The sequence below is a fragment of the Pantoea sp. M_9 genome (assembly GCF_008631385.1).
Classification (GTDB): domain Bacteria; phylum Pseudomonadota; class Gammaproteobacteria; order Enterobacterales; family Enterobacteriaceae; genus Pantoea; species Pantoea eucrina.
The window spans coordinates 689,285-804,627 of record NZ_VWUF01000001.1 but is presented as its reverse complement, the minus strand read 5'-3'; the positions used below and the strand labels follow the sequence as shown (position 1 = coordinate 804,627).

At 57.8% G+C, this 115,343-nt stretch carries 100 protein-coding genes, 2 tRNA genes and 2 pseudogenes (2 of these 104 running past the window's edge); 74 read left to right on the top strand and 30 right to left on the bottom strand.

Annotation, left to right across the window (positions count from 1 at the left end):
* Positions 1–596, top strand: the 3' portion of a protein-coding gene (locus tag F3I15_RS03630; RefSeq protein WP_370513325.1) for a 3'-5' exonuclease. 1,270 nt of this gene lie to the left of the window's left edge; 596 of the gene's 1,866 nt are visible here — the last part of the coding sequence; its start codon lies off the left edge, out of view; the stop codon is at positions 594–596.
* On the opposite strand, the gene F3I15_RS03625 is transcribed toward F3I15_RS03630, so the two are convergent.
* Both F3I15_RS03625 and F3I15_RS03620 read right to left on the bottom strand, forming a co-directional pair.
* A tRNA-Arg gene (locus tag F3I15_RS03625) sits at positions 556–630 on the bottom strand. The two genes, F3I15_RS03630 and F3I15_RS03625, sit on opposite strands and share 41 nt — an antisense overlap.
* A 96-nt stretch (positions 631–726) precedes the next feature.
* Positions 727–1,665, bottom strand: coding sequence for a formate/nitrite transporter family protein (locus F3I15_RS03620; protein WP_150016575.1), 939 nt, complete (start codon positions 1,663–1,665; stop codon positions 727–729).
* Between the two features lie 243 nt (positions 1,666–1,908).
* Here F3I15_RS03620 and ccmA point away from each other — a divergent pair, with 243 nt between their 5' ends.
* From ccmA to mlaA, 10 genes are read left to right on the top strand one after another with little or no spacing between them, the layout of a single operon-like run.
* On the top strand, positions 1,909–2,517 hold the full coding sequence (gene ccmA, locus F3I15_RS03615) for a cytochrome c biogenesis heme-transporting ATPase CcmA (RefSeq protein ID WP_150016574.1): 609 nt from the start codon (positions 1,909–1,911) through the stop codon (positions 2,515–2,517).
* Positions 2,517–3,176: a heme exporter protein CcmB gene (ccmB, locus tag F3I15_RS03610; RefSeq protein WP_150016573.1), complete on the top strand. Its 660-nt coding sequence runs from the start codon at positions 2,517–2,519 to the stop codon at positions 3,174–3,176. Before ccmA ends, ccmB begins: the two co-directional genes overlap by 1 nt.
* Before the next feature lie 53 nt (positions 3,177–3,229).
* Entirely contained in the window at positions 3,230–3,970 is a 741-nt protein-coding gene (locus F3I15_RS03605) for a heme ABC transporter permease (protein ID WP_150016572.1), read from the top strand.
* Positions 3,967–4,197 carry a heme exporter protein CcmD gene (gene ccmD, locus F3I15_RS03600; protein ID WP_150016571.1) on the top strand — a complete coding sequence of 77 codons (231 nt, stop codon included), beginning with the start codon at positions 3,967–3,969 and terminating at the stop codon, positions 4,195–4,197. The genes F3I15_RS03605 and ccmD overlap by 4 nt, the downstream gene beginning before the upstream one ends.
* Positions 4,194–4,679, top strand: a complete 486-nt coding sequence (gene ccmE, locus F3I15_RS03595) for a cytochrome c maturation protein CcmE (protein ID WP_150016570.1) — start codon at positions 4,194–4,196, stop codon at positions 4,677–4,679. Before ccmD ends, ccmE begins: the two co-directional genes overlap by 4 nt.
* Entirely contained in the window at positions 4,676–6,634 is a 1,959-nt protein-coding gene (locus F3I15_RS03590; RefSeq protein WP_150016569.1) for a heme lyase CcmF/NrfE family subunit, read from the top strand. The genes ccmE and F3I15_RS03590 overlap by 4 nt, the downstream gene beginning before the upstream one ends.
* Positions 6,631–7,188, top strand: coding sequence for a DsbE family thiol:disulfide interchange protein (locus F3I15_RS03585; RefSeq protein ID WP_039379161.1), 558 nt, complete (start codon positions 6,631–6,633; stop codon positions 7,186–7,188). The genes F3I15_RS03590 and F3I15_RS03585 overlap by 4 nt, the downstream gene beginning before the upstream one ends.
* Positions 7,185–7,643, top strand: a complete 459-nt coding sequence (locus F3I15_RS03580) for a cytochrome c-type biogenesis protein (RefSeq protein ID WP_150016568.1) — start codon at positions 7,185–7,187, stop codon at positions 7,641–7,643. The genes F3I15_RS03585 and F3I15_RS03580 overlap by 4 nt, the downstream gene beginning before the upstream one ends.
* A complete protein-coding gene (gene ccmI, locus F3I15_RS03575) occupies positions 7,643–8,854 on the top strand; it encodes a c-type cytochrome biogenesis protein CcmI (protein ID WP_150016567.1) in 1,212 nt (403 codons plus the stop codon). Before F3I15_RS03580 ends, ccmI begins: the two co-directional genes overlap by 1 nt.
* A gap of 35 nt (positions 8,855–8,889) precedes the next feature.
* A complete protein-coding gene (gene mlaA, locus F3I15_RS03570) occupies positions 8,890–9,657 on the top strand; it encodes a phospholipid-binding lipoprotein MlaA (protein ID WP_039379156.1) in 768 nt (255 codons plus the stop codon).
* A 51-nt stretch (positions 9,658–9,708) separates the two neighbouring features.
* On the opposite strand, the gene fadL is transcribed toward mlaA, so the two are convergent.
* Positions 9,709–10,959, bottom strand: a complete 1,251-nt coding sequence (gene fadL, locus F3I15_RS03565; protein WP_150016566.1) for a long-chain fatty acid transporter FadL — start codon at positions 10,957–10,959, stop codon at positions 9,709–9,711.
* A gap of 372 nt (positions 10,960–11,331) precedes the next feature.
* Here fadL and F3I15_RS03560 point away from each other — a divergent pair.
* The 4 genes and pseudogenes from F3I15_RS03560 (at position 11,332) to sixA (ending at position 15,899) form a co-directional block, all read left to right on the top strand.
* Positions 11,332–11,615 (top strand): annotated as a pseudogene (locus F3I15_RS03560) (YfcZ/YiiS family protein).
* Between the two features lie 163 nt (positions 11,616–11,778).
* Positions 11,779–13,089, top strand: coding sequence for an acetyl-CoA C-acyltransferase FadI (fadI, locus tag F3I15_RS03555; RefSeq protein ID WP_150016565.1), 1,311 nt, complete (start codon positions 11,779–11,781; stop codon positions 13,087–13,089).
* Positions 13,089–15,209 carry a fatty acid oxidation complex subunit alpha FadJ gene (gene fadJ, locus F3I15_RS03550; protein WP_150016564.1) on the top strand — a complete coding sequence of 707 codons (2,121 nt, stop codon included), beginning with the start codon at positions 13,089–13,091 and terminating at the stop codon, positions 15,207–15,209. Before fadI ends, fadJ begins: the two co-directional genes overlap by 1 nt.
* A 207-nt stretch (positions 15,210–15,416) precedes the next feature.
* Entirely contained in the window at positions 15,417–15,899 is a 483-nt protein-coding gene (gene sixA, locus F3I15_RS03545) for a phosphohistidine phosphatase SixA (RefSeq protein ID WP_150016563.1), read from the top strand.
* A gap of 270 nt (positions 15,900–16,169) precedes the next feature.
* Here sixA and smrB read toward each other — a convergent pair whose 3' ends face one another.
* The gene (smrB, locus tag F3I15_RS03540) at positions 16,170–16,718 is read right to left on the bottom strand and encodes an endonuclease SmrB (protein WP_039379153.1); all 549 of its coding nucleotides are present in this window, start codon (positions 16,716–16,718) and stop codon (positions 16,170–16,172) included.
* A gap of 154 nt (positions 16,719–16,872) precedes the next feature.
* Here smrB and prmB point away from each other — a divergent pair, with 154 nt between their 5' ends.
* From prmB to F3I15_RS03510, 6 genes are all read left to right on the top strand, one after another.
* Positions 16,873–17,805 (top strand): 50S ribosomal protein L3 N(5)-glutamine methyltransferase, encoded by a 933-nt coding sequence (prmB, locus tag F3I15_RS03535; protein WP_150016562.1) that lies wholly within the window; start codon positions 16,873–16,875, stop codon positions 17,803–17,805.
* 46 nt (positions 17,806–17,851) lie between these two features.
* Complete coding sequence (aroC, locus tag F3I15_RS03530) at positions 17,852–18,937, top strand: chorismate synthase (protein WP_039379151.1); 1,086 nt, start codon at positions 17,852–17,854, stop codon at positions 18,935–18,937.
* Between the two features lie 8 nt (positions 18,938–18,945).
* Positions 18,946–19,770 (top strand): penicillin-insensitive murein endopeptidase, encoded by an 825-nt coding sequence (gene mepA, locus F3I15_RS03525; protein WP_150016639.1) that lies wholly within the window; start codon positions 18,946–18,948, stop codon positions 19,768–19,770.
* 70 nt (positions 19,771–19,840) lie between these two features.
* On the top strand, positions 19,841–20,638 hold the full coding sequence (locus F3I15_RS03520) for a sulfite exporter TauE/SafE family protein (RefSeq protein WP_150016561.1): 798 nt from the start codon (positions 19,841–19,843) through the stop codon (positions 20,636–20,638).
* Between the two features lie 64 nt (positions 20,639–20,702).
* Positions 20,703–21,248, top strand: a complete 546-nt coding sequence (locus tag F3I15_RS03515) for an elongation factor P hydroxylase (protein ID WP_150016638.1) — start codon at positions 20,703–20,705, stop codon at positions 21,246–21,248.
* Positions 21,249–21,278: 30 nt separating this feature from the next.
* Positions 21,279–21,560 (top strand): YfcL family protein, encoded by a 282-nt coding sequence (locus F3I15_RS03510; RefSeq protein ID WP_039379145.1) that lies wholly within the window; start codon positions 21,279–21,281, stop codon positions 21,558–21,560.
* Between the two features lie 28 nt (positions 21,561–21,588).
* On the opposite strand, the gene mnmC is transcribed toward F3I15_RS03510, so the two are convergent.
* Positions 21,589–23,601 (bottom strand): bifunctional tRNA (5-methylaminomethyl-2-thiouridine)(34)-methyltransferase MnmD/FAD-dependent 5-carboxymethylaminomethyl-2-thiouridine(34) oxidoreductase MnmC, encoded by a 2,013-nt coding sequence (gene mnmC / locus F3I15_RS03505; RefSeq protein WP_150016560.1) that lies wholly within the window; start codon positions 23,599–23,601, stop codon positions 21,589–21,591.
* Positions 23,602–23,757: 156 nt separating this feature from the next.
* Between mnmC and fabB the strand changes: the two genes are divergently transcribed.
* Together fabB and F3I15_RS03495 are read left to right on the top strand one after the other, a co-directional pair.
* Positions 23,758–24,978 (top strand): beta-ketoacyl-ACP synthase I, encoded by a 1,221-nt coding sequence (gene fabB, locus F3I15_RS03500; protein ID WP_071668065.1) that lies wholly within the window; start codon positions 23,758–23,760, stop codon positions 24,976–24,978.
* A gap of 165 nt (positions 24,979–25,143) precedes the next feature.
* Entirely contained in the window at positions 25,144–26,316 is a 1,173-nt protein-coding gene (locus F3I15_RS03495) for an arabinose transporter (protein WP_150016559.1), read from the top strand.
* Here the strand turns inward: F3I15_RS03495 and F3I15_RS03490 are convergent.
* Positions 26,279–27,715, bottom strand: a complete 1,437-nt coding sequence (locus F3I15_RS03490) for a PLP-dependent aminotransferase family protein (protein ID WP_150016558.1) — start codon at positions 27,713–27,715, stop codon at positions 26,279–26,281. The two genes, F3I15_RS03495 and F3I15_RS03490, sit on opposite strands and share 38 nt — an antisense overlap.
* An 86-nt stretch (positions 27,716–27,801) precedes the next feature.
* On the opposite strand from F3I15_RS03490, the gene F3I15_RS03485 reads away from it, so the two are divergent.
* The gene (locus F3I15_RS03485) at positions 27,802–28,245 is read left to right on the top strand and encodes a rhodanese-like domain-containing protein (protein WP_150016557.1); all 444 of its coding nucleotides are present in this window, start codon (positions 27,802–27,804) and stop codon (positions 28,243–28,245) included.
* Between the two features lies 1 nt (position 28,246).
* On the opposite strand, the gene flk is transcribed toward F3I15_RS03485, so the two are convergent.
* The 4 genes from flk to F3I15_RS03465 all read right to left on the bottom strand — a co-directional run bounded on the left by flk (position 28,247) and on the right by F3I15_RS03465 (position 32,339).
* Positions 28,247–29,278, bottom strand: a complete 1,032-nt coding sequence (gene flk, locus F3I15_RS03480) for a flagella biosynthesis regulator Flk (RefSeq protein WP_150016556.1) — start codon at positions 29,276–29,278, stop codon at positions 28,247–28,249.
* Positions 29,279–29,397: 119 nt separating this feature from the next.
* On the bottom strand, positions 29,398–30,906 hold the full coding sequence (locus F3I15_RS03475; protein WP_150016555.1) for a tripartite tricarboxylate transporter permease: 1,509 nt from the start codon (positions 30,904–30,906) through the stop codon (positions 29,398–29,400).
* Positions 30,907–30,918: 12 nt separating this feature from the next.
* A complete protein-coding gene (locus tag F3I15_RS03470; protein ID WP_150016554.1) occupies positions 30,919–31,350 on the bottom strand; it encodes a tripartite tricarboxylate transporter TctB family protein in 432 nt (143 codons plus the stop codon).
* Between the two features lie 11 nt (positions 31,351–31,361).
* Positions 31,362–32,339 (bottom strand): tripartite tricarboxylate transporter substrate binding protein, encoded by a 978-nt coding sequence (locus tag F3I15_RS03465; RefSeq protein WP_108569497.1) that lies wholly within the window; start codon positions 32,337–32,339, stop codon positions 31,362–31,364.
* A gap of 120 nt (positions 32,340–32,459) precedes the next feature.
* Between F3I15_RS03465 and tctD the strand changes: the two genes are divergently transcribed.
* Together tctD and F3I15_RS03455 are read left to right on the top strand one after the other, a co-directional pair.
* Positions 32,460–33,131: a transcriptional regulator TctD gene (gene tctD, locus F3I15_RS03460; RefSeq protein WP_150016553.1), complete on the top strand. Its 672-nt coding sequence runs from the start codon at positions 32,460–32,462 to the stop codon at positions 33,129–33,131.
* Positions 33,122–34,498 (top strand): sensor histidine kinase, encoded by a 1,377-nt coding sequence (locus tag F3I15_RS03455; protein ID WP_150016552.1) that lies wholly within the window; start codon positions 33,122–33,124, stop codon positions 34,496–34,498. Before tctD ends, F3I15_RS03455 begins: the two co-directional genes overlap by 10 nt.
* Here F3I15_RS03455 and F3I15_RS03450 read toward each other — a convergent pair.
* Complete coding sequence (locus F3I15_RS03450) at positions 34,485–35,375, bottom strand: DMT family transporter (RefSeq protein ID WP_150016551.1); 891 nt, start codon at positions 35,373–35,375, stop codon at positions 34,485–34,487. The genes F3I15_RS03455 and F3I15_RS03450 overlap by 14 nt on opposite strands.
* A 93-nt stretch (positions 35,376–35,468) precedes the next feature.
* Here F3I15_RS03450 and F3I15_RS03445 point away from each other — a divergent pair, with 93 nt between their 5' ends.
* The 15 genes from F3I15_RS03445 to hisP all read left to right on the top strand — a co-directional run bounded on the left by F3I15_RS03445 (position 35,469) and on the right by hisP (position 49,719).
* Positions 35,469–36,242, top strand: a complete 774-nt coding sequence (locus F3I15_RS03445) for a helix-turn-helix domain-containing protein (protein WP_150016550.1) — start codon at positions 35,469–35,471, stop codon at positions 36,240–36,242.
* 57 nt (positions 36,243–36,299) lie between these two features.
* Positions 36,300–37,451, top strand: coding sequence for a 4-phosphoerythronate dehydrogenase PdxB (pdxB, locus tag F3I15_RS03440; protein ID WP_150016549.1), 1,152 nt, complete (start codon positions 36,300–36,302; stop codon positions 37,449–37,451).
* A 92-nt stretch (positions 37,452–37,543) separates the two neighbouring features.
* Positions 37,544–38,554: an aspartate-semialdehyde dehydrogenase gene (locus F3I15_RS03435; RefSeq protein ID WP_150016548.1), complete on the top strand. Its 1,011-nt coding sequence runs from the start codon at positions 37,544–37,546 to the stop codon at positions 38,552–38,554.
* The gene (gene truA / locus F3I15_RS03430) at positions 38,554–39,360 is read left to right on the top strand and encodes a tRNA pseudouridine(38-40) synthase TruA (RefSeq protein ID WP_150016547.1); all 807 of its coding nucleotides are present in this window, start codon (positions 38,554–38,556) and stop codon (positions 39,358–39,360) included. The genes F3I15_RS03435 and truA overlap by 1 nt, the downstream gene beginning before the upstream one ends.
* Before the next feature lie 34 nt (positions 39,361–39,394).
* On the top strand, positions 39,395–40,057 hold the full coding sequence (locus F3I15_RS03425; RefSeq protein ID WP_150016546.1) for a DedA family protein: 663 nt from the start codon (positions 39,395–39,397) through the stop codon (positions 40,055–40,057).
* A 132-nt stretch (positions 40,058–40,189) separates the two neighbouring features.
* Positions 40,190–41,098: an acetyl-CoA carboxylase, carboxyltransferase subunit beta gene (gene accD / locus F3I15_RS03420; RefSeq protein ID WP_150016545.1), complete on the top strand. Its 909-nt coding sequence runs from the start codon at positions 40,190–40,192 to the stop codon at positions 41,096–41,098.
* A 170-nt stretch (positions 41,099–41,268) separates the two neighbouring features.
* Positions 41,269–42,537: a bifunctional tetrahydrofolate synthase/dihydrofolate synthase gene (gene folC / locus F3I15_RS03415; protein ID WP_150016544.1), complete on the top strand. Its 1,269-nt coding sequence runs from the start codon at positions 41,269–41,271 to the stop codon at positions 42,535–42,537.
* Entirely contained in the window at positions 42,527–43,288 is a 762-nt protein-coding gene (gene dedD / locus F3I15_RS03410; RefSeq protein WP_150016543.1) for a cell division protein DedD, read from the top strand. The genes folC and dedD overlap by 11 nt, the downstream gene beginning before the upstream one ends.
* Before the next feature lie 249 nt (positions 43,289–43,537).
* A complete protein-coding gene (gene cvpA, locus F3I15_RS03405; protein ID WP_039379104.1) occupies positions 43,538–44,023 on the top strand; it encodes a colicin V production protein in 486 nt (161 codons plus the stop codon).
* 36 nt (positions 44,024–44,059) lie between these two features.
* Entirely contained in the window at positions 44,060–45,577 is a 1,518-nt protein-coding gene (purF, locus tag F3I15_RS03400) for an amidophosphoribosyltransferase (protein ID WP_150016542.1), read from the top strand.
* A 137-nt stretch (positions 45,578–45,714) separates the two neighbouring features.
* Positions 45,715–46,284 (top strand): UbiX family flavin prenyltransferase, encoded by a 570-nt coding sequence (locus tag F3I15_RS03395; RefSeq protein WP_094111117.1) that lies wholly within the window; start codon positions 45,715–45,717, stop codon positions 46,282–46,284.
* A gap of 274 nt (positions 46,285–46,558) precedes the next feature.
* Positions 46,559–47,341, top strand: coding sequence for a lysine/arginine/ornithine ABC transporter substrate-binding protein ArgT (argT, locus tag F3I15_RS03390; RefSeq protein WP_039379096.1), 783 nt, complete (start codon positions 46,559–46,561; stop codon positions 47,339–47,341).
* A gap of 196 nt (positions 47,342–47,537) precedes the next feature.
* Complete coding sequence (locus F3I15_RS03385; protein WP_039379095.1) at positions 47,538–48,224, top strand: histidine ABC transporter permease HisQ; 687 nt, start codon at positions 47,538–47,540, stop codon at positions 48,222–48,224.
* Positions 48,221–48,937 (top strand): ABC transporter permease, encoded by a 717-nt coding sequence (locus F3I15_RS03380; protein ID WP_039379094.1) that lies wholly within the window; start codon positions 48,221–48,223, stop codon positions 48,935–48,937. The genes F3I15_RS03385 and F3I15_RS03380 overlap by 4 nt, the downstream gene beginning before the upstream one ends.
* Before the next feature lie 8 nt (positions 48,938–48,945).
* Positions 48,946–49,719, top strand: coding sequence for a histidine ABC transporter ATP-binding protein HisP (gene hisP, locus F3I15_RS03375; protein WP_039379092.1), 774 nt, complete (start codon positions 48,946–48,948; stop codon positions 49,717–49,719).
* A 103-nt stretch (positions 49,720–49,822) separates the two neighbouring features.
* Here hisP and F3I15_RS03370 read toward each other — a convergent pair whose 3' ends face one another.
* Positions 49,823–50,770 carry a sugar-binding transcriptional regulator gene (locus F3I15_RS03370; protein ID WP_150016541.1) on the bottom strand — a complete coding sequence of 316 codons (948 nt, stop codon included), beginning with the start codon at positions 50,768–50,770 and terminating at the stop codon, positions 49,823–49,825.
* Between the two features lie 196 nt (positions 50,771–50,966).
* Between F3I15_RS03370 and dalD the strand changes: the two genes are divergently transcribed.
* The 4 genes and pseudogenes from dalD to F3I15_RS18440 form a co-directional block, all read left to right on the top strand.
* Positions 50,967–52,361 carry a D-arabinitol 4-dehydrogenase gene (gene dalD / locus F3I15_RS03365; protein ID WP_150016540.1) on the top strand — a complete coding sequence of 465 codons (1,395 nt, stop codon included), beginning with the start codon at positions 50,967–50,969 and terminating at the stop codon, positions 52,359–52,361.
* A gap of 10 nt (positions 52,362–52,371) precedes the next feature.
* On the top strand, positions 52,372–53,841 hold the full coding sequence (gene xylB / locus F3I15_RS03360) for a xylulokinase (RefSeq protein WP_150016539.1): 1,470 nt from the start codon (positions 52,372–52,374) through the stop codon (positions 53,839–53,841).
* Positions 53,842–53,868: 27 nt separating this feature from the next.
* Positions 53,869–55,149 (top strand): MFS transporter, encoded by a 1,281-nt coding sequence (locus tag F3I15_RS03355; protein WP_150016538.1) that lies wholly within the window; start codon positions 53,869–53,871, stop codon positions 55,147–55,149.
* Positions 55,150–55,224: 75 nt separating this feature from the next.
* A pseudogene (locus F3I15_RS18440) lies at positions 55,225–55,386 on the top strand (SDR family oxidoreductase); the annotation flags it as partial.
* Positions 55,387–55,399: 13 nt separating this feature from the next.
* Here the strand turns inward: F3I15_RS18440 and F3I15_RS03345 are convergent.
* Positions 55,400–56,311, bottom strand: coding sequence for a TIGR01777 family oxidoreductase (locus F3I15_RS03345; RefSeq protein WP_150016537.1), 912 nt, complete (start codon positions 56,309–56,311; stop codon positions 55,400–55,402).
* Between the two features lie 330 nt (positions 56,312–56,641).
* On the opposite strand from F3I15_RS03345, the gene yfcD reads away from it, so the two are divergent.
* A complete protein-coding gene (gene yfcD, locus F3I15_RS03340; RefSeq protein WP_039379079.1) occupies positions 56,642–57,187 on the top strand; it encodes an NUDIX hydrolase YfcD in 546 nt (181 codons plus the stop codon).
* A gap of 79 nt (positions 57,188–57,266) precedes the next feature.
* On the opposite strand, the gene pta is transcribed toward yfcD, so the two are convergent.
* Together pta and ackA are read right to left on the bottom strand one after the other, a co-directional pair.
* Positions 57,267–59,411: a phosphate acetyltransferase gene (pta, locus tag F3I15_RS03335; RefSeq protein ID WP_190314890.1), complete on the bottom strand. Its 2,145-nt coding sequence runs from the start codon at positions 59,409–59,411 to the stop codon at positions 57,267–57,269.
* Positions 59,412–59,479: 68 nt separating this feature from the next.
* Positions 59,480–60,682, bottom strand: coding sequence for an acetate kinase (gene ackA / locus F3I15_RS03330; protein WP_150016536.1), 1,203 nt, complete (start codon positions 60,680–60,682; stop codon positions 59,480–59,482).
* Between the two features lie 339 nt (positions 60,683–61,021).
* Here ackA and yfbV point away from each other — a divergent pair, with 339 nt between their 5' ends.
* Both yfbV and F3I15_RS03320 read left to right on the top strand, forming a co-directional pair.
* Positions 61,022–61,474, top strand: coding sequence for a terminus macrodomain insulation protein YfbV (gene yfbV, locus F3I15_RS03325; protein ID WP_150016535.1), 453 nt, complete (start codon positions 61,022–61,024; stop codon positions 61,472–61,474).
* Positions 61,475–61,502: 28 nt separating this feature from the next.
* Positions 61,503–62,162: a sugar phosphatase gene (locus F3I15_RS03320; RefSeq protein ID WP_150016534.1), complete on the top strand. Its 660-nt coding sequence runs from the start codon at positions 61,503–61,505 to the stop codon at positions 62,160–62,162.
* Positions 62,163–62,177: 15 nt separating this feature from the next.
* On the opposite strand, the gene yfbR is transcribed toward F3I15_RS03320, so the two are convergent.
* Together yfbR and F3I15_RS03310 are read right to left on the bottom strand one after the other, a co-directional pair.
* Positions 62,178–62,777, bottom strand: coding sequence for a 5'-deoxynucleotidase (yfbR, locus tag F3I15_RS03315; RefSeq protein WP_039379039.1), 600 nt, complete (start codon positions 62,775–62,777; stop codon positions 62,178–62,180).
* Between the two features lie 119 nt (positions 62,778–62,896).
* Positions 62,897–64,114 carry a pyridoxal phosphate-dependent aminotransferase gene (locus F3I15_RS03310; RefSeq protein ID WP_039379037.1) on the bottom strand — a complete coding sequence of 406 codons (1,218 nt, stop codon included), beginning with the start codon at positions 64,112–64,114 and terminating at the stop codon, positions 62,897–62,899.
* A 953-nt stretch (positions 64,115–65,067) separates the two neighbouring features.
* Here F3I15_RS03310 and lrhA point away from each other — a divergent pair.
* From lrhA to F3I15_RS03235, 15 genes are all read left to right on the top strand, one after another.
* The gene (lrhA, locus tag F3I15_RS03305; protein WP_039379035.1) at positions 65,068–65,991 is read left to right on the top strand and encodes a transcriptional regulator LrhA; all 924 of its coding nucleotides are present in this window, start codon (positions 65,068–65,070) and stop codon (positions 65,989–65,991) included.
* Positions 65,992–66,640: 649 nt separating this feature from the next.
* Positions 66,641–67,084: an NADH-quinone oxidoreductase subunit A gene (locus F3I15_RS03300; RefSeq protein WP_039379033.1), complete on the top strand. Its 444-nt coding sequence runs from the start codon at positions 66,641–66,643 to the stop codon at positions 67,082–67,084.
* Positions 67,085–67,099: 15 nt separating this feature from the next.
* Positions 67,100–67,777, top strand: coding sequence for an NADH-quinone oxidoreductase subunit B family protein (locus F3I15_RS03295; RefSeq protein WP_039379030.1), 678 nt, complete (start codon positions 67,100–67,102; stop codon positions 67,775–67,777).
* Between the two features lie 116 nt (positions 67,778–67,893).
* Positions 67,894–69,693, top strand: a complete 1,800-nt coding sequence (nuoC, locus tag F3I15_RS03290; protein ID WP_150016533.1) for an NADH-quinone oxidoreductase subunit C/D — start codon at positions 67,894–67,896, stop codon at positions 69,691–69,693.
* A 2-nt stretch (positions 69,694–69,695) separates the two neighbouring features.
* Entirely contained in the window at positions 69,696–70,211 is a 516-nt protein-coding gene (gene nuoE, locus F3I15_RS03285; protein ID WP_039379025.1) for an NADH-quinone oxidoreductase subunit NuoE, read from the top strand.
* Entirely contained in the window at positions 70,211–71,551 is a 1,341-nt protein-coding gene (nuoF, locus tag F3I15_RS03280) for an NADH-quinone oxidoreductase subunit NuoF (RefSeq protein ID WP_150016637.1), read from the top strand. The genes nuoE and nuoF overlap by 1 nt, the downstream gene beginning before the upstream one ends.
* A gap of 112 nt (positions 71,552–71,663) precedes the next feature.
* Entirely contained in the window at positions 71,664–74,387 is a 2,724-nt protein-coding gene (gene nuoG / locus F3I15_RS03275) for an NADH-quinone oxidoreductase subunit NuoG (RefSeq protein ID WP_150016532.1), read from the top strand.
* Positions 74,384–75,361, top strand: a complete 978-nt coding sequence (gene nuoH / locus F3I15_RS03270; protein ID WP_039385568.1) for an NADH-quinone oxidoreductase subunit NuoH — start codon at positions 74,384–74,386, stop codon at positions 75,359–75,361. The genes nuoG and nuoH overlap by 4 nt, the downstream gene beginning before the upstream one ends.
* A gap of 11 nt (positions 75,362–75,372) precedes the next feature.
* On the top strand, positions 75,373–75,915 hold the full coding sequence (gene nuoI / locus F3I15_RS03265) for an NADH-quinone oxidoreductase subunit NuoI (protein ID WP_039385566.1): 543 nt from the start codon (positions 75,373–75,375) through the stop codon (positions 75,913–75,915).
* Positions 75,916–75,925: 10 nt separating this feature from the next.
* Positions 75,926–76,477, top strand: a complete 552-nt coding sequence (gene nuoJ / locus F3I15_RS03260) for an NADH-quinone oxidoreductase subunit J (RefSeq protein ID WP_039385563.1) — start codon at positions 75,926–75,928, stop codon at positions 76,475–76,477.
* On the top strand, positions 76,474–76,776 hold the full coding sequence (nuoK, locus tag F3I15_RS03255) for an NADH-quinone oxidoreductase subunit NuoK (protein WP_013509877.1): 303 nt from the start codon (positions 76,474–76,476) through the stop codon (positions 76,774–76,776). Before nuoJ ends, nuoK begins: the two co-directional genes overlap by 4 nt.
* On the top strand, positions 76,773–78,608 hold the full coding sequence (gene nuoL / locus F3I15_RS03250; RefSeq protein WP_094111123.1) for an NADH-quinone oxidoreductase subunit L: 1,836 nt from the start codon (positions 76,773–76,775) through the stop codon (positions 78,606–78,608). Before nuoK ends, nuoL begins: the two co-directional genes overlap by 4 nt.
* A gap of 224 nt (positions 78,609–78,832) precedes the next feature.
* Complete coding sequence (gene nuoM / locus F3I15_RS03245; protein ID WP_150016531.1) at positions 78,833–80,353, top strand: NADH-quinone oxidoreductase subunit M; 1,521 nt, start codon at positions 78,833–78,835, stop codon at positions 80,351–80,353.
* 6 nt (positions 80,354–80,359) lie between these two features.
* On the top strand, positions 80,360–81,817 hold the full coding sequence (gene nuoN / locus F3I15_RS03240; protein WP_039385550.1) for an NADH-quinone oxidoreductase subunit NuoN: 1,458 nt from the start codon (positions 80,360–80,362) through the stop codon (positions 81,815–81,817).
* A gap of 141 nt (positions 81,818–81,958) precedes the next feature.
* Positions 81,959–82,405 carry a GNAT family N-acetyltransferase gene (locus F3I15_RS03235; RefSeq protein ID WP_150016530.1) on the top strand — a complete coding sequence of 149 codons (447 nt, stop codon included), beginning with the start codon at positions 81,959–81,961 and terminating at the stop codon, positions 82,403–82,405.
* A 29-nt stretch (positions 82,406–82,434) separates the two neighbouring features.
* Here F3I15_RS03235 and F3I15_RS03230 read toward each other — a convergent pair whose 3' ends face one another.
* Entirely contained in the window at positions 82,435–84,093 is a 1,659-nt protein-coding gene (locus F3I15_RS03230) for a glucan biosynthesis protein D (RefSeq protein WP_150016529.1), read from the bottom strand.
* Positions 84,094–84,381: 288 nt separating this feature from the next.
* On the opposite strand from F3I15_RS03230, the gene elaB reads away from it, so the two are divergent.
* Positions 84,382–84,702 (top strand): stress response protein ElaB, encoded by a 321-nt coding sequence (elaB, locus tag F3I15_RS03225; RefSeq protein WP_150016528.1) that lies wholly within the window; start codon positions 84,382–84,384, stop codon positions 84,700–84,702.
* A 153-nt stretch (positions 84,703–84,855) separates the two neighbouring features.
* Positions 84,856–86,052: a nicotinamide mononucleotide deamidase-related protein YfaY gene (locus F3I15_RS03220; RefSeq protein WP_150016527.1), complete on the top strand. Its 1,197-nt coding sequence runs from the start codon at positions 84,856–84,858 to the stop codon at positions 86,050–86,052.
* A gap of 352 nt (positions 86,053–86,404) precedes the next feature.
* On the opposite strand, the gene yfaE is transcribed toward F3I15_RS03220, so the two are convergent.
* From yfaE to ubiG, 4 genes are all read right to left on the bottom strand, one after another.
* Positions 86,405–86,665, bottom strand: coding sequence for a class I ribonucleotide reductase maintenance protein YfaE (gene yfaE, locus F3I15_RS03215; RefSeq protein ID WP_039385536.1), 261 nt, complete (start codon positions 86,663–86,665; stop codon positions 86,405–86,407).
* A 2-nt stretch (positions 86,666–86,667) separates the two neighbouring features.
* Entirely contained in the window at positions 86,668–87,798 is a 1,131-nt protein-coding gene (gene nrdB, locus F3I15_RS03210; protein ID WP_039385534.1) for a class Ia ribonucleoside-diphosphate reductase subunit beta, read from the bottom strand.
* Positions 87,799–87,861: 63 nt separating this feature from the next.
* Positions 87,862–90,147, bottom strand: coding sequence for a class 1a ribonucleoside-diphosphate reductase subunit alpha (gene nrdA / locus F3I15_RS03205; protein ID WP_039385532.1), 2,286 nt, complete (start codon positions 90,145–90,147; stop codon positions 87,862–87,864).
* A 405-nt stretch (positions 90,148–90,552) separates the two neighbouring features.
* Complete coding sequence (ubiG, locus tag F3I15_RS03200) at positions 90,553–91,299, bottom strand: bifunctional 2-polyprenyl-6-hydroxyphenol methylase/3-demethylubiquinol 3-O-methyltransferase UbiG (RefSeq protein ID WP_150016526.1); 747 nt, start codon at positions 91,297–91,299, stop codon at positions 90,553–90,555.
* A 176-nt stretch (positions 91,300–91,475) separates the two neighbouring features.
* Here ubiG and gyrA point away from each other — a divergent pair, with 176 nt between their 5' ends.
* A complete protein-coding gene (gyrA, locus tag F3I15_RS03195) occupies positions 91,476–94,115 on the top strand; it encodes a DNA topoisomerase (ATP-hydrolyzing) subunit A (protein ID WP_150016525.1) in 2,640 nt (879 codons plus the stop codon).
* Between the two features lie 166 nt (positions 94,116–94,281).
* Positions 94,282–97,134 (top strand): two-component system sensor histidine kinase RcsC, encoded by a 2,853-nt coding sequence (gene rcsC, locus F3I15_RS03190; RefSeq protein WP_150016524.1) that lies wholly within the window; start codon positions 94,282–94,284, stop codon positions 97,132–97,134.
* Between the two features lie 49 nt (positions 97,135–97,183).
* On the opposite strand, the gene rcsB is transcribed toward rcsC, so the two are convergent.
* From rcsB to F3I15_RS18160, 4 genes are all read right to left on the bottom strand, one after another.
* Positions 97,184–97,834, bottom strand: a complete 651-nt coding sequence (gene rcsB, locus F3I15_RS03185; protein WP_033750421.1) for a response regulator transcription factor RcsB — start codon at positions 97,832–97,834, stop codon at positions 97,184–97,186.
* A gap of 1 nt (position 97,835) precedes the next feature.
* The gene (rcsD, locus tag F3I15_RS03180; protein WP_150016523.1) at positions 97,836–100,490 is read right to left on the bottom strand and encodes a phosphotransferase RcsD; all 2,655 of its coding nucleotides are present in this window, start codon (positions 100,488–100,490) and stop codon (positions 97,836–97,838) included.
* Between the two features lie 22 nt (positions 100,491–100,512).
* Positions 100,513–101,667 (bottom strand): MFS transporter, encoded by a 1,155-nt coding sequence (locus tag F3I15_RS03175; RefSeq protein WP_150016522.1) that lies wholly within the window; start codon positions 101,665–101,667, stop codon positions 100,513–100,515.
* Positions 101,668–101,895: 228 nt separating this feature from the next.
* Positions 101,896–102,072 (bottom strand): hypothetical protein, encoded by a 177-nt coding sequence (locus F3I15_RS18160; protein ID WP_190314888.1) that lies wholly within the window; start codon positions 102,070–102,072, stop codon positions 101,896–101,898.
* A 155-nt stretch (positions 102,073–102,227) separates the two neighbouring features.
* Here F3I15_RS18160 and F3I15_RS03170 point away from each other — a divergent pair, with 155 nt between their 5' ends.
* From F3I15_RS03170 to ompC, 4 genes are all read left to right on the top strand, one after another.
* Positions 102,228–104,003 (top strand): Ig-like domain-containing protein, encoded by a 1,776-nt coding sequence (locus F3I15_RS03170; RefSeq protein WP_150016521.1) that lies wholly within the window; start codon positions 102,228–102,230, stop codon positions 104,001–104,003.
* A 53-nt stretch (positions 104,004–104,056) separates the two neighbouring features.
* Positions 104,057–106,189 carry a type I secretion system permease/ATPase gene (locus F3I15_RS03165; protein WP_150016520.1) on the top strand — a complete coding sequence of 711 codons (2,133 nt, stop codon included), beginning with the start codon at positions 104,057–104,059 and terminating at the stop codon, positions 106,187–106,189.
* Entirely contained in the window at positions 106,176–107,321 is a 1,146-nt protein-coding gene (locus F3I15_RS03160) for an HlyD family efflux transporter periplasmic adaptor subunit (RefSeq protein WP_150016519.1), read from the top strand. The genes F3I15_RS03165 and F3I15_RS03160 overlap by 14 nt, the downstream gene beginning before the upstream one ends.
* A 449-nt stretch (positions 107,322–107,770) precedes the next feature.
* A complete protein-coding gene (gene ompC, locus F3I15_RS03155) occupies positions 107,771–108,874 on the top strand; it encodes a porin OmpC (protein ID WP_150016518.1) in 1,104 nt (367 codons plus the stop codon).
* 91 nt (positions 108,875–108,965) lie between these two features.
* Here ompC and F3I15_RS18155 read toward each other — a convergent pair whose 3' ends face one another.
* Positions 108,966–109,127, bottom strand: a complete 162-nt coding sequence (locus F3I15_RS18155; protein ID WP_190314886.1) for a hypothetical protein — start codon at positions 109,125–109,127, stop codon at positions 108,966–108,968.
* A gap of 397 nt (positions 109,128–109,524) precedes the next feature.
* Between F3I15_RS18155 and apbE the strand changes: the two genes are divergently transcribed.
* From apbE to F3I15_RS03140, 3 genes are all read left to right on the top strand, one after another.
* On the top strand, positions 109,525–110,556 hold the full coding sequence (gene apbE / locus F3I15_RS03150) for an FAD:protein FMN transferase ApbE (protein ID WP_150016517.1): 1,032 nt from the start codon (positions 109,525–109,527) through the stop codon (positions 110,554–110,556).
* Positions 110,557–110,568: 12 nt separating this feature from the next.
* The gene (alkB, locus tag F3I15_RS03145; RefSeq protein WP_150016516.1) at positions 110,569–111,210 is read left to right on the top strand and encodes a DNA oxidative demethylase AlkB; all 642 of its coding nucleotides are present in this window, start codon (positions 110,569–110,571) and stop codon (positions 111,208–111,210) included.
* An 87-nt stretch (positions 111,211–111,297) separates the two neighbouring features.
* Positions 111,298–112,950 carry a multidrug ABC transporter permease/ATP-binding protein gene (locus F3I15_RS03140; protein ID WP_150016515.1) on the top strand — a complete coding sequence of 551 codons (1,653 nt, stop codon included), beginning with the start codon at positions 111,298–111,300 and terminating at the stop codon, positions 112,948–112,950.
* A 70-nt stretch (positions 112,951–113,020) separates the two neighbouring features.
* Here the strand turns inward: F3I15_RS03140 and F3I15_RS03135 are convergent, their stop codons facing one another.
* The 3 genes from F3I15_RS03135 to yejM form a co-directional block, all read right to left on the bottom strand.
* A complete protein-coding gene (locus tag F3I15_RS03135; RefSeq protein WP_039385513.1) occupies positions 113,021–113,224 on the bottom strand; it encodes a hypothetical protein in 204 nt (67 codons plus the stop codon).
* Between the two features lie 227 nt (positions 113,225–113,451).
* A tRNA-Pro gene (locus F3I15_RS03130) sits at positions 113,452–113,528 on the bottom strand.
* 72 nt (positions 113,529–113,600) lie between these two features.
* Positions 113,601–115,343 carry the 3' portion of an LPS biosynthesis-modulating metalloenzyme YejM gene (gene yejM / locus F3I15_RS03125; protein ID WP_150016514.1) on the bottom strand. Its footprint extends 9 nt past the window's final position, so the window shows 1,743 of its 1,752 coding nt (coding positions 10–1,752); its start codon lies beyond the right edge, outside the window; the stop codon is at positions 113,601–113,603.

Below are 115,343 nucleotides of genomic sequence, written 5' to 3'. Positions count from 1 at the left end.
ACGCTTTTTCACGCGACTACTTTGACCGGCACCATAATCAGGAGCTTCCGCTGGTGCTGCCGGAAGCCTGCGGCGAAGAGAACAGCGACATTCCCGATATCGAGCAGTGTCAGTCTGCAACAGATGAAGCCCGGCGCGTTGTGGCGTGGCTGCGAGAGAAGTATGCGGCGGCAGGCCGCTGGGGCGACATGGCGGTGCTTTGTCCTACGCACTTTTCAGCAGACAAACTCATCGACCTGCTGCAGCAGCAGGCGATCCCCGCCGCCGTCAGCTTCACCACGGAAGATAAAAAACGCTATTCGCATCGGGAAGATGTGATTCATCTGCTGACCTTTCAGAGCAGCAAAGGGCTTGAGTTCCCTTACGTTGCCGTGATCAATGCATCATTTGTGCATAAAGGGGCTGAAGATGAGTCTGAAGCTATCCCGGCACTGTATGTGGCATTTACGCGCGCAACCCAGGCGTTACTGGTCACCTGCTACAAAGAAAATAGCATCAGTCAGCAGCTGTCGAAATTTGCCGGTATGGATCTGCAGGATGAGGGAGAGATGTCTGTGGCGTCCCCTGCAGGAATCGAACCTGCAACTAGCCCTTAGGAGGGGCTCGTTATATCCATTTAACTAAGGAGACATCCGGAAACGCAGTATACCCGTATGTCTTCCGGATGTTAACCGGGCGCGGCGTGATTGCTCATTCTGTCAGCAGCGCCGCGCCCGGAAGAGCGGATTACTCCGTCTGCTCTCCGTCAGCTTTTTTCGCTTCTGCTTTCTCGCGGCGTTTTTGATCCGCCCGCGCCTTCGCTTTAGCCTCTTCGCTCATGTCGTTGCGGATCTGCGCATGGCTGATCAGGGCAAAAATCAGCGTGCCGCCGGTGATGTTACCGAGCAGCGTGGGCAGCGCAAACGGCCAGAAAAACGCCTGCCACGGCACCGTCCCCGCAAAGACCAGATAGAGTACTTCGACCGAGCCGACCACGATATGCGCCAGATCCCCCAGCGCCACCAGCCACGTCATCATAATGATGATCAGCAGTTTGGCATTCTCCGCATGCGGGATCATCCAGACCATTGTGGCGATGATCCAGCCGGAGATCACGGCATTAGCAAACATCTCGCCCGGCGTATTTTCCATCACCTTTTCACTGATGGCCGTAAACGCCTGGCGCGTCGCCTCATCAAAAATAGGCATGTAGTTAAAAGCCAGCGCCGCCAGTCCGGTCCCAATCAGGTTGCCCAGCAGCACCAGCCCCCACAGGCGCAGCAGCAGCATAAAATTACTGCCGGTGGGCTTGTGCATGACCGGCAGGACCGCCGTTACGGTGTTCTCGGTAAACAGCTGCTGCCGCGCGAGGATCACAATCACAAAGCCAAAGGTGTAGCCGAGGTTCTCCAGCAGAAAAGCGCCGGGGACCCCTTCAAGATGAACCTGAAAAATCCCTTTCGCCATCAGCGACGCGCCCATTGAGAGACCTGCGGCGATGGCTGACCACAGCAGCGCCATACCGTCACGCTCTAACTCTTTCTCCCCGTCCTGCCGTATCTCTTCATGAATCGCCGCTGCCCGCGAGGGCAGGGCCTCTTCATCAACTTCAATCTCCGTGCCTTGCTCTTTTTCTTCGCTGTCTACGTCATTGTCGTGTTCAGCATTTGATGGCGATGGCTTCATGTTTGCTCCTGGTGATAGTGCCAATGCGTAATAAGCGTAGACGGTTTTAGCAAGCCTGAAATGTTACGAAGAATTTCTTTAAGCGTAACAAAATTTTAACCGCGCGGCTTTTTTATACAGTTTTCGGTTCTGAAGGCATGAAACAGCGGTGCGCAGCGAAATGAGAGCACGGTCACACTCTTCGGCGCACTGCAACAGTGTGCTATTATCGCCGCCTCATTTTTTGCGGTGATGCGCCCCTCTATGTTCGAAGTCATTAATCTCTCATGCGTTCGCGATGAGCGAATGCTGTTCCATGGGCTGAGCTTCCATGTCCGGCCGGGTGACCTCGTGCAGATAGAAGGGCCGAACGGCGCCGGTAAAACCTCACTGCTGCGTCTGCTGGCCGGGCTTAGTCGGGCAGAAGAGGGCGAAGTGCGCTGGCAGGGCGAAACGCTGCAGCGTCAGCGTGAAATATGGCAACAAAACCTGCTCTATCTTGGCCATCAGCCTGGCGTAAAAGCGGTACTCTCTCCGCTGGAAAATCTGCGTTTCTGGCATGGCGACAGCAGCCAGGCGGCGCTGTATGCGGCGCTGGAGCAGGTCAGCCTGACCGGCTACGAAGAGGTGCCGGTGGCGCAGCTCTCAGCAGGCCAGCAGCGGCGCGTTGCGCTGGCACGCCTCTGGCTCAGCTCAGCCCGACTGTGGATCCTGGATGAACCGCTGACCGCTATCGATAAAGCCGGTGTGGAAGCACTCATGGCGCGTTTTAACCAGCACGCCAGCCAGGGCGGGGCGGTGATCCTCACCACGCATCAGGAACTGCCCGCCGCCGCGCTGCGTAAAATACGCCTGAGCGGGGAGTGGCAATAATGCTGCTGCGTATTCTTCGGCGTGAACTGAAAATTGCGTTTCGCAGCGGGGCTGAAGTGATCAACCCGCTGTGGTTCTTTCTGATTGTCATTACGCTGTTTCCGCTCGGCATCGGTCCGGAGCCGCAGCAGCTGGCGCGCATTGCGCCCGGCGTGGTCTGGGTCGCTGCTCTGCTGGCTTCGCTGCTGGCGCTGGAACGCCTGTTCCGTGACGATTTCCTTGATGGATCGCTGGAGCAGCTGCTGCTGTTGCCGGCGCCGCTGCCGGTCACGGTACTGGGTAAAGTGATTGCTCACTGGCTGGTCACCGGCCTGCCGCTGATCCTGCTGTCACCGCTGGCGGCGCTGCTGCTGTCGCTGGATATGGCAGGCTGGCGCGCGCTGGCGCTGACGCTGCTGCTGGGTACGCCGACGCTGAGCTTTCTTGGTGCTATCGGCACCGGCCTGACAACGGGATTGCGGCGTGGCGGCGTGCTGCTCAGCCTGCTGGTGCTGCCGCTGACCATTCCGGTTCTGATTTTTGCCAGTGCGGCTATCGACGCCGCCGGGCACGGGCTGCCAGTTGGCGGCTATCTGGCAGTTCTGGGCGCGATGCTGGCGGTAAGTGCGACGCTGTCGCCGTTTGCCACCGCAGCGGCGCTGCGGATCAGCCTGCAGTAGCGCGCTTCCTCAGAGAAGCCGTTCCCTCTTTATTATTAGTGTGAGCAATGCAAATGTGGAAATGGATACATCAGTGGGCAAGGCCGGAACGCCTTTACCAGCTATGCGGGCGACTCATTCCCGGCATGGCGATTGCCGCAGCCGGCGCGCTGCTGCTTGGCTGGGGATGGGGATTTGGCTTCGCCCCGGCTGATTACCAGCAGGGCAATAGCTTCCGGATTATGTACCTGCACGTGCCCGCTGCCATGTGGTCAATGGGGATCTATGCCGCCATGGCGATTGCCGCTTTTACCGGTCTGGTGTGGCAGCTGAAGATGGCTGACCTGGCCGCCGCCGCGATGGCGCCGGTGGGGGCCGCCTTTACCTTTATTGCGCTGATTACCGGCTCTGCATGGGGCAAACCGATGTGGGGAACCTGGTGGATCTGGGATGCGCGCCTCACCTCAGAGCTGGTGCTGCTGTTCCTTTATATGGGCGCGATGGCACTCTGGCTCGCCTTTGACGATCGCCGCACGGCGGGCCGCGCCGCCGGTATCCTGATCCTCGTCGGCGTGGTGAACCTGCCGATTATTCATTTTTCTGTCCAGTGGTGGAACACGCTGCATCAGGGTTCATCCGGTCTGCTGCAGCAGGCGATCGATCCCTCTATGCGCACGCCGCTGCGCTGGTCGATTCTCGGCTATCTGCTGCTGTTTATTACGCTGACGCTGATGCGGCTGCGTAACCTGATTTTACTGACCGAACGGCATCGTCCGTGGGCTATCGCGCTGGCACAGCAGGGAGAAAAAGCATGAGTCCGGCCTTCTCCTCATGGAGTGAATTCTTTGCTATGGGCGGCTACGCCTTTTTTGTCTGGCTGTCGGTTGCCTGCACCCTGATCCCGCTACTGGGCCTGGTGCTGCATACGTTGCTGCAGCGGCGTCGTCTGCTGGCGGAGATCCGTCAGCGTCAGGCGCGGGAGCTGCGTGTGCGTGCGGCACAGACTAAACAGCGCGCGCGCGCTGCCGGGGAGGCAGGATGAATCTCCGTCGTCGCAACCGCCTTTTGGTGGTGCTGGCTATTCTTACCGGCCTTGGCCTGGCGACCGCGCTGGTGATGTATGCCCTGCGCTCAAACATCGATCTGTTCTATACGCCGGGCGAGATTATCAACGGCAAAGGCGACGCGCAGCTGAAGCCGGAGGCGGGACAGCGTCTGCGCGTGGGCGGCATGGTGATGCCAGGCAGCGTAAAGCGCGATCCGCAGTCGCTGGCGGTAACCTTCAGCCTGTATGACGCCAGAGGCGTGGTCAGCGTCAGCTATAACGGCATCCTGCCCGATCTCTTCCGCGAAGGGCAGGGGGTAGTGGCACAGGGCGTACTGCAGGCGGGCAATGTCATCAGCGCCCGGGAAGTGCTGGCAAAGCACGACGAAAAATATACGCCGCCGGAAATTCAGGACGCCATGAATACCAATCATACCCGCGCCGCAGTGCGCTATCAGCCGGCGGGTAATCAGCCATGATGCCGGAAATCGGAACCTTTCTGCTCTGCCTGGCGCTGGGCCTGGCGCTGCTGCTGAGTATTTACCCGCTGTGGGGCGCCGCGCGTCAGGATGCGCGGCTGATGACGCTCGCGCGACCGCTGACCTGGGGCATGTTTTTAGCCATTGCCGCTGCCTTTATGGTGCTGGTACACGCATTTGTGGTGAACGATTTCACCGTTGCGTACGTCGCGACAAATTCAAATACGCTGCTGCCGGTCTATTACCGCATCGCCGCGACCTGGGGTGCGCACGAAGGGTCGCTGCTGCTGTGGGTGCTGCTGCTCAGCAGCTGGTCGCTGGCGGTGGCGATTTTCAGCCGCGAGATGCCGCGTGATGCGCTGGCGCGCGTGCTGGCGGTAATGGGGATGATCAACGCCGGTTTTCTGCTGTTTATCCTGCTGACCTCCAACCCGTTTGCCCGCACGCTGCCTGATTTCCCCATCGACGGCGGCGATCTTAACCCGATGCTGCAGGATATCGGCCTGATCTTCCATCCGCCGCTGCTCTATATGGGCTATGTCGGTTTCTCGGTCGCCTTCGCCTTTGCCATCGCCTCGCTGATGACCGGACGGCTGGATACCGCCTGGGCGCGCTGGTCGCGTCCCTGGACCACCGCCGCATGGGTGTTTCTGACCATCGGTATCGTGCTGGGCTCGGCGTGGGCCTATTATGAACTGGGCTGGGGCGGCTGGTGGTTCTGGGACCCGGTGGAAAACGCCTCGTTTATGCCGTGGCTGGCCGGAACCGCGCTGATGCACTCGCTGGCGGTAACGGAAAAGCGCGGCAGCTTCAAAGCCTGGACCGTGCTGCTGGCAATCGCGACGTTTTCGCTCAGCCTGCTCGGCACTTTTCTGGTGCGCTCCGGCGTGCTGGTCTCGGTGCACGCCTTTGCTTCCGATCCGGCGCGCGGGATGTTTATTCTCGCTTTTCTGATCATCGTGATTGGCAGCTCGCTGCTGCTCTATGCGCTGCGCGGCGGGCAGGTACGCAGCCGCGTGCAGAGTGAAATCTGGTCGCGGGAATCGTTTCTGCTGGGCAATAACGTGCTGCTGATTGCGGCAATGCTGGTGGTCCTGCTGGGTACGCTGCTGCCGCTGGTGCACAAGCAGCTGGGGCTGGGCAGTATCTCCGTGGGAGAACCCTTCTTTAATACGCTGTTCAGCTGGCTGATGGCGCCGTTTGCGCTGCTGCTCGGTATTGGTCCGCTGGTGCGCTGGCGGCGCGATGAGCCGCAAAAGCTATGGAAGCGGCTGAGCGCCGGGCTGGTGGTCACGCTGCTGCTCTCTGTTCTGCTGCCGTGGCTGCTGGAAGATCGCATTGAAGCGATGACGGTAACCGGGCTGCTGATGGCGATCTGGGTCACGCTGCTGACGCTGATGGAGCTGCATGAGCGCGCGACCCACCGGCATAGCCTGCTGAAAGGGCTGCGGCACCTGTCGCGCAGCCACTGGGGCATGGTGCTGGGGCATCTGGGCGTAGCGGTAACGGTAGTAGGCATCGCGTTCAGCACCCAGTACAGCGTTGAGCGCGATGTGCGCATGAAAGCGGGCGACAGCATCGATATTCATCGCTATCACTTTGTGTTCCGCGACGTGCATAACCTGCAGGGGCCTAACTACAGCGGCGGCGTGGCGATCATCGATGTCACCCGCGATGGCAAACCGGAGGCGGTACTGCGGGCGGAAAAACGGTTTTATACCGCTGCCCGCACCATGATGACCGAAGCGGCGATCAGCGGCGGATTTACCCGCGATCTCTATGCCGCGCTTGGTGAGGAGCTGGATAACGGCGCCTGGGCCGTGCGCCTCTACTACAAACCCTTTGTCCGCTGGATCTGGTTTGGCGGCCTGTTTATGGCGGCAGGCGGCCTGCTCTGCCTGCTGGATCCGCGTTATCGCGCGCGGAAAAAAATTGCGCGTGAGGAGCGGGCATGAGTAAAAAAATTCTCTTTATTCCCCTGGCGCTGTTTCTGCTGCTGGCGGCAGCGCTGCTGTGGCAGCTGTCACGTAATGCGCAGGGTGACGATCCCTCCCGGCTTGAGTCAGCCCTGACGGGCAAACCGGTGCCGCAGTTCAGACTGGAAGCGCTGGATCAGCCAGGCAAAATCTACAGCCAGCAGATCCTTACCGATGGTCAGCCGCTGCTGCTCAACGTCTGGGCAACCTGGTGTCCGACCTGCCGCGCTGAGCATCACTATCTGAACCGGCTGGCGGAGCAGGGCGTGCGCGTGGTTGGCCTCAACTATAAAGATGACCGTACGAAAGCGATAAACTGGCTTAATACGCTGGGCAACCCTTACGCGCTGAGCCTCTACGACGGCAGCGGCATGCTGGGGCTGGACCTCGGTGTCTACGGTGCGCCGGAAACCTTTCTTATCGATGGCCACGGCATTATTCGTTATCGCCACGCCGGCGATATGAACGAGCGCGTCTGGAATGAAGAAGTTAAACCGCTGTGGGAAAAATATAGCCGGGAGGCGGGGGCATGAGCAGGCTGCTTATGGCGCTGACGGCGCTGCTGCTTACGCTCAGCGTCCGGGCCGCCACCACGGATACCCTGCAGTTTACCTCGCTGCAGCAGGAGGATCAGTACCGGGCGATCACCGCCTCTCTGCGCTGCCCGAAATGCCAGAACAACAGCATTGCAGATTCAAACGCCATGATTGCCGCTGATATGCGCCTGAAAGTCTATGAGCTGATGCAGCAGGGCAAGAGCCGGCAGCAGATAGTGGATTACATGGTGGCGCGCTACGGTCACTTTGTTACTTACGATCCGCCGCTGACGCCCGCGACGCTGATTTTATGGGCCGGTCCGGCGCTGTTTATGCTGCTGGGCGGCGGGGTGATCCTGCTGCGTAACCGCCGCGCGCGTGAAACGACTGAACTGAATGACGATGAACAACAGCGCCTGGCGGCGATTCTGGAACGTAACGGGAAGCCGTAATGATTGTATTTTGCACGACTCTGATCGTCTTACTGGCGGCTGCGGTAGCGCTGTTTCTGGCTGCGGGGTGGCGTCAGCGTGAACACCATGCTGGTGAACGCGACCGCCTCAACACCGCTTTTTATCAGCAGCGCCTGCGCGAGCTGCAGCGCGATGAAACGGAAGGCGTGGTGGCAGACCGCGCACAGATGGAGCGCGATCTGCAGCAGATGCTGCTGACTGACGTCACTGACGGGCAGCACGTCCCGGCGCGGCAGAGCAGCCGCTGGGTACTGCTGCCGGGCGTGATCCTGCTGCTGCTGGTAACAACCGGGGTCTATCTGCAAACCGGCGGCTACGCCCAGCTGGCCGGCTGGATCGCTATTCAGCGTGATTATCCGGCGCTGCGCGCCCGCGTAATGGATCCGGATGCGCAGCCGCTGACGATGGAGGAGCTGGCGCGCCTGCAGCTGGGACTGCGCACGGCGCTGCAGCAGACACCCGGCAGCGCCGATGAGTGGGCGATGCTGGGGCGGCTTGGTATGGTGCTGAACAATGCTACCGCTGCCGGACAGGCGTTTGAGCGCGCGCTGCAGCGTGCGCCTGACAGCCTGGAGCTGCAGCAGGATTACGCCGAAGTCCTGACGCGTTCCGGCGATCCGCAGGATAACCGGCAGGCGAGCGTGCTGCTGCATGCGCTGCTGGAACGGGATCGCGCTAATCTGCGCACGCTTAGCCTGCTGGCGTTCAACGCATCTGAGCAGCAGAACTATACTGAAGCGCTTGACGCGTGGCGCGCCATGCTGGCGTTGCTGCCTGCCGGCGATCCGCGCATAACGCTGATTCAGCGCAGCATTGAACAGGCGAAAACCGCCGCCGGGCAGCAGGCGGTTGCGCTAAGCCTGACGGTAAAGCTGTCGCCGCCGGCAGAAAAAATGTTGCCGCCGGACGGAGTGTTGTATATTTCTGTATCTGACGGTGTTTCACCGGTGCCCGTGGCCGTTAAGCGCCTGCCGCTTAGCCACTTTCCGCTATCGCTTACGCTGGATGACAGCAACGCTATGATGCCCGATCGCCTGCTTTCGGCGCAGCATCAGGTTCAGGTCAGAGTGCGTATTGCCCGCGACGGCAGCGCAAATCCTCAGGCCGGGGACTGGTTCGGGCTCAGTGCTATTACCTCGTGGGAGGGTCACCAGCCGCTGACTGTTGAGATCAATCAGCAGCAGCCCTGAAGCGCTACATTTATCATCCGCACAGGGAGAAGAACATGAATAACCGCCTGACCAGTCTGGCACTGGCCAGTTTACTTCTGGTGGGATGCGCCAGCTCAAAACCGGCGGATGACGCCGCCCCGGCGCAGCGCAGCGATCCGCTGGAAGGTTTTAACCGTACGATGTTCAATTTTAATTACAACGTACTTGATCCTTATGTGGTGCGCCCGGTGGCGGTAGCCTGGCGCGACTATGTACCGGTACCGGCGCGTACCGGCATGAGTAATTTTCTCGGCAACCTGAATGAACCTGCCAGCATGGTGAACTCTATTCTGGTGGGCGAACCGCGTCAGGCCGGGATCCACTTCACGCGTTTCTTCCTGAATACCGTACTGGGTCTGGGCGGCTTTATCGACGTTGCAGGCAAAGCGAACCCGGCGCTGGCACGCGAGGTGCCGCATCGCTTTGGCAGTACGCTGGGACGTTATGGCGTCGGCTATGGCCCGTATGTGGTGCTGCCCGGCTACGGCAGTTTCACCGTGCGGCAGGATGGCGGTGACTATGTGGATACGCTCTATCCGGTGCTCAGCTGGCTGACCTGGCCGATGTCGATCGGTAAATGGGCGCTCGAGGGAGTAGAGACGCGTGCTCAGCTGCTGGATTCTGACGGGCTGCTGAAACAGCAGCAGGATCCTTACTCCTTTATCCGCAATGCCTATTTCCAGCGTAACGATTTTCTGGCCAATGGCGGCAAGCTGAAGCCGGAGGAGAATCCAAACGCCAGCGCGATACAAAACGATCTGCAGGATATCGACGCGCCGTAAAAAAAAGGGCAGCCCACCGGGTTGCCCTTATTACTTGTGCGGCAGGTGCCATCAGAACTTATAGTTAAAGCTTGCGCCGTAAAGCCAGGCTTTGCCTTCTGAGTTGAAGGTGTAAGGGGCTTCATTAACGGTAACGTGCTGACCATGCATATAAGATACGCCGACATCCACTGACGCTTCAGGCGTAAGGGCGTAAGACGCACCGGCGCTCAGCCACAAACGATCCTGATCCGGAATGGAGATAGAGCGTTTATCGGCCGGAACCGGGCTGTCATCGAAGGCGATACCGGTACGGAAGGTCCAGCGATCGTCATAGAAGTAGGTGGTACCCAGCGCAATGCGATAGGCATCTTTAAAGCTCTCATCTTTCTGGAACAGTGTCTGGCCGCGGCTACCGGTGGCTTTCAGCTCCTGGAACTGGCTCCAGCTGGTATAGGCAAGGCTGTAGTGCACTGCCCACTGCGGCGCAACTTTATGCCAGCCGGAGACTTCCCACATTTCCGGCAGGTTCAGGGTCAGGTAGCCAGGCACCGTTGAGCCGCCGGTACCGCCAAACGCCGCCGGGATATCGTTTTTATAATTGCCGTCAAAGTCGACTTTTACCTCAGAGCGGTAGGTAAAGCCGAAACGGTTATTTTTATCCACTTCATACAGCACGCCGGCGTTCCAGCCATAGCCCCATTCATTGCCTTTAAGATGTGCGACCTGCAGATCGGACGGGAAGCCCACTGCCGGGCCAGCTTCACCGGCATAACGCTCAATTTTGGCACGGGCATAAACCGCATCAAAGCCAACGCCAACGCTCAGGTGCTCGTTCAGACGATAGGCGGTGCTGAGATTAAGATTAGCGGTCATCAGATCGGTTTTACCGCCATAGCCTCCTGCGGCATAACCATTATTAAACTCAGTGGCCAGGCCATAGTTTGAGGTTGCTGATGCGCCAACCCACCACCGATCGGTGAGTGGCTGAACGTAGTGAATATTTGGCACCCACTGATTAGGCGCAATGTTATTCGCGTCCAGGCTGTTGCCGGTGAGCGGACTGCGTCCGCTGATATCCACTTCAGGATCGATATAGACTGCGCCGATGGAGAACATCGGGCTATCCATCAGTGCCATGGTGGCGGGGTTGCGACTGGCCGATGCTGCTGTGTCACCCATCGCGCCTTCACCTGAATAAGCGCGACCTAATCCAATTGCTGAGAATTCGTTAAGTTGAAAGCCTGCGGCGTAAACCTGGGAGGAGACGAGCGCCACTGCAGCTGCCACAGCTGACTTTGCAAACAGGTTCTTATGGTTCATGACCACAACCTCATCAAAATTATTATTAAACGTTGTCACGTCGCGTAACAAAGGACGGCGGATTGTAGGGACTGAGACTAAACAGACATATCAGACCAGTGCGACGAGTATAGGTCTGACCTGTGTGTAAGTTGCAATAATGTTTTTCAAATATTACAGACTTGATCGATAAAATCAGATCTGCTTAACAATTTCTTTATACTGCGCCGTCAGCATACCGGCTCAGGTTTGTTTTGGATCAAATTTTATTGTGATATTCGTCACTTAGCGACGCAATGATAGAGGAAACTGGCCTGCAGGCGTACACTTTCTGACAGAAAATCTCTCTTATAGCGTCCGCTTTTTAGCCGGAGAAACCTCATGAGTCAGACCATTAATAAATGCAGTGCCCGCGAGACCGCTGCCTGCTGCTGTGTGGATACGGGCATTGTGATTGATAACAGCGACCGCAGCGCCCGCTGGTCAGCGCTGTTTCCCGATCGCGCGGCTGCCGAAGCGATGTGTTAACGCTGACGGAGAAAGCGCAGCAAACCGCCTCGGAACCCTGTGAGATTGCGTCACAATTTACCTCAGAGCCGGAAGGTATACGCCTGAACGCTGAATTTACCTTTGCCTGTCAGGCTGAAGCGCTGATTTTTCAGCTCGCCCTGCGCTAATCCTGCATCGCCGTCACTCCGCGACGGCGAATCGCTATTTTCGTGTTTTTCCTCGCACTTTTTTCTCCTGGTTATTGGCGAGCCGTCGCCGGATGGTTAACACTGACGATCAGGTCAGACCTCTCTGGCAATAGTGTCAGATCGTCAGTTACAGGGGAAAAGCATGAGCAGAGCGCAGCCGTTGCTGACGCGTCAGGGCGAACGTATCGCTATTACTCACGGGCTGCGTACGCCTTTTGTCCGGCAGGCGAGCGATTTTCACGGCATTCCGGCGCTGGAGCTGGGGCGTATGGTGGTCAGCGAACTGCTGGTGCGCAGCGAACTGCCGGTTGAGGTGATCGATCAGCTGGTGTTTGGTCAGGTGATACAGATGCCGGAAGCGCCAAATATTGCGCGCGAAATTGTGCTAAGCAGCGGGCTGAGCGTGCACACGGATGCCTACAGCGTCAGTCGCGCCTGTGCAACCAGCTTTCAGACCGTCGCTAACGTCGCGGAGAGCCTGATGGCGGGCACCATCGATGCCGGAATTGCCGGCGGCGCAGACTCCTCCTCCGTGTTACCGATTGGCGTCAGCAAAACGCTGGCGCGTGCGCTGGTCGATCTGAACCGGGCGCGGACAATGGGCAAAAAGCTGCAGATCCTGCGGCGTCTGCGCCCGCGCGATCTGCTGCCGGTGCCGCCTGCCGTGGCGGAGTATTCAACCGGACTGCGCATGGGAGATACGGCTGAACAGATGGCTAAAACCTGGGGTATTATGCGTGAGCAGCAGGATGCGCTTGCCCTGCGCTCACACCAGCGTGCCGCGCAGGCCTGGCAGAGCGGCGTACTGCAGCAGGAGGTGATGCCCGCCTTTGTGCCGCCGTGGAAAGCGCCGGTTGAGCAGGACAACACCATCCGCTTTAACGCCAGCGCGGCCGATTATGCCCGACTGCGGCCCGCGTTTGACCGGCGTCACGGCTCGGTAACCGCAGCAAACAGTACGCCGCTGACGGATGGCGCGGCAGCCCTCATCCTGATGCGTGAAGGGCGCGCCCGCGAACTGGGGATAACGCCGCTGGGCTACCTGCGCAGCTACGCGTTTACCGCCATTGATGTGCAGACCGACATGCTGCTGGGCCCGGCTTACGCCTCGCCGCTGGCGCTGGATCGTGCTGGCGTCACGCTGCGTGATTTAACGCTGATTGACATGCATGAAGCCTTTGCCGCGCAGACGTTAGCCAACCTGAAGCTGTTCAGCGATGCGCGCTTTGCGCGTGAGGTGCTTAACCGGCCGCAGGCGCTGGGCGAGGTCGATGATGAGCGCTTTAATGTGCTGGGCGGCTCCATCGCCTACGGGCATCCGTTTGCCGCCACCGGCGCCCGCATGATCGCCCAGACGCTGCATGAACTGCGGCGGCGCGGCGGCGGACTGGGGCTGGTAACCGCCTGCGCGGCGGGCGGCTTAGGCACTGCAATGGTTCTGGAGGCTGAATAATGCAGCACACCGCGTTTGAGTTAACCCTGCGCCCGGATCATGTTGGTGTGATCACCATCGATGTGCCGGGTGAAAAAATGAATACGCTGCGCGCTGAGTTTGCCGCGCAGATCCGCACGGTAATCGCCGCCGCCCGTCAGCATCCGCAGCTGGCGGGTCTGGTACTCATTTCCGGCAAAGCGGACAATTTTATTGCGGGTGCTGATATCAGCATGATCGACCGCTGTCACTCACCAGCTGAAGCGCAGGCGCTGGCGAAGCAGGGGCAGGAGGTGATGGCGGAGATTGCCGCGCTGCCGTTTCCGGTTGTGGCGGCGATCCACGGCGCCTGTCTGGGGGGCGGGCTGGAGCTGGCGCTGGCGTGCGACGCCCGCATCTGTTCGCTGGATGAGAAGACCCGTCTTGGTCTGCCTGAAGTTCAGCTGGGCCTGCTGCCTGGTTCCGGCGGTACACAGCGGCTGCCGCAATTGATTGGCGCAGAGCAGGCGCTGTCGCTGATACTGAGCGGTAAAGCACTGCGCGCCCGGCAGGCGCTTAAGCTGGGCCTGGTCGATGATGCGGTGCCGCCGGCAATTTTACTGGCAACGGCGGTGGCGCGCGTTCATAAAGGAAAGGGCGCGGCGCGGACGTTGCCACAGCGGGCGCGCCTGATGCAGGGCTTCCTGGGGCGGCCGCTGCTGTTTGCGCTGGCAAAGCGCCAGACGGCTAAAAAAACTCACGGTAACTATCCGGCGACCGGGCGCATTCTGCAGGTGGTGCGCATCGGGCTGGAGCAGGGCAGCCGGGCGGGACATGAGGCTGAAGCGCAGGCGTTTGGTGAGCTGGCGCTCACGCCGGAATCGGCGGCGCTGCGCAGCCTGTTTTTCGCGTCCACCGCGCTGAAAAAAGCCGCCGCGGCAGAGGGTAAAGTACGCACGCTGCAGCAGGTGGGCGTGCTGGGCGGTGGTCTGATGGGTGGAGGGATCGCCAGCGTAACGGCGCTGAAAGCGGGACTGCCGGTGCGTATCAAAGATATCCAGCTCAGCGGAATCAATCACGCGCTGTGCTACAGCTGGGATCTGCTGACGAAAAAAGTCAGGCGGCGTCAGCTGAAACCTGCAGAGCGTCAGCAGCAGATGGCGCGCATCAGCGGCGGTATCGACTATCAGGGCTTCAGCCGGCGCGATGTGGTCATTGAAGCGGTATTTGAAGATCTGGCGCTGAAGCAGCAGATGGTGGCGGAAATCGAGCAGCACTGTCAGCCCGACACCATTTTTGCCTCGAATACTTCCTCACTCGCTATCAGCGCCATCGCCGCGCAGGCGCAGCGGCCGCAAAATATCATCGGGCTGCACTACTTCAGTCCGGTAGATAAAATGCCGCTGGTGGAGGTGATCCCGCATGCGGCAACGTCAGCGGAAACGCTGGCTACCACGCTGCGGCTGGCGCAAAAACAGGGCAAAACTGCAGTAGTGGTAGCAGATCGCCCGGGCTTCTACGTTAACCGTATCCTCGCCCCCTATATCAACGAAGCGCTGCGCTGTCTGCTGGAGGGGGAACCCGTCGAACATATTGACCAGGCTCTGGTAAAAGCGGGTTTTCCGGTAGGGCCCTTGCAGCTGCTTGATGAAGTCGGTATCGACACCGGCAGTAAAATCAGCCCGCTGCTTGAGCAGGCTTATGGCGCGCGCTTTGCCGCACCGCAGGCCGCGGTTGATGCTATTCTCGCTGACGATCGCAAAGGACGAAAAAACCGGAAAGGGTTTTATCACTATGAGAAGAGACGCTGGCCCGGCGCGCGTAAAGCGGATCGCAGCCTCTATACGCTGCTCGCTTTGAAACCTGAGGCGCGCCAGAGTGAGCAGCAGATTGCTGAACGCTGCATGCTGATGCTGTTAAATGAGGCCGCGCGCTGTCTGGATGAGTCAGTGATCCGTTCGGCGCGCGATGGCGACGTTGCCGCGGTATTCGGCATCGGTTTTCCCCCATTTCTCGGCGGACCGTTCCGTTATATGGATCGATACGGCAGCGCTGCGCTTGTGGAGAGACTTACGGCCCTCGCGCAGCAGCATGGCGATCGCTTTGCCCCGTGCGAGGCGTTAGTCAGGCGGGCAGAAAGCGGCGCCCATTTTTACATTTAATCACATTCAGCAAGAGCGGTGCATATTCAGCCGCTTAGCAGAGCAGATGGAGTAGAGGTCAGCCGGTACCGATTTAGCGGGCGCTTATTTAATGAGCAACCGGTTGACTATACTGAAGCCATTGGGGTAAAACACAGCCTTCATTCGCAGAATGAAGCGTCTGGTGCCGTGGTACCGGGCGATATCGACCAACAACAGCGGTGCTTTATGCAAGTTTTTATCATGCGTCATGGCGATGCAGCTCTGGAAGCCGCGAGCGATTCTGCTCGCCCCCTTACGCTGTGCGGCTGTAACGAATCACGTCAGATGGCGAGCTGGCTCAACAGCCAGACGCCGGATATCGGAAGGGTGCTGGTCAGCCCCTATCTGCGCGCCGGGCAGACGCTCGCCACGGTGCGCGAGGCACTGGATTTGCCGCATAACCAGGACGTTCTTCCTGAACTGACGCCGGGCGGCGATCCGGGGCAGGTCGCATTGCATTTGCAGGCGCTGGCGGTGCAGGGCGTGAAAGCCGTGCTGGTGATTTCGCATCTGCCGCTGGTCGGATACCTGGTTTCTGAGCTGTGCCCGCAGGAAGCGCCGCCCATGTTCGCCACGTCGGCTATCGCCTGTATCGATTTTAATGCTGATGAGTGCGAGGGTAAGCTTTTGTGGCAGGTGAGTCCGGCCAGGCTCGCTAAAGCTATCTGATTCCCCTTCATACTTCAGGCTGCAGCTGCGTTGGCTGCGCGCCTTCACCCCGGTCACTTACTGATGTAAGCTCCCGGGGATTCATTTACTTGCCGCCTTGCTGCAACCTGAATTATTTCGGGGAATACGCGCGTACAGGCTGCAGCTGCACTGGCTGCGCGCCTTCACCCCGGTCACTTACTGATGTAAGCTCCCGGGGATTCATTTACTTGCCGCCTTGCTGCAACCTCCCACCTCATCTGCTCTTGCTGCAACCTGCCACCTCATCTGCTAAGGCAGTTCAGGCGGTTGCCACTCTTCTACCTCAATCAGCACCAGCAGTGCGGCGTCGCCGCCGAACATTTTGGGTGCCTGGTGAAACGCCATCACATGCGGGTGCTGCGCCAGCCATAGCGGCGTCTGCTGTTTAAGAATATGTTTTCCGTGGCCGGTCATGACGCTGGCGCAAAAAATGTGTTCGCGACGGCAGGCGGCGATGAGTGCGCCCAGCTCCTGCTTCGCCTGCATCTGCGTCAGCCCGTGCAGGTCGAGAAAAATTTCCGGCGTATAGTCGCCGCGACGCAGCTTTTTCAGTTCATAGTGGCTGACGTCAGCACGTACGTAGCGCACCGGCCCGTCGCTGGAGAGCAGCGGCTGAAACTCATCGGAAAAATAGTGGCTGTTGTCAGCCTGTTCGGAAAGCAGACGTTTCAGCGGAACTTCCCGGGTTTTAACCGCAGGTTTATGTACGATAGTGTCTTGTTTCAGCTTGCGCGTCCCAATCATTAACTGACGAAACAGCGCCTGATCGTCGTCGTTCAGCGGCGTCTTTTTACTCATGGCGGGAAAATTCTTTCAACGTTGCAGTTTACCGGGCTGTTACCTTACCGCTAAGCGCTGACAAATGTCAGCTTTTTCGCCTCGCTGCGCTGAATTCTGGCCCGCTTCGTGGCAAACTATCGGCCGATTGATTTTATGGCCTGCGGAGGGCTACGTGGACAAGATTTTCGTCGATGAGGCAGTAAACGAACTGCACACTATTCAGGATATGTTGCGCTGGGCCGTCAGCCGTTTTTCAGCGGCTGGCATCTGGTACGGTCACGGCACGGATAATCCCTGGGACGAAGCGGTCCAGCTGGTTCTGCCCACTCTGTGGCTGCCGCTCGATATTCCTGAAGATATGCGCCATGCGCGCCTGACCGCCAGTGAACGGCACCGTATCGTTGAGCGGGTGATCCGCCGCGTGAATGAGCGCATTCCGGTCGCTTACCTGACCAACAAAGCCTGGTTCTGCGGACATGAGTTCTACGTGGATGAACGGGTGCTGGTTCCGCGTTCACCCATTGGCGAGCTGATTGAAAGCCGCTTTGCGGGTCTGATCCCCGGCCAGCCACAGCATATTCTGGATATGTGTACCGGCAGCGGCTGCATCGCTATCGCCTGCGCCTATGCCTTTCCTGAAGCGGAAGTGGATGCGGTCGATATCTCCCATGACGCGCTGGCCGTGGCGGAACAAAACATTGAAGAGCATGGTCTGCTGCATCACGTCACGCCGATTCGCGCCGATCTGTTCCGCAACCTGCCGCCGGTAAAATATGACCTGATCGTCACCAACCCGCCGTATGTGGACGCGGAAGATATGGGCGATCTGCCTGGCGAATATCATCATGAACCGGAACTTGGCCTGGCAGCTGGCAGCGATGGCCTGAAGCTGGTACGCCGCATTCTCGCCTGCGCGCCTGACTATCTCAGCGAGCAGGGCGTGCTGATTTGTGAAGTCGGCAACAGCATGGTGCATATGATCGAGCAATATCCTGACGTGCCTTTCACCTGGCTGGAGTTTGATAACGGCGGCGACGGCGTCTTTATGCTGACGCGCGATCAGATCGTGGCAGCGCAGCACCATTTCTCCTTTTTTAAAGATTAATTTGCGGCGCGCCTGAGCGCCCGCACTATGGCAACAAGGAGCCATCATGGCCGGAAACAGCATTGGACAACTTTTTCGCGTTACCACGTTTGGCGAGTCGCACGGTCTTGCGCTGGGCTGCATCGTTGACGGCGTGCCGCCCGGTATTCCGCTGACTGAAGCCGATATCCAGCACGATCTCGATCGCCGCCGTCCCGGCACCTCGCGCTATACCACCCAGCGTCGCGAGCCGGATCAGGTGAAAATTTTGTCTGGTGTGTTTGAAGGGGTCACTACCGGCACCTCTATCGGCCTGTTAATCGAGAACACCGATCAGCGTTCGCAGGATTACGGCGCGATTAAAGATCTGTTCCGGCCTGGCCACGCGGATTACACCTATGAGCAGAAGTATGGTCTGCGCGACTATCGCGGAGGCGGACGCTCTTCAGCACGCGAAACCGCTATGCGCGTGGCCGCCGGTGCCATCGCCAAAAAATATCTGCAGCAGCAGCACGGTATCGTGGTGCGTGGCTATCTGGCGCAGATTGGCGACGTCGCCTGCGAGCTGAAAGACTGGAGCATCGTTGAAGAGAATCCGTTTTTCTGTCCGGATGCCAGCAAGCTGGAGGCGCTGGATACGCTGATGCGCGCCCTGAAGAAAGAGGGCGACTCTATCGGCGCGAAAGTGACCGTGATGGCGGAAAACGTGCCACCGGGCCTCGGTGAGCCGGTGTTCGATCGTCTCGATGCCGATCTGGCGCATGCGCTGATGAGCATCAACGCCGTTAAAGGCGTAGAGATTGGCGATGGCTTTGCTGTCGTTAACCAGCGCGGCAGCGAGCATCGTGACGAAATCCGCGCCAGCGGCTTTCAGAGCAATCACGCCGGCGGCATCCTCGGCGGCATCAGCAGCGGGCAGACCATCAGCGCCAACCTGGCGATGAAACCGACCTCCAGCATTACCGTACCGGGTAACACTATTACCCGCACGGGGGAGGAGGTGGAGATGATCACTAAAGGGCGTCACGATCCCTGCGTCGGCATTCGCGCCGTGCCCATTGCCGAAGCGATGATGGCGATTGTGCTGATGGATCACCTGTTACGCCAGCGCGGGCAAAACGCTGACGTCAACAGCAGCGTACCACGCTGGTGAGCCTGATGATGCGCCGCGCTCTGCTCACTCTCGCCGCGCTGCTGGGTAGCGCGGCCGCCGTTGCCGCCACGCCGTGGCAGCAGATCCAGCACCCGGTCTCTGGTGCGCCGCAGTCGATTGGCGGCTTTGCCAATGGCTGTATCATCGGCGCGCAGGCGCTGCCGCTGGACGCGCCGGACTATCAGGTCATGCGTCAGGATCAGCGCCGCTACTATGGCCATCCCGATCTGATCGCTTTTATTCAGCGCCTCAGCACCCGCACCCGTCAGCTTCATCTGGGGCAGGTGCTGATTGGCGATATGGGAATGGCGGCCGGTGGACGTTTCAGCAGCGGCCACGCCAGTCATCAGACCGGACTGGATGTGGATATCTGGCTGCAGCTGCCAAAAAACCGCTGGAGCGCACAGCAGCTGCTGAAGCCGCAGCCGCTGGATCTGGTGGCGCCGGACGATAAACAGGTGATCGCCCGTCACTGGCAGCCGCAGATTGATAGCCTGATCAAGCTGGCCGCGAAAGACAGCGACGTCACGCGAATTTTTGTGAATCCGGCGATCAAAAAGCAGCTCTGTGCCGATGCCGGCAGCGATCGCGAATGGCTGCATAAAGTTCGCCCGTGGTTTGCGCATCGGGCGCATATGCATGTGCGCCTGCGCTGTCCGGCCGGCAGCCTGGAGTGCGAAGATCAGGCGCCACCGCCGCCGGGCGACGGCTGCGGTGCGGAGCTGGAGAGCTGGTTCCTGCCGAAAAAGCCCGGCAGCACGCCACCGGTAAAAAAAGCCCCGCCGCCGCTGCCGCCATCCTGCCAAGCGCTGCTGGATAACCATCGGCTCTGAGTACCTCTCCCGGCGCGCAACGGCTATTGCCCCGCGCCGGGCTTGTCTGCTACCTGCTGCGAGAAGTGAAATGGACCTTTTTATCGTCAGCCCGCTTATCCTTGGCGTACTGTTTTTTGTTGCCATACTGGCCGCTTTTATCGACTCCATTGCCGGCGGCGGGGGATTGCTGACCGTTCCTTCGCTGCTGGCGGCGGGCCTGTCACCGGCGCAGGCGCTGGCGACTAACAAGCTGCAGTCGGTTGGCGGCTCTTTCTCCGCCAGCCTCTATTTTGTCCGCCGTGGTGCCGTAAACCTGCGTGACCAGCGGCTGAACATCGCGATGACGTTTCTCGGCGCGGTCGGCGGCACGCTGCTGATCCAGCATATTCAGGCGGATATTCTGCGTCAGATCCTGCCGCTGCTGCTTATCGCCATCGGACTCTGGTTCCTGCTGATGCCGCGGCTGGGAGAAGTGGATCGCGAGCATCGTCTGCAGGGCGTGGCGTTTGCGCTGGTGGGCGGCGGCTGTGTGGGCTTCTATGATGGCTTCTTCGGCCCGGGAGCCGGCTCCTTCTATGCGCTCGCCTTTGTCACGCTTTGCGGTTTCAATCTCGCCAAAGCGACGGCGCATGCCAAAGTGCTGAATTTCACCTCCAACTTTGCCAGCCTGCTGTTCTTTATGTTTGGCGGCAAACTGGTGTGGGGAACCGGCGTAGTGATGCTGCTCGGCGCATTTATCGGAGCACGGCTTGGTGCGCGGCTGGTGCTGAGCCGTGGCCAGCGGCTGATCCGTCCGATGGTCGTGACCGTTTCTGCGGTCATGAGCGCCAAACTGCTGTGGGACAGCCACGGGGCTGAAGTACTGGCCTGGTTTGCCGCAGGATAAACCGACTCGTCAAATCGTGCCGCCGGTGCGACAATGGCGCCAGATGATTAACTGACAGATGACTATGCCGACAGAACACCACTATCAGCAGCTGATCGATATCTTCGACGGCTGCTTTGCTGAGACTTTTAAGACACGTCTAATTAAAGGCGATGACGAACCGATTTATCTTCCGGCGGATGCAGAATCACCCTGGCACCGCGTAGTTTTTGCCCATGGATTTTACGCCAGCGCGCTGCATGAAATTTCGCACTGGTGTATTGCGGGCGACGCGCGTCGGCAGCAGGTTGATTTTGGCTACTGGTACTGCCCCGACGGGCGTGATGCGCAGACGCAGAGCCAGTTTGAAGCGGTTGAAGTAAAACCGCAGGCGCTGGAGTGGCTGTTCTGCGTTGCGGCGGGCTTCCCCTTTAATGTCAGCTGTGACAATCTCGAAGGCGATTGTGAACCCGATCGCATTGCGTTTCAGCGCCGGGTCCATGCCCAGGTGATGCACTATCTGGAGCAGGGGATCCCGGCTCGCCCGGCACAGTTTATTACGGCGCTGAACCGCTATTATGGTACGCCAGCGCTCACTGCAGCGCAGTTTCCGTGGCCGGAAACGCTTTAATTCGCCTGCTTAAAATGAAAGGAATGAGAGATGATCGTAGAATTTGAGTCCCGCATTCTGGCGCTGATTGACGATATGGTCGACCACGCCAGTGATGATGAGCTGTTTGCCAGCGGTTATCTGCGCGGCCATCTGACGCTGGCGGTTGCGGAGATTGAGCAGAGCGGCGAACACACGCCGGAAGCGCTGCAGATTGTCGTCTCCCGGAGCCTGCAGAATGCTATTGCCGCCGGTGAACTCTCACCACGCGATCAGGCGCTGGTCGTCGGCATGTGGGATAACCTGTTTAGCCAGGCACGTCAGACCGCCTGATGCGCGGGGCGACTTTTCGCCCCGGCTCTCAGCGTCCCGCTTTTTTTCCCTTCAGCAATTTACGCACCCAGTAGCGGTTCGGATTCAGCGCCGCCAGCGTTGCGGCATCAAGCGGCTGCGGCTCACCGCTCATTTGTGCCGCCAGCACTTCAGCTGCCAGCGGCGCGCTGCAGAGCCCGCGCGATCCCAGCGCGCCCAGCACAAACAGCCCGTTATAGTGCGGGGCTTCAGCAATCTTCTCTCCGCGGGCGCGCTGTCCCGGCAGGTCAGCATACTGCGCCAGCGTGGCAGTGTAGTCCGGCAGGCTGCCGCTCATCGGCAGATGATCGCGCGTGGCGCAGCGCACGCCCACCCGCGCCTCGTTATCACTGAGATCAACCTGCTGCGGCCAGGCGGCCTGCGGCAGGCACGCCATCAGACGCTGACGATTGCTCTGCTGATCGTCGGCACGGAAAGCAGTTGTGGTATCACCGCGATGATAGCTGGCGCCGATGCAGTGGGTGCCAAACGTCGGGCTGACGGGTGTCAGATAGCCATCGTAACAGAGCACGCTCTGCAGGTTTGCCAGCGCGGCGGAGGAGGGCGCATGGCTTACCTGGCCTGCGACCGGGTAGACCGGCAGATCCTGGCTCTGCTCCAGCGTCCGCAGCGCATGCCCGTTGGCCAGTACGACATTCTGATGCTGCACGGCGGCCCGGTCGGAAAAGTGCAGCGTCCAGCCGTTTTCATGCGGCGCCAGCTGCGTAACCCGGTGCAGCCAGTGCGGGTGCAGGCCCTGCGTCTGCGCCTGATCCAGCAGGTTGCTGGTAAGCTGGGAAGGAGAGATCCATCCGCCACGCGGATAGCAGATGCCGCCCATACCCAGCGCAACGCCCGCCAGCTGCTCCGCCTCGGCCGGTGAGACACCGTAAGCGATATCCGCCGGCAGCGCCAGGGCCAGCATCTGCGCAATCTTATCCGCGCTTTTTTCATCCCAGGCCAGCTGCAGCACCCCGCACCAGCTCTGTTCAGCACGCTCCGGCAGGCTATCGTAAAGACGACGCGCGAAGCTGAAAGCGGCGGGGAAAAACTGCGCCAGCGCGGGATCGTGCTGGTTCAGTAAGGGGTAGAGCGCTGCCTGACGATTGCCGGATGCACCCAGTGCCGGGGCCTCATCGGCGCAGTAGAGCGTCACGCGCCAGCCGCGGCGCAGTAATGCCAGCGCCAGCAGCGCACTGGCGACGCCGCCGCCAATGATGGCGACATCCTGCCCCGCTGCTGCAGGCCGCGCATACCACGGCTGCACGGCTGGCAGCGGCACCGCATGTGCCAGCGTGCCGGTCAGCATTTCGCGCTTATGCGCAAAGCCTTTACGTTTACTGATGGTGAATCCCGCTTCCTGCAGGCCACGCCTGACAAAGCCCGCAGCGGTAAAGGTCGCCAGCGTTCCTCCGGCGCGCGCCAGCCGCGCCAGAGCGCTGAACAGCGCCGGGGTCCACATATCCGGGTTTTTAGCCGGCGCAAACCCATCCAGAAACCAGGCGTCAACCTGGCCCTGCAGGCTCTCATCAAACTCTGTTATCAGCGTATTAATGTCGCCAAACCAGAGATCAAGCGTGACCCGGCCACCGTCAAACAGCAGCCGCTGACAGCCGGGCAGCGCCGACGGCCACTGCTGCTGCAGCTGCGTTGTCCACGGCGCCAGCTCCGGCCAGCGCGCCTGCGCGGCAGCGAGATCGGCCTGCGTCAGCGGATACTTTTCACAGCTGATAAAGTGCAGCCGCTGCAGCGCAGCCTCAGGCTGCTGCGCGCGAAACTGATCGAACGCCTGCCATAACGTGAGAAAGTTCAGACCGGTGCCAAAGCCGCTCTCCGCCACAATAAACAGATCGCGCGTATGCGTGCTGAAACGCTGCGGCAGCTGATTACCGCCGAGAAACACATAGCGGGTCTCTTCCAGTCCATTATCGTTAGAGAAGTAGACATCGTCGAACGCTCGGGAAACAGGTGTACCCTGATCGTTCCAGGTTAATTGCGCGTGTTCAACCGGGGATAATTTCACGGGAAAGGCTCATTTTTCAGGCAGTGGCGCGATTTTAGCGAGTGGCATCACATGACGCAAATTTACAAAAGGAAATGGCTGATCGGACTTGTTCGGCGTACAACTGTACGCTAGAGTGCACGTCAATCCAAAAAGATGTGGAATGAGGACTATTGAATGAAACGTGCAGTGATTACTGGCCTGGGTATCGTTTCCAGCATTGGTAATAACCAGCAGGAAGTGCTGGCTTCTCTGCGTGAAGGCCGTTCCGGTATCACTTTCTCCGAAGAGATGAAAGAAGCCGGTATGCGCAGCCACGTGTGGGGCAACGTCAAACTGGATACCAACGGGCTCATCGATCGCAAAATCGTGCGTTTCATGAGTGATGCCTCTATTTACGCCTATCTTTCTATGGCGGAAGCGGTTAAAGATTCAGGCCTGACTGACGAGCAGTATCAGAACAACCCGCGCGTGGGTCTGATCGCCGGTTCCGGCGGTGGTTCACCGCGCTATCAGGTGTTCGGTGCTGACGCTATGCGCGGCCCGCGCGGCCTGAAAGGCGTGGGTCCCTATGTTGTGACCAAAGCGATGGCCTCAGGTGTATCTGCCTGCCTCGCGACCCCGTTTAAAATTCACGGCGTGAACTACTCCATCAGCTCCGCCTGTGCTACCTCAGCACACTGCATCGGCAACGCCGTTGAGCAGATTCAGCTGGGCAAACAGGATGTGGTCTTTGCCGGTGGCGGTGAAGAGCTGACCTGGGAAATGTCCTGCGAGTTTGACGCGATGGGCGCACTCTCGACCAAATATAACGATGCGCCTGAGAAAGCATCACGCACCTATGATGCTAACCGTGACGGTTTTGTCATCGCCGGCGGCGGTGGCATGGTTGTGGTTGAAGAGCTGGAGCATGCGCTGGCACGTGGTGCGCATATCTATGCTGAGATTGTTGGCTACGGCGCAACGTCTGATGGCGCTGACATGGTTGCACCGTCAGGTGAAGGCGCGGTGCGCTGCATGAAGATGGCGATGCAGGGCCTCGATGCACCGATCGACTACCTGAACACGCACGGCACCTCCACGCCGGTTGGCGATGTGAAAGAGCTGGGCGCAATCCGTGAAGTGTTTGGTGACAACACCCCGTACATTTCAGCGACCAAAGCCATGACCGGTCACTCTCTGGGTGCTGCGGGCGTGCAGGAAGCGATCTACACCCTGCTGATGCTGGAGCACAGCTTTATCGCGCCGAGCATCAACATCGACGATCTGGATGAGGCCGCAGCAGGCATGAACATCGTGACGCAGCCAACGGAAAAAGCGCTGACCACGGTCATGTCCAACAGCTTCGGCTTTGGCGGTACCAACGCCACGCTGACCATGCGTAAATACCAGGGCTAAATCTGCCCGCGTCCCGTCATCCCCTGCCGGGATATTACAGGCTGCCGTTATGGCAGCCTGACTTTCTCTGCTCAGCCTGAGCCGTTTTGACAACCCCGCTTTTACCTGCATACACTCCTGAATAATTTTCCCTGCGCTATCGTCGCTGACAAGGAGTGCGCAAACATGACCGCTCACGCTCACGCGTCCGTATTGCCGCTCGCCTGCACCTCATTTGCCGTGTTTCTCAGCTATCTGACCGCCGGACTGGCACTGCCGGTGATCCCGCTGTATGTGCATCAGGAGCTGGGCATGAGTAACCTGATGGTGGGCATTGCAACCGGCAGTCAGTTTATTGCTACCCTGTTAACGCGCGGTTTTGCTGGCCGGCGTGCGGATCAGCAGGGAGCACGCGCTACCACCCGCTTCGGTATGCTGACGATTGCGCTGACAGGGGCTGCTTATGCCGCCGCCGTGCTGCTGCCGGTCGCACCCGGCGTGCGCTTTATGCTGCTGATAGTGGCGCGTCTGCTGCTGGGCGCAGGGGAAAGCCTGCTGCTGACCGGTAACCTCACCTGGGGGCTGGGGCTGGCGGGAGCCAGGCGATCGGGTCTGGTCATGTCCTGGAACGGAATGGCGATTTATGGCGCGCTGGCGGCAGGCGCTCTGCTGGGCGTGCTGATGTATCAGCATGGCGGGCTGCTGGCTATCAGCGGCGCGGCGCTGCTGCTGCCGCTGCTGGCTCTGCTGGTTAACGGCTGGATCCGCGCGGTGCCGGTTGCCGGCGGCACGCGGCCATCGCTGTGGAGCGTTATCAGCGCCATTTTCTCGCCTGGGCTGGTGCTGGCGCTGCAGGGCGCCGGTTTCGCCGTAATCGGCACCTTTACCTCGCTCTATTTTGCTGCGCAGGCGTGGGGACACGCCGGCTTTGCGCTCACCGCCTTTGGCTGCGCTTTTACCGGAGTGCGGATCCTCTTTGGTCATCTGCCGGATCGCTATGGCGGGAGCCGGGTCGCACTGGTATCACTGCTGGTGGAAGCGCTGGGTCTGCTGCTGCTTGCCGTTGCCACCTCAGGCTGGCTGGCGCTGGCGGGGGCGGCCCTCACCGGCTGTGGCTGCTCGCTGATCTTTCCGTCGCTGGGGGTTGAAGTGGTGCGTCGCGTCGCGCCACAGATACGCGGTACCGCACTGGGCGCATTTTCTGCCTTTCAGGATATCGCCTATGGGATCAGCGGCCCGCTAACCGGACTGCTGGCGACGGCGTCTGGCTATGGCGCCGTCTATCTGGCGGGCGCGCTCTGCGCCGTGGCCGGCTCCGTCATCACCTGGTGCTGCGTGCTTCGCGCGCCAGCAGCGTAACCAGCTTATCGCAGGCGCTGGCAATCTCAGCCGGCGTCAGCGCTGCAAAACCGAGCAGCCAGCCGGGCTGCGGTGCAGCCGCATGGCAGAGCGGTGAGAGAGGCGGCAGCAGCAGACCCGCAGCCGCGGCCCGCTGCGTCAGCGCTGCCTCGCTGCCCTGCAGCAGCGAGACGGCCAGCTGCAGACCACCGTTTGCCGGGAGCGGGCGCAGCCACGGCTGCATACGGCTATGAACCTCTTCCAGAAGCCGGTCGCGCCGGTAGTGATAGAGCTGCCGCATCAGCCGCAGATGGCTGGCAAAATGGCCCTGCTGCAGAAATTCAGCGGTGATAGCCTGCGGCAGCAGCGCGCTATGTCCATCCAGCACGCTGCGCGCCCGACCCAGCGGCTCAGTCAGCTGCGGTGGTACCACCATCCACGCCAGGCGCAGGGAAGGAAACAGGGTTTTGGAAAATGTCCCTATCGATATGACCCTGCTGTCGCGCGCCATGCCCTGCAGCGCCGGGGCAGGCCGCTCACCGTAATGAAATTCGCTGTCGTAATCATCTTCAATCAGCCAGCTGTTATGCTGCTGCGCCCACGCCAGCCACTGCAGCCGCCGCGCCAGGCTCATCGCTAAACCGGTTGGATAGTGATGCCCTGGCGTCAGGTAAACCAGCCGGGCGCGACCGGAGAGCGGCACCGCACCCTGTTCATCCAGCGGCATCGCACGGCAGTGCGCGCCTGCGGCAAGAAAGGCGTTACGCGCCCCCGGATAGCCGGGATCTTCCAGCCAGACCTCATCATCCGGATCCAGTAGCAGCAGCGCCAGCAGCTGCAGCGCCTGCTGAGAACTGGTCAGGATGATGACCTGTTCCGGACGACAGCGCATACCGCGCGACAGGCTCAGATACTCCGAGACCGCCTCGCGCAGCGGCAGGTAGCCGAGCGGATCGCCGTAGCCCATCACACGGCTGCCGAGCCGGCGCTGCACGCTGCTACTGATGCGCCGCCACTGTGTATGCGGAAAAGCCCGTAAATCGGGCGATCCGGCGGCAAACGCGGCGGGAAAGGGCGGATCCTGACAGCCGCCGGTCGCCAGCAGCTGCAGGCCACGCTGCGAGAAGTGCGGTGCCGGGCGGGTTGACGGCGTCTCTGGCGGCGGAGCCAGCGTAATCGCGACAAAAGTACCGCGTCCGGTATGGCGCTGCAGATAACCTTCGCTCTCCAGCTGCGCATAGGCTGCTTCCGCGGTTACGCGCGCGACTGACAGCTCTGCGGCCAGCTGACGGCTGGAGGGAAGCTTCTCACCGTGGCGCAGCTGACCGCTGACAATCGCCTGCCGCAGGGCGCGACAGAGGCGCTCGCGTCGTCCACCCTGCGCCTGCTGCTGAAAAAGCGTGGCCAGTTCCTGATACATAATGGTCTTATTACTCTGACAGAAAGGGTCTCATTACAGAGACCAATTTGCCGTAAAGTGGGTGTACATCGCAACAGGAGAAGAGTATGTCCGCTGTCTTACATTATCCCGCCGCCAGTGCGGAAGAGAGTCACGCCTATCTGCAGCATAAGCTGAGCTATTACACCGATGCCTGGGATCTGGCAGAAGACCTGGCACGCGGCGAATGTGCCATTGTCGTTTTTGATGCCCGCAGCCCCGAAAACTATGCTGCAGGACATATCTGCGGCGCGCGTTCGTTTCCGCACTCTACTATCAGTGCGCAGAGTACGGCGACGCTCGATCGCAGCAAGGTCTATATCACCTACTGCGATGGCATCGGCTGCAATGGTTCAACCAAAGCGGCGCTGAAACTGGCAGCGCTGGGGTTTCAGGTTAAGGAGCTTATTGGCGGGCTGGATTTCTGGAAGCGCGACGGGCATCCGCTGGCGTGGGGAACCGCTGCGGGAGAGTGGCCACAGCACAGCGCTGCGGCCGGGTGCGGCTGCTGACTCAGGCCAGCAGCCAGAGCAGAAACAGCACCACAAACACCGCGATTATCAGCGACAGCGCCGGACGCTGTGCCAGCGGGCGCGGCAGGATCTCTGTAAAGGGTGCCCAGATAGGTTGTGGCTGGCGCATGCTATCCGTCAGCGGCAGCGTTTCACCGCGCTCAGCCCGGCGGCTGAAAAGCTGATTCAGCAGATCCTGACACTGCGCAGCGGTCAGCACGGTTTGCGGCGTCGCCTGAAAACGCTGCTGGCTGTAATCCTGCAGCAGCAGCTGTTCATCACGATTCAGCGGCTGCTTCAGCGAGCTTTCCAGCAGCTGCAGCGTGGGTGCGGTGTGCTGTCCCAGCGTCTGACGCACCTGCAGATACTGCGTCAGCAGCGGGAAGTGCCGCGACGGCACCGGATCGCCGCTTTTAAGATTCACCAGTTTCAGCGCGTCGGTCAGCAGTTTTACCGGCGATTCGCCGGTCGTGGCCGCCAGCCGCGTCACCTGCTGATTTAGCGCCTGCTGCTCTGCCGGCAGCAGCGTGCGATCGGTACTGCGGCTCTGCTGCGGCTGCGGAATCGCCATCTGGCCGCTCTGCAGCATGGTCAGCACCTGACGCAGCTGATCCTGACTCAGCGCACTCAGCACCGTCTGGTTAAACTGCTGGCGGATAAAGTCGCTTACCGCCTGACGGTTGTTACCCTGCGGCAGCTTATCCTGCAGCTGCTGAAGCAGCTGGCGCGTGGCGTGGCTGTCCTGCACCTGACTCAGGCGACGATTGAGGTGCTGCTCGGCAGCCGGAAAATGGCGCGACTGAAAGTCAGCATCGCTCTTAACACCCACCTCATGACGTACGCCCGCCCAGAGCTCAGGCGCTTTCAGAGTGCTGAGAGACATAATGCGTACAATGAGCCGTTCCAGCGTAGTGCGCTGCGCCGGAGAGAGAGGCTGTTCGCCAGCCGGGCCGCCGGGGCGTGCCGGGCCGGAAGCACCGGTAAGCGCAGAACGATCGCCCGCGGGCACACCGGGACCGCTGAGAGGTTGCATGGCGGAATCCTTGAAAAACGAGTCAGATCCGGGTGCGCCGGAAAAAGAGGGGCATATGATAGCAAAAGCCCCCGGGAAATCCACGGGGGCTGGTATCAGAAAAGCGAGAAGATCCGGATTTATTCCGCCTCTGCCGCTCTGAAGCGGCTGCGACGCCAGCGTTTCCAGACGAATGGCACCACCAGCACCGCGACCGCCAGCACCAGCAGCACTTTGCAGATGAGACTCTCCCACAGAATAGGCAGATTGCCGTTACTGATTGAGAGCGCACGGCGCAGGTTCTGCTCCAGCATTTCGCCCAGTACAAAGCCGAGGATCAGCGGCGACATCGGGAAATCCATCTTGCGCAGGATATAGCCGAAGATGCCTAACCCCACCATCAGCAGCAGGTCGAAGGTTGTGCTGTGCACCGCATACACGCCGACGGCGGAAATGGCGGCGATCGCGGGCACCAGAAACCAGAGCGGGATGGTCAGCATACGGGCAAAGATATTGATCATCGGGATATTCATGATCAGCAGCATCACGTTGCCGATCAGCAGCGCGGCAATCAGTCCCCAGACAATATCAGGCTGTTCGATGAACATCGCCGGACCCGGCGTGATGTTATAGAGCGTCAGCGCGCCCACCATCACCGCCGTGGTACCAGAGCCCGGAATACCCAGCGTCAGCATCGGGATAAATGAGCCGCACGCCGAGGCGTTGTTCGCGGCTTCCGGCGCCGCCACGCCGCGGATATCACCCTTGCCGAACTGGTCGCTGCCGCTGATCTTCTTCTCGCTCATATAGGCGATGGCGCTGGCGATAGTGGCACCCGCACCCGGCAGTACGCCGACAAAAAAGCCGATGAAGGAGGAGCGCAGCGTGGCGCCGGTCGCCTGGGCTGCTTCTTTCATGTTGAACATCATGCGGCCACTGGCGCGTACGACTTTCTGACCGCCGCTGGTCGACTCCAGCATCAGTAAAATCTCACTGACCGAGAACAGGCCAATTACCACCACAACAAACTGAATGCCATCGGAGAGGTGTACGCTGTCGAAGGTAAAACGATAAACGCCGGTATTCGCATCCACGCCCACGGTAGCCATACTCAGACCTATCAGCGCGGCCAGGAACGATTTCAGCGGGTTGTGGCTCATCATGCTGCCGAGGCAGGCGATGGCAAATACCATCAGGGCAAAATATTCTGCCGGCCCAAACGCCAGCGACCAGTTAGCCAGAATCGGTGCGAACAGGATAATGCCGAGGATGGCGATGGTGGAGCCGACAAATGAGCTGACGGCCGAGATAGAGAGCGCCACGCCCGCTTTGCCCTGCTGCGCCATCGGATAGCCATCCAGCGCGGTCATAATCGCGCCAGCGTCACCCGGCACGTTCAGCAGGATAGAGGAGATACGTCCGCCATATTCGCAGCCGATATAGACGGTTGCCAGCAGGATCAGCGCTGATTCAGCCGGCAGGTGCAGAGCAAACGCCAGCGGCATCAGGATCGCCACGCCGTTGATCGGTCCCAGTCCCGGCAGCAAGCCGACAATGGTGCCGATAAAGCAGCCGATCAGGGCGATCATCAGGTTCTCCGGCGTCATAGCGACGGCGAAGCCCTGCATCAGAAAAGACCAGGTATCCATTATTGACTCCTGTTAACTCAGCCAGCTGCCCATCGGCAGCGTTACGTCAAGCAGCCGGTCGAAGGCGTAAAACAGCGCCACGCCCATCACCACGCCAGAGATCGCTGCTGCCCACCAGCGCGCGCCAAACAGCAGGCCGATGCCAAAGGTCAGCAGGGTGGTGCAGATTGGAAAGCCCAGGTTTTCAAACTGCCAGCCATACGCCATCAGCAAAATACACAGGACAACCAGTTTTTTTAACGTGGTGGCTGAGGGCCACTGTATGACGTCAGGCTTGCGCAGCAGCATCATGACGGCGCAGATTGCCATTAGCCCAAGCAGCAGCATCGGGAAAGGGCGCGGACCGACCGGCTCATAGCTATATTCACTCTGGATCTGCCAGCCGATAAACAGCCCGGCAATACAGAGCGCCAGCCAGACAACGGCAAAAATACGATCGCTCATCATTGCCTCCGCTATTTCGCCAGCCCGAACGATTTCGCTTTCTCACGATAGTCAGCAACCTGCTTTTTCACATAAGCATCCAGCTCGCTGCCAAACATGTTGAACTCAAACAGGCCGCGTGCGTCGCGCTGCTGCTGGAACTCTTTGGTGGTAACCAGTTTTTTAAACGAATCTTCCCACCACTGGTACTCCGCATCGCTGACTTTAGGACCCAGGTAATAGCCGCGAATCACCGGCCATTCGACGTTATACCCCTGCTCTTTAGCGGTGGGGATATCGGCCAGTTCGCCCGGCAGGCGCTTGTCGCTCATCACCGCCAGCACGCGCATTTTACCGCCCTGCAGGTGCGGCACCATTTCACTCATATCACCGGATACTACCTGGATATGGTTGCCAAGCAGCGCGGTCACCGGCTCGCCGCCGCCTTCAAACGCGACATAGCGCATTTTGCGCGGATCGATACCGGCTTCGCGCGCCAGCAGGGCGGTTTTCATCCAGTCCTGGCTGCCGATAGATGCCCCGGCGCCGACCACAACTTTATTAGGATCGTTTTTCATCGCCTCCATCAGCTCACCCAGCGTTTTCCACGGCGCGTCGGCACGTACCGCCACCATGCCGTAATCCGTGCCGACGGCGGCCAGCCACTTCACGTCGTCGACCGAATAGCGGCCAAACTTGCCCTGTGACAGATTAAGCAGCGACCCGCCGGAGAAGGCTACCAGCGTACCCGCTTCGGCCGGGCGCTGCGCGATGATGGCGTTATAGGCAACCGCGCCTACGCCGCCTGGCATGTAAGTCACGCGCATGGGTGAGGTGAGCTGGCCGGTCTCCTGCATGGAGACCTGAATCAGCTTGCAGGTGAGGTCAAAACCGCCGCCGGGTTTAGCCGGGGCGATACACTCAGGGCGCTTTGGCGCCTCTGCCAGCGCCGAAGACACTGAAAAAGCCAGCAGGGAGGTGGCGAGGATGAGAAAGCCTGTTTTTTTCATGGTTCGCTCCAGTCATTCTTCCAGATTGTGATTGCTACCGAACATTTTCGGTTGCTGAATTGTTAAACCGGTAACCTTTCATTTACCTTTCAGCCATCAGCAAAAATGACAGGATGTGATATGCGTCTCTTACTGGTGGAAGACACCACTGAACTGGCCACGTGGCTGCAAAAGGCGCTCACGCAAAAAGGGTTTGCCGTCGACTGGGTCGCCGACGGGCTGGCCGCCGATCATATACTGCAGAGTGAGGACTACGCGCTGGTGGTGCTTGATGTCTCGCTGCCGCGGCTGGATGGCCTGGCGGTACTGGCGCGGCTGCGCAAACGCGGACAGAACGTACCGGTGCTGCTGCTAACGGCGCAAAGTACCCTGGCGCAGCGGGTGCAGGGCTTAAACGGCGGCGCCGATGACTACCTGACCAAGCCGTTTGAGCTGGATGAACTGGATGCGCGGCTGCGCGCGCTGCTGCGCCGCAGCCACGGCCAGACGGCGCAGACCCAGCGGCTCGGACAGCTGGAGCGCGACAGCGAAGGCTATTTCCTGCTGAATCACAAGCCGCTGTCGCTGACGCCGCGCGAATCGAGCGTGCTCTCCACGCTGATGCAGCGGCCGGGACGACCGGTATCGCGCCAGCATCTTTATGAGCAGACGTTTACGCTGGCCGACGACGCCAGTCCGGAGAGCATTGAGCTCTATGTGCATCGGGTGCGTAAAAAGCTCTCCGGCAGCGATGTGGCGATTGTGACGCTGCGCGGGCTCGGCTACAGCCTGGAGCAGCAGCCGTGCGGCTGATGCACTCGCTGCGCGGTGAACTGCTGCTGTGGCTGGGCGCACCGCTGCTGCTGCTGTGGGCGCTGTCGGTCTATACCCATTATCAGAGCGCGCTGCAGGCAGCGAATCAGGCTTATGACCGCTCGCTGCTGGCGTCAGCGCGCACCGTGGCGGAAAGACTGGCGGTGCGCCAGCGCCATCTCGAAGTGGATGTGCCCTGGGTGGTGCTGGACAGCTTTGAACGCAATATGAACGATCAGCTCTTCTACCAGGTTATTTCCCCGCAGGGAAATACCCTCTCCGGCTATCCCGATTTGCCGCTGCTGCCGCGCAATGCGCCGCTCTCTGAGGCTTATCCGGCGCTGGTGCACTTTTATGACGCGCACTACCGCAGGCAGCCCATTCGCGTGGCGGCGCTGTGGCAGCCGGTGAATGAAGAGGGGGTAGAGGGCATGGCACTGGTGCTGGTGGCGGAGACGCTGAACTCCCGGCACGCCTTTGCCGACAGCCTGCTGCGTACCGCGCTGATAAGTCAGAGTTTCCTGGTGCTGATCACGCTGCTGCTGGCGGGGATGCTGCTGCGCCGGGTACTGCGGCCGCTGCGCCGGCTGTCGCGGATCATGCTGCGCCGCGCGCCGGGGGAACTGACGCCGCTGCCTTCGCTGGTGCCGTGGTCAGAGCTGCAGCCGCTGATTGTAGCGTTTAACCGTCATCTGGAACGGCTGCGCGGGCTGCTGGCGCGTCAGGAGCGCTTTAGCGCCGATGTGTCGCACCAGCTGCGCACGCCGCTGACAATTTTAAAAACTCAGGTCAGCGTGGCGCTCAGCAGCGACGATCCGCAGCAGTGGCGCGAGAGCCTGCAGGGTATGCGCCACACGCTCAACGATACCGTACAGCTTACCGACCGGCTGCTGCAGCTGGCGCAAATCAAGGCACGGCACGGCGAAGATAAACCCTTTACCCGCGTTGACCTCAGCCAGATTGTGCAGCAGGCGTGCCTGAGCGGCTATACCGCCGCGCGACACAAGCAGATCGATTTAGGCTTTGAAGGCGAAGAGACGTGTCGCGTACAAGGAGATGCGCTGCTGCTGGCTGAACTGTGCGCCAACCTGCTGGATAATGCGATTAAATATACGCCGGCGCAGGGAACGGTAACAGCGCGGCTGCAGGAGCGGCAGCTGGAAATTGAAGATAGCGGCCCCGGTATAGAGGCCGGGCAGCAGCAGCAGGCGCTCCAGCCGTTTACGCGTCTCGATCACAGCGGCCAGCCTGGCGCCGGAATCGGGCTGGCGCTGGTGAAGGATATCTGCGCCTGGCACGGTGCGCGGCTGCGGCTCGATCGCAGCCCGCAGCTGGGCGGGCTGCGGGTCACCGTCAGCTTTCCCTGATCGCCGTCCGGCGCAGCGGCGTTTTCAGCCGCTGCGCCAGCATCACGCCGGTAAGCGTAATACCGCCGCCAATCCAGTGGTAGCTGTGCAGCTGCTCATGCAGAAACAGCACCGCAATCAGCGCCGTGAATACCGGCACCACGTTCATAAAGATACTGGTAGTGCTGGCACCCAGCCGCTGCACGCCAAGGATCCACAAAAAGGGCGCTACGATCGAAGCAAACAGGCCGGCGAACAGCACCAGCGGCAGGTTCTGCTGCGTCAGCGCCACTTCCGGGGCCAGCAAAAAGCCCGGCAGCAGCAGCATGACGCCAAAGAAAATCTGCACATAAAGGCTCTGCCAGGTGGGGAGCGGGATCGCCCAGCGTTTGGTCAGCACGCCATAGAGCGCATAAGAGGTGGAGGCCGCCAGCATCATCACTTCGCCATTACCGGGACGCTGCGCCAGCAGCTGAGCCGGGTTGCCGCCGCTGACCAGCCAGACCAGACCGGTAAACGAGAGAATACCGCCCAGCAGAATACCGCGCGTGGGGGCCAGACGCAGCACCAGCAGGCTGAGCAGAATCGTCAGCAGCGGAATGGTGGCGCCGAGTATGCCCATCATCACCGCCGACACGCTATGCGCCGCATAGTAGGCAAGGCTCTGATAGAGCACCATGCCAAGCAGCCCCAGCAGCAGCAGCTGGCCGAGGTGGCCTTTTATAGTGCGCCGATGCCGCCATACACCGGGCAGGCAGAACGGTGTCAGCACCAGCAGCGCCAGCAGCCAGCGATAAAATGAGATAGCGGCGGGATCGATAGCGTCAGCCGAAAGTTTGCTGACGATGGTGTTGACTGACCAGATCAGCACCGCAATGAGGGGGAACAGCAGATTCATAACAGGCTCCGTAAAAAAGTGCCGCCAGCATACGTTTGACCGGTTTAAAGCAGATAGTTAAAATCGGACAAAATTTGTTAATGACCGGACAGAATGACTATTCAGGTTGCCTATTGCCCGCCCGCTGACGCGCCGCGCATCTTTATGCGTTATGAACAGACGCATGCGCGCACCGAATATCTGCCGCATCAGCATGCGTGGGGCCAGGCGATTTTTGTTACCCGCCACGTGCTGGAGCTGGACATCGAAGGCGAGCGCCTGCTGGCACCGGCTGAGATGCCGGTATGGATCCCTCCCGGCCAGCGACACAGCAGCTATAACCACTGCCAGGCACAGTTTCGTACCCTGAATCTGGCAGCAGAGCTTTGTCACGGTCTGCCAGCGCGCGCCTGCCTGCTGACGGCGGATGCGATAACGCATGCGATTATGAATGAGTTCGCGCAGCGCGCGCTGGCGCAGCCGCAGAGCGAGGCGGAGTGGCGCCTGTGCGACGTGCTGCTGGATCGCCTGCGCCAGGCACCCGCGCATACCAGCTATCTGCCCGCCTCAGATGATAAGTTTCTTGCACCGATACTGCGTGCGCTGGAGGCCAATCCCGGTGACAACACCACGCTGACGCAGTGGGCGCAGCGCGTGTTTACCACAGAACGTACGCTGGCGCGGCGCTGCCAGCAGCAGCTGAAAATGTCCTTTAGCGAGTGGCGGCAGCGGCTGCGTTTTCTGCGCACGCTTGCGCTGCTGGAGCAGGGCAAGAGCGTGCAGGCTATCGCTCATGAACTCGGCTATAGCTCCGCCTCGGCGCTGATTGTTATGTTTCAGCAACAGGCGGGCACCTCTCCGGAACGCTATCGCAACCGGTTAGGCTAACCGGCACCTTTGTGGCACACTAGCCGGCGTTCATTTCCCGCAGACAGGACCACCGCCGTGAAAATTCTCGTTGATGAAAACATGCCTTATGCCCGTGAACTCTTCAGCCGCACCGGTGAGGTGGTTGCCGTACCGGGCCGTCCGCTGCCTGAAGCGGAGCTGCGCGATGCCAGCGCGCTGATGGTGCGCTCGGTCACCCGGGTCAATGCGGCGCTGCTGGCGGATACGCCGGTAAAATTTGTCGGCACCGCCACAGCCGGCACCGATCATGTGGATCAGCCCTCGCTGCAGGCGGCCGGTATCGGCTTCTCTGCCGCACCCGGCTGTAACGCTATCGCGGTGGTGGAGTATGTCTTCTCTGCGCTGCTGCTGCTGGCTGAACGCGACGGGTTCGCGCTGCGCGATCGCACCGTGGGCATCGTGGGCGTCGGTAACGTTGGCAGCCGTCTGCAGGCGCGGCTGGAAGCCTGGGGCGTCAAAACGCTGCTGTGCGATCCGCCGCGTGCCGATCGCGGCGATACCGGACCGTTTCATTCGCTGGAAACCCTGGTGGCACAGGCGGATATTCTGACGTTTCATACGCCGCTCAACAAAGAGGGGCGTTATAAAAGCTGGCACCTGGCGGATGCGGCGCTGCTGATGGCGCTGCGGCCTGACACTATTTTGATCAACGCCTGCCGCGGTCCGGTGGTCGACAATATCGCGCTGCTGGAAGTGCTGAAAATGCGCGGCGATCTGCGCGTGGTGCTGGATGTATGGGAGCCCGAACCCGATCTCAGTCTTGACCTGCTGGCGCGCGTGGATATCGCCACCGCCCATATCGCGGGCTATACGCTGGAGGGCAAAGCGCGCGGCACAACGCAGGTCTTTGAAGCCTGGAGCGCCTTTATCGGTCAGCCGCAGCAGGTGGCGCTGGAGAGTCTGCTGCCCCAGCCGGAGTTCAGCAGCATTACGCTGCATGGCGAACTCGATCAGGCAACGCTGAAACGTCTGGCACACCTGGTGTATGATGTGCGCCGCGACGACGCGCCGCTGCGTAAAGCCGCAGGCCAGCCGGGCGAGTTTGATCGGCTGCGCCGGCAGTATGAGGAGCGCCGCGAGTGGTCTTCACTGGAGGTGATCTGCGACAGCGCCGCCAGTGCCAGCATGCTGAAGCAGCTGGGCTTTCGCGTCAGCCTGCTGCCAAAACCCTCTTCCTTCCCGGAATGATGCGTTACGGCGCACAGCGGGAACGAATCTGAATTATGAGGCGGTATCATTACCGCCTTCTGTTTTTATGTCATTGTCTGGAGTAAACCAACATGTCTGACGGCTGGAATATTGCGCTACTGGGCGCAACAGGCGCCACAGGAAACGCTGTACTGGAACTGCTGGCGGAGCGCCAGTTCCCGGTTGGTGAGATCCATCTGCTGGCAAGCGAAAACAGCGCGGGTGAAACGCTGCGTTTTGCCGGCCGCTCGCTGCGCGTAGAGGATGCGGCTGAGTTTGACTGGACCCAGGCGCAGCTGGCGTTTTTCGCCGCCGGTCGCGAGGCGTCAGCCCGCTACGCAGAAGAGGCGGCGAGCCAGGGATGCCTGGTGATCGACAGCAGCGATCTGTTCGCGCTGGAGCCGGATGTCCCGCTGGTGGTGCCGGATGTGAACCCGCAGGTCCTGGTGGACTACCGTAACCGTAATATCATCAGCGTGGCGGATGCGCTGGTAAGCCAGCTGTTATGCGCGATTAAGCCGCTGGTTGAAACCGCCGGGCTGAGCCGTATTCAGGTGACCAACCTGCTGTCGGTATCCAGCCAGGGCAAAGCCGCGGTGGATGGTCTGGCCGGTGAGAGCGCGCGTCTGCTGAATGGCATTCCCCCTGACGAGCACTATTTTGGTCGTCAGCTGGCGTTTAACCTGCTGCCGCAGCAGGCGGACAGCAGCGGCAGCGTGGCAAGCGAGCGTCGCGTCGTGGAGCAGGTTCGTAAAGTGCTGCAGGATGAGGGACTGCCGATTGCCGTCAGCAGCGTGCAGGCGCCGGTGTTTTATGGCAATGCGCAGATCGTCTATGTGGAAAATCTGCGTCCGCTCTCCGCCGAAGAGGCGCGTGACGAACTGGCGCGTGCGGAAGATATCAGCCTGAGTGAAGAGGGTGATTATCCGACGCAGGTGGGCGACGCCTCCGGTAATGAAGTGCTGAGCATCGGCAGTCTGCGTAACGACTACGGCATTCCGGAACTGCTGCAGTTCTGGTCGGTGGCGGATAACGTGCGCTTCGGTGGCGCGCTGATGGCAGTGAAAACGGCGGAGAAGCTGGTGCAGGAGTATTTCTACTGATGCAGGCGGAGGCGACAACCCTGAAGCTGGCGCTGGGCATTGAGTATGACGGCAGCCGCTATTATGGCTGGCAGCGGCAAAATGACGTTCGCAGCGTACAGGAAAAGCTGGAGAAAGCGCTGGCAAAAGTGGCGAACCATGACGTCAGCGTGTTTTGCGCCGGGCGAACAGACGCAGGCGTACACGGCACCGGTCAGGTGGTGCATTTTGAAACCACCTCCCGGCGCGCCGACAGCGCCTGGACGCTGGGCGTCAATGCCAATCTGCCGGACGATATCGCCGTACGCTGGGTAAAAGCAGTGCCGGAGAGCTTTCACGCGCGCTTCAGCGCGACCGCGCGGCGCTATCGCTACGTGATTTATAATCAGCGGCTGCGCCCGGCTATTCTCGGCAGCGGGCTGACGCACTACTACCATCCGCTGGACGCCGAAAAAATGCAGCGTGCCGGCCAGCATCTGCTGGGTGAGAACGATTTCACCTCATTTCGTGCCGTTCAGTGCCAGTCGCGTACGCCGTGGCGTAACGTGATCCATCTGAACGTCATACGTCAGGGGGCATTTGTCATTGTCGATATCAAAGCTAACGCCTTCGTGCATCATATGGTGCGTAACATCGTCGGCAGCCTGATAGAAGTCGGTAATGGCAATCAGCCGGAAAGCTGGATAGCGGATCTGCTGGCGGCGAAAGATCGCACGCTGGCAGCGGCAACCGCGAAAGCGGAAGGGTTATACCTGGTGGCGGTGGATTACCCGTCGCATTTTGCGTTACCTCAGCCTGCGCCGGGACCACTGTTCCTCGCAGATTAATTTTTAACCGTAGGGTGTCAGGGAGTTAGCTGGTATGGAGTTTATCCATTTTGTTGTCGATTTTATTCTGCACATTGATGTGCACCTGGCCGAACTGGTGGCGCAGTATGGCATCTGGATCTACGCCATCCTGTTCCTGATCCTGTTTTGCGAGACCGGTCTGGTGGTGACGCCATTCCTGCCGGGTGACTCGCTGCTGTTTGTGGCAGGCGCGCTTGCTGCTTTACCGGGCAACGACTTAAACGTGCATCTGATGGTCACGCTGCTGTTTATCGCTGCCATTCTCGGCGATGCGGTGAACTACACCATTGGCCGCCTGTTTGGTGAGAAGCTGTTCAGTAATCCGCAGTCTAAAATCTTCCGCCGCAGCTATCTCGATAAAACCCATGCGTTCTACGATCGCCACGGCGGTAAAACCATTATACTTGCGCGCTTTGTGCCAATCGTGCGAACCTTTGCCCCCTTCGTGGCGGGTATGGGGCACATGTCCTATCGCCACTTTGCGCTCTTCAACGTTACGGGCGCGCTGTTGTGGGTACTGCTGTTCTCCTATGCCGGCTATCTGTTTGGCGATCTGCCGGTGGTGCAGGAGAACCTCAAGCTGCTGATTGTCGGCATTATCGTGGTATCAATACTGCCAGGCGTGATTGAAGTATGGCGTCATCGCCGTCAGGCGCGTCAGCAGAAATCGCAGTAAGCCCGTCACCAGATTTTTATCCACAGCGTGAACAGGTTGTGGTTTAATGAGCGACATTTACGGCCTGCTGAAGGTGATTTCAGCAGTAACGAAAAGACTGGACCAGGTCAGCATTAAACAGAAAGGTCATCAATGAGCTGGATTGAACGCATACTGAATAAAAGCACCACGACGCCTACGCGCAAAGCCAGCATCCCGGAAGGGGTGTGGACCAAGTGCGACAGCTGTGGTCAGGTGCTCTACCGCGCCGAGCTGGAGCGCAACCTTGAGGTCTGCCCGAAGTGCGACCACCATATGCGTATGCACGCGCGCGAGCGTCTGCATAGCCTGATGGATGAAGGATCGATGGTTGAGCTGGGAAGCGAGCTGGAGCCAAAAGATCTGCTCAAGTTCCGCGACTCCAAAAAGTATAAGGATCGTCTGGTAGCGGCCCAGAAAGACACCGGCGAAAAAGATGCGCTGATCGTCATGAAAGGCCAGCTGCACGGCATGCCGGTTGTGGCGGCGGCGTTTGAGTTTGCCTTTATGGGCGGCTCGATGGGCTCAGTCGTGGGCGCGCGCTTTGTGCGTGCCGTAGAGCAGGCGCTGGAAGATAACTGCCCGCTGATCTGCTTCTCGGCCAGCGGCGGTGCGCGTATGCAGGAAGCGCTGCAGTCGCTGATGCAGATGGCAAAAACCAGTGCGGCACTGGCGAAAATGCAGGAGCGCGGTCTGCCTTATATCTCCGTGCTGACTGACCCGACCATGGGTGGCGTTTCTGCCAGCTTTGCGATGCTGGGCGATCTCAACGTGGCGGAGCCAAAAGCGCTGATCGGTTTTGCCGGTCCACGCGTGATTGAGCAGACGGTACGTGAAAAGCTGCCGCCGGGCTTCCAGCGCAGTGAGTTCCTGATTGAAAAAGGCGCGATCGACATGATCATCCGTCGTCCGGAAATGCGCTTTAAGCTGGCGAGCCTGCTGGCAAAAATGATGAACCTGCCGGCTCCGCAGCTGGATGGCGAGCCGCCGGTGGCGGTGGAACCAGAAAGCAACGACGCCTGACTGGCAACCGAAAGGCGCAGCGATGCGCCTTTTTACTTTCATTCCGTACATCCCATTTTCAGTGAGCAGCCGTGCCGGTTTCTGCCTGTTGATAGCCATCAGCCGCGCGCAGGCCCCTCTTTCCGCCGCTGCGCTGAACGATGAGCTGTACTACGCAACAGACGGGACTCATGAACACGCATCAGCCTCCTCAGGGCACGTCGCCGCTGGCCACGTGGCTTCACTATCTTGAGCATCTTCACTCACAGGCGATTGAACTGGGTCTGGATCGTATTCAGCGCGTTGCCGCGCAGCTTGACCTGCTGAAACCCGCTCCCTTTATCTTTACCGTCGCCGGCACCAACGGCAAAGGCACCACCTGCCGCACGCTGGAAACGCTGCTGATGGCAGCAGGCTACCGCACGGGCGTTTACAGTTCGCCGCATCTGGTACGCTACACCGAGCGCGTGCGCGTGCAGGGCGCGGAGCTGCCAGAGGCGCAGCACAGCGCCAGCTTTGCTGAAATTGAGGCGGGGCGTGGTGATACCTCGCTCACCTATTTTGAATTTGGCACGCTCTCTGCGCTTAATCTGTTCCGCCAGGCGAATCTTGACGTGGTGATCCTCGAAGTCGGACTGGGTGGCCGTCTTGATGCCACCAACATTGTTGACAGCGATGTGGCGGTGATCACCAGTATCGCACTCGATCACACAGACTGGCTTGGCCCCGACCGCGAGAGTATCGGGCGGGAAAAAGCGGGTATTTTCCGTGCCGGTAAACCTGCCGTAGTGGGCGAAGCGGAGATGCCGGCAAGCATCGCTGCGGTAGCCGCAGAGACCGGTGCCGTGCTGCATCAGGTCAATCGCGACTGGCAGTGGCAGGGCGGTAGTGATAGCTGGATGCTGCAGGATGCGCAGGGTGAGCTGCGCGATCTGCCGCTGCCGCAGGTGCCGCTGCCGAATGCGGCCACGGCGCTGGCTGCGTTACGCGTGTCGGGTCTGCAGGTGCCTGACGCCATTATCCGCGCGCATCTGCCGCAGGCGGTACTGGCAGGGCGTTTCCAGACCATAAGCCATGCACCGCAGGTGATCCTGGACGTCGCGCACAACCCGCACGCGGCTGCCTGGCTGGCGTCGCGCCTGGCGGCGTTGCCCGCGGGCGGAACGGTTCATGCGGTAGCGGGTATGCTGCACGACAAAGATATTGCCGGTACGCTCGCTGCGCTGGCGCCGCAGGTGACGCACTGGTACTGCGCGCCGCTGGCAGGTCCGCGTGGCGCATCAGCAGAGGAGCTGCTTACGCATCTGGAGAGCGGGACGGCATATGACAGCGTCGATGCGGCGTGGCGGGCGGCGCGTGCGCAGGCCAGTCAGCGGGATGTGATTCTGGTGTGTGGGTCATTTCACACCGTAGCACAGGTTATGGAATCGATGGCAGCGGAGAACGGCAGTGGCGAGTAAGTTTCAAAATCGGTTAGTGGGCACGGTGATCCTGGTGGCGATTGGCGTCATTGTGCTGCCGGGCCTGCTGGACGGTAAGAAAAAGCATTACAAGGAAGAGTTTGCAGCGATTCCGCTGGTGCCGAAGCCTGACGATCAGCAGGATAGCGAAATGGTGCCGCCGGTCACGCAGCCGCTGCCGTCGCAGCCGCCGGAAGGCGCCGGTGCTGCGCAGCAGTCAGCGACCAATCAGGCCGCGCAAAATCCGGCCGTCAGCGGCAGCGCCCAGCCGGTGCAGAACAGCCAGCCGAGCGTCGTCACGCCACCGGCGGTGCATCAGCAGACGCAGCCCAGAACCCAGCAGAAACCGGCTGAGCAGACGAAACCTAAAACCACCGAGCAGAGCAGGCCGAAGCCGGCAGAGCAACCGAAGCCGAAGCCGGTGGAGACGCCAAAACCCGCAGAGCAGCCAAAAGCAGCGGAGCAGAGCAAGCCGGCAGAAACGCCGAAGCCAGCCAGCGCGCCGGCCGGGCAGGCGTATGTGGTACAGCTTGGCGCACTGAAGAACGCTGCGAAAGTGGACGAGATTGTGGCGAAGCTGCGGCTCTCTGGCTACCGCGCCTTTACCGTGCCGTCATCGCCGGTACATGGACAAATTACCCGTATCTACGTCGGACCTGACGCCTCTAAAGCGAAGCTGCAGAGTTCGCTGAGCGAGCTGCAGAGCGTTTCCGGACTGGGCGGCGTGGTGAAACCCTATAGCGTGCGCTGAGAGGCTGATAAGCCACGCCGATAGCAGTAACAGGCGTGGCTTATAGCGCGTGAATGCCGGATTGAAGCCGTTAATTAATTTTAAAATCAGCTAGTTAAATATTGCTGATAGTAACGGGCGAAGGAATTATTTTTCCTCGCCCTTTTTCATCACCGCGAACGGGAAAAGGCTACGCAAACGTTTTCTTTTTCTGTTAGAATGCGCCCCGAACTGGATGCAGGGGTGCGAAGCACTGTACTGGAAGCGTTCATGATCTGGATTGATTACGTCATTATTGCGGTAGTTGGTTTTTCGGCTCTGGTCAGCCTGATTCGCGGGTTTGTCCGGGAAGCCTTATCTCTTGTTACCTGGGGATGCGCGTTTTTTGTCGCCAGTCATTACTACGCCTACCTGGCAGTCTGGTTTACAGGTTTTAACGACGAACTGGTTCGCAACGGCATCGCAATTGCGGTGTTGTTCGTTGCCACCCTGATTGTGGGTGCCATCGTGAACTATGTGATCGGCTCGCTGGTTGAGAAAACCGGCTTGTCGGGAACCGACAGGGTGTTGGGGGTCTGTTTCGGGGCGTTGCGTGGCGTGCTGATTGTTTCCGCCATTCTTTTCTTCCTTGATACATTCACCGGCTTTTCAAAAAGCCCGGACTGGCAACAGTCTCAGCTCATTCCCCAGTTCAGTTATATCATCAGGTGGTTTTTTGATTACCTGAAAAGCACGTCAAGTTTTTTACCCCGGTGACACCATCGGGAGTGCGGCTAATGAGGAAATGACAATATGTGCGGTATTGTTGGTATCACCGGTTTTATGCCAGTAAACCAGTCGATCTATGACGCGTTAACGGTGCTGCAGCACCGCGGACAGGATGCCGCCGGCATTTGTACTATCGATGCGCTGAACTGCTTCCGCCTGCGCAAAGCAAATGGTCTGGTCAGCGACGTGTTTGAAGCGCGTCACATGCAGCGTTTGCAGGGCAATATCGGTATCGGCCACGTGCGTTACCCTACCGCCGGCAGCTCCAGCGCCTCTGAAGCGCAGCCGTTTTACGTTAACTCCCCTTACGGTATTACGCTGGCGCATAACGGCAATCTCACCAATGCGCATGAGCTGCGCAAACAGCTGTTTGAGACCGGTCGCCGTCACGTTAATACCACCTCCGATTCAGAGATCCTGCTCAACATTTTTGCGCAGGAGCTGGATCGCTTTCAGCACTATCCGCTCGATGCGGAAACCATTTTTGCCGCGGTAGCGGCAGTGCATCAGCAGGTGCGTGGCGCTTACGCCGTGGTGGCGATGATTATCGGACACGGTATGGTGGCGTTTCGCGATCCCAACGGTATTCGTCCGCTGGTGCTCGGCAAGCGCGCTATGCAGGATGGCCGCACAGAGTATATGGTTGCCTCGGAGAGCGTGGCGCTGGATACGCTGGGGTTTGAGTTCATTCGTGACGTTGCGCCGGGTGAAGCGGTCTATATCACTGAACAGGGTCAGCTTTCGACCCGCCAGTGTGCAGAGGATCCGAAAAGCAATCCCTGCCTGTTTGAATATGTCTATTTTGCCCGCCCGGACTCTTTCCTGGATAAGATTTCCGTCTACAGCGCGCGCGTGCGCATGGGCACCAAGCTCGGTGAAAAAATTGCCCGGGAGTGGGAAGATCTCGATATCGACGTGGTGATTCCGATTCCGGAAACCTCCACCGATACCGCACTGGAGATTGCGCGCATTCTGAACAAGCCCTACCGTCAGGGATTTGTGAAAAACCGCTATGTGGGCCGCACCTTTATTATGCCGGGCCAGCATCTGCGCCGCAGCGCCGTACGCCGCAAACTCAACGCCAACCTTGCAGAGTTCCGCGATAAAAACGTGCTGCTGGTGGATGACTCTATTGTGCGCGGTACGACTTCTGAACAGATTATCGAGATGGCGCGCGAGGCGGGCGCTAAGCGGGTTTACCTCGCCTCAGCTGCACCAGAGATCCGTTTTCCGAACGTCTATGGCATCGACATGCCAAGCGCCACCGAGCTGATTGCCCATGGCCGTGAGGTGGAGGAGATTCGCAAGCTGATTAAGGCGGATGCGCTGATCTTCCAGGATCTGAACGATCTGATCGAAGCGGTACGCGAAGAGAATCCGGACATTGAGCAGTTTGAGTGCTCCGTTTTCAACGGCGTTTACGTCACTAAGGATGTGGATCAGCAATACCTCGAGTATCTGCAGTCGCTGCGTAACGACGATGCCAAAGCGCTGCAGCGTCAGAACGAAGTGGAAGGGCTGGAGATCCATAACGAAGGCTGACTGAGCTGTTATCCGGCACTCCCGACGGGGCAGGCGCAAGCCTGCCCCGTCTGTTTTGCGCTTTTTCACCGGGCGCCAGCGCATTTTTGCCTGTAGCAGGCTATCATTGCCGATTCTGAACAGAGTAAGGCAGAGTTATGAAACGTCTCATCGTGGGTATTTCCGGCGCCAGCGGCGCAATCTACGGCGTGCGGCTGCTGCAGGTGCTGCAATCGGTGCCGGAGGTGGAAACCCATCTGGTGATGAGCCCGGCAGCGCGCCAGACGCTGGCGCTGGAAACGGACTACAGCGTGCGGGATGTGCAGGCGCTTGCCAGCGTGGTGCATGACGTGCGGGATATCGGGGCAAGCATCTCTTCCGGCTCATTTAAAACGCTGGGTATGGTGATCCTGCCGTGCTCAATGAAAACGCTCTCCGGCATTGTACACAGCTACAGCGACAGCCTGCTGACGCGCGCCGCCGACGTCGTGCTGAAAGAGCAGCGCCGCCTGGTGCTCTGTGTACGCGAAACTCCGCTGCACGTCGGTCATCTGCGTATGATGACCACGGCGGCTGAACTGGGCGCGATGATAATGCCGCCGGTACCGGCGTTCTATCACCGGCCGCAGCGTATCGAGGATTTAGTCGACCAGACGGTTAACCGCGTGGTGGATCAATTTGATATCACGCTGCCGGAAGATCTGTTTATGCGCTGGAATGGCGCATAAACGTTGCGCGCTGCACAATGGATGTGCAAATTCGCGGTGTCGATCACTCTTCGTGCATAATCTGCACTAAAAGTTAGCAAACTCGCTTTTTCTTCTGCATCCCGCTGTTATATTCCCTTCATAACGAACTCTCTGCGTCCCGTTACGACGCTCTCGTTAACGCGCCTGCGTGCTGCATCGCCAGCTCTGAGACCTGGCATGAAAACTGCAATCCATTCAGCGCAAAACACACATCACACCACATAACAATAAGCACGTCACTTGAGGGTAAACTATGAAAAAGCGAGTTCTGGCTCTCTCCCTGCTGCTGGCAATGACCGGCACCGCCAGCGTTTTTGCCGCAGTACCGCAGTCGCTGCGTATCGGGACCGATCCAACTTACCCGCCGTTTGAGTCAAAAAATGCCCAGGGTCAGCTGGTGGGGTTTGATATCGACCTTGCCAATGAGATTTGCAAACGCATTCAGGCCAAATGCACCTATGTGGAAAGTGATTTCGATGCGCTCATTCCGTCGCTGAAAGCGAAAAAAATTGATGCCATTATTTCGTCGCTCTCTATCACCGAAAAGCGTCAGGAGGAGATTGGCTTCTCGGAAAAACTCTATGCGGCTAACGCTCGTCTGGTGGCGGCAAAAGGCTCTCCGCTGCAGCCAACCATCGAATCGCTGAAGGGCAAAAATATCGGTCTGCTGCAGGGCACCACGCAGGAAACCTATGCGAATCAATACTGGCGGCCGAAGGGCGTTACCGTGACGCCTTATGCAAATCAGGATCTGGTCTATCAGGACCTGAACGCCGGACGCATTGATGCCGCTTTCCAGGATGAAGTGCAGGCGAGCGAAGGCTTCCTGAAGCAGCCGGTAGGCAAAAACTATGCGTTTGCTGGCCCGGCGGTGAAAGATGACAAAATCTTTGGTGTAGGCACCGGTATGGGACTGCGCAAAGATGACAGCGATCTCAAAGCCGCTATCGATAAGGCGTTTAATGAGATGCGCAAAGATGGCACCTACGACAAGATTGCGAAAAAATATTTCGATTTCAACGTCTACGGTGACTGATCGACCTGTTTCCTGATACTGCGGGTTGAGTGACAGGAACCGGGGCCATAACTATTCACTCCGGGCGCTTACTTATGTAAACTCCCGGGGTTCATACGCTTGCCGCTATCCTTCCGTGATTCATATCCCTGGTCAGGACTGTCCGCTATTTCCCGGGCAGCGTGTGTTATTTTCCCCTCACGACAGGATCGAAATCATGTTGTACGGCTATTCTGAAGTCATTCTCAAAGGCACGCTGGTGACGCTGGAGCTGGCGCTGAGCGCCGTGCTGCTGGCGGTTATCCTTGGCCTGCTCGGGGCGGGTGCCAAACTGTCGCGCAGCCGGCCGCTGGCGATCATTGCGGAAGGGTACACCACCCTGATCCGCGGCGTGCCCGATCTGGTGCTGATGCTGCTGATCTTTTACGGGCTGCAGATTGCGCTCAACGCGGTAACTGACGCACTGGGCCTGGCGCAGTTTGATATCGACCCGATGGTGGCCGGTATCATTACCCTCGGGTTTATTTACGGCGCCTATTTTACTGAAACCTTTCGCGGCGCGTTTCTGGCGGTGCCGAAGGGACAGATTGAAGCCGCCACCGCCTTTGGGTTTACCGGCTCGCAGACGTTCCGGCGCATTCTGTTTCCGGCCATGATGCGTTTTGCGCTGCCCGGTATCGGAAACAACTGGCAGGTGATCCTCAAGGCTACCGCACTGGTGTCGCTGCTGGGGCTGGAAGATGTGGTCAAAGCGACGCAGCTGGCGGGCAAGAGCACCTGGCAGCCATTCTACTTTGCCATTGTGGCAGGGGTGATCTATCTGGTGTTTACCACGCTTTCCAATGGCGTGCTGTGGTGGCTTGAGCGCCGCTACTCGGTCGGGGTAAAAAGGGCAGAATTATGATCGAAATTATTCAGGAGTACTGGAAACAACTGCTCTGGACCGACGGCTATCGCTTCACCGGCGTGGCGATCACGCTGTGGCTGCTGATTCTTTCTGTCGTCCTCGGCGGCTGTCTGGCTGTGATCCTGGCCATCGCCCGCGTGTCACCCAACCGGTTTATCTCAACCCCGGTTTGGCTGTTTACCTATGTGTTTCGCGGCACGCCGCTCTACGTCCAGCTGCTGGTGTTCTACTCCGGCATGTATACGCTGGAAGTGGTGAAAGGATCTGAGCTGCTGAATGCCTTTTTTCGCAGCGGTCTGAACTGTACGCTGCTGGCATTTACGCTGAATACCTGCGCCTACACCACTGAAATCTTTGCGGGCGCCATCCGCGCCGTGCCACATGGCGAAATTGAAGCGGCGCGCGCCTACGGTTTTTCAACCGTAAAGCTTTACCGCTGCATCATTTTGCCCTCCGCGCTGCGTACCGCGCTGCCTGCATACAGCAATGAAGTGATCCTGATGCTGCACTCCACCGCGCTGGCGTTCACCGCGACCGTGCCGGATCTGCTGAAAATCGCGCGTGATATTAACTCGGCCACCTATCAGCCGTTTACCGCGTTTGGACTCGCTGCCGTGCTCTATCTGATTATCTCTTATGTGCTGATTAGCCTGTTCCGCCTTGCGGAACGCCGCTTTCTGGCACATGTGAAACCCTCTTCGTCGCACTGAGTATCACTATGGCTGAAAATAAATTACAGGTTGCCGAACTGCACAAACGTTACGGTGAACATGAAGTTCTGAAAGGCGTCTCACTGCGCGCCAACGCCGGCGATGTGATTAGCATCATTGGCTCTTCTGGCTCCGGGAAAAGTACGTTTTTACGCTGCATTAACTTCCTCGAAAAGCCGAGCGAAGGGGCTATCGCTGTTAATAACGAACAGATTGCGCTGGTGCGTGATACCGACGGCCAGCTGAAAGTGGCGAACAAGGAGCAGCTGCGCTCGCTGCGCACGCGCCTCACGATGGTGTTTCAGCACTTCAATCTCTGGAGTCATATGACGGTGCTGGATAATGTGACTGAAGCACCCATTCAGGTGCTTGGTCTGAGCAAGGCGGAAGCGCGCGAACGGGCGATTAAATATCTGGATAAAGTCGGGATTGATGCGCGCGCGCGGGCAAAATATCCGGTACATCTCTCTGGTGGCCAGCAACAGCGCGTCTCGATTGCCCGTGCGCTGGCAATGGAACCGGAAGTGCTGCTGTTTGATGAACCGACCTCAGCGCTCGATCCCGAGCTGGTAGGCGAAGTGCTGCGTATTATGCAGAAGCTGGCGGAAGAGGGAAAAACCATGGTCGTGGTCACGCACGAGATGGAGTTTGCCCGCCACGTCTCTAACCATGTGATTTTCCTGCATCAGGGAAAAATTGAGGAAGAGGGGACGCCCGATGAGCTGTTTGGCAATCCAAAGAGTCCGCGCCTGCAGCAGTTTTTAAAAGGCTCGTTAAAATAGGCTGCTGAGCCGTAGCGGCGCAATTCATGGCGCGCTTGTTTGCCATCTGGCGATCAACCCCGCGCGATAAATCGCGTCGCTACGTATCGCAAAAACGTTTTAATCACTCGCCAAGCAACTTCAGCGCCGTGTCTTCGTCGGTCACCAGCCCGGAGATCCACCCACCCAACAGCGCGGCGCGAATGGCCGGATATTTCCGTGCGCTGCCGGCAAAGCCGATAATCTTCCGCTGCGTCTGACTCTCCAGCAGCACGCTGGTGAGCAGCGCATCAGTTTCGCCCCACACCCGCTCGCCCTGCTGATTAAAGAAATGGCCAAGCATCTCACCCACCACGCCACGCGTGTTAAGCGCTCTGACCTGCACATCGGTTATAAAGCCTTCGGCATTTAGCGGACAGCCCGGCTGCACTTCACCAATGCCAACAAACGCAACGTCCGCCTGCAGGGCGCGCTGCGTCACGCGCTGGTAGACCTGATGCTGCACCCACATAGTTTTGTCTTCGGGCGTGTCGGCATAGAGCGGCGCGGGGATGAAAAAATATTTGCCCTGCATTTTCTCAGCCATCTTTAGCGGCACGTCGTAACGCGTACCGGAATCATCGCGCGCAATCGCACCAATCATCGACACGCACTGATGCTGTGGCCGTTCAATCCACGGCAGCGCGTCGATCATCGAACGCAGCGTTTTGCCGGAGCCAATGCCGAACACCTGCGGCTGCTCCTCGCTGATAAACTGGCTCATCACTGAGGCGCCTTCAACGGCCAGCATCTGCTGAATAGCGTCATCCTCCAGACGGGCAGAGGGCACCACCCGACACAGATCAAGACCAAATTTCGTCTGCACCTCGTGCGCCAGTTGCAGACAGTGGGTAACCGGATGATCGATTTTGACGCTGACCATGCCCATTTCCCGTGCGCTGGACACCAGCCGCTGCGCCACCTGACGCGATAAGCCGAGCGCGCGCGCAATCTCCTGCTGTGTTACGCCAGCGACGTAATACATCCATGCCGCCCGCGCCGCCAGCTCCTGCTTTTTCTCTTCTCTGCTCATCACGCGCTTCCGTCGAAAACTGAAGCGTCAGTTTATCGCGGAATCAGACACAAGTGCTAATCGGGCAAAAGCCCTAAGTTAGAGCAAATGTATTAATTGTGATGCATCTCGCAGAACAAAATGTTAGCCGACGGCTATGCTACGTCGTATCGGGCAAATGCCCTTCGCAATGGCAAAAGCTTACTTAGAGGCGATTATGACGACGAATTTAGTATGGATGCACATCGGTGCTGGATCCTTTCACCGTGCCCATCAGGCGTGGTATCTGCACAAGCTACGTGAGCAGGGTGATGAGAGCTGGAGCATTGCGCTGGGCAACATCCGCAATGATGCAGCGGTACTGCTCAATCAGCTGCAGGCGCAGAACGGCGAGTATGTGCTGGAGACTGTCACGCCAGAGGGTGAACGCGCGTATGAAACCATCACCTCGCTGCGCAAAATCCTGCCGTGGGACAGTGACATCAGTGCGCTGGTCGCCCAGGGCGCAGAGGCGCACACCCGCGTGATCAGCTTTACCGTGACCGAAGCCGGTTACTACCTGACGCCAGAGCATGAGCTGGATCTGGCGCAGCCGGACGTGCAGGCTGATATTCACGGTGAAATCCGCACGCTGTACGGCGCGCTGACGCGGATTCTGCAGCAGCGTATGGCCAGCGGCGGCGCAGCGGTTACGCTGCTGAGCTGCGATAACCTGCGCCACAACGGAGAGCGCTTCCGCCACGGGTTCCTCTCATTTCTGGCGGCGAAAGGCGATATGGCGCTGGCGGCCTGGGTGCGTGATAACACCACGTCGCCTGACACCATGGTAGACCGCATCACACCGCGCCCGACATCCGATGTGGCGGAACGCGTCAGGGCCGCTACCGGTAAGGAGGATGGCGCGGCCGTGATGGCTGAATCCTTCATTCAATGGGTAATCGAAGACAATTTTATCGCCGGTCGCCCGGCGCTGGAGAGAGTGGGCGTTGAGCTGGTGGACAGTGTGTTACCGTGGGAAGAGGCGAAAATCCGCATTCTCAACGCCACGCACGCGGCGATTGCCTGGGCGGGCACGCTTACCGGACTGAATTACATTGACGACAGCACGCGCCAGCCGGCGATTTATCAGCTGGCGCACGACTACATCACTCAGGATGTTATTCCGTCGCTCACGCCGTGTCCGCTCGATCTCGCCGATTACCGCGATGTGGTACTGGCGCGCTTCAGTAATCCCTATATCAAAGATACCAACCAGCGCGTCGGCGCGGATGGCCTGTCAAAAATCCCTGGCATGGTAACGCCGACGCTGCGTGAGACCTGGCAGCGCGGCGCGGAGCCCGCCGCTACGGCGGTATTGCCGGCGCTGTTCTTCCTGTTTCTGCAGCGCTGGGCCGCTGACGATCTGCCTTATACCTATCAGGATGGCGCGTTGCAGGCAGAGGCATTGCGTCAGCAATTTGCGGCTGCCGATGCGCTGGACGCGTTTATCCGCGACAAAGCGCTGTTTGCTGAACTGGCGGATGATGCCGCATTTCACGCGCTGATGCACCGTACGGTGGCGGATCTGCAGCGCTGGCTGAAACAGCCTGAACAGATGCTGGCAGCGGTATAAGGAGCGTGTGATGTATCTTGGCATTGATATTGGCACCTCCGAACTCAAAGCGCTGATCGTCAACGCGCAGGGCGACATTGTGGCCTCCAGCCATGCCACGCTTAGCGTGCAGCGTCCACATCCGCACTGGGCTGAGCAGGATCCGGAAAGCTGGTGGCAGGCGTGCGAACAGGTGCTGGCCGCACTGCGACAACAGGTGCCGGAGGCCTGGCACGCCATCCGCGCCATTGGCCTCTCCGGCCAGATGCACGGCGCAGTGCTGCTGGATGCCGACGGCCAGGTGTTGCGCCCGTGCATACTGTGGAACGACACGCGCAGCGCCGCCCAGTGCGAGACGCTGCGCACCCGACATCCGCAGATGATGCACATCAGCGGCAACATGATCATGCCGGGCTTTACTGCCCCCAAACTGCACTGGGTGGCTGAGCACGAACCCGCGATCTTCCGGCGCATCGCGAAAGTGCTGCTGCCGAAAGATTATCTGCGCTGGCGGCTCACCGGAGCATTCGTCAGCGAGCCGTCCGATGCGGCGGGCACGCTGTGGCTGGATGTGGCACAGCGCGACTGGTCAGATGAACTGCTGGCGATAAGCGGACTGACGCGCGCGCAACTGCCCACGCTGGTGGAGGGAAGTGCCGTCAGCGGCACGCTGCGTGAAGATGTTGCCCGTGCCTGGGGCTTGTCCGCCACGGTGAGCGTGGCAGGCGGCGGCGGTGATAACGCGGCCTCTGCGGTAGGCGTTGGCGCGGTTAATCCCGGCGATGCGTTTATCTCACTCGGCACATCCGGCGTGATCTTCGTGGTTAACGACCGTCTGCAGGCCGATCCACAATCCGGCGTGCACGCTTTTTGCCACGCGCTGCCGGGGCGCTGGCATCAGATGAGCGTGATGCTAAGTGCTGCCAGCTGTCTGCGCTGGCTGTGCCAGCTGTTATCGGTGAGCGAGAATCAGCTAATGGCTGAGATGGCAGAACTGAGCGCGGAGCAGTGCCGCCGCGCACCGCTGTTTTTGCCCTATCTCTCGGGTGAACGCACACCGCACAACGATCCTGATGCCTCAGGCGCTTTCTTCAATCTGCGCCACGAAACACCGCGTGCGCTGCTGGGTTATGCGGTGATTGAAGGCGTAGCGTTTGGCCTGGCGGACGGACTGGCGGTGCTGGGCGATGCGCAGCGACAAATTATCCAGTGCAGCCTGACCGGCGGCGGTGCGCGCAGCACGCTGTGGGCACAGCTGATTGCGGATGTGCTGCAGCTGCCGATCGTCACTCATCCAGCCAGCGCCTCGGGCGCTCTCGGGGCCGCGCGTCTGGCCTGGCTCAGTGCCGGCGGCAACGAGCAGCAGGTATGCCTGAAACCGCCGGTTCAGGCGCGTTACCAGCCCGATGCGGCGCGCGGTGCGGTGCTGCAGCAGCGCCTGCGCCTGTTCCGCGAACTCTACGCTCAACAACAGCAGGCACGCGCGCTGCTGCCTGCCTGATGGCTTACTGAACAGAGGAAGATGGTGATGCAAGCGAACGATTACTGGTTTGGCTTACCGAAAAAAATGTTCTGGGGCTTCCTCGCGATTGCCATTTTTATGGCGGGCGACGGCTTCGAAATGGCGTTTCTCTCCCGCCATATTACTGACATGGGCTTCACGCCGGGCCAGTCGGCGCTGGTGTTTACCTTTTACGGACTGGCGGCGGCGCTGGCGGCCTGGGCGTCCGGCGTGGTTGCGGAGTTGATTACCCCGCAACGTGCAATGCTGATTGGCTTTGTGCTATGGATAGTGATGCACACGCTGTTTATGTCACTCGGTCTTGGCCTGCGCAATTATCCGCTGATGGTGCTGTTTTACGGCATTCGCGGGCTGGCTTATCCGCTGTTCATCTACTCCTTCATGATGATGCTGGTGCAGGTACTGCCGCGCGAGAAACTGGCTGCCGCCACCGGATGGTTCTGGGCGATGTATTCAGTCGGCATTGGCGTGGTCGGCAGCTATCTGCCCAGCCTGACTATCCCGATGCTGGGTGAAACCGGCACGCTGTGGCTGGCGATTGGCTGGGTAGCGGCGGGCGGCGTACTGGCCTTCTTCAGCCTGCGCAATGTGCCGGTGGATCGTTCACGCGTGAATCTGCCGCTGCGCGACAAGATGACCGAAATGTCACGCGCAGTGACCATTCTGTTCACCAACCAGCACGTGTTTTACGCCTGCCTGATTCGCATCATCAATACGCTATCGCTGTTTGGTTTCGCAATTATCATGCCGCTGCTGTTTGTTGATCGTCTCGGCTTTACCATCTCTGAATGGTTGCAGATTTGGGCCGTGTTCTTTTTTGTCACCATTTTCACCAACATCTTCTGGGGCATCACCGGCGAGAAAATTGGCTGGATCCGCCAGGTGCGCTGGTTTGGCTGTCTCGGTATGGCGATCTCCAGCCTGGCGTTTTACTACCTGCCGCTGTATGCCGGCCACAATTTCTGGGTCGCGCTGATTCCGGCGGTGATGCTGGGGATTTTTGTCGCGGCATTTGTACCAATGACCGCCGTGTTCCCGACGCTTGAACCGCATCATAAAGGCGCAGCCGTTTCGATTTACAATCTGTCGGCAGGCCTCAGCAACTTTGTGGCACCGGCGATTGCTTCAGTTATGTTGCCGTTCTTCGATATCGTCGGCGTGGTATGGGTATATACCGGGCTGTATGTGTTTGCCGGCGTGCTGACGTTTATTATTCGCGTGCCGCAACCGGGACACACCCGGGAAGCATCCGCAGTGAAATCGCGTATCGCGCAGCAGCGCAGTTGAGCCTGTACGAAAAAGTGCACTATTTGAATATCCGCAGGTTATTGCCTCAACTAAAGAGACGAGGCGCTGCCTTAACGCTTTTATGATCGTATTCTGCAGCGCCGCGCCAGTGAGCCGTGAGATATCGCCAGCGCAATTGCTTTTATCGCCAGCGATGACGCACGTTATATCACCGGCGTTAACCTGCGGGTTGAGGGAGGTCTGACGGCGTCTAATGCCCAGCCGAAGCAGGCCTGAGCCGCTTCGATGGTTATGGACGGGACGGTGACCCCGCCACATCCTGCAGCGCCTGCTGTAAATCGTACCAGCGAAAGGTAAAGCCGGACGCCTCCAGCCGTTTAGGCAGCACATGCTGTCCGCCTAATACCAGCACCGCGGATTCCCCCATCATCAGTTTAATGGCGGCCGCCGGCGTGCGCATAAAAGCGGGGCGGTGCATGACCTGTCCCAGCGTCGCGGCAAACTGTTCGTTACGCACCGGATAGGGGGCAACCATGTTGAATGGACCGCGCAGCGACGGGTGATCCATCAGCCAGATGATGGCATCGATCATGTCATCAATATGGATCCACGGCAGATACTGTTTGCCGCTGCCAATCGGCCCGCCCACGCCAAGACGAAAAGGCAGTTTCATCTTTTCCAGCGCACCGCCTTCCGGCGCCAGTACCACACCGGTGCGCAGCAGGCAGACCCGCGTTTGCTCGCTCTCTGCTTTGAGCGCCAGCTGTTCCCAGCGCGCGCACAGCGTATGGGTAAACTCATCCTGACCGGGATCCTCTTCGGTCACAATGACCTCGCCGCTGTCGCCATAGAAGCCAGTGGCCGAACCGGAGATCAGAAACGCGGGAGGAGTACTGCTGGCGTGAATCAATGAAACCAGCTGTTCAGTGATTTGCCAGCGGCTTTCGCACAGCTGCTGCTTCTGGCTGGCGCTCCAGCGCTTATCGGCGATCGGTTCGCCAGCCAGATTTATGACGCCATCTATACCGTTCAGGTCCGTCTGCTGATTGATGCCTGACCATAACTTCACGCGCGCATCAAGTTTGTCGCGTGCTGCTGCCACGTCGCGCGTGACTACGCTCACCTGATGACCAATCTGTAACAGGCGCGGGATCAGATGGCGGCCAATCAGTCCGGTACCGCCGGTGATAAGCAGATGCATATTGAGTCTCCCTGGAATTTTTTTATTTGCGCTGAATTGAGCATAGATGAGAAGCGGAGAGTGAGTGTGACAGCGCCTGCAGCGTGAGGGAAAAAGCGGCCCTGAGGCTGCCGGAGAGGTAAAGATCCGACCAGCAGATTATTGCCTTAGGCGAAAAAAGCCGGTAAAGATGTGGCACCCCGGCTGCTTGTGCTGAGGCTGGCGGGATCGGGCAAAGCACGCTGAGCGCTTGCGACAGTGATAAGAACGCTTTACCTTACGCGCATTCTGATAAAGCAATAAAAAAAATCGACGCGTGCCGCGCACGCTAAAACGTCAAAAGGGTTACGGATGGTGGATCAAACGGCAGATGACGCTATTGAGTGGGTGGATATCGTCAGCGAAGAGAACGAAGTGATTGCGCAGGCCAGCCGGGCTCAGATGCGGGCACAGTGTCTGCGCCATCGCGCCACCTATATCGTGGTACATGATGGTATGGGCAAGATCCTGGTACAGCGTCGCACAGAAACCAAAGATTTCATGCCCGGCATGCTGGATGCCACCGCGGGTGGCGTGGTGCAGAGCGGTGAAGAGATGCTCGAATCTGCACGGCGCGAAGCGGAAGAGGAGCTGGGGATCGCGGCAGTACCCTTTGCTGAACACGGCAAGTTCTACTTTGAAGATCAGCACTGCCGCGTCTGGGGCGGGCTGTTCAGCTGTGTTTCCCACGGTCCGTTTGCGATGCAGGAGAGTGAAGTTGATGAGATTTTCTGGATGACGCCAGAAGAGATCACGGCGCGCTGCGATGAGTTTACCGATGATTCGCTGAAAGCGCTCTCGCTGTGGCTGAGCCGCAATAGCGATGCAGCACGCAGCAAGCAGAACAGCGAAAGCTGACCGCTGCATCTGCATGACGCGAAAAAAAAAGCATGCGCCTGGCGCATGCTTTTTTTATACCTGAGCAGGGGAGAGGAGCTTACCCTTCCGCCTGCTGCGACTGAATGGCCGTCAGGGCGATGGTGTAGACGATATCATCGACCAGCGCGCCGCGTGACAGGTCATTGACCGGTTTACGCATGCCCTGCAGCATCGGCCCGATAGAGATCAGATCGGCAGAGCGCTGCACCGCTTTGTACGTAGTGTTACCGGTATTGAGATCCGGGAAGATAAAGACCGTGGCGCGTCCGGCAACCGCCGAATTGGGCGCTTTCGACCGGGCAACATCTTCCATAATGGCCGCGTCATATTGCAGCGGACCATCAATAACCAGATCGGGGCGCTTCTCCTGCGCAATGCGGGTGGCTTCGCGCACTTTCTCAACGTCGCTGCCCGCACCGGAGTTGCCGGTTGAGTAAGAGATCATCGCTACGCGCGGATCGATACCAAAGGCGCTGGCGGAATCTGCAGACTGAATCGCGATTTCAGCCAGCTGCTCCGGGTTAGGATCGGGGTTGATGGCGCAGTCGCCGTAGACCAGTACCTGTTCCGGCAGCAGCATAAAGAACACGGATGAAACCAGCGAGCTGCCGGGCGCCGTTTTGATCAGCTGCAGCGGCGGACGAATGGTATTGGCAGTGGTGTGCACCGCGCCAGAGACCAGGCCATCCACTTCTCCGCTCTCCAGCATCATGGTCCCCAGCACCACATTGTCTTCCAGCTGCTCCTCCGCCACGACTTCCGTCATGCCTTTGCTTTTGCGCAGCTCAACCAGGCGCGGCACATAGTTTCCGCGCACAACTTTCGGATCGACAATCTCAATGCCGGTGCCCAGCTCCACGCCCTGAGCCGCCGCCACGCGCTGGATCTCATCCGGATCTCCCAGCAGGACGCAGGTGGCAATGCCGCGCTCGGCGCAGATTGCCGCCGCTTTAACCGTGCGCGGTTCGTCGCCTTCCGGCAGGACAATGCGTTTGCCCGCTTTACGTGCAAGTTCGGTCAGCTGATAGCGGAAAGCAGGAGGCGACAGGCGACGACTGCGTTCGGAAGTGGCGGTCAGCGACTCAACCCAGTCGGCGTTGATAAAGCCGGCAACATACTCCTGCACTTTTTCAATACGCTGCGTATCGTCAGCCGGTACTTCCAGGTTGAAGCTCTGCAGGCTCAGTGACGTCTGCCAGGTGTTGGTTTTCACCATAAACACCGGCAGGCCGGTCTGGAAAGCGCGCTCGCACAGGCGGGCAATAGGCGCTTCAATCTGATAGCCACCGGTCAGCAGAATGGCACCAATTTCAATACCGTTCATCGCTGCCAGACAGGCAGCAACCAGCACGTCAGGGCGATCGGCCGAGGTCACCAGCAGCGAGCCGGGACGGAAATGCTCCAGCATGTGCGGGATGCTGCGTGCGCAGAAGGTCACAGATTTGACGCGGCGCGTCTCGATTTCACCTTCGTTGATGATTTCCGCGTTGAGGTGGCGGCACATATCGATAGCGCGCGTGGCGATCAGGTCAAAGCTCCACGGCACACAGCCCAGCACCGGCAGCGGACTGTTGGCAAACAGCTGTTTCGGATCGATGTTGGCTACGCTGGCTTTAGAGGAGTCATCGAAGATCTCTGACAGATCGGGGCGGGTGCGCCCCTGCTCATCAACCGGCGCATTGAGTTTGTTGATAATAACGCCCGTGATGTTTTTATTTTTACTGCCGCCAAAGCTGCTCTGGCTTAGTTCAATACGCTCTTTCAGCTGAGCAGGGGAGTCGTTGCCTAGCGCCATTACAAAAACAATCTCTGCATTGAGCGTCTTGGCGATCTCGTAGTTGAGCGCAGAAGCGAACTGATGCTTGCGTGTCGGCACCAGGCCTTCGACCAGCACCACCTCTGCTTCTCTGGCCGTGGCGTGGTAGTTGGCAATGATCTCCTCCATCAGCACATCCTGCTGGTTTGAACCCAGCAGTGACTCAACGCGCGACATCTGCAGCGGTTCAGCAGCAGGAATGGCGGAGTTTTTACGGATAATGGTGGTTGTCTGGTCCGGTCGATCGCCCCCGGCACGCGGCTGTGCAATCGGCTTGAAGACGCTCAGGCGTACGCCTTTGCGCTCCATTGCGCGGATTACGCCAAGGCTGACGCTGGTCAGGCCGACGCTGGTGCCGGTGGGGATAAGCATAACTGTACGTGACACGTTAAAAACCTCGCGGTGTTACAGGGTGTCAAAAAGGCTCCGTCAGCCTGAGCCGACGGAGAAAAGGATCAGGCCGTCAGGCGCGCGGCGTCCTGCGCGATCACCAGCTCTTCGTTGGTCGGAATCACCACTGCCGGACGGGTGCCTTCTTTATTGATGAAGCCAGACTTGCCGAAGCGCGCCGCGAGGTTGCGGTCGTGATCAACTTCGAAGCCCAGCAGCGCCAGTTTGCCCAGCGCCAGCTCACGTACCAGAGCCGCATTTTCGCCAATGCCGCCGGTAAAGATCACGGCATCCAGACGGCCATCCATGAGCGCCGTATAGCTGCCGATATATTTGGCCAGCCGGTGGCAGAAGACATCCATCGCACGTTTTGCATCTTCTTTGGTCGCATAGTTATCTTCAACATAGCGGCAGTCGCTGGTCACTTCCGTCAGGCCCAGCAGTCCCGACTCTTTGGTCAGCAGCTTGTTGATTGCATCAACGCTCATACCCAGAGCGTCATGCAGGAAGAAAACAATGGCCGGATCGATGTCGCCGCTGCGGGTGCCCATAACTAATCCTTCCAGCGGCGTCAGGCCCATTGAGGTATCAACGCACTGGCCGTTACGAATAGCAGACACGGAGCCGCCGTTACCAAGGTGACAGGTGATGATGTTCAGCTCGCTGACTGGCTTGTTCAGCATTTTTGCCGTTTCCTGCGTTACATAGTAGTGGCTGGTGCCGTGAGCGCCGTAGCGGCGTACGCCATGCTCACGATAGAGATGATAAGGCAGGGCGTAGAGATACGATTCTTCAGGCATTGTCTGATGGAAAGCCGTATCAAAAACCGCCACATTCTTATCAGAGAGATGCGGGAAATTTTTCATCGCCTCATCAATACCGATTAAGTGCGCCGGATTGTGCAGCGGTGCAAAAGAAGAGGCATCTTTAATGCCCTGAATGACCGCCTCATCAATGATGACAGACTGGGTCAGTCGCTCACCGCCATGTACGATACGGTGGCCGATTGCAGCGATTTGTGCCGAAAGCTCTGGTTTTTGTGCCAGAATAGATTTAACGATGAAGTTCAGCGCTTCGCTGTGGGCTGCGCCTGCACCTAATGGTGCTTCCTGCTTGCTGCCTTCCAGCTTCCATTTAATCCGCGCTTCCGGCAGGTGGAAACATTCAGCCAGTCCCGACAGGTACTCATCGCCGGTAGCTGGATTGAGGATAGCAAATTTAAGAGAAGAACTGCCGCAGTTCAGAACCAGTACTAACTTCGTCGACATGGAAGTACCTATTTGTTAAATAGTGGCTAAAAATAACGCAATCAGACTAACAGCGTAGCCCATGAAAGCGGGGCGATTTATGATTAACATCATGCGCCAGCTAAAAAGAAAACGACACGCTAAAAAATTTCGGTAATTTTACGCAAATTTTTGAAAGCGCTGTAGCAATACCTGGCTCTGGCTGTGCTTTAATCAGGCGGCAGCTTCCGGTAATGTTACTGAAAACGGCGTCAGAATACCCACTGTCACCTGCAAAAACAAAATGTTTTGAAGGATGTCACGTAAAGTTGTGTAGTTACAAATTTATTTTAAATAATGCAGTATTAGTTGAGGTGCATAATGGCGAATGACGCAGGTAATCCGGGCTGGTTTGGCTTATTCCAGCGCGGACAACACTACATGAAAACCTGGCCTGCGGATAAACGTCTGGCGCCAGTGTTTCCGGAAAATCGGGTCGTTACGGCGACCCGCTTTGCCATCCGTTTTATGCCGCCGCTGGCCGTATTTACCCTGACGTGGCAGATAGCGCTGGGCGGGCAGCTGGGGCCAGCCATCGCCACCGCGCTGTTTGCCTGCAGCCTGCCGATGCAGGGATTGTGGTGGCTGGGTAAACGAGCCGGTACGCCGCTGCCGCCTGCGCTGCTGCAGTGGTTCAACGAAGTCCGCAGCAAACTGGAAGAGGCGGGGCAGGCGATTACACCGGTAGAGGGAAAGCCCACCTATCAGGCGCTGGCTGATGTGCTTAAACGGGCGTTCAGACAGCTGGATCGCACCTTTCTGGACGATCTTTAACTCTGCACAACCGGATAAGGAGCAGCAGGTGAATTTTAAAGGATTTCTGTTTGACCTGGATGGCACGCTGGTGGATTCACTGCCGGCAGTGAACCGCTGCTGGACGCAGTGGGGCGAACGTCACGCGCTCAGCGCTGATGTGGTACTCGATTATATTCACGGCAAACCCGCTATCGATTCGCTGCGCCATTTCATGCGCGGCGAGAGTGAGGCCGCCATCCAGGCGGAATTTCACTGGCTGGAGCAGCAGGAAGCCCGGGATACGCAGGGCATACGGGAAATAGCCGGCGCGCGTGCGCTGCTGACGCTGCTTAATGAGCAGAACATCCCCTGGGCGATTGTCACTTCCGGTTCGGTGCCGGTAGCCCACGCCCGGCATCGCGCAGCTGAGCTCCCTTTGCCAGCGGTGTTTATTACGGCCAATGATATCCGGCGCGGCAAGCCCGATCCGGAGCCCTATTTACTGGGTGCAGAGCGTCTGGGCCTGCATCCGTCTGAATGTGTGGTGGTTGAAGATGCGCCCGCAGGTATTGCGGCAGGCCTTGCGGCTGGCAGCGCAGTGATCGCCATCGATCCGGCGGCAGATACGCCCGGCCTGAACCAGGTGCTGTTTAATCTGCCCGATCTGAGCACGCTGGAAATTACGCAGAACGACACCGGCGCCTTTACGCTGAGCCTGCGCGCCTGAACGATACCCGCTCGCTCAGAGCGGGGTCTCCTGTGAAATCTCATCAAGCGACAGAGTAAAGCTCGGGACAAACACCTCCATAAAATAATCCATTTCAGGTGAACGCCGCTCGGTCAGGGTCTTCTCCAGCCGCGTTTTAGCCAGTGAAAATTCATGGTTGCCGGCAGAGAGCTCTTCAAGGCATTTCAGATAGGCGCAGAGAGCGTCAGCCTGTTTAACCACAGCCTGTTCAGCCGCGCTATAGTGGTGTTCATCAATCAGCGGACGATACGCTTCCTGCAGTTCCGGCGGCAGCATTTCGATCAGCTTTTGCTGGGCAATTTTCTCAATCTTTTTATATTCATGCGCAATTTGCGCGTTGTAGTACTTAACCGGCGTTGGCAGATCGCCGGTCAGCACTTCACTGGCATCATGATAGAGCGCCAGCATTGCAATACGATCGGGATTGAGTTCACCTGCAAATTTCAGATTTTTGATCACCGCCAGCGCATGCGCCACCATCGCGACCTGCAGGCTGTGTTCAGAGACATTTTCTGTACGCACATTGCGCATCAGCGGCCAGCGATTGATGAGTTTAAGGCGGGAGAGGTGAGCGAAAAAGTGGCTTTGAGTCATACAGCATCCTGTCAGCACAGCGGGGAGGAAACCCCTCCCCGGAATGCATACAGTATATACCTGACTGCAGCCAGGTACATGACAGGTTCAGCACCTGGCTGGCTGCAGCAGAAGGTGACTTACTGCCGGTAACCCTGCAGAAAACGTCCAAACTTGCCGATCGCCATCTCCAGATCGTCTACCCGCGGCAGAGTAACAATGCGCACGTGATCCGGATGTGGCCAGTTAAAGGCGGAGCCCTGTACCAGCAGCACTTTTTCCTGTAGCAGGAAATCGAGCACCATCTTCTGATCGTCATAAATATTAAATTTTTTCGGATCGATACGCGGGAACATGTAAAGCGCGCCCTGCGGTTTAACGCAGCTTACGCCGGGAATATCGTTAATCAGCTCCCAGGCACGCTGGCGCTGCTCGTAGAGCCGTCCGCCAGGGGCGATAAATTCGCTGATGCTCTGGTAGCCCCCGAGCGCGGTCTGAATCGCATGCTGAGCGGGCACGTTGGCACACAGGCGCATAGAGGCGAGCATTTCCAGGCCTTCAATATAGCCTTTGGCGTGTTTTTTCGGCCCGTTCAATACCATCCAGCCCTGACGAAAACCGGCCACGCGATAGGTTTTAGACAACCCGTTAAAGGTTACCGTCAGAAGATCGGGTGCCAGCGCCGCAATGGAGTGATGCTGCGCATCGTCGTAGAGGATCTTGTCATAAATTTCATCAGCAAAGATGATCAGGTTATGCTGACGCGCTATTTCCACCACCTCCAGCAGCAGCTCTTTACTGTAAACCGCGCCGGTCGGATTATTGGGGTTGATAATCACAATACCACGTGTGCGCGGTGTGATTTTGCTGCGGATATCATCCAGATCCGGAAACCAGCCGGCTGACTCATCGCATCGGTAATGGACAGCTTTGCCGCTGGAGAGTGAAACGGCTGCCGTCCACAGTGGGTAATCCGGTGCCGGCACCAGCATCTCATCACCGCTATTGAGCAGCGCCTGCATCGCCTGCACGATCAGCTCTGATACCCCATTACCGATATAGATATCTTCAACGGTAACGTCGCGCATATCACGCGCCTGATAATGCTGCATAATGGCTTTACGAGCAGAGTAGAGCCCCTTGGAGTCGCAGTATCCCTGCGCGCCCGGCAGATTACGTATCACGTCGACCAGAATTTCATCAGGTGCTTCAAAACCAAATGGCGCAGGGTTGCCAATATTCAGCTTGAGAACCTTGTTGCCTTCTTCTTCGAGTCGCTTTGCTTCTTTTAGTACCGGTCCGCGAATGTCGTAACAGACATTTTCCAGCTTACCGGATTTATCAATTTGGAAATTCATCGTTGCCGCCTTTTCGGGCAGAGTCCTTTAACCCGCCACCCAGTTAAAACCTGCCCAATTTACTCCTCTCCTGATAACAAAAGAAGGGCGGCTGCGGCTTTTGGCGTGATTGAGACAGATTCCCGGTCTGAGTAGCTAAATTATAGTCATATGCCGATTAAATTGGTTTTTATGACTACCTGTAGCTAATTTAACAGACTATTATTTTGGTAAATAGCCATATGGTTTGCCTGTAACGGCTATGCCAGCTGCAGCGCTGTCATAAGAAAACCGGGTTATGCTTTCCATGCTAATGATTAGCTGCGCAATGAAATAGTTAAGCGTATCTTGCTAAATGATGATGTTTTATTCAGCTGGCGTTAACTCATGCATGGCGCAGCGACAATATCTGCATTCTTATGCGCAGTCTCAGCATAGAAATTGCGCGAATAGCAACGGGTGCGATCGCAATACTGGCGGGCAATGAGCGTTTTTCTGTAACTTTATTGCTCCAAATAAGTTTACAAACCAGATGGTCAAAATTTAACCCTGCCGTTACCAAAGGGGCCAAATGGGCTTATTCAGCAAAAAATTTGATGTTTTGTACGAAAACATTTCCCTTTAATGCGTAAAAATGATTAAGTATAATTTATTATTTGAAGCACTTTATGGCTTCGTTTCGACATAACAACGTGTTATCTCTTTTTTTNAACCTTTTATGCAGGCAACCAGGCAACTACACAGCTTCCAGCACCGGTACGACTCTTGTCTTTGGCCCTGAAGTTGTTCTGTCTCTAATGACGCCGCCTCTCTGCTGCCAGAGAACGTATGCTCGTCATTACCCGCCTGAACTCGGTTTTAAGACGATCCCCTCTGGAGATTGTCAGTAAGCACCATTGCCCCTTATCTGTTTGATTTTGTGGCAATACACCAGGGTAGTAGTTCTAAAAATCTTATAAAGTGAAGAAAAAATCATGACTAATGCAAATCGTCCGATACTGAATCTCGACCTCGATCTGCTGCGTACATTTGTTGCTGTTGCAGACCTGAATACGTTTGCGGCGGCGGCAGCGGCTGTGTGCAGAACTCAGTCAGCGGTAAGCCAGCAGATGCAACGTCTGGAGCAACTGGTAGGTAAAGAGCTGTTTGCCCGACATGGACGTAACAAACTTCTGACGGAGCACGGTATCCAGCTGCTTGGCTATGCCAGGAAAATCCTGCGTTTTAATGACGAAGCCTGCACCTCACTTATGTACAGCAATATTCAGGGCGTTCTGACTATCGGAGCCTCTGATGACACGTCAGATACCATTCTGCCTTTCCTGCTGAACCGGGTGACGTCAGTCTATCCAAAGCTCGCCATCGATGTACGTGTAAAACGTAACCCGTTTATGATGGAGATGCTGAACCAGGGAGAAGTCGATCTGGTGGTGACCACGTCCAGCCCGGGTAACTTTACGCATCAGGTACTGCGTACTTCACCAACGCTCTGGTACTGTGCCGCTGACTATATTTTCCAGCGCGGCGAAGCGATTCCTCTGGTACTGCTGGATGAACCGAGCCCATATCGCGATATGGCGATAGATCATCTGAACGAAGCGGGCATTCCATGGCGTATCTCTTACGTGGCATCAACGCTGGCAGCAGTGCGCGCGGCCGTTAAAGCTGGTCTGGGTGTCACGGCACGTCCGGTTGAGATGATGAGTCCTGAGTTGCGCGTAATGGGCGCAGCCGAAGGTTTACCTGTGTTACCGGATACGCAATATCTGCTGTGCCGTAACGCTGACAGCGATAATGAACTGGCGCTGGCCATTTTCAACGCTATGCAGTCGACGAACGATCCTTACAATCTCAGTGCAAATCCGGATAGCTCACTGCTGCTGGATGATGAAGAGTAAGTCGTAGTGATACCGCGGTAATACGCGCGTTACGCACTGTATAATTGCTATAAAAAAGCCTTAGTCGGCGTAACAGCGACTAAGGCTTTTTTTATGCCTGTTGACCAGGGCCAGACACACGTTTTTTATGACCGATAATTATTGCGCTTTCCGAAAAGCGAGCGGTTGTTTCAATTTTACTCATTTTAGAAATTCTTTATCAAAAAATGCCTTCTTTACGGCCGTCGACCCTGCCACAGGCGCTGCTTTTTAGAGCTAGAAGCGCAAAAGTGTGTTCTGGATCAAAAAAATAACCCTGCCAGGGAGAGGGAAATCTGCGGAAGACCTGTCAAAATGTGAGTGTTAAACGCACGATCCATGCATGTAAAACCCCACTACATTGAAATTAACCGCACAAACTGAAGCGATTTAGCTGGCGCTGATGAGGGTATATGTTAATAATATGATGCGGGTGTAAAATAATGTTTGGATACTTTTGTCAAAGTTGACAAAAGGTTATAGAAAGGAGTAAAAAACCCCATAAAATTGCTGCCTAATCAGGAAAGACAGCAACGTTTATAAGGTTTTTATCCTTCCCTTGAATCGATGTGGTGTGTTTGCTGCAACCGTGCAGGATGCCATCGCCACTTTTGATGAGTAAGCAAAGCGTATGTCAACAACCACCGAAGTCATCGCTCATCACTGGGCGTTTATTGTATTTATTGTGATCGCATTTGGCCTCTGTGCCTTTATGTTAACCGGCGGCTGGCTGCTTGGTGGACGTGCTAAAGCGCGTTACAAAAACACCCCGTTTGAGTCTGGTATTGAATCGGTTGGCGATACCCACATCCGCCTCTCTGCAAAATTCTATCTGGTTGCCATGTTTTTCGTCATTTTCGACGTGGAAGCCCTCTATTTATACGCCTGGTCGACCTCCATTCGCGAAAGCGGCTGGGTCGGCTTTGTCGAAGCCGCAATTTTCATTTTGGTGCTCCTGGCAGGCCTGGTTTATCTGGTTCGCATCGGCGCGCTGGATTGGGCTCCTGCGCGTCGTCGCGTAGTGGTCAAATCAAGCCCGGTCAGCCACAGTCACACCAACCCTCATAAGCAGTAAAAGCGAGGCAATAAGATGGACTACACGCTGACACGCGTAGACCCGAACGGCGGGGATGGCGATCGTTATCCTCTGCAGAAACAGGAGATTGTTACCGATCCTCTGGAACAGCACGTTCACCGTAGCGTTTATATGGGCAAGCTGGAACACGCTCTGCATGACATGGTGAACTGGGGGCGTAAAAACTCTCTCTGGCCCTATAACTTTGGCCTCTCCTGCTGCTACGTAGAGATGACCACGTCATTTACTGCGGTGCATGACGTGGCACGCTTTGGCGCTGAAGTTATGCGCGCCTCGCCGCGCCAGGCTGACTTTATGGTTATTGCCGGTACGCCTTTTACCAAAATGGCACCCGTTATTCAGCGTTTATACGATCAGATGCTGGAACCCAAATGGGTGATCTCTATGGGTGCCTGCGCTAACTCAGGCGGGATGTATGACATATATTCTGTCGTGCAGGGTGTGGATAAATTTCTGCCGGTGGATGTTTACATTCCAGGCTGCCCGCCGCGTCCGGAAGCCTATATGCAGGCGCTGCTGCTGCTGCGTGAGTCGATCGGTAAAGAGCGCCGTCCACTCTCCTGGGTAGTCGGTGACCAGGGTGTATATCGCGCCAACATGCAGTCTGAACGTGAAAGGAAACGTGGCGAGCGCATTGCCGTCACTAACCTGAGAACCCCGGACGAAGTGTAAGTATCCCGTACACGGATGGAGTAACGGCCACATCAGAAAATGACAACGTAGTGTGTGCCGCCATCCTGACGCCTTCTTTTGAGTGCCTGATAACAGGCCGGAATGGTGAGTAACGTATGACAGATTTGACCACGCAAGATCTCGCTCAGCCAGCATGGCAAACCCGTGAGCACCTGGATGACCCGGTGATCGGCGAGCTGCGTAATCGTTTTGGGCCGGACGCCTTTACTGTTCAGGCAACCCGCACTGGCATTCCTGTAGTCTGGGTAAAGCGCGAACAGCTGCTGGAAATGATAACGTTCCTGCGCAAGCTGCCTAAGCCCTATGTCATGCTGTATGACCTGCATGGCTTTGATGAGCGTTTACGTACCCACCGCGCAGGCCTGCCTGCTGCGGACTTTTCCGTTTTCTATCATCTGCTTTCTATTGAACGCAACCGCGACATTATGCTCAAGGTGGCGTTATCTGAAAACGATCTGAATGTGCCAACCATCACCACTATTTTCGCCAACGCCAACTGGTATGAGCGCGAAACCTGGGAGATGTTTGGCATTACGTTTCAGGGGCATCCTCATCTGACGCGCATTATGATGCCGCAGACCTGGGAAGGGCACCCGCTGCGTAAAGATTATCCGGCGCGCGCGACTGAATTTGATCCCTTTACGCTGACTAAGCAGAAAGAAGATCTGGAAATGGAGTCGCTGACGTTCAAACCCGAAGAGTGGGGCATGAAGCGCAGCACGGCTAATGAGGACTTTATGTTCCTCAACCTTGGCCCGAACCACCCCTCTGCGCACGGTGCTTTCCGTATCATTCTGCAGCTTGACGGTGAAGAGATTGTCGACTGCGTACCTGACGTTGGCTATCACCATCGCGGTGCCGAGAAGATGGGCGAGCGGCAATCCTGGCACAGCTATATCCCTTATACCGATCGTATCGAGTATCTGGGCGGCTGTGTTAATGAAATGCCTTACGTACTCGCCGTAGAGAAACTGGCCGGGATCACGGTACCAGACCGCGTTAACGTCATTCGCGTGATGCTCTCTGAGCTGTTCCGTATTAACAGCCACCTGCTCTATATCTCAACCTTTATTCAGGACGTTGGCGCAATGACGCCGGTGTTCTTTGCGTTTACCGATCGTCAGAAAATTTATGATGTCGTGGAAGCGATTACCGGTTTCCGTATGCATCCCGCCTGGTTCCGTATCGGCGGTGTGGCGCACGATCTGCCGAAAGGCTGGGAGCGTCTGCTGCGTGAGTTCCTCGACTGGATGCCAAAACGCCTGAAAGAGTATGACAAAGCGGCACTGCGCAACACCGTGCTGATGGGGCGTTCGCAGGGCGTAGCCGCTTACAATATGGATGAAGCGCTGGCGTGGGGCACAACCGGTGCGGGTCTGCGTGCAACCGGCCTCGACTTTGACGTGCGTAAGTGGCGTCCTTATTCAGGCTACGAAAACTTCGATTTTGAAATTCCGGTTGGCGCAGGCATCAGCGATGCTTACACCCGCGTACAGCTGAAAATGGAAGAGATGTGGCAGTCGCTGCGTATTCTGGAGCAGTGCCTGAACAACATGCCGGAAGGGCCGTTCAAAGCGGACCATCCGCTGACCACGCCGCCGCCGAAAGAGCGTACGCTGCAGCACATTGAAACCCTGATCACCCACTTCCTGCAGGTCTCCTGGGGACCGGTGATGCCCGCCAATGAATCGTTCCAGATGATTGAGGCGACGAAAGGGATCAACAGCTACTACCTGACCAGCGACGGCAGCACCATGAGCTACCGCACCCGCGTGCGCACGCCAAGCTTCCCGCACCTGCAGCAGATCCCGTCAGTGATCCGCGGCAGCCTGGTATCCGATCTCATCGTCTACCTCGGTAGTATCGATTTTGTTATGTCAGACGTGGACCGCTAATTATGCACGATCAAAAAATTGCCATTCAAACCATCGACCCGAATGAGGTCTTTGTGCTGAGCGAGGCCGAGCACCACGCTATTGAGCATGAAAAACATCACTACGAGGATGCGCGTGCAGCCTCAATTGAAGCGCTGAAGATCGTGCAAAAACAGCGAGGCTGGGTGCCGGATGGCGCTATCCACGCGATTGCTAATGTGCTGGGTATTCCGGCCAGCGATGTCGAAGGTGTGGCAACGTTCTACAGCCAGATTTATCGTACGCCGGTTGGCCGTCACGTGATCCGCTACTGCGACAGCGTAGTGTGCCACATTACCGGTTACCAGGGTATTCAGGCGGCGCTGGAGCAGAATCTTCATATTAAACCCGGCCAGACCACGGCAGACGGCCGCTTTACGCTGCTGCCTACCTGCTGCCTCGGCAACTGCGATAAGGGGCCGACCATGATGGTGAATGACGATACGCACGTTCACCTGACGCCGGAAGGTATCGCCTCGCTACTGGAGCAGTATCAATGATGAAACCCATTATTCGTGCTGCGGAAACGCATCCGCTGACTTGGCGTCTGCGCGACGACAAACAGCCGGTCTGGCTGGAAGAGTACCGCAGCAAAAATGGCTACGCTGGCGCCGAAAAAGCGCTGAACGGCATGAGCCAGGATGAAATCGTTACGGCGGTCAAAGACTCGGGCCTGAAAGGGCGCGGCGGTGCAGGCTTCAGCACCGGCCTGAAGTGGAGCCTGATGCCAAAAGATGAGTCCATGAATATCCGTTACCTGCTGTGCAACGCGGATGAGATGGAGCCAGGCACCTATAAAGACCGCCTGCTGATGGAGCAGCTGCCGCATCAGCTGGTGGAAGGCATGCTGATCAGCGCTTTCGCGCTAAAAGCTTATCGCGGCTATATCTTCCTGCGCGGCGAATATGTCGAAGCAGCAGAGAACCTGCGTCGCGCCATCGCCGAAGCTACAGAAGCGGGCTATCTCGGTAAAAATATTCTCGGCACCGGTTTTGATTTTGAGCTGTTTGTTCACACCGGCGCGGGCCGCTATATCTGCGGTGAAGAGACGGCGCTGATCAACTCGCTGGAAGGGCGTCGCGCTAACCCGCGCTCCAAGCCACCGTTCCCGGCCAGCGCCGGCGTCTGGGGCAAGCCAACCTGCGTTAACAACGTTGAGACCCTCTCCAACGTGCCAGCTATCTTCCTGAACGGCGTGGAGTGGTACAAAGGGCTGTCTAAAAGCGAAGACGCCGGCACCAAAATGATGGGCTTCTCCGGCCGCGTTAAAAATCCTGGCGTCTGGGAACTGCCGTTTGGCATCACCGCCCGCGAGATTCTGGAGGATTATGCCGGCGGTATGCGCGATGGCCTGAAGTTTAAGGCGTGGCAGCCAGGCGGCGCGGGAACCGATTTTCTGACTGACCAGCATCTCGATCTGCCGATGGAGTTTGCCAGCATCGGTAAAGCGGGCAGCCGTCTGGGTACGGCGCTGGCGATGGCGGTGGATCACGAGATCAATATGGTGTCGCTGGTGCGTAACCTGGAAGAGTTTTTTGCCCGTGAGTCGTGCGGCTGGTGTACGCCGTGCCGCGACGGCCTGCCGTGGAGCGTTAAGATCCTGCGCGCGCTGGAGCAGAAGCAGGGGCAGCCGGGTGATATCGAAACGCTGCTGCAGCTTTGCCGCCAGCTGGGTCCGGGTAAAACCTTCTGTGCGCATGCACCGGGCGCGGTTGAGCCCCTGCAGAGCGCAATTAAATATTTCCGTGAAGAGTTTGAAGCCGGCATTGCGCCGCAGGTGTTTGGCAATACCCGTTCTATTGGCGGTATTCAGCCTAACCTGCTGAAAGCGCGCTGGTAAGCAGGCCACCGTAGACGGAAGGCGCCAGACGCCAGTCCGGCTGAAAAGCGGGATAACAGAATTTGATGTTTAACGCTCGTCCCCGGACGAGCCTTACGGAAGCATGTTCACTATGGCTACAATCCATGTAGACGGTAAAGAATATGATGTGAACGGAGCGGACAACCTGCTGCAGGCGTGTCTCTCTCTGGGCCTTGATATTCCCTATTTTTGCTGGCATCCGGCGCTCGGCAGCGTAGGCGCCTGCCGCCAGTGTGCGGTGAAGCAATTCCAGAATGCCGAAGATACCCGCGGTCGCCTCGTTATGTCCTGCATGACACCGGCATCGGATGGCACTTTTATCTCTATCGATGATGGCGAAGCAAAAGAGTTTCGTGAAAGCGTCGTAGAGTGGCTGATGACCAACCATCCGCACGACTGTCCGGTCTGCGAAGAGGGCGGTAACTGTCATCTGCAGGATATGACGGTAATGACGGGCCACAGCTTCCGTCGTTATCGCTTTACCAAGCGCACGCACCAGAATCAGGATCTCGGGCCGTTTATCTCCCATGAGATGAACCGCTGTATCGCCTGCTATCGCTGCGTACGCTATTACAAAGATTATGCTGACGGCAAAGATCTGGGCGTTTATGGCGCACACGATAATGTCTACTTTGGTCGTCCGGAAGATGGCACGCTGGAGAGCGAATTTTCGGGTAACCTGGTTGAGATCTGTCCGACCGGCGTGTTCACCGATAAAACGCACTCTGAGCGCTATAACCGTAAATGGGATATGCAGTTTGCGCCCAGCATCTGCCAGCAGTGCAGCGTCGGCTGTAACACCAGCCCTGGCGAGCGCTATGGCGAGCTGCGTCGTATTGAAAACCGTTATAACGGTACGGTAAACCACTATTTCCTCTGCGATCGCGGTCGTTTTGGCTATGGCTATGTCAACCGCAAAGATCGCCCGCGTCACCCGCATCAGCTGCGCGGCAGCGATACGATTACGCTGAACGCAGAGCAGGCGGTTAACGCTGCGGCTGACATGCTACGTCAGGCGAAACGCGTGATCGGTATCGGCTCGCCCCGCGCCAGCATCGAGAGCAACTTTGCCCTGCGTGAGCTGGTGGGCGCCGGCAACTTCTCAACCGGCATGCCGGCAGGAGAGCAGGCGCGCGTTGAACTGATGCTGAACGTGCTGCAGAACAGCGGTATCTATACGCCTTCACTGCGCGAAATGGAGAGCTACGATGCCGTGCTGGTGCTGGGCGAAGATCTGACGCAGGTGGGCGCGCGCGTCGCGCTGTCAGTGCGCCAGGCCGTAAAAGGCAAAGCGCGCGAGATGGCAGCCGCGCAGAAAGTTGCAGACTGGCAGATCGCCGCGATCCTGAATATCGGTCAGCATGCGAAACATCCGCTGTTTGTCACTAACGTCGATGAAACCCGTCTGGATGATATCGCGGCGTGGAGCTATCGCGCACCGGTAGAAGATCAGGCGCGCCTCGGGTTTGCCATCGCCAGCGCGCTGGATGAGAGCGCACCCGCGGTAAGTGATATCGATAAGTCACTCAGCAGCAAAATTGATGTGGTAGTGCAGGCGCTGGCAGGGGCGAAAAAGCCGCTGATTATCTCCGGCACCCACTCCGGCTCGACCGCAATGATTGAGGCGGCGGCAAACGTAGCGAAAGCGCTGAAAGCCCGCGGTGCCGACGTAGGGATCACCCTGCTGGCCGGCGCGGCTAACAGCATAGGCCTGGGCATGATGGGCGGTCACTCGCTGGATGCGGCGCTGGAGCAGCTGACAAACGGCGAAGCGGATGCGCTGGTAGTACTGGAGAACGATCTCTATCGCCACGCGCCGAAAGCCCGCGTCGACGCTGCGCTACAGAAAGCGTCAGGCGTGATTGTGGTTGACCACCAGCGGACCGCCACGCTGGAGAAAGCCAGCATGGTGCTCTCCGCGGCCAGCTTCGCTGAAAGTGATGGCACCTCAATCAACCATGAAGGCCGCGCGCAGCGCTTCTTCCAGGTTTACGATCCCGCTTACTATGACAACAGCATTGTGATGCTGGAAAGCTGGCGCTGGCTGCATTCGCTGCACAGCGCGCTGGAGAGCCGTCATATCGACTGGACGCAGCTGGATCACGTGATTGATGCAGCGATTATTGCGCTGCCGCAGCTGAAAGGCATCAAAGATGCGGCACCGGATGCCAGCTTCCGCATTCGCGGTCAGAAGCTGGCGCGTTCACCGCATCGCGCCAGTGGTCGTACTGCAGCCCGCGCTAATATCAGCGTACACGAGCCGCGTCAGCCGCAGGATAAAGACACCATGTTTGCCTTCTCAATGGAGGGGAACAACCAGCCTGAAGCACCGCGCTCGCAGATCCCATTTGCCTGGGCGCCGGGCTGGAACTCACCGCAGGCGTGGAACAAATTCCAGGATGAAGTTGGCGGCAAGCTGCGGAATGGCGATCCGGGTGTCCGGCTGTTTGAAGCGGGCGAAGGCTCACTGCCGTGGTTCAGCAACGTGCCGGAGCGGTTTGCCAGCGGCAGCCATTTCCGCGTTGCGCCTTACTACCGGCTGTTTGGCAGTGAAGAGATGACGCAGCGCTCTCCGACGTTCCATAAGCGTATGGTGCCTGCTGAGCTGGTGATTAACCCAGCGGATGCAGAGAAGCTTGGCGTCAATCACGGCGCTGCCGCAGAGCTGGTTTGCGCCGGCGAAACGCTGCGCCTGCCGGTACGCTTCTCCGCTTTCCTGCAGCCGGGGCAGATTGGTCTGCCGCTCGGCATGCCTGGTGTACCGCCGTTCCTTGCGCATGCGCAAATTGATCAACTGCAGGAGGCTGCGCAATGAGCTGGCTGACATCGGACGTTATCGACATCATTCTGCAGGTGGTTAAGGCGATTGTAATTTTGCTGGTGGTGGTAGCCTGCGGGGCGTTCATGAGCTTTGCCGAGCGTCGTTTGCTCGGCTTATGGCAGAACCGCTACGGCCCTAACCGTGTCGGCTGGGGCGGTTCACTCCAGCTGGCGGCGGATATGATCAAAATGTTCTTTAAAGAGGACTGGGTACCGCCGTTTACCGACCGCTTCATCTTTACTCTGGCACCGGTGATTGCCTTTGTATCGCTGCTGCTGGCGTTTGCGATTGTACCGGTTTCACCCACCTGGATGGTCACGGATCTGAACATCGGTCTGCTGTTCTTCCTGATGATGGCGGGTCTGGCCGTCTACGCCGTGCTGTTTGCCGGCTGGTCGAGTAACAACAAATACTCGCTGCTGGGTGCGATGCGTGCCTCTGCGCAGACGCTGAGCTATGAGGTGTTCCTTGGCCTGTCGCTGATGGGCGTAGTGGCGCAGGCGGGATCGTTTAACCTGAATGCGATCGTTGAAAACCAGACGCACCTGTGGAACATCATTCCGCAGTTCTTTGGCTTTGTGACCTTCTGTATTGCCGGGGTAGCGGTGTGCCACCGCCATCCGTTTGACCAGCCGGAAGCGGAACAGGAGCTGGCTGACGGTTACCATATTGAATATGCCGGTATGAAGTTCGGTCTGTTCTTTGTGGGTGAATATGTCGCCATTACCACGGTTTCCGCGCTGATTGTCACGCTGTTCTTTGGCGGCTGGCATGGGCCTTTCCTGCCGCCATTCATCTGGTTCGCCCTGAAAACGGCGTTCTTCATGGTGATGTTTATCCTGATCCGTGCTGCGCTGCCGCGTCCACGCTATGACCAGGTGCTGTCGTTCGGCTGGAAAGTTTGTCTGCCGTTGACGCTGTTGAACCTGCTGGCGACCGCCGCAGTGATTCTGTACAACGCGCAGTAAGGGGTATTGAGATGACATTAAAAGATATTGTCGTTGGCTTCGGCACGACAGTGCGCAGTATCTGGATGATCGGTATGCACGCCTTTGCCAAACGCGAAACGCAGATGTATCCGGAAGAGCCGGTCTATCTGCCGCCGCGCTATCGCGGCCGCATTGTGCTGACGCGCGATCCTGACGGCGAAGAGCGCTGCGTTGCCTGTAACCTCTGCGCAGTAGCCTGCCCGGTGGGCTGTATCTCGCTGCAGAAAGCAGAGACGCAGGATGGCCGCTGGTATCCGGAATTCTTCCGCATCAACTTTTCACGCTGCATTTTTTGTGGTTTGTGTGAAGAAGCCTGTCCGACCACTGCGATTCAGCTGACCCCTGATTTTGAGCTGGGTGAGTTTAAGCGTCAGGACCTGGTGTATGAGAAGCAGGATCTGCTGATCTCGGGACCCGGCAAATACCCGGAATACAATTTCTATCGTATGGCGGGTATGGCGATCGACGGAAAAGAGAAGGGCGACGCGGAAAACGAAGCCAAACCGATCGACGTCAAAGGGTTACTACCTTAAGGAGCCAGGTATGGAATTTGCGTTTTATCTTTGCGGACTGGTGGCGGTGCTGACGACGCTGCGCGTTATCACGCATACGAACCCGGTACACGCGCTGCTGTACCTGATTGTTTCGCTGCTGTCGATTGCCGGCGCGTTTTTTGCTATGGGCGCCTACTTTGCAGGCGCGCTGGAAATTATCGTATACGCCGGTGCCATTATGGTGCTGTTTGTGTTTGTGGTGATGATGCTTAATCTCGGCAAGCAGCAGCAGGAGCAGGAACGTGAGTGGCTTAAGCCTTCGCTCTGGGTGGGACCCGGCATCGTTTCTGCGCTGCTGCTGGTGGTGATGGTTTACGCTATTCTCACCGCCACCGATCAGGGTATTGATGGCACGGTTATCGATGCAAAAGCGGTCGGTATCAGCCTGTTTGGCCCATATGTTCTGGCAGTTGAGCTGGCTTCAATGCTGCTGCTGGCAGGCCTGGTGGTGGCCTTCCATATCGGTCGCGACGATCGTCACGCTGAAGTGATGAGCCATCGCGTCACGGATGCGGCATCCAATAAGGAGGGACAGGCATGATCCCATTACAACATGGTCTGATTCTGGCTGCGGTGCTCTTTGTTCTCGGCCTGACCTCGCTGGTGCTGCGCCGTAATCTGCTGTTTATGCTGATTGGTCTGGAGATCATGATTAACGCCGCCGCGCTGGCGCTGGTGGTAGCGGGCAGCTATTGGGGGCAGGCAGATGGTCAGGTGATGTATATCCTGGCAATCAGCCTTGCGGCAGCGGAAGCGAGTATTGGCCTGGCTCTGCTGCTGCAGCTCTATCGTCGTCGTCAGACGCTGAACATTGACACAGTGAGCGAGATGCGCGGATGAATCTTCTCTATTTAACTGTACTGTTTCCGCTAATTGGCTTTTTGCTGTTAGCGTTTTCCCGGGGTCGCTGGTCGGAGAACCTGTCAGCCGCTGTCGGAATGGGGTCGGTCGGTCTTTCAGCCCTGACCACGCTCTATGCGGGCATGGAATTTTTCAGTCAGGGGCAGCAGCCTTTTACGCAGGCATTGTGGACCTGGATGCAGGTTGGCAACTTCGACATTAAAGTGAACCTGGTGCTGGATGGCCTGTCGCTGACCATGCTCTCTGTTGTCACCGGCGTCGGCTTCTTTATTCATATGTTCGCCTCCTGGTATATGCGTGGTGAAGAGGGCTATTCGCGCTTCTTCGCCTATACCAACCTGTTTATCGCCAGCATGGTAGTACTGGTTCTGGCTGATAACCTGATGCTGATGTATCTCGGCTGGGAAGGGGTAGGGCTCTGCTCCTATCTGCTGATCGGTTTCTACTACAGCAATCCGGACAACGGCAAAGCGGCCATGAAAGCCTTTATCATCACCCGCGTGGGCGATGTGTTCCTGGCCTTTGCGCTGTTTATCCTTTACAACGAACTCGGCACGCTGAACTTCCGTGAGCTGATGGCGCTGGCACCGGCACACTTTGCCGCAGACAATAGCATGCTGCAGTGGGCGACCCTGATGCTGCTGGGTGGCGCGGTAGGTAAATCGGCTCAGCTGCCGCTGCAGACCTGGCTGGCGGATGCGATGGCGGGTCCGACGCCGGTTTCGGCGCTGATCCATGCGGCAACCATGGTCACGGCGGGTGTCTATCTGATCGCCCGTACGCACGGCCTGTTCCTGCTGACGCCTGACGTTCTGCACCTGGTGGGCATTGTCGGGGCTATCACGCTGGTACTGGCGGGTTTTGCTGCGCTGGTTCAGACCGATATCAAGCGCGTCCTGGCTTACTCAACCATGAGTCAGATTGGCTACATGTTTCTGGCGCTGGGCGTGCAGGCGTGGGATGCGGCGATTTTCCATCTGATGACGCACGCATTCTTTAAAGCGCTGCTGTTCCTCTCGTCTGGCTCCGTTATTCTGGCGTGCCATCATGAGCAGAACATCTTCAAAATGGGTGGCCTGCGCAAGAGCATTCCGCTGGTTTATGCCTGCTTCCTGGTGGGTGGTGCCGCGCTGGCTGCGCTGCCGCTTATTACCGCAGGCTTCTACAGTAAAGATGAGATCCTGTTTGGTGCGCTGGCTAATGGTCACATCAACCTGATGGTTGCCGGTCTGGTCGGGGCATTCCTTACCTCTATCTATACTTTCCGCATGATCTTTATCGTGTTCCACGGCGAAGAGAAGATCCACGCGCATGCCGGTAAAGGCATTACCCATCATCTGCCGCTGATTGTGCTGCTGATCCTCTCCACCTTCATTGGCGCGCTGATTACGCCTCCGCTGGCAGGTGTACTGCCGGAAAATGAATTTGGCGAAAACGGCAAAATGGCACTGGAGATCGCCTCCGGCTTAGTCGCTGTCAGCGGTATCCTGATTGCAGCCGCACTCTGGCTGGGCAAGCGTCAGCTGGTGACCCGCGTGGCCAACAGCGCACCGGGCCGCTTCTTCGGCACCTGGTGGTTTGCCGCCTGGGGCTTCGACTGGCTGTATGACAAAGTCTTTGTCAAACCCTATCTCGGTATCGCCTGGCTGCTGCAGCGCGATCCGCTGAACTCACTGATGAACCTGCCTGCGCTGCTGTCGCGTATTGGTAATAAAGGTCTGGTCGTCAGCGAGAACGGGTATCTGCGCTGGTATGTTGCTTCCATGAGTGTGGGTGCCGTTGTGGTGCTTGCCCTGATGCTGGTGATGTAAAGATTGATGGGCTTGGAAGAGAAGATGACAGAAAACGCTTCTCTTCCTGATAGCGAATGTGAAAATTGCCTGAATGACGAAGCGTAATCGGCGCAGCCCGTTTTGTTATCGCCAGCGCACAGCAACCGGAGCGTACTGATGTACGCAAGGATTGCAGGCACTGCCGGAAACGAAACGGGCAAGCAGGATAGCTCGAAACCAGGTTAAAAAAAGGGAAGTATGCCGTGCTATTACCTTGGCTAATAATAATACCTTTCGTCGGGGGCCTGCTCTGCTGGCTGGCTGAACGGCTTGGCGCAAAAGTACCGCGCTGGATCGCCCTGATCACCATGGGGCTCACGCTGGCTCTTGGCTTGCAGCTGTGGCTGCAGGGGGGCTATTCGCTGACGCAGGCGAGCGGTCTGCCGCAGTGGCAATCAAGCTTTGATGTTGCGTGGATCCCGCGCTTTGGTATTCGCTTCCATCTGGCTATTGATGGTTTGTCACTGCTGATGGTGGTACTGACCGGCCTGCTGGGCCTGATGGCAGTCCTCTGCTCATGGAACGAGATTGAGAAGTATCAGGGCTTTTTCCACCTCAATCTGATGTGGATCCTGGGCGGCGTTATCGGCGTATTCCTTGCCATCGACATGTTCCTGTTCTTCTTTTTCTGGGAGATGATGCTGGTGCCGATGTATTTCCTCATCGCGCTCTGGGGACATAAAGCGTCGGATGGTAAAACCCGTATCACAGCGGCGACCAAGTTCTTTATTTACACCCAGGCGTCTGGTCTGGTGATGCTGATTGCGATTCTGGCGCTGGTGTTTGTGCACTACAATGCGACCGGCGTCTGGACTTTCAGCTATGAAGAGCTGCTGAAAACGCCGATGTCACGCAATGTCGAATGGCTGCTGATGCTGGGCTTCTTCATCGCCTTTGCGGTGAAAATGCCGGTGGTGCCGCTGCACGGCTGGCTGCCTGATGCGCACAGTCAGGCGCCGACTGCCGGCTCCGTCGATCTGGCCGGTATTCTGCTGAAAACCGCAGCCTACGGTCTGCTGCGCTTTAGCCTGCCGCTGTTTCCGAACGCTTCAGCTGAATTTGCACCGATTGCGATGTGGCTCGGCATCATTGGTATCTTCTACGGCGCCTGGATGGCGTTCTCGCAGACCGATATCAAACGTCTGATCGCCTACACCTCGATTTCGCACATGGGTTTTGTGCTGATCGCGATCTATACCGGTAGCCAGCTGGCCTTCCAGGGTGCGGTTATCCAGATGATTGCTCACGGTCTTTCAGCCGCGGCACTGTTTATTCTGTGCGGTCAGCTGTATGAGCGTCTGCATACCCGTGATATGCGTCAGATGGGCGGTCTGTGGTCGCGAATCAAATGGATCCCGGGCCTGTCACTCTTTTTTGCGGTAGCGAATCTCGGCATGCCGGGCACCGGCAACTTCGTGGGCGAATTCATGATCCTGACCGGCAGCTTCCAGGTTGTGCCTGTGATCATCGTGATTGCCACCTTTGGGCTGGTGTTCGCCTCGGTCTACTCGCTGATCATGATGCAGCGTGCTTACTATGGCGAAGCGAAATCGAAAGAGCCGCTGCCGGGCATGTCAGTACGCGAATTTGCCACCATCGGCGTGCTGGTCGTGCTGCTGGTGCTGCTGGGTATCTACCCGCAGCCGATTCTCGATACGTCCCATGCTGCGATGAGTAATATTCAGCAGTGGTTTACCGCTTCAATTTCAACTACAAGGCCGTAATTCGCCATGACAATAACTCCTCAACAATTGATCGCGCTACTGCCGCTGTTGATCGTCGGACTGACGGTGGTGGTGGTGATGCTGTCCATTGCGTGGCGACGCAACCACTTCGTTAATGCCACGCTGACCGTCATTGGCCTGAACCTTGCGCTGGTGTCGCTGTGGTTTGTTGGTCAGGCGGGCGCAATGGATGTCACGCCGCTGCTGCGCGTTGACGGCTACTCCATGTTTTATACCGCGCTGGTGATGCTGGCGAGTCTGGCGACCTGTACTTTCGCCTATCCCTGGCTGGCGGGCTTCCCGGATAACAAGGATGAGTTTTACCTGCTGGTGCTGATTGCAGCGCTGGGTGGCGTGGTGCTGGCAAGTGCCAACCATCTCGCCGCGCTGTTTATCGGTATTGAGCTGCTCTCCCTGCCGCTGTTTGGCCTGATTGGTTACGCCTTCCGGCAGAAACGTTCGCTGGAAGCGGCGCTGAAATACACCATTCTTTCTGCGGCCGCCTCGTCGTTTCTGCTGTTTGGTATTGCGCTGGTTTACGCCGATTCCGGCAGCCTGAGCTTTGTTCAGCTGGGTAACAGTCTGACCGACAGCATGATCCAGCAGCCGCTGCTGCTGGTGGGGCTGGGGATGATGATCATCGGCCTGGGCTTTAAGCTGTCGCTGGTGCCGTTTCATCTCTGGACGCCGGACGTTTACCAGGGCGCGCCTGCACCGGTATCGACCTTCCTGGCAACCGCCAGCAAGATCGCTATCTTTGGTGTCATTATGCGCCTGTTTATGTACGCGCCGCTGACCGACAGCGAAGCGGTACGCACCGTGCTGGGGATTATCGCCTTTGTCTCTATCCTGGTGGGTAACCTGATGGCGATTTCGCAGAGCAACATTAAACGTCTGCTCGGCTACTCCTCTATCGCTCACCTCGGCTATCTGCTGGTCGCGCTGATTGCGGTGAAAACGCATCAGCTGTCGCTGGAAACGGCTGGCGTCTACCTGGCGGGTTATCTGTTCAGCAGCCTGGGTGCGTTTGGCGTGGTTAGTCTGATGTCCAGTCCGTATCGTGGTCCGGATGCCGATTCGCTCTATTCCTATCGCGGCCTGTTCTGGCATCGTCCGGTGCTCTCAGCGGTTATGACGGTGATGATGCTGTCGCTGGCGGGTATTCCGATGACGCTGGGCTTTATCGGTAAGTTTTACGTTATCGCATCCGGTGTGAATGCGCATCTCTGGTGGCTGACTGCTGCAGTCGTTGCCGGCAGCGCCATCGGCCTGTACTACTATCTGCGCGTCACGGTGAGTCTCTATCTCACCCCGCCAGAGCTGCATACGCGTGATACGCCTGCTAACTGGGCATTTACCGCGGGCGGTGTGGTTGTCCTGATCTCCGCCATCCTTGTGCTGCTGCTGGGTGTTTATCCGCAGCCGCTCATCAGGCTGGTGCAGATGGCGCAACCGCTGATGTAACGATGCTTTCTGCTGACGAAAATCAGGCCTCCGGGCCTGATTTTTTTTATCTCTATCCGCAGCCGCTATCGTCATGGTGTAACTGCAGCTGACAGAGTAGTCTCAGAATATTGTCATTTAAAGAGGAGGAGATCTGTTGAAATAGCATGGCTTGATTGCCACCATCAGGAACTGACGGCACAGCAACTCTATACGCTGCTGGCGCTGCGTAACCAGGTTTTTATTGTGGAGCAGCAGTGCCCCTATCAGGATCTGGACGGCCAGGATCTGGCCGCAGAAAACCGTCATATTCTCGGCTTTCTGGAGGGTAAGCTGCTGGCCTGCGCGCGCATACTGACACCTATGCAACCGGATAAGGCGGTCGTTGTGGGGCGGGTGATTGTCTCTGAAGAAGCGCGTGGACTGAAGCTGGGCTACCGGCTGATGGAACAGGTGCTGAACAGCTGCGAAACGTACTGGCCCGGGCAGGCCATTTATCTGTCGGCGCAGGCGCACCTTGAGGGATTTTATGGCCGGCTCGGTTTTCAGGCGGTCACTGCGGTTTACCTTGAAGATGAGATTCCGCATATCGGCATGCAGAAAATATAACGGCGAGGGAAGCCTCGCCGTTATCGTTATCAGCCCGGCGTCATCTGCCGGTCATCGGTATATTTACGCTGATCGGGCGGCGGCGGAAAATACTGGTAGAGCCAGGTTTCGCTCAGCGTCTCATCTTTGGTGCGCAGGAACAGGCGCATCTCCACAGGCGTGGTCGCATCGCTGTTCGGATACCAGTCAAACAGAATGCGATAACCGTTAATCGGTTCAACGTAGAGGATCTCTACCTGTTTGAATGTGCCTGATGAAACGGTAATGACCGGCTCAATGCCTCTGGCGGCGGCCGCTTTCAGGTCGCCATCAATGAAATCTACAGCAAAACGACGGCACCAGGTCTCCGGGAAATGTTCCCCCGGCGCCCAGCCTTCGGGAAAACCGCCAATGCCGGTGCGGGTCGCATCCACGCGTGCCAGATCGCTGCGCACCGGCGGCAGCTGGCTCCAGTAGAGCTTGTAGCCAAAGTTCAGCTCGCTGCCCGCCTGAATCGCCTCCTCTGGCTGCCAGAAGCAGACCACGTTATCCAGCGTTTCCCCGGTTGTGGGGATCTCCATCAGATTAATCGCGCCTTTACCCCATTTTCCGGTTGGCTCGACCCACAGGCTCGGGCGTTTGTCGTACCAGCCAATCACATCCTGATAATTTTTAAAGTCGTGATCCAGCTGCAGCAGACCAAAGCCGCGCGGGTTTTCATCTTTGTAGGCGTTGAACTGCAGGCGCTGCGGGTTATTCAGCGGACGGGCGATCCATTCACCGCTGCCGCTCCACATCGCCAGGCGATCGGAGTCGTGGATCTGCGGATGGTAGGTGTTGCACATGCGGCGTTCGTTGGTACCGCAGCTGAACATACTGGTCATCGGCGCAATGCCGAGCTGGCGAATTGCTTTACGGGTGTAGAGGTGGTTTTCCACTTCCATCACCACGCGCTTCTCTTCACAGTGAATGGTGAACTTATAGGCGCCGGTCAGGCTGGCACCATCCAGCAGGGCATAAACGACAAAGGTGGTGTCGTCTGCTTTTGGCGTTTCAAACCAGAACGCGGTGAAATCAGGAAACTCCTCCTGACCGTTACTGAACGTGTTAACAGCAACGCCGCGGGCGGAGAGGCCATACTGATAGGTTTCATCCACGGCGCGGAAGTAGCTGGCCCCGAGGAAAGAGACGATATCGCGTCGCGCCAGCTCCGGCTTTTTGAACGCGCGGAAACCGGCAAAGCCGAGATCGTTTTTACCCGCCAGCTGCTGGGTGTCGACACCGGCGTCATGATACTTAAACAGCTCCGGGCGAAAGTGGATCTCCCGCGCTTCGCGGCTGGCCGCATCAACGGAGAACATGCGGATACGCCGTTTAAACCCCATGCCGACGTGGAAAAACTGCACGTCCAGCTCGCGATCGGCGACGTTGTTCCACAGCGAGTGCTGAGCGTCATACTGAATTTCGTTATAGGCTTGCGGCGTAAGGGTCGCCAGCGTGTCAGGCAGCGCACCGGGCGCACCGCCCCAGGGCTTTTTCGCCAGCGCTGCGGCCTTCTGTTTCAATACATCAAAATCGAAGCGCACGGCTTTGCCATCGGCGATGCCGTCATCGGCCCATGCAGATTGCGCAAACAGCGAGGAGAGCCCGGTCATACCACTCAGGGCTGACAGAGCGACGGACGCTTTCACAAATTTTCTACGATTCATGCCGGAATTCTAATCCTTAGCTGCTCGGGTGTATTGTGTCTGTTTCCAGACGGTTAGCGTCGGGCTACAGGGGGTTACGACAGTGGCGCAATCAAAAAATTCACTCGCCGGAAAATTTATCAGATTAATCAAATAAACGAAGCAGATTCTCTGTCGCTCAGAGTTAACCGGCCTGTTTTTACAAAGTCGTCACGCTTTTCCGGAGCGTGCCAGCGTAATTTCGGCCAGCAAAGTTATGATTTGTGGCTATAGTTAATCGACACGTTATGAACACGGAGGAACCGCATAATGTCATCTTCAGACCAATTTGATAACCGTTATGAATCAGGTGTTGACGACGATCTGGCGCTGTTAACCGAAACGCTTGAAGAAGTGCTGCGCGCGTCCGGCGACCCGGCCGATCAGAAGTATATTGAACTCAAACAAAAAGCTGAGCAGGCGCTGGAAGATGTGAAGAGCCGCGTCAGCCAGGCTTCGGACAGCTACTACTATCGTGCCAAACAGGCGGCTTATCGTGCCGATGATTACGTGCATGAAAAACCGTGGCAGGGCGTGGGTATTGGCGCCGCTGCAGGCCTGTTTGTAGGTTTACTGCTGGCCCGTCGTTAATACGCTGCCGGGCGCACGCAACGCTGCGCCCGGCTTCGCCTGCCGCACTTTCTGCGCTGTTTACGATCTCTTTCCCGATTTCCCTTCCTGATGATTGTGTTTACCTCGCCTGCTTTCTACAGTAAAGCGTAACCAGGACAAGGAGAATGCAACGTGATACGTGTTGAGATGCTCGCCACGGGCGATGAAGTGCTGCATGGACAAATTGTGGATACCAACGCCGCCTGGCTGGCGGACGTGCTGTTTCAGCATGGCCTGCCAATGACCAGCCGCATGACCGTGGGCGATGCGCTGCCGTCGCTGATTGATGCATTACAGAGCCGCAGCCAGGTGGCGGATGTGCTGATTGTTAACGGGGGACTGGGGCCGACCTCTGATGATTTGAGTGCGCAGGCCGCCGCTGCCGCCAGCGGTTGCGAGCTGGTGCTGCAGACAGAATGGCTGGCAAAAATGGAAGCCTGGTTTGCCAGCCGCGGTCGCGTGATGGCCGCCAGCAATCGCAAGCAGGCTGAAATCCCGGCCAATGCCACGCTTATTGATAACCCGGTGGGCACCGCCTGTGGTTTCGCACTCCAGCTCAACCGCTGCTGGATTTTCTTTACGCCGGGCGTGCCGTCAGAATTTAAAGTGATGGTGGAGCAGGAGATTATTCCGCGCCTGAAAGCGCGCTTTACCCTGCCTGAACCCCCGCTCTGCCTGCGCCTGACGACCTTTGGTCGCGGCGAGAGTGATATTGCGGCTGAGCTGGAGCCGCTGGTGCTGCCCGAAGGGGTCGTAATGGGTTACCGCTCTTCAATGCCGATTATCGAAATCAAGCTTACCGGGCCTGCCAGTGCGCGCGTGGCGATGGAGCAGGTCTGGCAGCAGGTAAAGCTGCTGCTGGCCGAATGTACGATTTTTGAAGGCACTGAAGGGCTGCCCGCGCTGCTGGCACGTGAGCTGCAGCAGCGTGAGTTTCGCCTCGCCACCAGTGAGCAGTATACCGCGGGCTTTCTGCACTGGCAGCTGGCCGCCGCGGGCGTGCCGCTAAGTGCTGGCGAGATCCTGGCGCCGCAGGCAGAGACACTTGAAGCCCAGGTTGAGCGGACACGCGCGCTGGCGGCAGAGCAGGGCAGCGCTCTGGCGCTCTCTGTCGGTGAACTGGCCGAAGGAGAAATCGCGATTGCGCTGCAGACGCCGGAAGCGGGCTGGGGACAGCGGGTGAAGTTTTCACACGGTCGGCATAATCAGGAAACCCGGCAGAAAGTGGTGACGATGATGGCAATGAACATGCTGCGTCGCTGGCTGCACGGCAGTGAAGTTTCAACCGGACACGGCTGGATCGACATCCTGGAAACGGTAAAGCATTAAATATTTTATGCAGCAAGCATCAGCATGGGCAGAGGGGATGTTAAGCACGCCCGGATCGGCAAAACCCGCATCCCTGCGGGCCTCGGCACGCGGCATCCTTGCCGCGTGACGTCCGGCTTAGCTTAACATCCCCTCTGCCCCTCAGCGCTGGTGCTGCGGTAAGCTGAAGTTTGCTGGCAGCAGTAAATATGCCTCAGGGGCGTGAGAGACGTTGCCGCTTGCAGCAGCCTCCGCGCCAGGACGGCGCGGCGGCAGGCTCCAGGGATGGATTCATGCCGGTGCAGCAAGGGGTAACGTCTCTGACGACTTACCTGAAGCTAATAGCGGGGAGATCTATCAGCAGAAATGGCGGTTATAGCTCAATCTCAATCTCGCCGCGCGCTTTACAGCAGCAGGGCAGGATTTCACCCTGCTGAATAAAAGCCAGCGGGGTTTCAGCGTAATCGACCTCGCCCCGTACCAGGCGCATGCGGCAGGAGCCGCAGTAGCCTTCACGGCACTGAAACTCCACGCAGAGGTTATGAGCCTCCAGCGTGGTCAGCAGATTAGGATGCTCATCTGCGCACTCCAGGCGGGAGCCTGAACTGCGCAGGATAACAACAGCGCGGCTCATGCTCAGAGCTGGAAATCGTTGAAGTCGTCTTCACCTACTTCAGAGTCAATCTGACCCACCAGATAGGAGCTGACTTCCACTTCCTGCGGTGCAACCTGCACGTTATCAGACACCAGCCAGGAGTTGATCCATGGAATCGGGTTGGAGCGGGTCTGGAAAGGCAGATCGAGGCCCACCGCCTGCATACGGATATTGGTGATGTACTCAATGTACTGGCACAGAATATCTTTGTTCAGACCAATCATTGAGCCGCCGCTGAACAGATACTCTGCCCACTCTTTCTCCTGCAGCGCCGCCTTCTTAAACAGCTCGAAGCACTCTTCACGGCACTCCGCAGCAATCTCTTTCATCTCCGGATCGTCTTCACCGCTGCGCAGCAGATTCAGCATATGCTGGGTACCGGTCAGATGCAGCGCTTCATCACGCGCGATCAGCTTGATGATTTTGGCGTTGCCTTCCATCAGTTCACGTTCGGCGAACGCAAATGAACAGGCGAAGCTGACGTAAAAGCGAATCGCTTCCAGCGCGTTAACGCTCATCAGACAGATATAGAGCTGCTTTTTCAGCGCACGCAGGCTGACGGTAACTGATTTACCGGCAACCTGATGCGTGCCTTCGCCCAGCAGATGCCAGTAGTTGGTCATCTCAATCAAATCGTCGTAGTACTTTGAGATATCCTGTGCGCGCGCCAGAATCTGCTCGTTGGTGACGATATCATCAAACACCAGCGACGGATCGTTGACGATGTTGCGGATAATATGGGTGTAAGAGCGTGAGTGAATGGTCTCAGAAAACGCCCAGGTCTCGATCCAGGTTTCCAGCTCTGGAATAGAGATCAGCGGCAGCAGCGCGACGTTCGGGCTACGGCCCTGGATAGAGTCGAGCAGCGTCTGATACTTCAGGTTACTGATGAAGATATGCTTTTCGTGATCCGGCAGCGCCTGATAGTCGATACGATCGCGTGAGACGTCGACCTCTTCCGGACGCCAGAAGAAAGAGAGCTGCTTCTCAATCAGCTTTTCAAAAATGTCATATTTCTGCTGATCGAAACGCGCTACGTTCACGGACTGGCCGAAGAACATCGGCTCTTTCAGCTGATCGTTTTTATTCTGTGAAAAAGTAGTATAAGCCATGACTAAGTCCAAAAAGTGAAGCGGGCTGGCAGCGCCAGCCCTGACATAAGTACGCGTCGCCGGTTAGATTTTGCAGGCGCCGCTTTCGCAGCCATCATCCTGAATCGACGGGGCCAGATCGTCCTGTGCATCTTCTGCGCCGTCGCGGGTGTTTTGATAGTAGAGCGTCTTCACACCAAACTTATAGGCGGTAAGCAGATCTTTCAGCAGCTGTTTCATCGGTACTTTACCGTTGGCAAAGCGGCCCGGATCGTAGTTTGTGTTTGAGGAGATCGCCTGATCGATAAACTTCTGCATCACGCCGACCAGCTGCAGATAACCATCATTAGATGGCATTTCCCACAGCAGCTCATACTGATCTTTCAGACGCTCATACTCCGGCACGACCTGACGCAGGATGCCATCTTTAGACGCTTTAATGCTGATGTGGCCGCGCGGCGGTTCAATACCGTTAGTGGCGTTAGAGATCTGCGAAGAGGTCTCTGACGGCATCAGGGCAGAGAGCGTGGAGTTACGCAGGCCGTGTGTGGTGATCGATTCACGCAGCGCTTCCCAGTCGAGATGCAGCGGCTCATTGCAGACGGCGTCCAGATCCTTTTTATAGGTATCAATCGGCAGAATGCCCTGTGAATAGGTTGTCTCTTTAAACCACGGGCAGGCGCCTTGCTCTTTTGCCAGCTCATTTGATGCTTTCAGCAGATAGTACTGAATAGCCTCGAAGGTTTTGTGCGTCAGATTGTTGGCGCTGCCGTCAGAGTAGCGTACGCCGTGTTTCGCCAGGTAGTAAGCATAGTTAATGACGCCGATACCCAGCGTACGGCGACCCATGGCACCACGCTGTGCTGCCGGAATCGGATAGTCCTGGTAATCAAGCAGCGCATCGAGCGCACGCACCGCCAGCACCGCCAGCTCTTCGAGGTCGTCGAGGCTGTTGATGGCACCGAGGTTGAAGGCGGAAAGCGTACAGAGCGCAATTTCGCCATTTTCATCATTCACATCCTCAAGCGGCTTGGTAGGCAGCGCAATCTCAAGGCAGAGGTTAGACTGACGCACTGGCGCAATCGCCGGATCAAACGGGCTGTGGGTATTGCAGTGATCGACGTTCTGGATGTAGATACGACCGGTTGAGGCGCGCTCCTGCATCATCAGCGAGAAGAGATCGACCGCTTTTACGCGCTGCTTACGGATGCTCTCATCTTTCTCATATTTGGTGTAGAGACGTTCAAACTCCTCCTGATCGGCGAAGAACGCATCATACAGGCCCGGGACATCTGACGGGCTGAACAGGGTGATATCTTCGCCTTTCAGCAGGCGGGTATACATCAGCTTGTTGATCTGAACGCCGTAGTCCATGTGGCGCACGCGGTTACCTTCCACGCCACGGTTGTTTTTCAGCACCAGCAGGCTTTCCACTTCCAGATGCCACATCGGGTAGAACAGCGTCGCTGCACCGCCGCGCACGCCGCCCTGAGAGCACGATTTCACCGCCGTCTGGAAATGCTTATAGAACGGGATACAGCCGGTATGAAACGCTTCGCCGCCGCGAATCGGGCTGCCCAGCGCACGAATACGGCCTGCGTTAATACCGATGCCGGCGCGCTGTGACACATATTTCACGATAGCGCTGGAGGTGGCGTTGATAGAGTCCAGACTGTCGCCGCACTCAATCAGAACGCAGGAGCTGAACTGACGGGTCGGGGTGCGCACGCCAGACATGATTGGCGTCGGCAGTGAGATCTTAAAGGTGGAGATCGCGTCATAAAAGCGCTTGATGTAGCTCATGCGCGTATCGCGTGGATAGTTTGAGAACAGGCAGGCTGCGACCAGAATATACAGGAACTGCGCGCTCTCATAAATCTCGCCGCTGACGCGGTTCTGCACCAGATATTTTCCTTCCAGCTGCTTAACCGCAGCGTAAGAGAAGTTCATATCGCGCCAGTGATCGATGTAGCTGTCCATCAGCTCAAACTCTTCGGTGCTGTAATCTTCCAGCAGGTGGCGGTCATATTTGCCCAGCTCCACCATTTTCACGACCTGATCGTAAAGCTTTGGCGGCTCAAACTGGCCATAGGCTTTTTTACGCAGGTGGAAGATAGCCAGACGTGCTGCCAGATACTGGTAATCTGGCGCATCGCGCGAAATCAGATCGGCTGCGGCTTTGATGATGGTTTCATGGATATCAGAGGTTCTGATGCCATCATAAAACTGAATGTGGGAGCGCAGTTCAACCTGAGAAACTGAAACATTGTTCAGCCCTTCAGCCGCCCAGTCGAGTACACGGTGAATTTTATCGAGATCAATGCGTTCCTGACGGCCATCGCGTTTGGTGACGAGCAGACTTTGGTTCATGTCGCGTGTTTACCTGTCCATGAAATAGGAAATTATCCCCTAACTATTCACAAGGTCTATGCACAAGCCGCTCGCTGTGAGTAAGCCTGTGGATAAACACTATATATAGGGGGTTCGGGAAGTTTTACTAACTATATGGTGAGTATTTTAGTCAGCATTCTTTGCTTAACAAGAGTTGATTTTTGGCAAAGAATCAGTCCTGGTAGCCGGGAAAAATCCTGGAACCGCGTGGCATAAGGCCTGGGTTAGCTGTCAACGGCTTCATACTTTTTTTTAATAGTATGACTGAGCGCGTAAATCTCAATCAAAGGCGCGGAACCCGTCATTAAGGCAGAGACGAAACGGAGAAAATCGGCTAGCGGGGATGAAGAAAAGAGGCACGCTCCGCAGAGCGGGCCTCTGTTATCAGCGTGTTTCGCCTGCGGCATCATCCTGAGCGTGGGTATGAATCATGTAGTTCACGTCCACACCCGGCCCGAGACGGAACTTGTTGGTCAGCGGATTATAGTGCAGGCCAATCATGTGGCGTTCGCGCAGCGTGGTTTCGTCTACCCAGTCCAGTAATTCAGCCGGGCGGATAAACTTTTTGGCGTCATGCGTACCGCGCGGCAGCATGCGCAGCACATATTCGGCACCGAAAACCGCCAGCAGCCAGGCTTTAGGATTACGGTTTATCGTGGAGAAAAAGACCTCACCGCCTGGTTTTACCAGGCGGGCGCAGGCCATAACAACCGAGCGCGGATCGGGTACGTGCTCCAGCATCTCCATGCAGGTCACTACGTCATACTGGCCAGCATGGCTGTTCGCGTGATCCTCCACCGTCTGCTGAATATAATCGACGCTGACGCCGTTCTCTTCGGCATGCAGACGCGCCACTGCCAGCGGTTCCGCGCCCATATCCAGCCCGGTTACTTCTGCGCCTTCACGCGCCATGCTCTCTGCCAGAATGCCACCGCCGCAGCCGACATCGAGCACTTTTTTACCAAACAGGCCGTTGCTGTGCTGCGCAATCCAGCCCAGACGCAGCGGGTTAATACGGTGCAGCGGCTTAAATTCACCCTTCAGATCCCACCAGCGCGAAGCGACCGCTTCAAACTTGGCAATCTCGCTGTGATCGACGTTCTGACGGCTTTCCTGCGGTTGTTCACTCATTGAATAACGACTCCTGGCAAAATATCTCCTGAGTATAAACGCTTAAACGTCAGGTGGCATCTCTCAGCGTGAACGAAAAGCGCCAGAAAACCCCGCTTTACGTTCACCGTACGTAAGCAATGTGATATACTTTCGCACCTTTAAAATCCGGGATTAAGTAGAGGGATAGCGGCTCCATGAGCGACCTTGCGAGAGAAATTACACCGGTCAATATCGAAGAAGAGCTGAAAAACTCCTACCTCGATTACGCCATGTCGGTCATTGTTGGCCGAGCCTTACCCGATGTCCGTGATGGCCTGAAGCCGGTGCATCGCCGCGTGCTTTACGCCATGAGCGAACTGGGTAACGACTGGAATAAAGCCTATAAGAAATCTGCCCGTGTGGTAGGTGACGTTATCGGTAAGTATCACCCGCACGGTGACTCTGCTGTATACGAAAGTATTGTCCGTATGGCCCAGCCGTTCTCCCTGCGCTATATGCTGGTTGATGGTCAGGGTAACTTCGGTTCCGTTGATGGCGACTCTGCTGCAGCGATGCGTTATACCGAAGTCCGTATGGCGAAGATCTCCTCTGAGCTTCTGGCCGATCTGGAAAAAGAGACGGTCGACTTTGTGCCAAACTACGACGGCACCGAGCAGATCCCGGAAGTGCTGCCAACCAAAATTCCTAACCTGCTGGTAAACGGCTCCTCGGGTATCGCCGTGGGAATGGCAACCAACATTCCGCCGCATAACCTGACTGAAGTGATCAACGGCTGCCTCGCCTTTATCGATGATGAAAACATCAGCGTAGAAGGGCTGATGGAGCACATTACCGGTCCGGACTTCCCGACCGCAGCCTTTATCAATGGCCGTCGTGGTATTGAAGAGGCCTACCGTACCGGGCGCGGTAAAATCTATATTCGCGCGCGTGGCGAAATCGAAACCGATGCCAAAACCGGCCGCGAAACCATTATCGTTAATGAGATCCCGTATCAGGTTAACAAAGCGCGCCTGATTGAAAAAATTGCCGAGCTGGTGAAAGAGAAGCGCGTTGAAGGGATCAGCGGGCTGCGCGATGAGTCTGATAAAGACGGTATGCGCATTGTCATTGAAGTCAAACGCGACGCCGTGGGTGAAGTGGTTCTGAACAACCTCTATTCGCTGACGCAGCTGCAGGTCTCTTTCGGTATCAATATGGTGGCTCTGCATCAGGGTCAGCCGAAGATCATGTCACTGAAAGAGATCATCGAAGCCTTTGTGCGCCACCGTCGCGAAGTAGTGACGCGTCGCACCATCTTCGAACTGCGCAAAGCGCGCGATCGTGCCCATATCCTTGAAGGCCTGGCAATTGCGCTGGCGAATATCGATCCGATTATCGAGCAGATCCGTCGCGCGCCGACGCCGGCAGAAGCGAAGGGTGCTCTGCTGGCACAGGCGTGGGATCTCGGCAATGTTGCCGCCATGCTTGAGCGTGCCGGCGATGACGCTGCGCGGCCGGAGTGGCTGGAGCCTGAATTTGGTATTCGCGATGGCCGCTACTATCTTACCGAGCAGCAGGCTCAGGCGATTCTGGATCTGCGTCTGCAGAAACTGACCGGCCTTGAGCATGAGAAACTGCTTGATGAGTACAAAGAGCTGCTGGAGCAGATTGCCGGGCTGATTCACATTCTGCAGAGTGCTGACCGCCTGATGGAAGTGATCCGCGAAGAGCTGGAAGCGATGCGCGATCAGTTTGGCGATGCGCGCCGTACTGAGATCACCGCCAACAGCGCGGATATTAATATCGAAGATCTGATTAACCAGGAAGATGTGGTCGTCACCCTGTCGCATCAGGGCTACGTTAAGTATCAGCCGCTGTCAGATTATGAAGCGCAGCGCCGCGGCGGCAAGGGTAAATCAGCCGCACGTATCAAAGAAGAGGACTTCATTGATCGCCTGCTGGTGGCTAACACCCACGACACGATTCTCTGCTTCTCCAGCCGGGGTCGTCTCTACTGGATGAAGGTTTATCAGCTGCCGGAAGCGAGCCGTGGCGCACGCGGACGTCCCATCGTCAACCTGCTGCCGCTGGAAGCAAACGAGCGCATTACCGCTATTCTGCCGGTGCGTGAGTATACCGAAGGCTTCAATATCTTTATGGCGACAGCCAGCGGCACGGTGAAGAAAACCGCGCTGCAGGAGTTCAGTCGTCCGCGCAGCGCTGGCATCATCGCCATCAACCTGCGTGAAGATGATGAGCTGATTGGCGTGGCGCTGACCAACGGCAATGATGAAGCGATGCTCTTCTCCGCTGGCGGTAAAGTCGTGCGCTTTGCTGAGAGTGCAGTGCGTGCCATGGGGCGTTCAGCCTCAGGCGTGCGCGGTATCAGGCTGGCAGAGAACGATAAAGTGGTGTCGCTGATTATCCCGCGCGAAGAGGGCGCGATCCTCACCGTTACGCAGAATGGTTACGGTAAGCGTACGGCTAACAGCGAGTATCCGACGAAGTCACGTGCCACTCAGGGCGTTATCTCGATCAAAGTTACCGAGCGTAACGGACCGGTTATCGGTGCGGTACAGGTGGTAGACGGCGATCAGATTATGATGATCACCGACGCCGGCACGCTGGTACGTACCCGCGTATCGGAAGTCAGTGTGGTCGGCCGCAACACGCAGGGCGTGATCCTGATCCGCACCGCGGAAGATGAGAACGTGGTTGGCCTGCAGCGTGTGGCGGAGCCGGTTGAAGAAGAGGAGCTGGATGCCATCGACGGCAGCGTGGCGGAAGGCGAAGAGGATATTGCGCCGGAAGTCGACAGCGATGACGAGGCACCGGACGCAGAAGACGACGCATAATCGTCTGATGCACCTTATCAGCGGCAGGTCAGGGCAACCGACCTGCCGTTTTATTATCTGAGTTTTCGCCCCGCACCTCTGCACCAACTGGCTTTTTCGCAGCGATAAAGCTAGTGTATGTGCACCTTTTTGGGTCCTGTTAACCGTTACCGCCAGTGAGCCTCTCTTGAAATATCTCGTCTCCTTTCGCACCACGCTTCGTATCTCGCGCTATCTTTTCCGGGCGCTGGCGCTGCTGCTCTGGTCGCTGGGTGCATTGCTGACCACCTTCTACATCATCAATGTGCTGCATGAAAAAGAGAACGGAATACGCCAGGAGTTTGCGGCGAACTACGGTAAAGCAGAGTGGTACGTCCGGCACTCGGCTGACGTCATGCGGGAACTGAAGTACATCACGGAAAATCGTCTTAGCAGCAGCGCCAACGGGCTGGATATGCTCAACGGCCTGCCCGCCGGTAAAAGCACGCTGCCGCAGTTTACGCCGCTCTTTTCCGACGGTGACTGCACCTCAATGAGCAACACCTGGCGCAATTCGCTCGACTCGCTCAGCTACTATATCAACTACTGGAAAAGCAATTTTGCTGCGGCCTATGAGCTGAATCGCGTGTTTTTTATCGGCGGGGAGAGCCAGTGCCTGGCTGATTTCACCATCGGCAGCAGCAATCCGTTAGATCGGGAGCGCAGCATGAAGGCGCTGCGCGAACATGTGCTGCACTATCGCAACAGTAATGAGGAAGATCGGCGCAATCCGATGTACTGGATCACCGACAGCGCGCAGCCAGGAAGCGGCAATTTCTACATGGTCGTCTCGGTTTACGTCGCCAACAAACTTCAGGCGCTGCTGGGCGTTGAGCAGAATATCCGGCTGGATGAATTTTTACAGCCCGGCGGACTGCCGCTGGTGGCGACCATTACCGATGAAAATTACCGCCCGCTGCTGAGCAGCCGCCGCAGCGGACCCGGTTACGCGCTGGACGATCTGCCCGATGAGAGCACCTGGTTTGGCTACCTCGATAGCTACCGCCAGCTGGTGCTGAAAAAGCCGCTGCCGCCGTCAGATCTGAATATCATCTGGTCTCTGCCCACGTCGGTAATGGTGGATCAGCTGCGGCTGCTGCTGCTTAACGCGCTGCTGCTTAACATCTTCAGTGCGATTGTGCTTTTCACCCTGGCGTGGATATTCGAGCGCCGCATGTTCCTGCCGGCGGAAGATAACGCGCACCGGCTGGAGGAGCATGAGCAGTTCAACCGTAAAATTGTCGCGTCGGCACCGGTAGGGATCTGCATTCTGCGCACCAGCGATGGCACCAATATTCTGAGTAACGAACTGGCGCACAACTATCTTACGCTGCTGACGCAGGAGGATCGCCAGCGGCTTAATGAAATTATCAGCGGCCAGCAGGTGAATTTTGTGGATGTGCTGACCGGCAGCAATACCAACCTGCAGATCAGCTTTGTGCATTCGCGCTACCGCAATGAAAACGTGGCCATCTGCGTGCTGGTTGATGTCTCATCCCGCGTACGTATGGAGCAGTCGCTGCAGGAGATGGCGCACGCCGCTGAACAGGCGAGCCAGTCGAAATCGATGTTCCTCGCGACCGTCAGTCATGAACTGCGCACGCCACTTTACGGCATCATCGGTAACCTCGATCTGCTGCAGACCAAAAGCCTGCCCAAAGGGGTGGAGTCGCTGGTTACCGCCATGAACAACTCCTCCAGCCTGCTGCTGAAAATTATCAGCGACATTCTCGACTTCTCGAAGATAGAGTCAGAGCAGCTGAAAATTGAGCCGCGTCCCTTCTCACCGCGCGAAGTGATTAACCATATCACCAGCAACTATTTATCGCTGGTGGTGCGCAAGCGTCTTACGCTCTATGTATTCATGGAAAACAACGTGCCGCTGGCGCTGGATGGCGATCCGCTGCGGCTGCAGCAGGTGATCTCCAACCTGCTTAATAACGCCATCAAATTTACCCATACCGGCTGCATTATTCTGCACGCCTACGTTAAAGAGGGCTATCTTGCTTTCCGCGTGCGCGATACCGGCGTCGGCATTCCGGCCAGAGAGGTGACGCGGCTGTTCGATCCTTTCTTCCAGGTCGGCTCCGGCGTTCAGCGCAACTTCCAGGGCACCGGGCTGGGACTCGCGATCTGCGAAAAACTGATCAACATGATGGATGGCGATATTGAGGTCGATTCTGAACCGGGGATGGGCAGCCAGTTTATCGTACGTATTCCAATCTACGCCGGCCAGCAGCCGGCGCCGCCGCTGCTGGATGGCCTGCAGGAGAAAGCGATCTGGCTTGACCTGCGCAACGACTATCTCGCTGCGTTTCTGCTGCGCCTGCTGCAGCAGCAGGGACTGAAAGTGGCAGCCTGGCAGGGTCAGGCAGAAAGCGATGATGTGGTGATAAGCGATCACGACGATTTACTGACGCAGGCGGTGCGCGCGCGCATTCTGATCTGCGGTGAACATATCGATATGCCGCAGGAGCGCTCGCCGGGCGTCTGGGTGCAGAGCAGCGCAACGCTGCACGACCTGCCGCTGCTGCTGGGACGTATCTATCGCATCACGATTGACAGCGATACCACCACGCCGCTGCCGCCGCCTGCGGCAGAGAATGCGAGCAGCAATGAAGATATTACGATTCTGATTGTGGACGATCATCCCATCAACCGTATGCTGCTGTCGGAGCAGCTCGGTACGCTGGGCTACCAGACCAAAACGGCGCAGGATGGCGTTGATGCGCTTAACGTGCTGAGCCGCAATCATATCGACATCGTACTGAGCGACGTAAACATGCCAAACATGGATGGTTATCGCCTGACGCAGCGGCTGCGCCAGCTGGGGCACGTGTTCCCGGTGATTGGCGTAACGGCGAACGCGCTGGCGGAAGAGAAGCAGCGCTGTATGGATGCCGGTATGGATAACTGCCTGTCGAAACCCGTGACGCTGGATGAGCTGAAAGTCACCCTGGCGCGCTATGCTGTTCGCGTGCGTACCGGTCGTCAGGGGTAGTAGGGCAGGTGATTAAGCGAACGGGCGGCCCGCAGGCCGCCCGTAAAGATTAATCTTTGTCGATCTGCGTGGCACTGACCGATGAGAGGTAGTTCAGCAGTGCGATATCGTTATCCACGCCCAGTTTCATCATGGCTGATTTCTTCTGGCTGCTGATGGTTTTGATACTGCGGTTCAGCTTCTTGGCAATCTCAGTGACGAGGAAACCTTCCGCAAAGAGACGCAGTACTTCACTCTCTTTCGGCGACAGACGCTTGTCACCGTAGCCACCTGCGCTGATCTTCTCCAGCAGTTTGGCAACGCTTTCCGGCGTATATTTTTTGCCTTTCTGCAGGGCGGCCAGCGCTTTTGGCAGATCGGTCGGGGCGCCCTGTTTCAGCACAATCCCTTCGATATCGAGATCCAGAACGGCGCTCAGGATCGCCGGATTGTTGTTCATGGTCAGAACAATGATCGAAAGATCGGGATAGTGACGCTTGATGTACTTGATCAGGGTAATACCGTCGCCATACTTTTCGCCAGGCATTGAGAGATCGGTGATCAGAACATTCGCGTCCAGCTTAGAGAGGCTGTTGATCAGTGCTGTGGAGTCTTCAAACTCACCTACTACGTTAACCCATTCAATCTGTTCCAGAGACTTACGGATACCAAACAGAACAATGGGATGGTCGTCGGCAATAATTACGTTCAGGTTATTCATCTTATTGGTTACCTTGCTGCAGCAGTTGATTGACATAGGCGTCAATTTCACTGGTGGTATTTTTAATGGTTAAATCGTCGCACATTTTAATGTGCTGTTCTAACGCTTCACAAAGCTGTTTACCCGGCAGCAAATTGAGCATGGCAAAAACGCCTTTCAGGCGATGCGCTGTCTGAGCAAGAGAAGGATAGTCGCTATCCGACGCTTCAGTATACAGTCTCCTGACATCAGGCGGTACTGTCTCGGTAAACAGCTGGAAATAGCCGCCGCTTAACAGCGGTGTGGCAGCCTCATTTTCTTCACTCTCCTCCATCAAATCACTGGCCAGCTGCTTTTCAATCAGGGCCAGCAGTGCGTCAAGCAGGGCGTTGCTGAGGTTATAATTCACGCGATACTGTCTGTCGTTCAGGGCGTGATGCCCCAGCTCATCGCCCGCCAGCAGTAATGCCCAGCCGCTGAGACGCTCAGGGTCGTCCGTGATCAGAACATCGTGCTCCTGACCCGAAAGCCGTTCATCTGAGGTCAGGCACTTAGCGCCCCAGTTCTCCAGATGACGACAGACGATTTTCTGTACATCTTCAACTGCTATATCGACCAGAGCGGTCACGCCCTCCAGTAATTTTTCTTCCTGCTCATCCAGCAGCAGCTGCAGCGTCAGCGGCAGCTGGATGTTATAGCGCGTGCCGATGCCGGGTTTAGCGATAATGTCTAACTGACCACCCATCTGCTTGCAGAGCTGTTTACAGAGGAAAAAGGCCATTCCGGAGGCCTGACCAAAACGATCCTGCGATGTCTCACCAAGATAGGGGAAATCGGCATTGGTCAGTTCATCCGCCGTCAGCCCGGAACCGGTATCGACCAGCTGCAGCTGCAGCACGTCAGGCTTATCCGCTGGCGTTTTCACTTCCAGCGTGATTTTTCCCCATTGCGTGGTGGTCAGCGCATAATGCATCAGGGTGGTCAGCACCTTGCGCAGCGCGCGGCGGTCACCGCTGCGCATTTCATCATTCGCCAGCTGGTTATTTACGACCAGCGTCAGGCCCTTGCGTCGCAGCAGCGGCAGGCTCTCCAGCGCAATCTCATCCAGCAGATCCTGCAGATTAAACGGGCTGGTTTCCGGCGACCAGTCATGCGCTTCCAGCCGGTTCAGTAGCACGATGTCATCGACCAGGCGGGCCAGCCGCTGGCTCTCATCCAGCAGATCCAGCACGCTCTCATCGTCACCGCGCTGGCTGAGCTGTACCAGCCGCGTCACCATATCCTGCAGCGGGCGGTTCAGCGCATGGCCAAGCTGCTGCATCAGCTGCTGGCGCATCTGGTGATTGCGATCCAGTACCTGCTGTGCTTTCTGCAGCTTCTTATTCACCAGCAGTTCGCGATCCTGGTCGCGCATCATAAACAGCTGCGTGTGCGGCGACAGCACGCTGCGTGCATGACGGATCTCATAGACTTCGTTATTGATAGTCGCCTGCAGCACGCCCTGATGCTGATCGGACATGTTGATAATCTTCTGCAGGTTCAGGTGCGGCAGCAGGTGATCGGCAATCTTATTGCTCAGCAGGGTGCGGTTAGTGGCGAAGTCATACACCAGCAGCCCGACCGGCAGGCTGGCGACGATCTCTTCATTCAGCATACGCAGCGAATCGAGCTCTGCGCTCTGATTCTCATTCGGGCGCAGCGCCTGCTGACGCAGCAGGGTCACGCCGGCAATCGACAGCAGGAAGAGCAGCAGGTTGATAAGCAGCGGCCACATCAGGTTATGCAGCATATCAAGCGCAAGGCTAACCAGCGGTACGCGATAAACCAGCTGCAGCGGCGTGCTGGGCAGCGAGGCGGCGATCTCCAGATCCGGGTTAACCAGCGTAACGCTGGTCGTACCGTCGCTGCCATCATCCGTGCTGCTGCCCGGGGTCGCATCCTGACGCAGCTGGAAATTCTCCAGCGGCAGGTTCTGCGGCACCAGATCGTTAACCGGCAGATCGAAAGCCACCACCGTTGCCAGATGACCCGGCTGGTTGAAGGTGGTGCGCAGCGTAAAGTAGTGATCGTTCTGCCAGGTAAAATGACGCAGCGGCGAGAAGCTTTCGCGCTCATCCAGGGCGTTAGCCTGCTGCAGCATCTCCGCCCGGCGGCTGTCGACCAGCGTATTCAGCGCGCTCTCTTTATAGCGCGTTGCCATATCTTTCAGCGGCAGGGTAGAGATCATAATCAGGCTATTATCCTGACCGTTCAGAAAATACATCGACCACGCCGGGTTTTCCGCACCCCATAACGTATCGAGATAGCCGGACATACGCATGGTCATATCCAGCGTGCTGCCGTCGTGCGAACCGAAAATCAGCGCTTCCGTTTTGCGGCGTGTTTTTTCCAGATAGTAAACATCCGGGCGCAGCCGGGTCTCCTGCAGCGTGCTGTTAGGCGCAGAGCCGGCCGCACTGGTGGCGAGGTTTTCGTAAATCTGCCAGGTGGCGAAGCGGTAAGCGTCGATGCGTTTTTGCATATCACGCGCCAGGTCAGCCATGGCATAACGCTTTTCGGCAATCCAGGCGCTGACGCTGTTGTGCACCACGGCGCCCAGCGCCAGCAGCAGCACCAGGTTAAACACGACAACAAAACGCGTAACGTTACCGGAAGTCAGTGGAAATTTATAAAGCATAGTGAGTCTCAGGATCCTGCAATCAACGCGTAACCCGGCGTGCGCTGGCGGCGACAGCCAGCAGCATCAGAGCAATCAGCAGGAATGCACCGCTTAGTGTGAGCCACTGGGAAATAAAGCCGATTAACGCCGGGCCTGAGAGAATACCCGCATAGCCTAACGTTGTCATGGCCGAGATCGCCAGGTTGACAGGCATGGCCTGCTGGTTACCGGCGGCATTAAACAGCATCGGCACCGTATTCGCCAGCCCGAATCCGACCAGCAGAAACGCCAGCAGCGCGGTTTGCGGCCAGGGGACCAGCACGGCCAGCGTCATACCTGCACTGGCTGCCAGCGCGCCGGTAAGCATGACGCGATAGCGGCCAAAGCGCTGAATGATTTTGTCGCCGGTCAGCCGGCCAATCGTCATGGCAACCGAAAACACCGCATAGCCCAGTCCGGCATAGGCTACGCTGAGGCCCGGGCTCTGCAGCAGCAGCAGGGCGCTCCAGTCGAGCACGGCACCCTCGGCGAGGAACAGAATAAAGCAGAGGCAGCCGAGAAAAGCGACCCAGCCACGCGGGATCACCAGCCAGGGTTCATCAGCCTGACGCAGCCGCTCGCTCATCAGGGTTGGCAGACTGCAGCAGAGCAGCACGGCGATCAGCACCATCATAATCGCGATGGCCTGCAACGGCGTCAGCCCGGCACCCAGCAGCAGACTCACCGCACCGGCGCCGATAATGCCGCCGAGGCTGAAGAAGCCGTGAAAGCCTGACATCATCGGCCTGCTCGCCGCTTTTTCCACGTGAACCGCCTGCACGTTCATTGCCACATCCAGCATGCCGAGTCCGGCGCCGAATAGCATCAGCGTAAACGCCATCGCCCAGAGATGGTCCAGCGTGGCAAGCAGCGGCAACACTGCCAGAATCAGCAGCGCAGAGCAGGTCATAATCCGGCGGCAGCCAAAACGACCAATCAGCGCCCCCGTCACCGGCATAGCGGCCAGCGAACCGATGCCCAGGCACAGTAAAAGCCCGCCGAGGGAGGCTCCGCTCAGCTGCAGACGCTGGCTGGCGTAAGGCACAAGCGGCGCCCAGGCAGACATACTCAACCCGGCGATAAGGAAAACAGTACGCGTGCCGAAATTAACACGCTGATGCAGTTTGGCTGGCTGTGCGGCGTCCAGTGCAGTCATAGTCGTTATTTTGATCCGCTGTTAAAGCGTCGAAGTTTAGCATCAAAGCAGGCGGTGCAGCGGAATTAACGCGCAATTTGCGTTGCCTGATGCTGCACAGGAATCGGACATCTTACCGATATTTGGCCGGGCCTGAACTTTTTCCAGATATTTCCTGGTACTGCCTGAGAGGCATTAAGTGACTTAACGCAAATTAAGTCAGACAATTGATGACATATACTGATGCAATCAGCGAGAGGTCACCGACTGACTAAGGTTTTCGCTGGTTGCACGCTTTACGACGATTTCCGGATTTTTGCCACCAGACAGCAGCGGGTAAAGCGCGCTAAGATAAAGCAGGCCACCGCTAAAGGGGCCGCTTATAGCAAGATCGCCACGCGCGCCAGCCCGGCCGGGAGCGTGCATTTAACGTCATACCTTTAACCTTGTTACCTGCGGGTAACCCGTTTTCATCAGGTGAAACGGGCCATGCTGTTATGGCCTGTATGGCGCACCGATCTGCCTGAAACATTAATACAGGTAATCACTGGTGCAATGCATACTCTGTAACGAGGTTACCTATGTTTTCAGGTCAGTCCACTTCATCTTTCGCATCGTTATTTACCTCTGGCACTGAGCGTGTCGGCCCGATAATAGCCAGCCAGCAGCGCCGCGATACCACGCTACCGGCCGCGCTACACCCCTATGAGCCGCTGGCGCAGGATGGCGTTATCGCTGCCTGGGAGAGCAACCGCGCCATTCATCTGCGCGGACGCGCGGAGCAGGAGCCAGGCGCAACGGTCACACTCAGCTTTAATGGAGAAAGCTGGCACAGCACGGTCAACCACTGGGGCTACTGGCATGCAACCATGCCCCCTTCGGTATTACAGGGTGTCGCGGATGGCAACCACAGCCTGACGCTGACCATTACCGATAAAGCGGGTAACAGTACCGCCACCGAAGTAGGGTTTGGCGTCTATGTGGATAAAACGCTCCGTCCGGAGATCAGCGTGGCGCCCGTGAGTGGTGATAACGCGATTAGCGTAGCGGAAGGGATTTACGGCGTGGAGGTGAGCGGGCAGGTTACGCATATGCCGCTTAACAGCCATGTCACGCTGACGCTGGGAAATAAAAGCACCACTGCTCTCGTTGATGAGCACGGCGCATGGCAGGCAACGTTTACGCCGGAGGATCTGCACGCGCTGCCGGATGGCGTTTATCAGCTGCAGGTCAGCGCCCGCGATCCGAATGGCAAAACCAGCACGGTTCAGCATGAGCTGACGCTGGTAACCCATCCGGAAAGCCTGCCGCATATCAGTTTTGACAGCGTTACTGCTGATAACGTTATCAACTTTGCTGAGAGCCAGCAGGACCTGATGCTGAGCGGTACGCTCTCGGCGCTGGCTCCGGGCCAGAAACTGGAGCTCTGCGTCGGGGATAAAGTCTATCACGCCGCGATTGATGCGCAGGGCCACTGGCAGGCGATCGTTCCTGCCAGCGAGGTCAGCAACTTTATTTCGCTCGGTGAAGTCCGCGTCTACGCGCTCGACGCCGCCGGCAACAGCACCGACACCACGCTGGGGCTGAATGTCGTGACGACGTTGCCGGAGATCTACTGTGAAATGAATATCGGCGGCGATACCTTCCTTAACGCGCAGGAAGCGCAGCAGCCGCTGAGCTTTTATCTGGAGGGTGTGAACCAGCTTACGCTCAACGGTAAGGCCTATACGCCAGTCGATGGCATGGTAACGCTCAGCGTGGCCGACCTGCAGGCGCTGCCGGATGGACCGGTCAGCGCTATGGCCGAACGCTGGGACAGCTACGGTAATCACGACAGCCAGACGCTCAGCGATCTGTTCACCGTGGCGATTCACCAGCTGCCGTCGCTGACCCTGCAGCAGCCGTTTGGCGATGGCGTCATCGCGTCCGGCGACATGGATCACTGGCACCTTATCCAGGGCAGCTCTGACCATCTGACGCAGGGAAGCCTGGTCACCGTCACGCTGGGCGATCGGCACTACAGCGCCGCAGTGGATGAGAGCGGAGAGTGGTCGCTGACCATTCTGGCGGGTCAGCTGGCAACGCTGGAGCCGGGCAGCTATCAGATGAGCGTCAGCGCGCAGGATAAAGCGGGCAATCTGGCCAGCGCCGTCCGGACGGTAACGGTGGAGGACGCCGGCAGCACAGATTTCAGCGCGACCACCATCGATTCTCTGCTGGCGCACTATGGTGCCGGAGAGGCCATACCGGATGCCGCCGCGGCGGGCAGTGAGCCAGACCACCACTATGGCAGCAGCGACGCTGCCTGGACGCTGGCCGATCATCTGCAGCAGCAGCCGGTAGCGGCGCTGGTATAAATTATCTGCGACACACGCAGCACAATCACTCTTTTCTGAAAGGCGACCCAGGGATGCGTTCACCCTTGCATACGCGCGACGAAGCGATTGCCGCACTGAACCGGGCTGCGGCCGCGCTGGGGATCGCCATCGATCGCCGTCGCCTGCAGCTTCAGTGGCTGGCCGCGGCGTCACCGCAGGCGCAGCTGACAGACCTGGCGCAGCATATGGGGCTGACGCTGCAGTTTGTCAGCGCCCGCAAGCTGCGCTGGCGGCAGGCCGTAATGCCGCTGCTGCTGCGCCTTAACGACGGCACGCTGGCGCTTGCAGAAGCGGCAGATGACGAGGGAAGAGTGCATTACTGGCTGAGTGCAGGCGGTGACGGCCTGCGCTCAGCTCCGCTGAGTGACCTGCTGGCACAGGCGCAGCCGGAAGTGGGCGTCATTACGCCAGCGACCCGCGCACGCGATGCGCGCATGGATGAGTTTGTCCGTCCCTGGCAGCCACACTGGTTATGGCAGCATTTCCGGCCAATGAAGCGACGCCTGGTGGAAATCAGTCTCGCCTCGCTGGTCAGCAATATGCTGGCGCTGGCGGGGATCCTGTTCTCAATGCAGGTGTACGATCGGGTGATACCGGCCCAATCACAACCCACGCTATGGGTGCTGTTTGGCGGAGTGATGCTGGCGGCGCTGATGGAATATCTGATCCGGCTGGCGCGGACCCGGGTGGCTGACGGCATGGGAAAGCGGATCGATCTGGCCCTCTCTGCACAACTCTTTGCCCGCGCGCTGCGCATCCGCAATGAGGCGCGGCCGCGCTCCACCGGAGCTTTCATTGCTCAGCTGCGTGAGGTTGAGCAGGTACGCGAATTACTGACCTCTACGACGGTAAGTGCCGCAGCGGATATCCCTTTTGTGGTGCTGTTTCTGGTGATTTTATCCGCGATTGGCGGCTGGCTGGTGCTGGTGCCGCTGCTGGCGATCCCGCTGATCGTGATCCCGGGGCTGCTGGTACAGATCCCGATGGCGCGGCTGGCTAAGGAGGGGCAGCGTGAAAGTGCTCTGCGGCAGGCGCTGCTGGTGGAGACGCTGGAAGGAGTCGAGGATATCAAGGCGCTGCAGGCCGAGGCCGGGTTCCAGCGGCAGTGGGAACAGGCGCACGACGTCAGCGCCACGCTCGCCAGCCAGCAGCGGCTGTGGGGCGCGCGGCTTACCGGCTGGGCGGGCAGCGTGCAGCAGCTGACCTACGCGGGGATGCTGGTCGCCGGGGTCTATCTGATCCTGAACAATCAGATCACTACCGGTACGCTGGTGGCCAGCAGCCTGCTCTCCGCGCGTACGCTCGCTCCCCTGATGCAGCTGACGCTGGTATTTTCGCGCTGGCAGCATGCGCGCAGCGCCATGAACGGACTCAATGAACTGCTTAAAAAACCGGTTGATCGGCCGCAGAGTGGCGTGCCGGCTTATGCGGCGGTGCTCCGCGGACACTATGAGCTGCAGCAGGTGCGCTATCACTATGATGAAAGCAGCCTGCGTGCGGTTGCTATCGGGAGCCTGACAATCCGTCCCGGTGAGCGCATCGCGATTGTCGGCGGCGCGGGAGCCGGTAAATCGACCCTGCTGAAAATCCTGGCCGGGCAGGCGCTGCCCGGCAGCGGACGTATCATAATCGATGGCGTTAATATGCAGCAGCTCGATCCGGCTGATTTGCGGCGGCAGCTGGGCTGGCTGTCGCAGGATTCGCGCCTCTTTTTCGGTACGCTGCGGCAGAACCTGCTGCTTGGCAATCCGCACGCCACTGAACAGGAGATGCTGCAGGCGCTGCGCATAAGCGGTGCGTTATCGCTGCTGCAGCAGGATGCCGCCGCGCTTGACCGCCTCATTCATGAAGGCGGGCGCGGGCTCTCTGGTGGCCAGCGGCAGATGATTCTGCTCAGCAGAATGGTGCTGCGTCAGCCACAGATTGTGCTGCTGGATGAGCCGACGGCAGCGCTTGATGAACCGCTGGAGGCGCAGGTGATCCGTCAGCTGGCGCAGTGGCTGCCGGGGCGTACCCTGGTGCTGGTCACCCATCGTCCGGCGCTGCTGGGACTGGTCGATCGCATCATTGTGATGAAGAACGGCGAGATTGTGGCTGATGGCCCGCGCGATGCCATTCTGCAGCGTAGCGCTTTACGGCCGGAGGTGGCAGATGAGCACAGATAACGAGGCGGCGGCGTCGCGCATTATCTGGCTTTGCGCGCTCACGCTATTGCTGCTGCTGATCTGGGCGCGCGTTGCCGTGCTGGATGAGGTGACAACAGGCAGCGGCAAAGTCACGCCCTCCAGCCGGGCGCAGATTATCAATAATCTGGATGGCGGGATCCTCAAACAGCTCAGCGTGCACGAAGGCGATATTGTCCGTAAGGGTGAGCTGCTGGCGACGCTCGATCCCGCCCGCTATCAGTCCAGCTACGGTGAGGCGAGCGCCAGGGTACGGACACTGCGGGCGACGGCAGAGCGGCTGGATGCTGAGCTCAGCGAACGTCCCTTGCAGTTCAGCGCGGATATTCGCCGTTACCCGCAGCTGGTCGCCCGTGAAACTCAGCTCTATGAGTCGCGCCGGCAAAACCTGACGACAACGCTGCAAAACCTTCAGCAGTCGCTGAAGCTGGTAGAGGCAGAGCTCAATCTGACTGAACCGCTGGTGGCGCGCGGTGCGGCGGGTAAAGTTGAAGCGCTCCGGCTGCGGCGGCAGGTCAGCGACCTGCAGGGAAAAATCGACGAGGTGCATAATGACTACGCTGTGCGAACGCATGAGGAGCAGGTCAAAAACAGCGCAGAGCTGGATGCGCAGCTGCAGGTTGCGGCAGGCAGAGAAGATCAGCTGACGCGCACCGCGCTGCTCTCACCGGTGTATGGCATCGTCAAAGCCATCGCTATTACCACACCGGGCGGTGTGGTAGAACCGGGCGGTAAACTGATGGAGATTGTCCCGCTGGAGGATCGGTTGCTGATCGAGACACGCATTGCGCCACGCGATATCGCCTGGATCCGGGCCGGGTTGCCCGCAACGGTTAAAATCACCGCGTACGATACCGCTATTTATGGCGATCTGCCGGGCATCGTCGAGAGCGTTTCTCCGGATACGCTGCAGGATAGCGACCTGCGCGAGCCGCCCTATTTTCGGGTCTATGTGCGGACACAGACGGCGACGCTTACCAGCCGGCGCGGTCAGCGCTTTCCTGTGCTGCCGGGTATGCTGGCAGATGTGGAGATAAAAACCGGGCAAAAATCGGTGCTGGATTATCTGCTTAAGCCGCTGAATAAAGCGGCTGAAGCGCTGCGTGAGCGCTGAATGCGTTATTATATTGGCGGGAAAATAGCGCAGATAAAAAAATGCCGGACAAATATGTCCGGCGGGAATCAGGGTAAAACACTCATTCGGGATGAATGAAGATAATAATAAAATAAATGATGATAGCGCGGATAATTGTAGAGGCTGACAGCAACAAAGTTTTATCATTCAGTGCGGCATTAAATTAATGTATCTATCTGAATGAAAAGGAATTTAATCCGGTTTGTTTATTCGTGCTTTATTTTTTATCTATATGTGCTGATTATTAGTTCCGCGATATTTACATCTGGCAATAAATTTGCAATCAAATGAAACACTTTCGGAAATTCAGTATCATTTTCGTGATAGATTATTGCCCGCTATAAAACAACAATGAATTGCCGGCTGAATTTTTTAACATTCAGTTTGCAGTGGCATAACTATAAAGGCACATAACCGAGGGTAAATAAATGAATCGTCGCGTTCTCTCCCTGATGATCCCGGCGCTGCTGGTGGCGGGTTCAGCAAGCGCAGCCGAGATCTATAATAAAGATGGCAACAAACTCGACCTCTACGGCAAAGTAGATGGTCTGCACTACTTCTCTGACAACGATGGCTCAGACGGTGACCAGTCTTACCTGCGCTTTGGTTTTAAAGGTGAAACTCAGGTGACCGATCAGCTGACGGGTTACGGTCAGTGGGAATACCAGGCCGCGCTGAACACCGCTGAAAGCGAAGGCACTAAAAACAGCTATACCCGCGTCGGCTTTGCCGGTCTGCGTTTTGGTGACGCTGGCTCTTTCGATTACGGTCGCAACTATGGCATTGCGTATGATATTGGCGCATGGACTGACGTTCTGCCGGAGTTTGGTGGCGATACCTATGGCGCGGACAACTTTATGTTCCAGCGCGGCAACGGCATGGCAACCTACCGCAATAATAATTTCTTTGGTCTGGTGGATGGCTGGAACGTGGCCGTTCAGTACCAGGGCAAAAATGATAACCCGACCGAATCCACTTCTGGCCGTGATGTGCTGGGCGAAAACGGTGACGGCTGGGGCCTGAGCACCACCTATGATTTGGGTAATGGTCTGGCACTGGGCGGCGCCATGTTCCAGTCCGATCGCACCAATAACCAGAATGCTGCAGGTGTGCTGGGGCAGGGCGATAAAGCGGAAGCCTACACCGGCGGCCTGAAATATGACGCAAACAATGTCTATTTAGCTGCGATGTATACCCGTTCGTACAATGCGACGCGTTTTGGCTCAGTGGATTCTGACGCTTTCGGTTATGCAAACAAAGCGGACAACTGGGAAGTGGTCGCGCAGTATCAGTTTGACTTCGGCCTGCGTCCGTCACTGGCTTACGTCAATTCACGCGGTAAAGATATTGAAGGTTATGGCAGCCAGAACCTGAAGAAATATATCGACGTGGGCGCGACCTATTACTTCAATAAAAACATGTCGACCTATGTGGATTACCAGATCAATCTGCTGGATGACAACAACTTTACCAACAATACCGGTATCAACACCGATGATATTGTGGCGCTGGGTCTGGTTTACCAGTTCTGAGCCTCTGGCGCGCGGCCCAGCGGGCTGCGCGCCACCTTTCCTGCCCGCTTCTTATCTGCAGCACCCGCCTCAGGCAGGCACAGCATCTGAACTACTGCACACTGCGCCAGCGCCGGGCTTTTGCCGCCGGACGAGGTTCAGCCTGCACTGCCGCGGCCGGCTGGCTGCCCTCCAGCGCAATACCTGCCAGGGTGAAAGCAGAAAAGCTCAGCCACCGCTGCCACTTTTCACTCTGCGTTTTTGATATCGCCATGCTGCACCTCGCTGAGAATAAACCTGCTCTCAACAATGCAGCATTTATGCCATGCTGCCGCTCTCAGCGTCACACGCCCCCGGCGGGGTTTGTTACACTGCGTCAGCCCTGAAGCGGTGCAGAGTGGGTAATAATGGTGCAGTGCTTAACGTCGACGTGCGCTGTAGCTCTCCAGTGAACGCTGGCGTGCGTGCTGCCAGCTGCGATAGCTGCCGTACAGGAACAGCGCGGCGGAGAAGGCGGCGATTAATACATACATCATCTGTGCTCCTTAAAGGGGATGTCTGGAAGTAAAGCCTGCAGCATGGCAGGCGTTAATTCAATGAGATTTAGCGTAAATTACCCGCAGTTTATGCTTTGTAATACGCTGTATTTCCGTGTAACAGATGAGGAATCGATGCATTTCCGGAATATTTTTCTGACTACTCTGATCGTAGCCGGGCTGACGGGCTGCGACCGCGCACCGCAACATGAACCCCTGGTTCTGCAGGGCAAAACCATGGGCACCGTGTGGCGGGTCACTCTCGCCGGCGTTGACCCGCAGCGTAAAGGCGAGCTGCAGCAGGCGATTCAGCAGCAGCTCGATCGTGATGACGGTGAACTCTCTACCTGGAAAACCACCTCAGTGCTGTCGCGCTTCAACCAGTATCAGGGTACAGAGCCGAAGCCCGTTAGCGCAGATATGGCAGATATCGTGGCTCTCTCACTGCGCATTGGCGCCAAAACCGCAGGCGCCATGGATATTACGGCAGGCAGGCTGGTGAACTTATGGGGGTTTGGACCCGACGGACAGCCGGCGCATCAGCCTGACGAAGCAGCAATCGCGGCGGCTAAAGCTGAAACCGGCCTCTCGCATCTGCGGGTGATCCAGAGCGTAAGCGGGCAGTGGCTGCAGAAAGATCTGCCGGGTCTGTATGTGGATCTCTCAACCATGGGTGAGGGCTACGCTACCGATCATCTGGCGCGGCTGATGGAGCAGCAGGGAATAACTAACTATCTGGTGTCGGTCGGCGGAGCCGTGCTCAGCCGGGGTCGCAATGCCAGCCAGCAGCCGTGGCGGGTGGCGGTGCAGAAACCCACCGATCGCGAAAACGCGGTAGAGGCGCGCGTTGACCTGCAGGGGCACGGCATCAGCACCTCCGGCAGCTATCGCAACTATTATGAACTGGACGGGAAACGCATTTCACACGTCATCGATCCTGCAACCGGACGGCCCATTCAGCATAAACTGGTTTCTGCTACGGTGATTGCCACCACGGCATTGGAAGCGGATGGCTGGGACACCGGCCTGATGGTGCTGGGGACCGGGCGCGCAAAAGCGCTGGCGCTGAAAGAGCACCTGGCCGTTTATCTGATCACCAAAGAGGGTGACAGTTTCAGCCACTGGATGTCGCCCGGCTTCAAAGCATTTCTTATCGATAAATCGTAACCGGAGGCCATAATGCTGGATCTGTTTAGCGATGAAGCGCCGTGGCAGGAGCCACTGGCAGAAGGCGCGGTCATTCTGCGCCGCCGCGCCCGCGATGATGCACCTGCGCTACTGGCTGCGATTGAAACCGTTGCGGCGCAGCATCCGTTTACCCACCGCATCACGCCGGGAGGCTATCGTATGTCCGTGGCGATGACTAACTGCGGCGATGTTGGCTGGTTCAGCGACGCGCGCGGCTATCGCTACAGCGAACAGGATGTCAGCACTGGCCAGCGCTGGCCCGCGATGCCGCCGCTGTTTCGTCAGCTGGCGCAGCAGTGCGCGCAGGAAGCGGGTTTCAGTCACTTTACGCCAGACGCCTGCCTGATTAACCGCTATGCGCCGGGGGCAAAAATGTCGCTGCATCAGGACAAAGATGAGCGCGATCTGCATCAGCCGATCGTTTCCGTTTCGCTGGGTCTGCCGGCGGTATTCCAGTTTGGCGGTTTTGCGCGCGGTGATGCCACCCGGCGCGTGCTGCTGGAGCATGGTGATATCGTGGTGTGGGGCGGACCATCGCGGCTGCGCTATCACGGTATTCTGCCGCTTAAACCCGGCGTGCATCCCGCGGCGGGGGCCGTTCGCTACAATCTGACCTTCCGCCGGGCGCACTGACGCAACAGGGAATGAGAATTATTCTTGCTATCATCTGATGGGTCATTAAACTGCAGGCAGCATTTTTTTGACCTTTGGAACAGATTGATGGCATTGCTTCAGGTGGTTTTTCGTCAGTACTGCTGGCCGTTTACCGGCGTTCTTTTTCTTACCCTGCTGAGTGCCGCACTCGGTATTGGCCTGATCGCTTATATTAACAATGAGCTGATTGTGGCGATTAATAGTGATGCAACGGTGCTGCCGGCGTTTCTCGGTCAGCTGTTTCTGCTGATGGCAGTCACGCTCGCTTCGCAGCTGGCGCTGACGCAGCTGGGACATCATTTTGTCTGGCGACTGCGGGGCGAATTCATCAAGCGTATCCTCGATACTAACGTTGAGCGCATTGAACAGCTGGGCAGCGCACAGCTGCTGGCCGGGCTGACCAGCGACGTGCGGGCCATTACCATCGCTTTTGTCCGGCTGCCGGAGCTGATTCAGGGCATTATCATCACGCTGGGATCGGCGATTTACCTTGCCTGGCTCTCGCCGGAAATGCTGCTGGTCACTATGCTGTGGCTGGCGATCACGCTGGTGGGCGGCTGGCTGCTGGTTTCGCGCGTCTACCAGCATATGGCAAAGCTGCGCGATATCGAAGATGATCTCTATCGCGATTTCCAGACCATTATCGAGGGCCGCAAAGAGCTGCAGCTTAACCGCGATCGGGCGCGTCTGATCTACGACACGGTTTACCAGGCGAATGCGGGTCGCTATCGCCATCATATTGTGCGCGCCGACACCTTCCATCTCAGTGCCGTTAACTGGTCTAACATCATGATGCTGGGCGGCATCGGTATCGTGTTCTTTATGGCAAACGGTCTCGGCTGGGCCAACACGGCCGTGGCGGCCACCTATTCGCTGACGCTGCTGTTCCTGCGCACGCCGCTGATCTCAGCCGTCGGCGCGCTGCCCACGCTGCTCAGCGCTCAGGTCGCGTTTCGCAAACTCAACCGCTTCGATCTGGCGCCTTATGAGCCTGCCTTCAGCGCCCCGGCACCGGCCAGCGCATGGCAGACGCTGGAGCTGCGCGACGTCTGCTTTCACTATGGCGAACAGGGCTTTGCGGTGGGGCCGATCAATCTGACGCTGCGACGCGGCGAACTGCTGTTTCTTATTGGCGGCAACGGCAGCGGGAAATCCACGCTGGCGATGCTGCTGACCGGCCTCTATCAGCCGCACGCCGGCAGCCTGCTGCTGGATGGTAAAGAGATAAGCAGTCAGCAAACCGATCTGTGGCGACAGCACTTTTCAGCGGTATTTACCGATGTGCATCTGTTTGACCGCCTGATTGGCCACGGCGGCGAGCCGGCCGATCCGGCCCTGGTTCAGCGCTGGCTGGAGCGGCTGAAAATGAGTGAGAAACTGCAGCTGGATGGCAACCGGGTGCTGAATCTGCAGCTGTCGAAAGGGCAGAGCAAGCGCCTGGCGCTGCTGCTGGCGGCCGCGGAAGAGCGGGATATTTTGCTGCTGGATGAATGGGCCGCCGACCAGGATCCTCATTTCCGCCGGATATTCTACCGCGAGCTGCTGCCCTGGCTGCAGGCGTCAGGCAAAACGGTGTTTGCTATCAGTCATGACGATCACTACTTTACCCACGCCGATCGTCTGCTGGAGATGCGCAACGGACAGCTGGTGGAACTTAGCGGTCGCGAGCGCGATCTGGCCACGCTCGATGCGGTGGAGCGAACGGATACCGGTCGTTAACGTCAGCGGGTAACACTCCTCATAACCGGCCAAGGAGCCGGTCATGGGTCACAGGCGGGACGCGGCAGCGTCAGTGGTTAGGCGGGATGGCAAAGCTTTTCAGCTGGACAACAAAGTGCTGATGGCCGCGGGTGATGCGGGCGCCACGATCGCACCAGTGGGTCGCCAGACGAAAGAAGTCGTCGCTGCCGATATCATAGGCCAGCTCTACTTTGCTGATGCCTGAATGCAGCAGCTCCTCTGCATCCTGCAGGCTTTTTGCTTTGATGACCATAATGGATTTCCCATCAAATAAAAGAGAGCATCAGAGTAGGGGATCTTCATGACACTTTTGTTGCGTTTTGATGAAAGCACGCCAGGGCAGGCGCAAAATGTGATCGCGCTCAGTTGCAGGGACAACTGGCTGAAAAAATGAGAGTTTGAGAGGAAAGGGCACGCATCGATAGTACGCCCGACAGGCAATAAAAAAGCAGCCATAAAGGCTGCTTTTTCGGGATAATTTGGTCGGCACGAGAGGATTTGAACCTCCGACCCCTGACACCCCATGACAGTGCGCTACCAGGCTGCGCTACGTGCCGAACGTGGAAAACCATACTACTGATTCCCCAGCCGATTGCAAGATGCCTCAGCGTTAACTGCCTCATATTTAATCAGTTTGCCGTGAAGCGCTTCTCTTCCGTCAGCACCTGCAGCAGCAGCGCCAGCTGCGGCTTATGATCTTTCAGCTCGCGACCGCTGGCATCCCACGCGGTATAACTGCCGCTGTTATTCAGCACCAGCGTCACCGATGGCGTAGTGATGACCAGTTTGCCATCTTCACTGCTGGCTACCCAGTTATGGCTGCGCTGGGCGGCGAACAGATCTTCACCCTGCGAGTAGCTGACCGGGCTGGTGCGCACGTGCAGCAGACGCTGCATAAGCGTTGTCATCACATCCTGTTGATCGGTCAGGCGATCGATAGTCTGTGCTGGCGTATTGGGCCAGTGCACCACCAGCGGGATCTGCAGCGTCGCACGGTTGCCCGGGTTATCACTGTTATTAAAGGTCACCGCACGCTGGGCAGTGATCACCACCACCGTGTTTTTCAGCAGATCACGCTGCTGCAGCGTGCTCAGTACTGCAGCAATCTGCTCATCCACGCTGCCCGCCTGGCGCAGATAGCTGCGCTGACGCGCCTTCGTGCTGTCGCCGCTGGCGCTTATTCCGTTCAGCGCGACCCAGGAGAACCAGGGAGAGCGGCTGCTTTTCTGACCATTGAGCCAGTTCTGCCACTGCGTGACGGTCTGGCTGTTAGGCTGCGAGGTCGCTTCCGGCAGCGTATAGTCCGCCAGCAGCGCCTGCCGGTAGAGCGGCTGATTAAATCCATCAGAGGAGAACAGGCCAAACTGATAGCCCTGCGCGTTCAGCGCGTTCAGCAGCGCCGACGGCGTGCGCGATGCCAGCACGCCATCCATATAGCTGGAAGAGATGCCGTAAAACAGGCCAAACACTCCTTTTTCAGGCTGCACCCCGGCGCTGTAGTGCCGGGTAAAGCGCACATTCTCAGCAGCAAACTGCTTCAGCGACGGCAGTGCGCTGTCCAGCGTGGCGTTATTAACGCCATCGATCGTCAGCACCAGCAGGTTGTGACCTGTTCCGCCGTCACGGAAGGTGATATCGCTTAACGGATACTGGACCGACAGCGCTTCAGGATCGCCCTGCTGCACCAGACGGCGCTGATACTCCTGCGCATCCAGCAGCCCGTGACGCTCCAGAAAGCGGCGCGCGGTCATCGGATAGGAGAGCGGCAGATTGGCGCGCTGCATGGTGACAGGACGGTAGAAATTGGCATCAGCCCAGATATAGAGCAGATGACTGGCAAAAAAGGCGCTGATAAACAGCGCGGCGAGGGGCTTGCCAAATGAGCGCCGGTTAAGACTGCGCAGCTTCTGCCAGCTCCAGGTGGCAAACAGCATCTCCACCAGAAAAATGCCCGGCACGCTGATAAACATCAGCTGCCAGTCACGCGCCATCTCGCTTTGATCGGGGTTAACCACCAGCTCCCAGACCACCGGATTAAGGTGCAGATGAAAGCGGTTAAACACGGCGCCATCCACCATGATGAGCGTCAGCCCGGCGGTGGCAACAATGGCGGAGAGTATCCGCAGCAGACGCTGCGACATCACCACAAAGGTAAGCGGGAAGATAATCAGCAGATAGGCGGCAAAAACGATAAAGCTGAAATGGCCAATCCAGCTGGTAAAGGCGTAAATCCGGCCCGCCAGCGAGGAGGGCCAGTCAGCGACCAACAGGTAGCGGCTGCCGAGAGCCAGCGCAAACAGAATATTAAACAGCGCGAACCAGTGCCCCCAGCTAATCATCTGGGAGACTTTTTCACGGTAGCGCTGCCGGTT

Excerpts from the sequence above, each read along its gene's own strand:
- F3I15_RS03620 (WP_150016575.1), bottom strand. The coding sequence starts at position 1,665 with ATGAAGCCATCGCCATCAAATGCTGAACACGACAATGACGTAGACAGC.
- ccmA (WP_150016574.1), top strand. The coding sequence starts at position 1,909 with ATGTTCGAAGTCATTAATCTCTCATGCGTTCGCGATGAGCGAATGCTG.
- ccmB (WP_150016573.1), top strand. The coding sequence starts at position 2,517 with ATGCTGCTGCGTATTCTTCGGCGTGAACTGAAAATTGCGTTTCGCAGC.
- F3I15_RS03605 (WP_150016572.1), top strand. The coding sequence starts at position 3,230 with ATGTGGAAATGGATACATCAGTGGGCAAGGCCGGAACGCCTTTACCAG.
- ccmD (WP_150016571.1), top strand. The coding sequence starts at position 3,967 with ATGAGTCCGGCCTTCTCCTCATGGAGTGAATTCTTTGCTATGGGCGGC.
- ccmE (WP_150016570.1), top strand. The coding sequence starts at position 4,194 with ATGAATCTCCGTCGTCGCAACCGCCTTTTGGTGGTGCTGGCTATTCTT.
- F3I15_RS03590 (WP_150016569.1), top strand. The coding sequence starts at position 4,676 with ATGATGCCGGAAATCGGAACCTTTCTGCTCTGCCTGGCGCTGGGCCTG.
- F3I15_RS03585 (WP_039379161.1), top strand. The coding sequence starts at position 6,631 with ATGAGTAAAAAAATTCTCTTTATTCCCCTGGCGCTGTTTCTGCTGCTG.
- F3I15_RS03580 (WP_150016568.1), top strand. The coding sequence starts at position 7,185 with ATGAGCAGGCTGCTTATGGCGCTGACGGCGCTGCTGCTTACGCTCAGC.
- ccmI (WP_150016567.1), top strand. The coding sequence starts at position 7,643 with ATGATTGTATTTTGCACGACTCTGATCGTCTTACTGGCGGCTGCGGTA.
- mlaA (WP_039379156.1), top strand. The coding sequence starts at position 8,890 with ATGAATAACCGCCTGACCAGTCTGGCACTGGCCAGTTTACTTCTGGTG.
- fadL (WP_150016566.1), bottom strand. The coding sequence starts at position 10,959 with ATGAACCATAAGAACCTGTTTGCAAAGTCAGCTGTGGCAGCTGCAGTG.
- fadI (WP_150016565.1), top strand. The coding sequence starts at position 11,779 with ATGAGCAGAGCGCAGCCGTTGCTGACGCGTCAGGGCGAACGTATCGCT.
- fadJ (WP_150016564.1), top strand. The coding sequence starts at position 13,089 with ATGCAGCACACCGCGTTTGAGTTAACCCTGCGCCCGGATCATGTTGGT.
- sixA (WP_150016563.1), top strand. The coding sequence starts at position 15,417 with ATGCAAGTTTTTATCATGCGTCATGGCGATGCAGCTCTGGAAGCCGCG.
- smrB (WP_039379153.1), bottom strand. The coding sequence starts at position 16,718 with ATGAGTAAAAAGACGCCGCTGAACGACGACGATCAGGCGCTGTTTCGT.
- aroC (WP_039379151.1), top strand. The coding sequence starts at position 17,852 with ATGGCCGGAAACAGCATTGGACAACTTTTTCGCGTTACCACGTTTGGC.
- mepA (WP_150016639.1), top strand. The coding sequence starts at position 18,946 with ATGCGCCGCGCTCTGCTCACTCTCGCCGCGCTGCTGGGTAGCGCGGCC.
- F3I15_RS03520 (WP_150016561.1), top strand. The coding sequence starts at position 19,841 with ATGGACCTTTTTATCGTCAGCCCGCTTATCCTTGGCGTACTGTTTTTT.
- F3I15_RS03515 (WP_150016638.1), top strand. The coding sequence starts at position 20,703 with ATGCCGACAGAACACCACTATCAGCAGCTGATCGATATCTTCGACGGC.
- F3I15_RS03510 (WP_039379145.1), top strand. The coding sequence starts at position 21,279 with ATGATCGTAGAATTTGAGTCCCGCATTCTGGCGCTGATTGACGATATG.
- fabB (WP_071668065.1), top strand. The coding sequence starts at position 23,758 with ATGAAACGTGCAGTGATTACTGGCCTGGGTATCGTTTCCAGCATTGGT.
- F3I15_RS03495 (WP_150016559.1), top strand. The coding sequence starts at position 25,144 with ATGACCGCTCACGCTCACGCGTCCGTATTGCCGCTCGCCTGCACCTCA.
- F3I15_RS03490 (WP_150016558.1), bottom strand. The coding sequence starts at position 27,715 with ATGTATCAGGAACTGGCCACGCTTTTTCAGCAGCAGGCGCAGGGTGGA.
- F3I15_RS03485 (WP_150016557.1), top strand. The coding sequence starts at position 27,802 with ATGTCCGCTGTCTTACATTATCCCGCCGCCAGTGCGGAAGAGAGTCAC.
- flk (WP_150016556.1), bottom strand. The coding sequence starts at position 29,278 with ATGCAACCTCTCAGCGGTCCCGGTGTGCCCGCGGGCGATCGTTCTGCG.
- F3I15_RS03475 (WP_150016555.1), bottom strand. The coding sequence starts at position 30,906 with ATGGATACCTGGTCTTTTCTGATGCAGGGCTTCGCCGTCGCTATGACG.
- F3I15_RS03470 (WP_150016554.1), bottom strand. The coding sequence starts at position 31,350 with ATGAGCGATCGTATTTTTGCCGTTGTCTGGCTGGCGCTCTGTATTGCC.
- F3I15_RS03465 (WP_108569497.1), bottom strand. The coding sequence starts at position 32,339 with ATGAAAAAAACAGGCTTTCTCATCCTCGCCACCTCCCTGCTGGCTTTT.
- tctD (WP_150016553.1), top strand. The coding sequence starts at position 32,460 with ATGCGTCTCTTACTGGTGGAAGACACCACTGAACTGGCCACGTGGCTG.
- F3I15_RS03450 (WP_150016551.1), bottom strand. The coding sequence starts at position 35,375 with ATGAATCTGCTGTTCCCCCTCATTGCGGTGCTGATCTGGTCAGTCAAC.
- F3I15_RS03445 (WP_150016550.1), top strand. The coding sequence starts at position 35,469 with ATGACTATTCAGGTTGCCTATTGCCCGCCCGCTGACGCGCCGCGCATC.
- F3I15_RS03435 (WP_150016548.1), top strand. The coding sequence starts at position 37,544 with ATGTCTGACGGCTGGAATATTGCGCTACTGGGCGCAACAGGCGCCACA.
- truA (WP_150016547.1), top strand. The coding sequence starts at position 38,554 with ATGCAGGCGGAGGCGACAACCCTGAAGCTGGCGCTGGGCATTGAGTAT.
- F3I15_RS03425 (WP_150016546.1), top strand. The coding sequence starts at position 39,395 with ATGGAGTTTATCCATTTTGTTGTCGATTTTATTCTGCACATTGATGTG.
- accD (WP_150016545.1), top strand. The coding sequence starts at position 40,190 with ATGAGCTGGATTGAACGCATACTGAATAAAAGCACCACGACGCCTACG.
- folC (WP_150016544.1), top strand. The coding sequence starts at position 41,269 with ATGAACACGCATCAGCCTCCTCAGGGCACGTCGCCGCTGGCCACGTGG.
- cvpA (WP_039379104.1), top strand. The coding sequence starts at position 43,538 with ATGATCTGGATTGATTACGTCATTATTGCGGTAGTTGGTTTTTCGGCT.
- purF (WP_150016542.1), top strand. The coding sequence starts at position 44,060 with ATGTGCGGTATTGTTGGTATCACCGGTTTTATGCCAGTAAACCAGTCG.
- F3I15_RS03395 (WP_094111117.1), top strand. The coding sequence starts at position 45,715 with ATGAAACGTCTCATCGTGGGTATTTCCGGCGCCAGCGGCGCAATCTAC.
- argT (WP_039379096.1), top strand. The coding sequence starts at position 46,559 with ATGAAAAAGCGAGTTCTGGCTCTCTCCCTGCTGCTGGCAATGACCGGC.
- F3I15_RS03385 (WP_039379095.1), top strand. The coding sequence starts at position 47,538 with ATGTTGTACGGCTATTCTGAAGTCATTCTCAAAGGCACGCTGGTGACG.
- F3I15_RS03380 (WP_039379094.1), top strand. The coding sequence starts at position 48,221 with ATGATCGAAATTATTCAGGAGTACTGGAAACAACTGCTCTGGACCGAC.
- hisP (WP_039379092.1), top strand. The coding sequence starts at position 48,946 with ATGGCTGAAAATAAATTACAGGTTGCCGAACTGCACAAACGTTACGGT.
- F3I15_RS03370 (WP_150016541.1), bottom strand. The coding sequence starts at position 50,770 with ATGAGCAGAGAAGAGAAAAAGCAGGAGCTGGCGGCGCGGGCGGCATGG.
- dalD (WP_150016540.1), top strand. The coding sequence starts at position 50,967 with ATGACGACGAATTTAGTATGGATGCACATCGGTGCTGGATCCTTTCAC.
- xylB (WP_150016539.1), top strand. The coding sequence starts at position 52,372 with ATGTATCTTGGCATTGATATTGGCACCTCCGAACTCAAAGCGCTGATC.
- F3I15_RS03355 (WP_150016538.1), top strand. The coding sequence starts at position 53,869 with ATGCAAGCGAACGATTACTGGTTTGGCTTACCGAAAAAAATGTTCTGG.
- F3I15_RS03345 (WP_150016537.1), bottom strand. The coding sequence starts at position 56,311 with ATGCATCTGCTTATCACCGGCGGTACCGGACTGATTGGCCGCCATCTG.
- yfcD (WP_039379079.1), top strand. The coding sequence starts at position 56,642 with ATGGTGGATCAAACGGCAGATGACGCTATTGAGTGGGTGGATATCGTC.
- ackA (WP_150016536.1), bottom strand. The coding sequence starts at position 60,682 with ATGTCGACGAAGTTAGTACTGGTTCTGAACTGCGGCAGTTCTTCTCTT.
- yfbV (WP_150016535.1), top strand. The coding sequence starts at position 61,022 with ATGGCGAATGACGCAGGTAATCCGGGCTGGTTTGGCTTATTCCAGCGC.
- yfbR (WP_039379039.1), bottom strand. The coding sequence starts at position 62,777 with ATGACTCAAAGCCACTTTTTCGCTCACCTCTCCCGCCTTAAACTCATC.
- F3I15_RS03310 (WP_039379037.1), bottom strand. The coding sequence starts at position 64,114 with ATGAATTTCCAAATTGATAAATCCGGTAAGCTGGAAAATGTCTGTTAC.
- lrhA (WP_039379035.1), top strand. The coding sequence starts at position 65,068 with ATGACTAATGCAAATCGTCCGATACTGAATCTCGACCTCGATCTGCTG.
- F3I15_RS03300 (WP_039379033.1), top strand. The coding sequence starts at position 66,641 with ATGTCAACAACCACCGAAGTCATCGCTCATCACTGGGCGTTTATTGTA.
- F3I15_RS03295 (WP_039379030.1), top strand. The coding sequence starts at position 67,100 with ATGGACTACACGCTGACACGCGTAGACCCGAACGGCGGGGATGGCGAT.
- nuoC (WP_150016533.1), top strand. The coding sequence starts at position 67,894 with ATGACAGATTTGACCACGCAAGATCTCGCTCAGCCAGCATGGCAAACC.
- nuoE (WP_039379025.1), top strand. The coding sequence starts at position 69,696 with ATGCACGATCAAAAAATTGCCATTCAAACCATCGACCCGAATGAGGTC.
- nuoF (WP_150016637.1), top strand. The coding sequence starts at position 70,211 with ATGAAACCCATTATTCGTGCTGCGGAAACGCATCCGCTGACTTGGCGT.
- nuoG (WP_150016532.1), top strand. The coding sequence starts at position 71,664 with ATGGCTACAATCCATGTAGACGGTAAAGAATATGATGTGAACGGAGCG.
- nuoH (WP_039385568.1), top strand. The coding sequence starts at position 74,384 with ATGAGCTGGCTGACATCGGACGTTATCGACATCATTCTGCAGGTGGTT.
- nuoI (WP_039385566.1), top strand. The coding sequence starts at position 75,373 with ATGACATTAAAAGATATTGTCGTTGGCTTCGGCACGACAGTGCGCAGT.
- nuoJ (WP_039385563.1), top strand. The coding sequence starts at position 75,926 with ATGGAATTTGCGTTTTATCTTTGCGGACTGGTGGCGGTGCTGACGACG.
- nuoK (WP_013509877.1), top strand. The coding sequence starts at position 76,474 with ATGATCCCATTACAACATGGTCTGATTCTGGCTGCGGTGCTCTTTGTT.
- nuoL (WP_094111123.1), top strand. The coding sequence starts at position 76,773 with ATGAATCTTCTCTATTTAACTGTACTGTTTCCGCTAATTGGCTTTTTG.
- nuoN (WP_039385550.1), top strand. The coding sequence starts at position 80,360 with ATGACAATAACTCCTCAACAATTGATCGCGCTACTGCCGCTGTTGATC.
- F3I15_RS03230 (WP_150016529.1), bottom strand. The coding sequence starts at position 84,093 with ATGAATCGTAGAAAATTTGTGAAAGCGTCCGTCGCTCTGTCAGCCCTG.
- elaB (WP_150016528.1), top strand. The coding sequence starts at position 84,382 with ATGTCATCTTCAGACCAATTTGATAACCGTTATGAATCAGGTGTTGAC.
- yfaE (WP_039385536.1), bottom strand. The coding sequence starts at position 86,665 with ATGAGCCGCGCTGTTGTTATCCTGCGCAGTTCAGGCTCCCGCCTGGAG.
- nrdB (WP_039385534.1), bottom strand. The coding sequence starts at position 87,798 with ATGGCTTATACTACTTTTTCACAGAATAAAAACGATCAGCTGAAAGAG.
- nrdA (WP_039385532.1), bottom strand. The coding sequence starts at position 90,147 with ATGAACCAAAGTCTGCTCGTCACCAAACGCGATGGCCGTCAGGAACGC.
- ubiG (WP_150016526.1), bottom strand. The coding sequence starts at position 91,299 with ATGAGTGAACAACCGCAGGAAAGCCGTCAGAACGTCGATCACAGCGAG.
- gyrA (WP_150016525.1), top strand. The coding sequence starts at position 91,476 with ATGAGCGACCTTGCGAGAGAAATTACACCGGTCAATATCGAAGAAGAG.
- rcsB (WP_033750421.1), bottom strand. The coding sequence starts at position 97,834 with ATGAATAACCTGAACGTAATTATTGCCGACGACCATCCCATTGTTCTG.
- rcsD (WP_150016523.1), bottom strand. The coding sequence starts at position 100,490 with ATGCTTTATAAATTTCCACTGACTTCCGGTAACGTTACGCGTTTTGTT.
- F3I15_RS03175 (WP_150016522.1), bottom strand. The coding sequence starts at position 101,667 with ATGACTGCACTGGACGCCGCACAGCCAGCCAAACTGCATCAGCGTGTT.
- F3I15_RS18160 (WP_190314888.1), bottom strand. The coding sequence starts at position 102,072 with ATGCACGCTCCCGGCCGGGCTGGCGCGCGTGGCGATCTTGCTATAAGC.
- F3I15_RS03170 (WP_150016521.1), top strand. The coding sequence starts at position 102,228 with ATGTTTTCAGGTCAGTCCACTTCATCTTTCGCATCGTTATTTACCTCT.
- F3I15_RS03165 (WP_150016520.1), top strand. The coding sequence starts at position 104,057 with ATGCGTTCACCCTTGCATACGCGCGACGAAGCGATTGCCGCACTGAAC.
- F3I15_RS03160 (WP_150016519.1), top strand. The coding sequence starts at position 106,176 with ATGAGCACAGATAACGAGGCGGCGGCGTCGCGCATTATCTGGCTTTGC.
- ompC (WP_150016518.1), top strand. The coding sequence starts at position 107,771 with ATGAATCGTCGCGTTCTCTCCCTGATGATCCCGGCGCTGCTGGTGGCG.
- F3I15_RS18155 (WP_190314886.1), bottom strand. The coding sequence starts at position 109,127 with ATGGCGATATCAAAAACGCAGAGTGAAAAGTGGCAGCGGTGGCTGAGC.
- apbE (WP_150016517.1), top strand. The coding sequence starts at position 109,525 with ATGCATTTCCGGAATATTTTTCTGACTACTCTGATCGTAGCCGGGCTG.
- alkB (WP_150016516.1), top strand. The coding sequence starts at position 110,569 with ATGCTGGATCTGTTTAGCGATGAAGCGCCGTGGCAGGAGCCACTGGCA.
- F3I15_RS03140 (WP_150016515.1), top strand. The coding sequence starts at position 111,298 with ATGGCATTGCTTCAGGTGGTTTTTCGTCAGTACTGCTGGCCGTTTACC.
- F3I15_RS03135 (WP_039385513.1), bottom strand. The coding sequence starts at position 113,224 with ATGGTCATCAAAGCAAAAAGCCTGCAGGATGCAGAGGAGCTGCTGCAT.